The organism is Pseudomonas sp. MWU13-3659, assembly GCF_023757525.1.
Lineage (GTDB): Bacteria > Pseudomonadota > Gammaproteobacteria > Pseudomonadales > Pseudomonadaceae > Aquipseudomonas > Aquipseudomonas entomophila_E.
Window position 1 is genome coordinate 1 of record NZ_JAMSHW010000014.1, and the last position, 115343, is coordinate 115343.

Annotated in this window: 94 protein-coding genes, 1 tRNA gene and 1 pseudogene (1 of these 96 running past the window's edge); 53 read left to right on the forward strand and 43 right to left on the reverse strand. The window is 63.0% G+C overall.

What is annotated here, in order from left to right; translation table 11 throughout:
- The 5 genes from NGM28_RS17585 to NGM28_RS17605 form a co-directional block, all read left to right on the forward strand.
- Positions 1–630, forward strand: a 630-nt coding sequence (locus NGM28_RS17585) for a bacteriophage T4 gp5 trimerization domain-containing protein (RefSeq protein ID WP_502943872.1), incomplete at its 5' end; no start/stop codon positions are given.
- Positions 627–1547, forward strand: a complete 921-nt coding sequence (locus NGM28_RS17590) for a DUF4123 domain-containing protein (RefSeq protein ID WP_502943873.1) — start codon at positions 627–629, stop codon at positions 1545–1547. The genes NGM28_RS17585 and NGM28_RS17590, both read left to right, overlap by 4 nt.
- Positions 1540–4530 (forward strand): T6SS effector BTH_I2691 family protein, encoded by a 2991-nt coding sequence (locus NGM28_RS17595; protein WP_252090937.1) that lies wholly within the window; start codon positions 1540–1542, stop codon positions 4528–4530. Before NGM28_RS17590 ends, NGM28_RS17595 begins: the two co-directional genes overlap by 8 nt.
- Positions 4531–4532: 2 nt before the next feature.
- Entirely contained in the window at positions 4533–5426 is an 894-nt protein-coding gene (locus tag NGM28_RS17600) for a DUF6708 domain-containing protein (RefSeq protein ID WP_252090938.1), read from the forward strand.
- Positions 5423–5680 (forward strand): PAAR domain-containing protein, encoded by a 258-nt coding sequence (locus NGM28_RS17605; RefSeq protein ID WP_252090939.1) that lies wholly within the window; start codon positions 5423–5425, stop codon positions 5678–5680. The genes NGM28_RS17600 and NGM28_RS17605 overlap by 4 nt, the downstream gene beginning before the upstream one ends.
- A 443-nt stretch (positions 5681–6123) precedes the next feature.
- Here the strand turns inward: NGM28_RS17605 and NGM28_RS17615 are convergent.
- The 5 genes from NGM28_RS17615 to NGM28_RS17635 all read right to left on the reverse strand — a co-directional run bounded on the left by NGM28_RS17615 (position 6124) and on the right by NGM28_RS17635 (position 9781).
- Positions 6124–6199, reverse strand: a tRNA-Gly gene (locus NGM28_RS17615).
- Between the two features lie 63 nt (positions 6200–6262).
- On the reverse strand, positions 6263–6823 hold the full coding sequence (gene pgsA / locus NGM28_RS17620) for a CDP-diacylglycerol--glycerol-3-phosphate 3-phosphatidyltransferase (protein WP_011534581.1): 561 nt from the start codon (positions 6821–6823) through the stop codon (positions 6263–6265).
- A gap of 33 nt (positions 6824–6856) precedes the next feature.
- Complete coding sequence (gene uvrC / locus NGM28_RS17625) at positions 6857–8680, reverse strand: excinuclease ABC subunit UvrC (protein WP_252090940.1); 1824 nt, start codon at positions 8678–8680, stop codon at positions 6857–6859.
- Between the two features lie 9 nt (positions 8681–8689).
- Positions 8690–9328 carry a response regulator transcription factor GacA gene (gacA, locus tag NGM28_RS17630; RefSeq protein WP_011534583.1) on the reverse strand — a complete coding sequence of 213 codons (639 nt, stop codon included), beginning with the start codon at positions 9326–9328 and terminating at the stop codon, positions 8690–8692.
- Between the two features lie 63 nt (positions 9329–9391).
- Positions 9392–9781 (reverse strand): helix-turn-helix domain-containing protein, encoded by a 390-nt coding sequence (locus NGM28_RS17635; RefSeq protein ID WP_011534584.1) that lies wholly within the window; start codon positions 9779–9781, stop codon positions 9392–9394.
- Positions 9782–10397: 616 nt separating this feature from the next.
- On the opposite strand from NGM28_RS17635, the gene NGM28_RS17640 reads away from it, so the two are divergent.
- The 11 genes from NGM28_RS17640 (at position 10398) to NGM28_RS17690 (ending at position 24777) form a co-directional block, all read left to right on the forward strand.
- Entirely contained in the window at positions 10398–11705 is a 1308-nt protein-coding gene (locus NGM28_RS17640) for a nucleotide sugar dehydrogenase (RefSeq protein ID WP_252090941.1), read from the forward strand.
- Positions 11706–11734: 29 nt separating this feature from the next.
- Positions 11735–13267: a glycosyltransferase gene (locus tag NGM28_RS17645; protein WP_252090942.1), complete on the forward strand. Its 1533-nt coding sequence runs from the start codon at positions 11735–11737 to the stop codon at positions 13265–13267.
- 16 nt (positions 13268–13283) lie between these two features.
- Entirely contained in the window at positions 13284–14429 is a 1146-nt protein-coding gene (locus NGM28_RS17650; protein ID WP_240066485.1) for a PilZ domain-containing protein, read from the forward strand.
- A 9-nt stretch (positions 14430–14438) separates the two neighbouring features.
- On the forward strand, positions 14439–15887 hold the full coding sequence (locus tag NGM28_RS17655) for a tetratricopeptide repeat protein (RefSeq protein ID WP_252090943.1): 1449 nt from the start codon (positions 14439–14441) through the stop codon (positions 15885–15887).
- On the forward strand, positions 15884–17326 hold the full coding sequence (locus NGM28_RS17660) for an alginate export family protein (protein WP_252090944.1): 1443 nt from the start codon (positions 15884–15886) through the stop codon (positions 17324–17326). The genes NGM28_RS17655 and NGM28_RS17660 overlap by 4 nt, the downstream gene beginning before the upstream one ends.
- A 12-nt stretch (positions 17327–17338) precedes the next feature.
- Complete coding sequence (locus NGM28_RS17665) at positions 17339–18766, forward strand: MBOAT family O-acyltransferase (protein ID WP_240066482.1); 1428 nt, start codon at positions 17339–17341, stop codon at positions 18764–18766.
- Positions 18767–18920: 154 nt separating this feature from the next.
- The gene (locus NGM28_RS17670; RefSeq protein ID WP_252090945.1) at positions 18921–20003 is read left to right on the forward strand and encodes an alginate O-acetyltransferase; all 1083 of its coding nucleotides are present in this window, start codon (positions 18921–18923) and stop codon (positions 20001–20003) included.
- 18 nt (positions 20004–20021) lie between these two features.
- The gene (locus tag NGM28_RS17675; protein WP_252090946.1) at positions 20022–20651 is read left to right on the forward strand and encodes an alginate O-acetyltransferase AlgF; all 630 of its coding nucleotides are present in this window, start codon (positions 20022–20024) and stop codon (positions 20649–20651) included.
- Between the two features lie 30 nt (positions 20652–20681).
- Entirely contained in the window at positions 20682–22067 is a 1386-nt protein-coding gene (locus NGM28_RS17680; protein WP_252090947.1) for an alginate O-acetyltransferase AlgX-related protein, read from the forward strand.
- Positions 22068–22159: 92 nt separating this feature from the next.
- Positions 22160–23269, forward strand: coding sequence for a polysaccharide lyase (locus NGM28_RS17685; protein WP_252090948.1), 1110 nt, complete (start codon positions 22160–22162; stop codon positions 23267–23269).
- A 14-nt stretch (positions 23270–23283) separates the two neighbouring features.
- Complete coding sequence (locus tag NGM28_RS17690) at positions 23284–24777, forward strand: right-handed parallel beta-helix repeat-containing protein (protein ID WP_252090949.1); 1494 nt, start codon at positions 23284–23286, stop codon at positions 24775–24777.
- Between the two features lie 22 nt (positions 24778–24799).
- On the opposite strand, the gene NGM28_RS17695 is transcribed toward NGM28_RS17690, so the two are convergent.
- Positions 24800–25231 (reverse strand): GNAT family N-acetyltransferase, encoded by a 432-nt coding sequence (locus NGM28_RS17695; protein ID WP_252091041.1) that lies wholly within the window; start codon positions 25229–25231, stop codon positions 24800–24802.
- Between the two features lie 15 nt (positions 25232–25246).
- Complete coding sequence (locus tag NGM28_RS17700) at positions 25247–25642, reverse strand: DUF488 domain-containing protein (RefSeq protein WP_240066476.1); 396 nt, start codon at positions 25640–25642, stop codon at positions 25247–25249.
- 128 nt (positions 25643–25770) lie between these two features.
- Between NGM28_RS17700 and NGM28_RS17705 the strand changes: the two genes are divergently transcribed.
- A complete protein-coding gene (locus tag NGM28_RS17705; RefSeq protein ID WP_252090950.1) occupies positions 25771–27387 on the forward strand; it encodes an inorganic phosphate transporter in 1617 nt (538 codons plus the stop codon).
- A gap of 102 nt (positions 27388–27489) precedes the next feature.
- Here NGM28_RS17705 and NGM28_RS17710 read toward each other — a convergent pair whose 3' ends face one another.
- The 6 genes from NGM28_RS17710 to NGM28_RS17735 all read right to left on the reverse strand — a co-directional run bounded on the left by NGM28_RS17710 (position 27490) and on the right by NGM28_RS17735 (position 32876).
- Positions 27490–28185, reverse strand: coding sequence for a glutathione S-transferase N-terminal domain-containing protein (locus NGM28_RS17710; protein ID WP_240066474.1), 696 nt, complete (start codon positions 28183–28185; stop codon positions 27490–27492).
- Complete coding sequence (locus NGM28_RS17715) at positions 28178–28726, reverse strand: GNAT family N-acetyltransferase (RefSeq protein WP_252090951.1); 549 nt, start codon at positions 28724–28726, stop codon at positions 28178–28180. The genes NGM28_RS17710 and NGM28_RS17715 overlap by 8 nt, the downstream gene beginning before the upstream one ends.
- A gap of 104 nt (positions 28727–28830) precedes the next feature.
- A complete protein-coding gene (locus tag NGM28_RS17720; RefSeq protein WP_252090952.1) occupies positions 28831–29604 on the reverse strand; it encodes an OmpA family protein in 774 nt (257 codons plus the stop codon).
- A 10-nt stretch (positions 29605–29614) separates the two neighbouring features.
- On the reverse strand, positions 29615–30010 hold the full coding sequence (locus NGM28_RS17725) for a DUF4398 domain-containing protein (protein ID WP_240066471.1): 396 nt from the start codon (positions 30008–30010) through the stop codon (positions 29615–29617).
- Positions 30011–30522: 512 nt separating this feature from the next.
- Positions 30523–31011 (reverse strand): PaaI family thioesterase, encoded by a 489-nt coding sequence (locus tag NGM28_RS17730; protein ID WP_240066470.1) that lies wholly within the window; start codon positions 31009–31011, stop codon positions 30523–30525.
- A gap of 479 nt (positions 31012–31490) precedes the next feature.
- Positions 31491–32876, reverse strand: coding sequence for an amino acid permease (locus NGM28_RS17735; protein ID WP_252090953.1), 1386 nt, complete (start codon positions 32874–32876; stop codon positions 31491–31493).
- Positions 32877–33129: 253 nt separating this feature from the next.
- Here NGM28_RS17735 and gcvA point away from each other — a divergent pair, with 253 nt between their 5' ends.
- Both gcvA and NGM28_RS17745 read left to right on the forward strand, forming a co-directional pair.
- Positions 33130–34026, forward strand: a complete 897-nt coding sequence (gene gcvA / locus NGM28_RS17740) for a transcriptional regulator GcvA (RefSeq protein WP_252090954.1) — start codon at positions 33130–33132, stop codon at positions 34024–34026.
- A gap of 235 nt (positions 34027–34261) precedes the next feature.
- The gene (locus NGM28_RS17745) at positions 34262–35506 is read left to right on the forward strand and encodes a 2-aminoadipate transaminase (RefSeq protein WP_252090955.1); all 1245 of its coding nucleotides are present in this window, start codon (positions 34262–34264) and stop codon (positions 35504–35506) included.
- A gap of 3 nt (positions 35507–35509) precedes the next feature.
- On the opposite strand, the gene NGM28_RS17750 is transcribed toward NGM28_RS17745, so the two are convergent.
- The gene (locus NGM28_RS17750) at positions 35510–35812 is read right to left on the reverse strand and encodes a hypothetical protein (RefSeq protein ID WP_240066466.1); all 303 of its coding nucleotides are present in this window, start codon (positions 35810–35812) and stop codon (positions 35510–35512) included.
- A gap of 205 nt (positions 35813–36017) precedes the next feature.
- Between NGM28_RS17750 and NGM28_RS17755 the strand changes: the two genes are divergently transcribed.
- Together NGM28_RS17755 and fusA are read left to right on the forward strand one after the other, a co-directional pair.
- The gene (locus NGM28_RS17755; RefSeq protein ID WP_240066465.1) at positions 36018–36446 is read left to right on the forward strand and encodes a hypothetical protein; all 429 of its coding nucleotides are present in this window, start codon (positions 36018–36020) and stop codon (positions 36444–36446) included.
- A 68-nt stretch (positions 36447–36514) separates the two neighbouring features.
- A complete protein-coding gene (gene fusA, locus NGM28_RS17760; RefSeq protein ID WP_252090956.1) occupies positions 36515–38644 on the forward strand; it encodes an elongation factor G in 2130 nt (709 codons plus the stop codon).
- 91 nt (positions 38645–38735) lie between these two features.
- Here the strand turns inward: fusA and NGM28_RS17765 are convergent, their stop codons facing one another.
- Positions 38736–40178, reverse strand: a complete 1443-nt coding sequence (locus NGM28_RS17765) for a SulP family inorganic anion transporter (RefSeq protein ID WP_252090957.1) — start codon at positions 40176–40178, stop codon at positions 38736–38738.
- Positions 40179–40468: 290 nt separating this feature from the next.
- Here NGM28_RS17765 and NGM28_RS17770 point away from each other — a divergent pair, with 290 nt between their 5' ends.
- From NGM28_RS17770 to NGM28_RS17850, 17 genes are all read left to right on the forward strand, one after another.
- A complete protein-coding gene (locus NGM28_RS17770) occupies positions 40469–41233 on the forward strand; it encodes a secretin GspD/PilQ domain-containing protein (protein ID WP_252090958.1) in 765 nt (254 codons plus the stop codon).
- Between the two features lie 496 nt (positions 41234–41729).
- On the forward strand, positions 41730–43055 hold the full coding sequence (aceA, locus tag NGM28_RS17775) for an isocitrate lyase (protein ID WP_240066461.1): 1326 nt from the start codon (positions 41730–41732) through the stop codon (positions 43053–43055).
- Positions 43056–43275: 220 nt separating this feature from the next.
- Entirely contained in the window at positions 43276–43938 is a 663-nt protein-coding gene (locus NGM28_RS17780; protein ID WP_252090959.1) for a lysoplasmalogenase, read from the forward strand.
- A 380-nt stretch (positions 43939–44318) separates the two neighbouring features.
- Positions 44319–44732 (forward strand): NADH-quinone oxidoreductase subunit A, encoded by a 414-nt coding sequence (locus tag NGM28_RS17785; RefSeq protein ID WP_011534614.1) that lies wholly within the window; start codon positions 44319–44321, stop codon positions 44730–44732.
- Positions 44733–44741: 9 nt separating this feature from the next.
- Complete coding sequence (locus NGM28_RS17790; RefSeq protein WP_008096180.1) at positions 44742–45419, forward strand: NuoB/complex I 20 kDa subunit family protein; 678 nt, start codon at positions 44742–44744, stop codon at positions 45417–45419.
- Between the two features lie 79 nt (positions 45420–45498).
- Entirely contained in the window at positions 45499–47280 is a 1782-nt protein-coding gene (nuoC, locus tag NGM28_RS17795) for an NADH-quinone oxidoreductase subunit C/D (RefSeq protein WP_252090960.1), read from the forward strand.
- A 2-nt stretch (positions 47281–47282) separates the two neighbouring features.
- On the forward strand, positions 47283–47780 hold the full coding sequence (nuoE, locus tag NGM28_RS17800) for an NADH-quinone oxidoreductase subunit NuoE (protein WP_011534616.1): 498 nt from the start codon (positions 47283–47285) through the stop codon (positions 47778–47780).
- A complete protein-coding gene (gene nuoF / locus NGM28_RS17805; RefSeq protein WP_011534617.1) occupies positions 47777–49141 on the forward strand; it encodes an NADH-quinone oxidoreductase subunit NuoF in 1365 nt (454 codons plus the stop codon). The genes nuoE and nuoF overlap by 4 nt, the downstream gene beginning before the upstream one ends.
- 133 nt (positions 49142–49274) lie before the next feature.
- Positions 49275–51989 carry an NADH-quinone oxidoreductase subunit NuoG gene (gene nuoG, locus NGM28_RS17810; protein ID WP_252090961.1) on the forward strand — a complete coding sequence of 905 codons (2715 nt, stop codon included), beginning with the start codon at positions 49275–49277 and terminating at the stop codon, positions 51987–51989.
- A complete protein-coding gene (nuoH, locus tag NGM28_RS17815; protein WP_011534619.1) occupies positions 51986–52993 on the forward strand; it encodes an NADH-quinone oxidoreductase subunit NuoH in 1008 nt (335 codons plus the stop codon). The genes nuoG and nuoH overlap by 4 nt, the downstream gene beginning before the upstream one ends.
- Before the next feature lie 11 nt (positions 52994–53004).
- Positions 53005–53553 (forward strand): NADH-quinone oxidoreductase subunit NuoI, encoded by a 549-nt coding sequence (gene nuoI / locus NGM28_RS17820; protein WP_003251442.1) that lies wholly within the window; start codon positions 53005–53007, stop codon positions 53551–53553.
- 10 nt (positions 53554–53563) lie between these two features.
- Complete coding sequence (gene nuoJ, locus NGM28_RS17825; RefSeq protein WP_011534621.1) at positions 53564–54064, forward strand: NADH-quinone oxidoreductase subunit J; 501 nt, start codon at positions 53564–53566, stop codon at positions 54062–54064.
- Positions 54065–54067: 3 nt separating this feature from the next.
- Positions 54068–54376, forward strand: a complete 309-nt coding sequence (gene nuoK, locus NGM28_RS17830) for an NADH-quinone oxidoreductase subunit NuoK (RefSeq protein ID WP_008096201.1) — start codon at positions 54068–54070, stop codon at positions 54374–54376.
- Entirely contained in the window at positions 54373–56226 is a 1854-nt protein-coding gene (gene nuoL, locus NGM28_RS17835) for an NADH-quinone oxidoreductase subunit L (RefSeq protein ID WP_240066456.1), read from the forward strand. The genes nuoK and nuoL overlap by 4 nt, the downstream gene beginning before the upstream one ends.
- 40 nt (positions 56227–56266) lie before the next feature.
- A complete protein-coding gene (gene nuoM, locus NGM28_RS17840; RefSeq protein WP_011534623.1) occupies positions 56267–57799 on the forward strand; it encodes an NADH-quinone oxidoreductase subunit M in 1533 nt (510 codons plus the stop codon).
- Positions 57800–57806: 7 nt separating this feature from the next.
- The gene (nuoN, locus tag NGM28_RS17845) at positions 57807–59276 is read left to right on the forward strand and encodes an NADH-quinone oxidoreductase subunit NuoN (protein ID WP_213657492.1); all 1470 of its coding nucleotides are present in this window, start codon (positions 57807–57809) and stop codon (positions 59274–59276) included.
- Between the two features lie 200 nt (positions 59277–59476).
- The gene (locus NGM28_RS17850) at positions 59477–61528 is read left to right on the forward strand and encodes a TonB-dependent receptor family protein (RefSeq protein WP_252090962.1); all 2052 of its coding nucleotides are present in this window, start codon (positions 59477–59479) and stop codon (positions 61526–61528) included.
- 151 nt (positions 61529–61679) lie between these two features.
- On the opposite strand, the pseudogene NGM28_RS17855 reads toward NGM28_RS17850, so the two are convergent.
- Positions 61680–62414, reverse strand: a pseudogene (locus NGM28_RS17855) (AI-2E family transporter); the annotation flags it as partial.
- Between the two features lie 683 nt (positions 62415–63097).
- Here NGM28_RS17855 and NGM28_RS17860 point away from each other — a divergent pair.
- Positions 63098–64300: a hypothetical protein gene (locus NGM28_RS17860; RefSeq protein ID WP_252090963.1), complete on the forward strand. Its 1203-nt coding sequence runs from the start codon at positions 63098–63100 to the stop codon at positions 64298–64300.
- 105 nt (positions 64301–64405) lie between these two features.
- Here the strand turns inward: NGM28_RS17860 and NGM28_RS17865 are convergent, their stop codons facing one another.
- Entirely contained in the window at positions 64406–65470 is a 1065-nt protein-coding gene (locus NGM28_RS17865; protein WP_252090964.1) for an AI-2E family transporter, read from the reverse strand.
- Positions 65471–65682: 212 nt separating this feature from the next.
- Here NGM28_RS17865 and NGM28_RS17870 point away from each other — a divergent pair, with 212 nt between their 5' ends.
- The 3 genes from NGM28_RS17870 (at position 65683) to trhP (ending at position 70050) form a co-directional block, all read left to right on the forward strand.
- Positions 65683–66585 carry a DUF4344 domain-containing metallopeptidase gene (locus NGM28_RS17870; protein ID WP_252090965.1) on the forward strand — a complete coding sequence of 301 codons (903 nt, stop codon included), beginning with the start codon at positions 65683–65685 and terminating at the stop codon, positions 66583–66585.
- A gap of 216 nt (positions 66586–66801) precedes the next feature.
- The gene (locus NGM28_RS17875) at positions 66802–68526 is read left to right on the forward strand and encodes a hypothetical protein (protein ID WP_252090966.1); all 1725 of its coding nucleotides are present in this window, start codon (positions 66802–66804) and stop codon (positions 68524–68526) included.
- A gap of 204 nt (positions 68527–68730) precedes the next feature.
- Positions 68731–70050, forward strand: coding sequence for a prephenate-dependent tRNA uridine(34) hydroxylase TrhP (gene trhP / locus NGM28_RS17880; protein ID WP_252090967.1), 1320 nt, complete (start codon positions 68731–68733; stop codon positions 70048–70050).
- 205 nt (positions 70051–70255) lie between these two features.
- Here the strand turns inward: trhP and NGM28_RS17885 are convergent, their stop codons facing one another.
- From NGM28_RS17885 to NGM28_RS17900, 4 genes are all read right to left on the reverse strand, one after another.
- The gene (locus NGM28_RS17885) at positions 70256–70603 is read right to left on the reverse strand and encodes a type III secretion system chaperone family protein (RefSeq protein WP_252090968.1); all 348 of its coding nucleotides are present in this window, start codon (positions 70601–70603) and stop codon (positions 70256–70258) included.
- 12 nt (positions 70604–70615) lie between these two features.
- The gene (locus tag NGM28_RS17890) at positions 70616–72256 is read right to left on the reverse strand and encodes an inositol phosphate phosphatase SopB (protein ID WP_252091042.1); all 1641 of its coding nucleotides are present in this window, start codon (positions 72254–72256) and stop codon (positions 70616–70618) included.
- A 284-nt stretch (positions 72257–72540) separates the two neighbouring features.
- Positions 72541–72732, reverse strand: a complete 192-nt coding sequence (locus tag NGM28_RS17895; protein ID WP_252090969.1) for a DUF4223 family protein — start codon at positions 72730–72732, stop codon at positions 72541–72543.
- 113 nt (positions 72733–72845) lie between these two features.
- Complete coding sequence (locus NGM28_RS17900; protein ID WP_252090970.1) at positions 72846–73037, reverse strand: DUF4223 family protein; 192 nt, start codon at positions 73035–73037, stop codon at positions 72846–72848.
- A 230-nt stretch (positions 73038–73267) separates the two neighbouring features.
- On the opposite strand from NGM28_RS17900, the gene NGM28_RS17905 reads away from it, so the two are divergent.
- The 4 genes from NGM28_RS17905 (at position 73268) to NGM28_RS17920 (ending at position 76847) form a co-directional block, all read left to right on the forward strand.
- Positions 73268–74971, forward strand: coding sequence for a copper resistance system multicopper oxidase (locus NGM28_RS17905; RefSeq protein WP_252090971.1), 1704 nt, complete (start codon positions 73268–73270; stop codon positions 74969–74971).
- Entirely contained in the window at positions 74964–75833 is an 870-nt protein-coding gene (locus tag NGM28_RS17910; RefSeq protein ID WP_252090972.1) for a copper resistance protein B, read from the forward strand. The genes NGM28_RS17905 and NGM28_RS17910 overlap by 8 nt, the downstream gene beginning before the upstream one ends.
- A 148-nt stretch (positions 75834–75981) precedes the next feature.
- On the forward strand, positions 75982–76410 hold the full coding sequence (locus tag NGM28_RS17915) for a DUF411 domain-containing protein (RefSeq protein WP_252090973.1): 429 nt from the start codon (positions 75982–75984) through the stop codon (positions 76408–76410).
- A complete protein-coding gene (locus tag NGM28_RS17920; RefSeq protein ID WP_252090974.1) occupies positions 76410–76847 on the forward strand; it encodes a YqaA family protein in 438 nt (145 codons plus the stop codon). Before NGM28_RS17915 ends, NGM28_RS17920 begins: the two co-directional genes overlap by 1 nt.
- Positions 76848–77171: 324 nt before the next feature.
- On the opposite strand, the gene NGM28_RS17930 is transcribed toward NGM28_RS17920, so the two are convergent.
- The 3 genes from NGM28_RS17930 to NGM28_RS17940 form a co-directional block, all read right to left on the reverse strand.
- Positions 77172–78515, reverse strand: coding sequence for a hypothetical protein (locus tag NGM28_RS17930; RefSeq protein ID WP_252090975.1), 1344 nt, complete (start codon positions 78513–78515; stop codon positions 77172–77174).
- A 56-nt stretch (positions 78516–78571) separates the two neighbouring features.
- A complete protein-coding gene (locus NGM28_RS17935; RefSeq protein WP_252090976.1) occupies positions 78572–79549 on the reverse strand; it encodes a hypothetical protein in 978 nt (325 codons plus the stop codon).
- A gap of 276 nt (positions 79550–79825) precedes the next feature.
- A complete protein-coding gene (locus tag NGM28_RS17940; protein ID WP_252090977.1) occupies positions 79826–80329 on the reverse strand; it encodes a hypothetical protein in 504 nt (167 codons plus the stop codon).
- Positions 80330–80909: 580 nt separating this feature from the next.
- Between NGM28_RS17940 and NGM28_RS17945 the strand changes: the two genes are divergently transcribed.
- Positions 80910–81824, forward strand: coding sequence for a LysR family transcriptional regulator (locus tag NGM28_RS17945; protein WP_252090978.1), 915 nt, complete (start codon positions 80910–80912; stop codon positions 81822–81824).
- Positions 81825–81869: 45 nt separating this feature from the next.
- On the opposite strand, the gene NGM28_RS17950 is transcribed toward NGM28_RS17945, so the two are convergent.
- The 19 genes from NGM28_RS17950 to sctW form a co-directional block, all read right to left on the reverse strand.
- Positions 81870–89441: a TcdA/TcdB pore-forming domain-containing protein gene (locus NGM28_RS17950; RefSeq protein WP_252090979.1), complete on the reverse strand. Its 7572-nt coding sequence runs from the start codon at positions 89439–89441 to the stop codon at positions 81870–81872.
- Positions 89434–91653 (reverse strand): type I secretion system permease/ATPase, encoded by a 2220-nt coding sequence (locus tag NGM28_RS17955; RefSeq protein ID WP_252090980.1) that lies wholly within the window; start codon positions 91651–91653, stop codon positions 89434–89436. The genes NGM28_RS17950 and NGM28_RS17955 overlap by 8 nt, the downstream gene beginning before the upstream one ends.
- Positions 91650–93038 carry an HlyD family type I secretion periplasmic adaptor subunit gene (locus tag NGM28_RS17960; RefSeq protein WP_252090981.1) on the reverse strand — a complete coding sequence of 463 codons (1389 nt, stop codon included), beginning with the start codon at positions 93036–93038 and terminating at the stop codon, positions 91650–91652. Before NGM28_RS17960 ends, NGM28_RS17955 begins: the two co-directional genes overlap by 4 nt.
- Positions 93035–95152, reverse strand: coding sequence for a peptidase domain-containing ABC transporter (locus NGM28_RS17965; protein WP_252090982.1), 2118 nt, complete (start codon positions 95150–95152; stop codon positions 93035–93037). The genes NGM28_RS17960 and NGM28_RS17965 overlap by 4 nt, the downstream gene beginning before the upstream one ends.
- 224 nt (positions 95153–95376) lie before the next feature.
- Complete coding sequence (locus NGM28_RS17970; RefSeq protein ID WP_252090983.1) at positions 95377–98535, reverse strand: hypothetical protein; 3159 nt, start codon at positions 98533–98535, stop codon at positions 95377–95379.
- Positions 98536–98725: 190 nt separating this feature from the next.
- Positions 98726–99346: a hypothetical protein gene (locus NGM28_RS17975; RefSeq protein WP_252090984.1), complete on the reverse strand. Its 621-nt coding sequence runs from the start codon at positions 99344–99346 to the stop codon at positions 98726–98728.
- A 259-nt stretch (positions 99347–99605) separates the two neighbouring features.
- Positions 99606–100898: a protein-tyrosine phosphatase family protein gene (locus tag NGM28_RS17980; protein WP_252090985.1), complete on the reverse strand. Its 1293-nt coding sequence runs from the start codon at positions 100896–100898 to the stop codon at positions 99606–99608.
- A 103-nt stretch (positions 100899–101001) separates the two neighbouring features.
- A complete protein-coding gene (locus NGM28_RS17985) occupies positions 101002–101427 on the reverse strand; it encodes a YscW family type III secretion system pilotin (RefSeq protein ID WP_252090986.1) in 426 nt (141 codons plus the stop codon).
- A 70-nt stretch (positions 101428–101497) separates the two neighbouring features.
- Positions 101498–102457 (reverse strand): type III secretion system translocon subunit SctB, encoded by a 960-nt coding sequence (gene sctB, locus NGM28_RS17990; protein ID WP_252090987.1) that lies wholly within the window; start codon positions 102455–102457, stop codon positions 101498–101500.
- Between the two features lie 9 nt (positions 102458–102466).
- Positions 102467–103516, reverse strand: a complete 1050-nt coding sequence (sctE, locus tag NGM28_RS17995) for a type III secretion system translocon subunit SseC family protein (protein WP_252090988.1) — start codon at positions 103514–103516, stop codon at positions 102467–102469.
- A gap of 3 nt (positions 103517–103519) precedes the next feature.
- Entirely contained in the window at positions 103520–104011 is a 492-nt protein-coding gene (locus NGM28_RS18000) for a SycD/LcrH family type III secretion system chaperone (protein ID WP_252090989.1), read from the reverse strand.
- Positions 104012–104023: 12 nt separating this feature from the next.
- Entirely contained in the window at positions 104024–105289 is a 1266-nt protein-coding gene (locus NGM28_RS18005; RefSeq protein ID WP_252090990.1) for a virulence-associated V antigen, read from the reverse strand.
- Positions 105290–105352: 63 nt separating this feature from the next.
- Complete coding sequence (locus NGM28_RS18010; RefSeq protein WP_252090991.1) at positions 105353–105805, reverse strand: LcrR family type III secretion system chaperone; 453 nt, start codon at positions 105803–105805, stop codon at positions 105353–105355.
- A gap of 71 nt (positions 105806–105876) precedes the next feature.
- On the reverse strand, positions 105877–107970 hold the full coding sequence (gene sctV / locus NGM28_RS18015; RefSeq protein ID WP_252090992.1) for a type III secretion system export apparatus subunit SctV: 2094 nt from the start codon (positions 107968–107970) through the stop codon (positions 105877–105879).
- A complete protein-coding gene (gene sctY, locus NGM28_RS18020; RefSeq protein WP_252090993.1) occupies positions 107967–108296 on the reverse strand; it encodes a type III secretion apparatus assembly chaperone SctY in 330 nt (109 codons plus the stop codon). Before sctY ends, sctV begins: the two co-directional genes overlap by 4 nt.
- A gap of 5 nt (positions 108297–108301) precedes the next feature.
- Positions 108302–108670, reverse strand: coding sequence for a type III secretion apparatus assembly protein SctX (sctX, locus tag NGM28_RS18025; protein ID WP_252090994.1), 369 nt, complete (start codon positions 108668–108670; stop codon positions 108302–108304).
- Positions 108667–109038 (reverse strand): type III secretion system chaperone family protein, encoded by a 372-nt coding sequence (locus NGM28_RS18030; RefSeq protein ID WP_252090995.1) that lies wholly within the window; start codon positions 109036–109038, stop codon positions 108667–108669. Before NGM28_RS18030 ends, sctX begins: the two co-directional genes overlap by 4 nt.
- A complete protein-coding gene (locus NGM28_RS18035) occupies positions 109025–109324 on the reverse strand; it encodes a TyeA family type III secretion system gatekeeper subunit (RefSeq protein WP_252090996.1) in 300 nt (99 codons plus the stop codon). The genes NGM28_RS18030 and NGM28_RS18035 overlap by 14 nt, the downstream gene beginning before the upstream one ends.
- Positions 109305–110264: a type III secretion system gatekeeper subunit SctW gene (sctW, locus tag NGM28_RS18040; RefSeq protein WP_252090997.1), complete on the reverse strand. Its 960-nt coding sequence runs from the start codon at positions 110262–110264 to the stop codon at positions 109305–109307. Before sctW ends, NGM28_RS18035 begins: the two co-directional genes overlap by 20 nt.
- 204 nt (positions 110265–110468) lie before the next feature.
- On the opposite strand from sctW, the gene sctN reads away from it, so the two are divergent.
- The 6 genes in view from sctN to sctS are tightly spaced (at most 5 nt apart) and all read left to right on the forward strand, a layout consistent with a single transcriptional unit that may run on beyond the window.
- Positions 110469–111806, forward strand: a complete 1338-nt coding sequence (sctN, locus tag NGM28_RS18045) for a type III secretion system ATPase SctN (protein WP_252090998.1) — start codon at positions 110469–110471, stop codon at positions 111804–111806.
- Positions 111797–112267, forward strand: coding sequence for a type III secretion protein (locus tag NGM28_RS18050; protein ID WP_252090999.1), 471 nt, complete (start codon positions 111797–111799; stop codon positions 112265–112267). The genes sctN and NGM28_RS18050 overlap by 10 nt, the downstream gene beginning before the upstream one ends.
- Positions 112264–113586: a type III secretion system needle length determinant gene (locus NGM28_RS18055; RefSeq protein ID WP_252091000.1), complete on the forward strand. Its 1323-nt coding sequence runs from the start codon at positions 112264–112266 to the stop codon at positions 113584–113586. The genes NGM28_RS18050 and NGM28_RS18055 overlap by 4 nt, the downstream gene beginning before the upstream one ends.
- Positions 113587–113591: 5 nt before the next feature.
- Complete coding sequence (sctQ, locus tag NGM28_RS18060) at positions 113592–114533, forward strand: type III secretion system cytoplasmic ring protein SctQ (RefSeq protein ID WP_252091001.1); 942 nt, start codon at positions 113592–113594, stop codon at positions 114531–114533.
- A complete protein-coding gene (gene sctR, locus NGM28_RS18065) occupies positions 114530–115183 on the forward strand; it encodes a type III secretion system export apparatus subunit SctR (RefSeq protein ID WP_252091002.1) in 654 nt (217 codons plus the stop codon). Before sctQ ends, sctR begins: the two co-directional genes overlap by 4 nt.
- A 1-nt stretch (position 115184) precedes the next feature.
- A protein-coding gene (gene sctS, locus NGM28_RS18070; RefSeq protein ID WP_252091003.1) for a type III secretion system export apparatus subunit SctS crosses the window boundary here: on the forward strand, positions 115185–115343 show its 5' portion. The gene runs 108 nt beyond the window's last position; only the first 159 of its 267 coding nucleotides appear in the window; its start codon is at positions 115185–115187; its stop codon lies off the right edge, out of view.

Consider the following 115343-nt stretch of genomic DNA (forward strand, 5'->3'; position numbering starts at 1 on the left):
GGTCGGCAGGAGGTATTTATCCATGCGCAGAAGGACCAGAACAATGTCGTCAAACACAACGAAACCACTTTCGTCGGCAATGACCGCAGTGAACAGGTCGATCATGACGAGACGCTCAGTATCGGGCATGACCGCAGCCAAACGGTGGGCAATGATGAGCGGGTCCGGATTGGCCAGGATACGTTTGTCGACATAGGCCGAAATCAGAAAATAAACATCGCCAAAGACCGCATAGAGGCCGTCGGCAATCATCGCCACGACCAGATCACAGCCAATCACCACATCAGCGTCGGCGGCAATCTTGAGCAGCAGGTCGAGGGCCATGCAGAGCTGGAGGCGGGACTGGAAATCCGCAGGCGCACTCGACGCTACGACCTTCGAACAGCGGAAGCTGTGATCATCCAAGGGCCAGGAGGCTCCATCCGGATTGATGACACGGGCATCACCCTGGACAGCCCAAACCTACACATCAACGGCGTCCTGCTCCAATCTCCAAGCGGTAGCACCAACCCCTTTTCCATCAGCAGCGCACCCATCACTGGCAAACCTCTGGACCGCCTATGCGGGCGGCGCCCCGATGGTACCTGCCCGTTGCCCGACTGCCGCTGTATCAAAGGGCCAGTCCAATGAATACAACACCCTCGCATCTGTCCGGCGAACCTCTCGGATATCCCTATCGTTTTTTGCTGCTCATGACCCGCGAGCTCGAGTACTGGGCCTACCGGCCCATACCGCAAGAAGGCGAATTGGTGCCGGCCTATGCCCCATCAGTACTCGACCTCATCAATAACGTCAGCCGAAATACTCAACATGCATGGCTATGGAAGCGCAGCGCGCTGGACGACCGCCACGAATTTGGCCCTTTGCTGGTCGATGTTTCAGAAGCGCCCGAACTGCTTGCCCATGCAATCACCACCTGGATGCCCGTTGGAGGGGCCATAGTACTGGATAGCGAAGCTTGCCTCGCCGTGCTAGCGGACCATTTCACCAGCCTTACTCAGGTCACGCTCCCGGATCAGGGAGCAGCCAATTTTTACTTCAAGCCGGATCATCTTGCAGCCTGGCTCGATGCATTGGACGGCGATCATCGCGCCACCTGGCTTGGGCCTGTGTCGTCACTGGCCTGGCGAGTCAACTGGGGGCCGGCCCATGAATGGAAAACACACGAACGCACCCCGACTACTGCCCGCCTGATATCGCAAGCACCGCTGCGCCTTCGCGTACATGAACTGGACCGGCTGCACGCAGGTATACGCGAGCACTTCATCCTCACGCTGGCGCACGAAGTCTTGGCCATGCCACCCCATGCCGCCCAAACGTTAGCCGCCATTAGGAAATGGATTGAAGCCCTGTTGCCGCAGCTGAAGTCACTCAACTTTCGCGACGAGGAAACCGCAGGTCAGTTCATTCGGCTGATGGCCGGGCACATGTGGCTGATGAGCAGTGACCAGGCTACGAAGATCTACACCAACCTCAACGAGTCGCCCCAGGCCCGTCTTCGCGAGCTGCACGCACTGGTCCAAATCAAGGAATCCACCCATGACTAGCCCCGCCGTCGGCAGCGCCACCTCCGGCCCCGCCTGCAGCCCACGCGTGCCCATCCTGCCGGTGCGCTATGCCATCGTGCCGCGTACGGGCGATGCCCCGGCCTGTCGCTACGCAGGCGCAGGCTTCAACCTGGAACAAGGCTTCGCCCCGCTGCAGCACTCGTCCTACACCCTGCGCGCGCTACGCCCAGGCTACATCTATGTGTTCATGAAAGGCCCCCAGGGCGAAAAACTGGTCATTCATGAGTACGACGGCGAAGGACGCTACCGGGAGCTGCGCTACCAGGGCCTGGAAGACTACCACCTGCGCGAACACTACCTGTCCAGCCAGAGCATGGGCTGGGTATGGGCCGACACCCGCCCGGACACCGCCAAGGAAGTGTGGATCGGCTACAGCCCGCACCTGTGGACCAACGCCACGACTGCCCGCATCACCGCTTCAGCAGCCCTGCGCAAACGGCATATGCGCCAGCTGGACATGGCCGAGCTGATTGCCGGCAACCCGGCCCCCTCCACCCAGCCCCATGTGCTGCCGCTCAGTGCGCTGCAAAACTGGGTCGAAGACTACAAACCGGCAAGCCGGCGTATGTCCCTGACCTGGAGCAGCCACGCGTCCACAACCACCTTGTCCGTCGGCAGGCTCAACGCCATTGCCCGGGACTATCCCAGCACCCAGCCGAAAATACCGGTGGTGGTGGCGCTGGCTGATGCTGAAGGCGTGGCCCTGGACCTGAGCCTGTCGGTCTCGGCCTACCAGCACCAACTGCATGACCTGATGCCCGCCGAGCAGCAAGAACACACCAAGCCCGCGCAAGGCTCCGAGCAGGCAGACGTACCGGCGTGCTACCAGCTGGATGCCGAACGGCTCAGTCAGCAGAGCCGTGATTTTCACCATCGCAACCTGGTCGCCCTGCTGCTGAACAAAACACTGGAGACGATGTACCCGGCGGATATGCCCGCTACCGAAGTGGTCGAGATAAGGCTGCAGTCCACCCGCACAGGACGCCCTCTCCCCCCGGCCGAGGCACGTTATCGGGCCCTCACTCACGAGGACTATTCCCCGAACGGTGCGCGTTTGGCGCTGCGCATCGATACCGACAAATACCTGCAGTTCCTCGCCGAACGCGATGAGCTGGAGCAGCGCATTGCAGGCCTGCGCAACCTTGCCCTGCAAGCCAGTCATGATCACGACGCGTGGCTGGCCACGGCCGAAGCTGCGCATATCGATGACCCCTACAGCCTGGCCGCCGCACTGGCGTGCTATGACCGCAACGAACGCATCTCGGCCCGTGGCCTGGAAATCGCCCTGGCCCTGCTGATCTACCCGATGGGCCAGCCGACACCCGGTACCGAAGACCAAGATCGGCGCTTCAAACGCCTGGAACAGTGGCTGGACCAGCACGACAGCCCGCTCTACACCGCCCTGGCGCCGTTCAATCCCTTCAAGGACAAAGCCGATGCGGCCGGCGGTGTGCTGGGCGGCGGCGACAATGTCATCGAAGGGCTGGCCGGGCGTTTCCCGGCCATTGCCGACATCACCGATCTCACGGCCCAGTCCGTCAACGCCGTGGTGCTCAAACGCCTGCGTGGTCACACCCGCTGGGATGCCAGCCACACCCTGCGTCAGCAAGTACTGCTGGCGGCGCGTGAGGCCAATGCCGAGAAAGCGCTGGGGCTGTTGGCGGCGCGTTACCAGATCACCGACCAGGCCATCCGGGAAAACCCGTTCAGCCAGGAGGTGGAGCGGTATTTGAAGAGCGGCATGGCGCAGGTTGAGGAAATGAAGCAGCTGCGTATTTCGGGCAATCGGACGGTGGCGGTTGAGCTGACCACCACTGCGCGGGTTAAACCCAACTTGCTCGGGTTGCTTACGTCGGGCGGAGGCGGTGGTCTGAACGCCGGAATGCTGTGGTTCAACGTGATCTCGCTGAAGACGGCTTACAACAGCCTGCAGAAAAGCAATGCGCCGGAATACACCTTGGGGTTTGCAGCGTCGATTTTCGGGGTGATCGGTGCGGCTGCGGCGACATTGGTTAGCGTACGCGCAACGCAGAAAGCCGTGATGCTGAGATTGAGTTCGACGGCGCCGGGGATGGCGTTTGGTAACGGCGTAATCAAGTTCTTGAGCAGTAATCTGTTTGCGCGTTTAGCGGGATACCCTGCGATAGCCTCTGGTTTCTTCTCTGATGCATTCAAGGTACACCGCCAATTCGATAACGGTGATTTTATCGCAGCAGGATATACGCTAGCCGGTGGATTAAGTACGGCTATTGGCTCTGTCGTCGTCCTTGAGGCCGGGCTTGCAATAGCAGGGCCCACGGTGTTTGTACCCTTCGCGGGATGGGCCGCAGCGGCGTTGGTGCTCGCGGGAGCAACGATCATTGCTGGGGGTCTGTATCTTCACGCCAAAGCACATGAACGCGTTCACAGTCCGATTGAGCTTTGGGCAGCACGCAGCATCTTTGGCAATCGCATCAATGATGGAGAGATCCGCTCTGACATTATCCTGGACCATGACAAGAAACTTCCTCCACTCCCCTCCTTGCACGCAGAAATCAAAGCCTGGCATAACGAGCACTATGGGCCAAAACTATTATCAGCCAAGCAAGCGCAATCACTTGGCGTAACCAATGTCGATACTCAATGGCACCAGAACACTCACTGGGCACAGCCAAACTGGTCAGCTATAAAATTTAAATATGCGGCCACATCTGGAGCAACGGCTGAGTTCACAATTCTGCTACCGGGCTTCGCAATAGGCGCCAGCCACTGGTCAGGAAGTTCGAGCAGCCTTCGTGACGATGGAGGAATGGACATATTACCAATCAATCCCGTCGCCTACGTTGTAGGCGCCGGCTTGATTCTTCATTTCAAGCTCACGCTGACCCACCAAAACCACGTCTCACTGCATCTCGCCTACAGCACTAATCAAGGGCTGGACGAAGCCATTGAGATTCATTCCAACTTCCGTCTCGAGCGCTGATTATGAGAACCATATGGTTATTTAACTCAACCTCATACTCAGGGTATAAACCCGCCATTGGTGGACAGCTATTAAGTGTATCCAGAAACACTCTGTGTCTACGCAACCCTTGGGTATCAGACTCTATTTTTATGGGTAAGCTGTACTGTGCAATGACTATTGCATCAGTATGCATATTTTACTTTATTTTACTATCCAGTGGCAACTGGAATGATTATATGCGCGCACCCACCCTAATGATCGGAATGGCTTTATCGCCCTTCATATTTCTTCCGTTTCTTTTTTATCGAATTTGGCTCATCAAAGGGTTATCAAGTGTTTGCTTCAACCGTTCAACAAAGAAAATTTACTACCAACGTTTTAGGAGGGTATTCGTCTTTGAGTGGCACAATACTGGAGGTGGTCTTTTCAGGCGCACAGAGTTTGGTGGCTCATCTTTCACCACCTCCTATGCACTCGCATTCGCACCCCGTCGAAAAGACGGAAGTCTCCATCAAAAAGATTGCCTCTGGACCGACAGCAACGAACCCACCGAACCCGGCATCAAGCACGTCGCCGAAGTCTGGGAATACCTTCGCCACTTCATGAACCACGGCCCGGCCAAACTCCCTCCTCCCGGCGAACCCAACTGGTGGTACCGGCCGCTTCATGCCATCTGCCTGACTCCGGCAGAAGCCTGGCGCCACTACGCCCCCTGGCGAACCGGCGAGCCCGGAGAAATGCAGGGCAAGAAAAACTGGCAACTGCCGTTCTGGGCCGTGTTGTTCCCCTACAACCTCGGCCTCGCCCTCTGCTGGTATGGCGTGTGTCGCCTCTTCAATGTCCGGGCAGCACCGCCTCCGCCAGAGGCCTTCGACGAAGCCCCTGTTCAACTAAAAAAAGGAAAGCGCAAATGAAACCTATCGTACTCGTAGGCCATCGTCATAGTTGCCCCATCCATGGCGAAGGCACCGTGGAAACAGGCGCAAGCGCTGCATTCGTGAATGGCAGGGCAATAGCATGCGTCGGCGACCGAATCAGTTGTGGCGCTGTCATCGAAACCGGTGCTAGCAGCACGATCATCGAGGGCCAACCGGCGGCAAGGGAGGGAGACACCACCAGCCATGGCGGAACCTTGGTCGAGGGTGATCCGGGTTGGCTGATTGAATGACAGCAAAACCGGCATAGGTGTTCTGCTCTGCAAGGTTATGGGTGCGGCGCTGATGCCGGCGATGCGTGCAAGGGTTGGGGCCTTGGGCGATCAGCCGCCGCGCTTGATCGCGCAGTGAGCGCGCCTGACACCGCCCGACTTAGGGATAGGTGCCAAGGCATACGATTTTGCTTGCTGGCCCATAAGTAACGGAAATGCCGCGATTTTCCGCCAGCCCCGCTCACGCCGAGTGACAGGCCGTCGCTATCGCCGAGGGTGTAGTCCTTGCCGGTGGCCTTGGCCTGGCGAACGGTTGCATTTTAAAGTGCCATCTACGGGCTCCCGAACACGAAAAAGTCCGGATGCCCATGGATCGAAGTGGCTTTGAGCGGAACGAAAAAAGACGCCGAAGCGTCTATTTTCAATGATCTAAAGACTTCCATGGAACTCTGTAGATCGATATTTGGAGCGGGAAACGAGACTCGAACTCGCGACCCCGACCTTGGCAAGGTCGTGCTCTACCAACTGAGCTATTCCCGCGTCGTGATGGGCGCCATTCTATCGAATTACAGAACGGCGTCAACCCCTTGATTCAAAAAACTTTTATTTTTGCTCCGAGCCTTCGCGCAGGTGCGGCCAGGCGGCCAGCAGGTAGTGCACCATCGACACCAGGGTCAGGCCGGCGGCCACCAGCAGCAAACCATAGCCCAGCACCACCCAGAAGGTCAGCACCGGTGGGTTGGCCAGCAGGATCACCAGCGCCAGCATCTGCGCGGCGGTCTTCCACTTGCCCAGGTTCGACACCGCCACGTGCGCCCTCGCCCCAAGCTCAGCCATCCACTCGCGCAGTGCCGAGACCACGATCTCGCGGCCGATGATCACCGCCGCTGGCAGCGTGAGCCAGAAGTTGGCGTGCACCTGCACCAGCAGCACCAGGGCCACGGCCACCATCAGCTTGTCGGCCACCGGGTCGAGGAAGGCGCCGAATGGCGTGCTCTGCTGCAACCGACGGGCCAGGTAGCCGTCGAGCCAGTCGGTGGCGGCGGCGATGGCGAACACCGTGCTGGCGGCCATGTAGCTCCAGTGATAGGGCACATAGAACAGCAGGATGAAGATCGGGATGAGCAGGACGCGTAGAACGGTGAGCAGGTTTGGAATATTCATCGGTACGACTGGCTGCGAGTTGAGCCCGGCATTCTACTCGCTATGCAGGCTGGCATAAATCAACTCGGCAAGCTTTTTACTGATGCCCGGGGCCTTGGCGATCTCATCGATACTGGCGCGGTTGAGCTCCTGCAGGCCGCCGAAATGTTTCAGCAGGTCGCGTCGGCGCTTCGGCCCGACCCCGGCCACATCTTCCAGGCTCGAGGTACGACGGGCCTTGCCGCGGCGGGCGCGGTGGCCGGTGATGGCGAACCGGTGGGCTTCGTCGCGGATTTGCTGGATCAGGTGCAGGGCTGGTGAATCGCCCTTGAGGGTGAACTCGTGGGCCACGTCGTTGAGGTACAGGGTCTCGAAACCGGCCTTGCGGGTCACGCCCTTGGCCACCCCCAGCAGTGTCAGGTCACCGAAGCCCAGCGCCTGCATCACGTCGCGGGCCATGTTCAGCTGGCCCTTGCCGCCGTCCACCAACAGCACGTCGGGCAGCTTGCCCTCGCCGTCCTTGATCCGCCCATAGCGGCGCTGCAAGGCCTGGTGCATGGCTGCGTAGTCGTCGCCAGCGGTGACGCCTTCGATGTTGAAGCGGCGGTAGTCGGACTTGAGCGGGCCTTCGGGGCCGAACACCACGCAGCTGGCCACGGTGGCCTCGCCACTGGAGTGGCTGATGTCGTAGCACTCCAGGCGCTGCGGCACTTCGTCCAGGTCGAGCACTTGGGCCAGCGCCTCGAAACGCGCAGCCATGTGCTGGCGGTTGGCCAGGCGAGCGTTGAGGGCCTGTTCGGCGTTGGTCACCGCCAGTTGCTGCCAACGAGCCCGGGTGCCGCGCACCCGGTGGCTGATGCTGAGCTCGCGGCCGCGCAGCGTCTGCACGGCCTCGGTGATGGCGTCGAAGTCCTCGTGCACCACGTTGACGATCAGCTCGCCCGGCAGTTCGCGCTCGGCGTTGCCCAGGTAGTACTGGGAGAGGAACGCGGCCATGACTTCGGCTACCTCCTCTTCGATACCCACCTGCGGGAAGTAGTTCTTGCTGCCCAGCACCCGGCCGCCACGCACGCTGATCAGGTGCACGCAGGCACCGCCCGGGTTGACGAAGGCTGCCACCACGTCGACATCGCCCGAGCCACCTTCCATGTACTGCTGGTCCTGCACCCGGCGCAGCAAGGCGATCTGGTCGCGCAGCTCGGCGGCCTTCTCGAAGTTCAGGGCCATCGCGGCCTTTTCCATCTCGGCGTTGAGCTCGTTGCCCAGTTGCTGGCTGCGGCCTTCAAGGAACATCACCGAATGGCGCACGTCCTCGGTGTACTCCTCGGGCGTCACCAAGCCCACGCACGGGCCCTTGCAGCGCTTGATCTGGTACTGCAGGCACGGGCGGGTGCGGTTGGCGTAGTAGCTGTCCTCGCACTGGCGCACCGAGAATGCCTTCTGCAACAGGCTCAGGCTTTCGCGGATGGCGCCGGCGCTGGGGTACGGGCCGAAATAGCGGCCCTTGGCCTTCTTCGCGCCACGGTGGATACCCAGGCGCGGGAATTCACCGTCGGACAGGAACACGTACGGGTAGGACTTATCGTCGCGCAGCAGGATGTTGTAGGGCGGCCGCCATTCCTTGATCAGCGTCTGCTCGAGCAGCAGCGCTTCGGTCTCGTTGGCGGTGATGGTGGTTTCGACCTGGGCGATGCGCCCCACCAGGGCAGCCGTCTTCGGCGCCAGGCCGGTCTTGCGGAAATAGCTGGCCAGGCGCTTCTTGAGGTTCTTGGCCTTGCCCACATACAGCAGCCGGGCTTCGCCGTCGAACATCCGGTACACGCCCGGGCGACCGCTGCAGGTCGCCAGGAACGCGCTTGCGTCAAAAGGTTGAGACATGAGGTGTGCTTAAAGACTTGCGTCGACCATACCGTGGCGGACGGCCAGCAAGGTCAATTCGACATCACTGGTGACCGAGAGTTTTTCGAAGATTCGATAACGGTAAGTATTGACGGTCTTGGGGGACAGACACAACTTGTCGGAGATGATCTGCACTTTCTGGCAGCCGACGATCATCAGGGCGATCTGGATCTCCCGCTCCGACAGGGCGTCGAACGGCGAGCCCTGGGGCTGGAACGACTTCAACGCCAGTTGCTGGGCGATCTGCGGGCAGATGTAGCGCTGACCGGCGAAGGCCAGGCGAATCGCCTGGACCATCTCGTCGAGCCCGGCCCCCTTGGTGAGGTAGCCGGCGGCCCCCGCCTGCAGCAAGCGGGTGGGGAACGGGTCTTCCTCGCACACGGTCACCGCGACCACTTTCGTGTCCGGATGGCTGCGCAGCAGCTTGCGCGTTGCCTCCAGGCCGCCGATCCCTGGCATCTTCACGTCCATCAGGACCACGTCGGGCTTGAGCTCACGGGCGAGTTTGAGGGCGGACTCGCCGGAGTCCGCCTCCCCCACCACTTGCAGGCCGTCGATGTCGGCCAGCATGCGCGTGATGCCGGTACGCACCAGATCGTGATCGTCGACCACCAGGACCCTAATCAAGCAGACACCTCGTTAGTGGGGCGATTGGATCCCGCCACCTTAACAAAAAATTTCACGGCGAACCTAGCGCAAAGCGTCATGGAAGTACGCCTGCCGGTCGAGGCGCCGTACCCGCGGTGCATCCGGCCCGTCCATTTCACCTGCCAGGCGGTTGAGCAGGTGCCATACCGCAGCCTGGTCGGCCGATGGCAAACGCCGAAAGGCGCCGAGCAGACGGTCTTCGTCGGCGGTCAGGCTGTCCAGCGGTGCGGGGGTGCAGACCCCGCTCAACACGTAAAGCGCATCGACGCCCTTGGCCGCCACGGCGGCGAGGTAGTCCATGCGGGGGGTGCGTTCGCCACTCTCGTATTTGCCCTGGGCGTTGGGCTCTACCCCCCCGATATCACCGAATACGCGCTGGGTCAGGCCCAGGCGTTCGCGCTCTTCTCGTAGGCGGGGACCAAATCCGTTCATCTGCTTGCCTCCTTTGCATGGATGGTAGACGGGCGCATCCAGCACCCGAGTGAATGCGTCTACATTCGCTCGGCACTATGCCAATTGGATCCAATCCTTGCAAGCCATCATTGCGCCACGTCATTGCCCCGCCCCTGAAAGCCGGGGCAATGGGCGGACGCATCGGGTTGAGTTGCCTGGCAACGGCCTTGCCGGTGTTCGCCGGCAAGCCGGCTCCTACAGGGGCGCGTTACCAAAATGAATCCAACAACAAAAAACGAGGACTGCAAGACATGAAAGACCACGTTGAGCGACCTGAAGCAGGGGTGAGATTGACGCCATTTTATCGTCAATCATGAGTCAAACATTTTTTTGACGCCTAACTTTCATAAACTTTAACCGCCTGTTTTTAATAGATTTTTCTTAAAACGACAGAAACTTTTAAAAAACTTCAAACTTGCAGAATGCCAGCACTTGCCTAACTAAGAAAAACCTCCTTAGGATGTAAAAAGACAACCAGGAACAGCCTGCACCGCCTTATTCAAGCGCGGCTTGATCGTGCACGTCTGCCACGTCGACAACTTCAACGAATGGACTATCTCGGCCGGTTTGTGCCGCGCCCGAGGGAGAGGGATCTATGAACATCAGCATCTTCGGACTGGGCTATGTGGGGGCGGTGTGCGCCGGGTGCCTGTCGGCCCGCGGCCACCAGGTACTGGGGGTGGATGTCGCCCAGGACAAGATCGACCTGATCAACCAGGGCCGCTCGCCGATCGTCGAGCCGGGCCTCGAGCAATTGCTGCTCGATGGCGTGCGCCAGGGCCGCCTGCGCGGCACCACCGATGTGCAGGCGGCGATCCTGGCCACCGACCTGTCGCTGCTGTGCGTGGGCACCCCCAGCAAGAAAAACGGCGACCTCGACCTGGTGTACATGGAGGCGGTGTGCCGGGAGATCGGCGCGGCACTGCGCGACAAGGCCAGCCGCCACACCGTGGTGGTGCGTAGCACGGTGCTGCCGGGCACGGTGAAGAACGTGGTCATCCCCCTGCTGGAACAGGCCTCGGGCAAACGCGCCGGCGTCGACTTCGGCGTGGCGGTCAACCCGGAGTTCCTGCGCGAAAGCACGGCGATCCAGGACTACGACTTCCCGGCCATGACCGTGATCGGCGAGCTCGACACGCAATCCGGCGACCTGCTCGCCTCGCTATACCAAAGCCTCGACGCCCCGGTGATCCGTAAGTCGGTCGAAGTCGCCGAGCTGATCAAATACACCTGCAACGTGTGGCACGCCACCAAAGTGAGCTTCGCCAACGAGATCGGCAACATCGCCAAGGCCTCGGGCGTGGATGGCCGCGAAGTGATGGACGTGGTCTGCCAGGACTTCAAGCTCAACCTGTCGCGCTACTACCTGCGCCCCGGCTTCGCCTTCGGCGGCTCGTGCCTGCCCAAGGACGTGCGCGCCCTCACCTACCGCGCCGGCCAGCTGGACGTCGAGCATCCGCTGCTGGCCGCGATCATGGCCAGCAACCGCCACCAGGTGCAGCACGCCTTCGACCTGGTGACGCAATACGGCAAACGCAAGATCGCCCTGCTCGGCTTGGCGTTCAAGGCCGGCAGCGACGACCTGCGCGAAAGCCCGCTGCTGACCCTGGCCGAACAACTGATCGGCACCGGCCACGACCTGCGCATCTTCGACGCCAACGTCGAGCACGCCCGCCGCGTCGGTGCCAACCGCCAGTACATCGAGGAACAGATCCCCCATGTCAGTGCCCTGCTGCGCAGCGACCTGGCGCAGGTGATCGACGAGGCCGAGGTGATCGTGCTGGGCAACAACGACGAACGCTTCGCCCAGGCGCTCGCGGCCGAGCGCGGCAAGCAGGTGATCGACCTGGTCGGTTTCATGACCGGGCCGAGCAACGCCCGACACCAGGGCATCTGCTGGTAAACCCCGCCGCACTCAGGAGCGACAAGCACATGGATCGACAGCATCAGCGGCCCGCCGAGGCCCCGGGGTACCTGCGCGCGGCCGCCCGCTTCTGCGCCTGGTCGTTGCTCGCCGGGCTGATCGCGCTGGCCGCGCAGATGGTCGCGCCGCAGTACCTGGCCCCCAGCCACCACCTGTTCATCTTCATCATCGGCACCCTGGGCATGTGGCGCTATGGCAATGCCATCGTCCACTACCTGCGCGGCATGTACTTCCTGCACTGGCGCTTTCCGCGCCTGCGCCGCCAGGTCGAACGCCTGGGCGACGCGGCCTTGCCGTCGCACCTGTTCATGGTGGTGACCAGCTTTCGCATCCCTACCCACACCACCTTCAAGGTGTACCAGTCGGTATTCCAGGAAGTGCAGCGGTTGAACGTACCGTGCACGGTGATTGCCTCGATCGTCGAAAAGGGCGACGAGCAGTTCATCAAGGACATCCTGCGCAGTGAAGTGCAGGGCCGCGACGACCTCAACCTGGTGATCGTGCGTGCCCGCGGCACCGGCAAGCGTGACGGCCTGGCCCATGCCTTCCGTGCCCTGTCGCGGCAGATGCCGCTGGAGGATGCGGTGGTGGGCGTGGTCGACGGCGACACGATGATGCTGCCGGGTTGCGTCGAACGGGCGGTGAAGCTGTTCGCCCTGCTGCCCGACGTGGGTGGCCTGACCACCAACGAGTTCTGCGAGGTCGAGGGCAGCCGCTGGATGCGCCAGTGGCATTCGATGCGCTTCGTCCAGCGGCATATCAACATGTGCTCGATGGCCTTGTCACACCGGGTGCTGACCCTCACCGGACGGCTGTCGTTCTTTCGCGCCAGCGTGATGACCGAGCCTGCGTTCATCCGCGACGTGGAAGCCGACTTCCTCGAACACTGGCGCCTGGGCCGCTTCCAGTTCCTCACCGGCGACGACAAGTCGAGCTGGCTGAGCCTGATGCGCGCCGGCTGGGACACCTTCTACGTGCCCGACAGCCACACCCTCACCGTCGAGCACCCGCCCAGCGACAGCTTCTGGGTCGCCACCCGCCAATTGATGTTCCGCTGGTACGGCAACTCGCTGCGGCAGAACTTCCGCGCCACCGCCCTGCTCGGCCGCGCGCGCCTGGGGTTGTTCACGCTCTATGTGCTGCTTGACCAACGCGTGTCGATGTGGACCTGCCTGATGGGCCTGACCGCCTCGCTGGTGGCGGGCCTGGTGTTCGGCATCCAGTACCTGCTGGTGTACCTGTTCTGGGTGCTGGTCTCGCGCAGCCTGGTGACAGTGCTGTTCGTGTTCGCCGGGCACCCGGTCAGCCCGATGTACCCGTTCGTTCTCTATTACAACCAGATCGTCGGTTCGCTGATGAAGGTCTACGCGATGTTCCACATGGACCAGCAACGCTGGACGCGGCAGAAGACCACCCTGGCCACCGGCAGCGTCGACTTCGACGCCGGCCTCAACCGCTGGTCCTCGAAGGCGATGCTGTGCGCGTCTATCGCCCTGTTCTTCGGGGTCATCACTGTTCTCCTGGAACTCTCGCACCGTTAAGGAAAGGCGCCTGCACATGAGTACTTCGAATACCCCAACGGCCACTATCGTCCATGAGGCCATCGACGAGCGACAGTACGTGCGCACCCGGATGAACGCCCGCGTGCGCCTGTCCGCCAAGGGCCGCGAGCCCTTCGAGGCGGGCCTGCAGGATATCTCCCTCGGCGGTATCGGCCTGTTGCACGAGGCGCCGCTTACGGTGGGCGCGCTATACGATGCGTCGATCCAACTACGTCTGAACCAGGTCGACCTGTCCATCGACGCCAAGATACGCATCGTCTCCCAGCGCGGCCAGGAGGTCGGCGCCCAGTTCGTCGACCTTGACGCGCAGAAGCGCGACATCCTGCGCTACCTGATCAGCGCCTACCTGTCCGGCGAAGTCGCCGACATCAATGGCCTGTTCAACGTGATGCAGCGCGAGAACTACATCAAGGCGCGCAAGCACCAGCAGGCCAGCGCGCGCACCCCGGGCGAGCGCCTGAAGGCCATTGCCGGTACCGCGCTGTACACCGCCGCGGGGCTGGCGGCGCTGGGTTTCGTCGCCTACAAGGGCTACCTGCTGTTCTTCCGTATCCCGGCAGTGCAGGCCACGGTGGCGGCCAACGCCCAGGTGATCAGCATGCCGGACAACGGCTACGTGAAGTACCTGCTGCCGGCCGGCGCCACCGAAGTGCAGGCCGGCCAGCCGCTGGCGAACATCTCGACCCAATTGGCCACGAGCTTCACCAGCCCGGCGGACATGAAGGCCCTGGCCGACCTCGCACCCGGCGACCTGCAGGTGCTTCTGGGGCGCGCCAGTGTCGAGACGGTGATCAACAGCCCGTGCGACTGCCAGGTCTGGTACCCGTCGCAACCGCTCGATGGCTTCGGCTACAAGGCCGCGCCGATGCTGCACCTGCTGCCGAAGCACGAGGGCCTGTTCGTGCGCGCCAACGTGCCGTTCGACAAGCTCGCCGATGTGAGCCGCGTGCGTTCGGTGGACATGCAGGTGTTCGGCCTCGACCAGCACTTCAGCGGCACGGTGGTGGATGCCCGCTCCGACGAGGTGAACCGCAACCTGGCCCTGACCATCCAGCCGGACAGCCCGCTGCCGGCGGCGGCCTACCAGAAGGCGGTGGCGGTCGACCTGTACCTGGGCCTGCCGTCCGGCAGCGGCAACTGAGGGCCAGCCATGAATGCCAAGAACAGCCGGCGCCTGTTGCTGGCCGGCCTGGGCCTGGTCTGGGCCGGCAGCGCCTGTGCCGGGCAAAGCCTGGAGCAGATCCGCTACGCGCTGTACAAGGACCCGGGGGCTGATGTCGTGGCCGACCTGCGCCAGCTCGCCGACCGTGGCGACCTGGCCTCCAAGCAGTTGCTCGGCGATGTGCTGGCCAACAGCGACGGCGCCAGCCGCCAGGAAATCGTGCGCCTGTACCAGGACGCCTTCGCCGACGGCCATGGCCAGATCCCGGCGCTCGCCTCGCTGGCGCGCTTGCTCGACCGAACCCCGCGCCTGCAACGCAGCCATCAGGCGTGGGTACGCCAGGCCCTGACCCGCTACCCCAACGATCTCGACCCGCGCAGCACAAGTACCAGCCTGGAGGTGTTCCTGGTCTACCCGCAGCTGTTCCCCGGCGAACGCGCCGCCGAACTGCTGGCGCTGTACGAGCAGAGCTGCCTGCTCAATTGCCGGCCTGAGCTGTACCGCGCCGTGGTCGCCGAGCGCCAGGGCAAGCGCGCCGAGGCCGAACGCTGGTACCGCAAGGCCGCGCGCATCGACCCACGCGGCGTCGACCGCTACTACCGCTTCCTGGGTGAGCGCCAGGACACCGCCTTTCTAGTCTTCGCCCGCAATCTGGAGCCCGAAATGGCCGGTTTGCCGGTGGAGGTCGTGCACCGTATCGGCGCGCTACTGGACAACATCCACGGCGTGTTCCGTGGCGAACTGGACGCCGAGCGCGAACAACGCCAGGGCAGCGCCATGGGCCCCCAGGTCGACCCAACGCCTGAGCAACTGGCCCGCGACAAGGCCAACGAACAGCTGCGCGCCGACGGCATCGCCGAAGCCCAGCGCTGGCTGGATCACGCGGTCACCCGTGGCTACCTGCCGGCGCTGGTGTCCAAGGCCAACTTCATGATCTCCAACCCCACCGAGCACAACGCCGAGGAAACCCAGGCGCTGATCGCCCAGGTGCGGGCCAAGGCGCCGACCCGGGCCAAGGCACTCGAGGCGGCGTTCTACATGGTCAACAACTGGCTGACCCTCGCCCCGGAAAAAGCCCAGGTGCTGATCGACGAACTGATCGCCGCCCGCTACCCCGACGCCCAACTATTGCTTGGCGACCTGTACAGCAAGGGCGGCCTCGACCAGCCCGACCAGGAACGCGCTATCGCCATCTGGCAGGCCCAGGCCGAGCAAGGCTCCACCGCCGCCTGGTACCGCATGGCCACCGTGTACCTGCGCGGTCGTGCGATCTGCCACGACCCGGTCAAGGCCTACACCTACGCACGCATTGCCCTGGACCTGGGCGAGACCCGCGCCCGCGGCCTGCTCAAACGGCTGGACAAGACCCTGCCCAAGGATGACATCGCGCGCGCCCTGGCCGCGCGCAACGCTCTGTTGAAGGAAGCCACTCTGTGAAAGCGCACCTCTCCCTGCTCGGCGCCCTGCTCGCCCTGGCACCGTTGCCAGCGGCCCAGGCACTCGAGGAAGTCACCGGCCCCGAAGCCGACAGCAGCGCCCCCGTGCGCGTGGCCAGCGCCGATGAGCCGGTGATCACTTCGGAAGTCTTCAACAAGCTCACCGTGCAGACCGGCTACGGCCCGCAGGACTCGCAAGTCGGGCGTGATCGCGAGACCTTCTACAGCCTGCGCTACGAGCCGTCGTTCGCCTGGTACTCGCCGGAAAAACGTTGGGCCAGGTGGATGGTCTACGGGCGCCTGTGGCTGAACTACGACTCCAGCCAGTCGAGCAACCTGGCCAACGAATCGACCAACAACAACGAGCGCGAACAACCCGAGGGCTGGTACGCCGAGCTGCGCGAGCTGTACGTAAAGCGCAACCTGATTGGCGACGACCCGCGCTTCTCGCTGTCGCTCGGCCGCCAGCGCTTCTCCGACGACTACGGCATCTGGTGGGACGACAGCCTGGAGTCGCTACGCTTCAACTACCAGGACACCTTCTCCGACGCCTTCGTCGCGGTCGGGCAGAAATTTCGCAACTACAACACCGACGTCAACTCGCTGGCCGCCAGTGAGGAACGCACGCTGTACCTCATGGGCCAGTACGCCTATCGCTGGAGCCCGAACAACCAGGCCGGCCTGCGCCTGATGCAGGAAAACGACCGCAGCAGCCACGACATCGACGACCGCTACGACTTCAAGGGCTGGCGCTACGGGCTGTTCTTCAAGGGCGACCACCTGCCGCTGGCCAGCGACTACCTCCTGGAGCTGGCGGCGCTGGACGGCAAGATGGACAACACCGCCGGCAACGGTATCACCACCACGGGGCACAGCAGCCGCGGCTGGGCGGCGCTGGGTGAAGTCGGCAAACGCTTCGACACCCTGCCCTGGACCCCACGTGTGGCCCTGCGCGGCGGCCTGACCGACAAGCCGGACGATGACAACGATGGCTTCCGCCTCAACCCGATCCAGTCCGACCGCATCACCCGCCAGGGCTCCTACAGCACGCGCCTGACCAGCGCGTTCGTCGCCCTCGACCTGCGCAACCTGAGCTACTACGGCATCGCCCTGGAAACCCGCCCCACCCCGCGCAGCGCCCTGGACCTGCGGGTCACCCAGCTCAACCTGCGCGACCCGGGCGGCGCCCTGCCGATCCGCCTGGCCGCCGATGCCCGCGCCCGACGCCAGGGCGAACTCAACGCCGGCTTGCACGGCAAGGGTGACAACGTCGGGCAGATGATCGACCTCAACTACTACTGGAAAATGTTCCCGGTTGCCCTCGACGGCAAGCACCTGGATATCAACACCCTGGTCAGCGCCAGCTACCTCAACGCAGGCAGCGCGCTGGACACTGGCGACGACTACCAGCTGAGCGTCGGCTTAGTGATCAGCTACTGAGGACGGGCCGCCATGATCTTCGCTTCCAACGTGTTCCTGTTCCTCTACCTGCCCCTGTTCCTGGCCATCTACTACCTGGCCCGGCCGCGGTGGCGCTCGCTGGTGATCGTGGCCGCCAGCTACATTTTCTACGCCTGGTGGCGCCCGGACTTCCTGCTGCTGTTCGTCGCCATCACCGCCTGGAACTACGGCTTCGGCCTGGGCATCAAGGCGCGCCTGGACAGCGCTGACAAACGCGGGGCCTTGCGCCTGCTGTGGCTTGGCGTGGCCGGCAACCTGGCCACGCTCGGCTACTTCAAGTACGCCAATTTCGGCGCTGAGGTGCTGGCCCTGCTGCTGGCACCGCTGGGCATCAATACCTGGACCCTGGAAAACATCTTCCTGCCGCTGGGCATCTCGTTCTATGTGTTCCATGCCCTGAGCTACATCGTCGACATCTACCGCAAGGACGCCACGCCGACCCGCAGCTTCATCGACTTCGCCGCCTTCGTCGCGCTGTTCCCGCACCTGGTGGCGGGGCCCATCCTGCGTTACAGCCAACTGGCGCCACAGCTGCGCCAGCGCAGTCACTCCATGGAGCTGTTTTCCCTGGGCGTGTGCCGCTTCATGCTCGGTTTCATCATGAAGGTGCTGATCGCCGACCGCCTGGCGCCGATCAACGCGCTGTTCATCGGTGAAGGCACGTTGCAGTTCAGCGATGCCTGGTTCGGCCTGGTGGTGTCGACGCTGCAGCTGTACTTCGACTTCGCCGGTTACAGCCACATGGCCTTGGGCCTGGCCTTGATGATGGGGTTTCGCTTCCCGGAAAACTTCAATCAACCCTACGTGTCGCAGAGCATCACCGAGTTCTGGTCGCGCTGGCACATGACCCTGGCGCACTTCCTGCGCGACTACGTGTACCTGCCGCTGGTGCGCAAGCGCGTGGCCGGTGCCCTGCCGGCGCTGGTCTGGACCATGTTGCTGTCCGGGCTGTGGCACGGCGCGAGCTTCGCCTTCATCTGCTGGGGGCTGTTCTTCGGGGTGGGGATGGTGCTGGAGCGCAAGTTCGGCCTGGCCACCAAGCTCAACACGCCCTACCGCCTGGGGCGCAACCTGCGCACGGCGCTGTTGATCACCTTGAGCATGCCGCTGTTCTTCACCATGGACCTGCGCCACAGCCTCGCCATCTACCAGGCGTTGCTGGGCTTCAACGGCTTCGGTTCGCTGGAACTCTACGTGCTGGGGGCCTCGAAGATGGCCATGAGCTTCGCCCTGGTGGCGCTGGCCTGGCTGGTGCTGGCGGGGATCACCAACGTGCGCTTCTACGCCGGCAACCAGGACGGCTACTTCATGCGCCATGTGGGTGTGCTGCACAGCCTGTTGCTATGGGGCGGCTTCCTGCTGGCGCTGAGCAGCCTGGCGGCCAGTTCGTTCTCGCCGTTCCTGTATTTCCAGTTCTAGGCGATCCCTGTAGGAGCGGGCTTGCCCCGCGAACACCGGCGAAGCCGGTGCCATGCACCGCATTGCCTGGTTCGCGAGGCAAGCCCGCTCCTACAAGGGGTGCGTCGATCAACGAGTCAACTTTCTGTTCCGTGGGAATGCCATGTATCCAGTGATGAAATCGGCCAGCAAGGCCAACGGTGTACTCTTCGCCCTGGTGCTGGCGGCGATGTTCGTCTATTCGCTGCCGCCCGTAGCGAACTTCGCCCGCAACCAGACCGACGCCTGGAACCTGTTCGTCGACGGCAAGCTGTTGCGCACGTTCGAACAGGCCTACGACAAGCGCTTCTTCCTGCGCGATCCGTCAATCCAGCTGTGGGCAGACGCCCAGTTCCAGCTGTTCGGCGAGGGTTCCAGCGGCGTGGTACTGGGCAAGCACGGCTGGCTCTACACCCGCCAGGAATACCGCGTGCCCAACGACCTGGACGCCAACCTGGCCAGCCAACTGCAACAGATCACCCAGGTCGCCGAGCGCTTGGCCAGCCATGGCAAGCACCTGGTGCTGCTGCCACTGCCGATGAAACTGGACATCTACGCCCAGCACGCCCAGCGCGCCTTCGACCCACGGGTATCCAGCCTCTACGCCCGCTTCGTCAGCGACCTGCAAGCCCGGCAGCTGGACGTGGTGGCGCTGCGCGAGGCCTACCTGCGCAACCTGTCCGGGCCAGCGCTGTTCCTCAAGTCCGACACCCACTGGAGCCCGGACGGCGCGCGCCTGTCGGCCTACGAACTGGCCCGCCAGCGCCCGCAATTGCTGGGTGACCAGGTGTACGTGTCACACAGGACCGGCGAGAAACAGGTCAAGGGCGACCTGATGAACTACCTGCAGTTCGACCATGCGCGCCTGGCGCCGCAGTTCGGCCCCAGCCCGATCGAGCTGTACGAAACCCTCAAGGCCGAACAAGACAGTGATGAACTGTTCACCGAGCAGACCCAGAGCCTGCTGCTGGTGGGCACCAGCTACAGCAAGATCGACGACTGGAACTTCGTCGGTTTCCTCAAGGAAGCCCTCAACCGCGACCTGCTGTCCGTCGCCGTGGAGGCCCGCGGGCCGTTCGAGGCGATGAACCAGTTCCTGGCCAGCGACCAGTTGCAAGACCCACGGATCGACACGGTGGTCTGGGAGTTCCCCCTGCGCACCCTGCTCGCGCAGCGCCCCGACACAGCCCGTCACACCGCCCAACCCGGGCATTTCTGACGTTCAAAGGAGCACCTGATGAAGCCTTCAACCCTGTTCACCGCCATCGCCCTGATTGCTGCCAGCCACACCACCCTGGCCGCCGAAGGCAACGCCGATCTGTATGACGCCGTGGCACCGGCCGACTCGGCGTTCGTGCGCGTGCTCAACCTGTCCGACGCCAACATCGAGGTGACCCTCAGTGGCAAGGTCAACCCACAGAAGGTCGCCCCAGGGCAGCTCGGCGGCTACCGCTTCGTGCCGGCTGGCGCGCACAAGATCGGCATCGGCGCCAAGGTGATCGAACCGACCCTGGCGGCCAACGCCGCCAGCACCGTGGTGTACGACGGCAAGCAGTTGAACCTGATCGCCGACCAGTACGTCAACGAACCGAAAAAGGCGCAGGTGGCCTTCTACAACCTGACCCCGGCCCAGGCCACGCTGCGCACCGCCGATGGCAAGCATGAGGTGGTCAAGGCCCTGGCCAACGGCCAGACCGGCGCGCGCATGGTCAACGAAATAAAGATCGACTTCGCCGCCTATGTGAATGACCAGGAAGTGGCCAGTTTCGACGAGCTGTTCCTGAAGAAAGGCCGCTCTTACAGCTATGTGCTGCTGCCAGGCAACCGCAGCTTGAGCCTGGCCAACAGCATCGACCCGACCGAGTGACGCAACGCCGAACGCAAGGATGACTGGCTTATGAACACCCTCCTCCCCCTCGGCCTGGCGGCTACCCTCATGCTCCTCAGCCTGCCGGGCCAGGCGGCCGAGCCTGGCTGTGAGAACCTGCAGTGCATGGTCTGCCCGGCCCTGGCCGAACCGCAGCACTATGCCGAAGGGCGCATGAAGCTGATGCGCCAGATCGTCCCCGGCAAGGAGCGCTGGCTGTTCCGCTCGATGGTCGACCTGACCAACGACTTCGGCATCCCCGCGCCCATGCGCCCGGAGTTCGCCCGGTTGATGGACACGTTTCACCGCCAGGGCATCCAGGTGGCCATGGCGATCCAGCCGACCCGTGGCCTGATGCACCGCGACAAGCTCCAAACCGATCATCTGCTGGGTTTCGACCATGACCGCGCCAGCCGCAACCTTGACACCTATCTTGGGCAACTGCGCCAGGGTGGAGCGGTGGTGGCACCGATGATGCAGTTGGTACGCCAGCCGCCCAAGGGTGAGTACTTCTTCCGCCGCGACCACCACTGGACCCCGGCCGGCGCCGAAGCCACGGCCATGCTGATGGCCGAGGAGATACGTCGCCAACCGTTCTACGCTGGCCTGACGAAAAAACAGTACCGCACCGAGCCCGGGGTGATGGTGCCCAAGGATGGCACCCTGAACCTGGCCCTGAGCTACATCTGCGGCAATAACTACGGTTTCCAGTACGTGCGCGGCTACCAGACCGTACCGGTGGCCAACGACAGCGACGCCCTGTTCGACGACGCCCCCGACCCCGAGGTGATCCTGGTCGGCGACAGCAACGCCGCAGCCCGTGAGGACGAGAGCAAGCAGTTCAACTTCGACGGCTACCTGAAGCAGTACCTGGAGGTGGATATCCTCAACTACGCCCTGCCCGGCGTGGGCGAGGACGGCTCGCTGCTGGAGTACCTGCTGTCCGCCGACTACAAGCCTGCGGCGCCGCCCAAGCTGATCGTCTGGGAGTTGCCAGCCAACTACCGGCTGGACTCACCCTTGATGTACCGCCAGCTGGTGCCGGCGATACAAGGGGGCTGCAAAGCGTCGCAAGCTGTGTTGGCCACCAAGCTGCAACGCCCGGCGCTTAAAGTCGGCGAACGTATCGAGCTATTGAGCAATGCTGGCAGTGCACGCCAGGCCCTGTCCAACGGCTTCCTCGATATCCGCCTGAGCGACAGGAACGTCAAGGACTTCTACCTCATCGTCTATTACGACAACGGCGCCCGCGACAAGGTGTGGTTCCGCCGCGAGGCGGCGGTGAGCGGTGGGCAGTATTACCTGGAGCTGAGCAAGGCGCCCGAGTTCGCCGGCGCCAACCTGCTCTCGGTGTTCCTCGAGCCGACCAAGGCCGGCACCGCCGCTACCGAAGTGGAGACACGGTTATGTCTGTGATCGGCAGGGTTGGGGCTGCTTTGCAGCCCATCGCCGGCAAGCCGGCTCCTACCTCCGGAGGGCGATCTTCTGTAGGAGCCGGCTTGCCGGCGATGGGCCGCAAAGCGGCCCCCGGTATTTCAAGCCTGCTCGTCCTGGTCCTGTTGCTCCCACAGGCCCATGCCACCCAATCGATCTGGCCGCCACGTGCCACCACGCAATCGGCCATGATCACCGACTACCGCACCCTGCCCTGCCCGAAAGAACCGCCACCGCCCTACACCGGCAGCCTGCATCTGCAAAGCAAGTACGACCCGCGCGACGCCAGCAAATCCACCCTGCGCGCCAGCCCCGACACCGACAGCGAACGCATCGCCGGGCAGATCAAGCCGTTCATCGCCGGCCTGATCCAGGCCGGCAAACGTTTCCAGCAGGCCAAAAAGCCCAAGCAAGCCAACCTCGCCCTGGCCTGCCAGGACCAGTGGCTGGAGCATTGGGCCAAGGCCGGCGCCCTGCTTGCCCCGGACGCCAGCAACACCGGCATGGCCGCGCGCAAGTGGGCATTGGCCGCCATGGCCGGCAGCGTGTTGCTCACCCAGGCCGCCGCCGATGGCAAGGTGCGGCTGAGCACCACGCAGCAGCACTGGTTCACCCAGCTCGGCGAGCAAGTGATTCGTGAATACGATCCACGACGCACCTCCACCACCGTGTATTTCAACAACCACGACTACTGGGCTGCCTGGGCCGTAGCCGCCACCGGCATGCTGGTGGGCCGCGACGATTTCATCCGCTGGGCCAACGGCAACCTGCGCCGGGGCCTGGCCCAGGCCGTGCGCCGTGACGACTACGCCTACCTGCCGCTTGAAGTGGCGCGCAGCAAGCTGGCCGCCACCTACAGCCAATACGCCCTGGTGCCCTTGGTGCTGCTCAGCGAGTCGGCCCGCGCCAACGGTCTGGCCTGGAGCGACGACGACCAGCAGACCCTTGACCGCCTGGCCCGTTTCGCCGCCCGCAGCGTGCTCGAACCAGGCACCCTGCCCGAACTCAAGGGCAAGCACCAAGCCGAAGTCGCCCCCTACAAGCTGGCCTGGCTGATTCCCTTCCTCGCCCGAGCGCCCGGCCATCGCCTGGCCCGCCAGCTGTACGACGAAGAGGATGGCGAGGTGGACAACTACAGCCAGATAGGCGGCCCGCTGAAGCCGGCCTATTCCAACCTGCCTTGAACAAGGACGATCCCATGGCCTCCCTTACCCGCCTTTACTGCCTGGCCGCCCTGCTGCTGGCAAGTACCGCCCAAGCCTCACCCATCATCGAAACCCTGCCCCCGGAGCAACACCAACGACAACTGGCCGAACTGCGTCAGCAAGCGCACCAGGCGGTGGCCTTCGAACAGGCTACCCGCCCACAACCGTCAGGCCGTGCCAGCGTCACCCTGCAACCGATGTTCTCGTCCCAGGCCGGCAGTTGGCCGTTCGAGCCCTTCGTCAACAACGGCCTGTTCCGCGCCATCGCCGGCTACCAGGCGCACCATCCGCAGGCCGTGATCCTGCGAGGGGGCAGCATCACCCTGGCGCAACTGCATGACACGCTGAACGATGCACGCATCCTCAAACGCTACAAAGAGGGCTACCTGCTGAGTTATCCGCTGATGATCGGGCCGGATGCCGGTCTGGTGCTGGAAGACACTCACCTCTACCTCTACACCTTCTCCGGCACCGCCCTGATCAACCAGGGCTGGCTGGGGCTGAACCGCTCGACACTGGAAAGCTTTGCTGGCGACAAACCGGGCAACACCGACCGCGCCTGGCGGCCGTTCGTGATGGCCTGGGCCGGCAGCCACACCCAAGTGATCGGCTCGACGCTCAAGCGCCTGGGCTACAACGCCAACCTGTCCCGCGGTTTCAGTACTGCGCTCAGTGCCCAGCAACCGACCGGCTCCCGCCCGGCCACGGTGTTGATCGAAAACAGCCAATTCAGCGAGCTGTCCAGTGCCGTGGAGCTGCAGCACAGCCAGGCGACCCTCACAGGCAGCCAGTTCGAGCACTCGCAGCAGTACGCCATCGACGTCCGTGACAGCCAACTGAACCTGAGTGGCAACCAGTTGCGCGGCATCGACAACAACAGCGGCGTGCGCCTGCGCGGGCAAACCCGGGCACGAGTGCAGGACAACCTGATCCTCGGCGCCACCAAGGCGGCCATCGAGATCAGCGAGCAGCGCGGCGCCGTGCTGGTGGCCGGCAACCGCATCGGTGACAGCCGTGGCAATGGCATCCAGTTGCGCAACCTTGCGCCTACCCCGTCAGCCCCCTTGCTGATCGACGACAACCTGCTGGCCAGCAGCCAGGGTAGCGCGGTGGACGCCAGTGAAGTTGCGGCGTTCGCGCTGGTAGGCAACCGCATCGGCAATACCCCGGAGTACGCCTTCAGCCTGCGCAATGCCGCGCCGTTGCCCGGGCCGCTGCTGATCAGTGGTAATCACCTCGGCCAGGTGGGCAAGGCGGTGATGCGGGTCGAGGGAGTTCGGGAGGTCGAGTTGGGGCGTAACACTTTCGATGGCAAGGCATTGCTGCAGAACCTGCTGATTGGCGACCTGCTGCCGTTGCAGGGGCAGGTGCTGGAGGCGACGGTGGCTCGCGGCCAGATTGTGCGAGTGTGTCACTGTAGGAGCGGCTTCAGCCGCGATGCAGGCAACGCGGTGCTTGGCACCCGCCCCGTGGGTGATCGCGGCTGAAGCCGCTCCTACAAGGATCGTGTCAGGCCACCGGGCGCTGCATCCGCACGAAGCATTCGTCCATGCCCACCTCGACGAAACCCCGGCGCTGGTACAGGCCCCGCGCCGGGTTACTGCTGAACACCGTCAAGCGCAGCAACGGCAATCGCCGCTGCACCGTCCAGCCGGCCAGTTGCTCCAGCACCCAGCCACCGACACCCCGGCCACGATGTTCAGGCAGCAGGTGCAACTCGCGGATGTACAACGCCTGGCGGTCCTGGCTCAGGCTGCAGAAGCCCAGCACCTGGTCGTCCTCGACCACCAGCCATTGCTCGCGCCAACCCCAGGCCTCGTCGAAGGCTTCCTCGATCCACAGCAGGTCGAATTCACGGTAGTACGCCAGCATGGCGCGGCGGGTCAGGTCACGGGCGAAGGTGCGGTGACTGTCGGTGGCGGGGATCAGTTGAAGGGGCATCATCGAACACACGTATCAAGGGGTTTCGGGGGCATAGCAGACCGGCGAACTGCCCGGGCCGCGCCGCTCCAGTTCGTCTTCCAGCCAACGGGCCAGTACCTGGGCATTATTGTGCTCGGTGTCCTTGCCGGCATACAGCAAGGTCAGGACGCCCTTGTCGGCCACGTCCAGCAAGGGATACCAATGCTCGGGATGGGCAGCCAGTTCCTGCTGGTAGCACCGGGTGAAACCGGCAAAATCCAGTGCTCCGGCATGGAACGCCTTACGCAGTTCGTCGGATGGCGCCACCTCACGCAGCCACTGGCCCTGCAGCTCATCCTTGCGCGTGTTGCGCGGCCACAGGCGATCGACCAGCACACGCTGGCCATCGCTCGGCAATGCCGCTTCGTAGACACGCTTGCATCGAATCATCAGCCACCTGCGCGACATCTCACCTCAGCAAGCCTAAGGCGTTCATTGACCGAGGTCACGCACAAGTAACGATTTGTTTCTATGCTGAAAGCCTTCGGCACCCTTGCCCGACGCCAACCGGAGCCCCCATGGCAACCCCGTCACTGGCCAGCCAGCCGCAACTGACCCACCGCGATTCACGCCCCCAGCTTGCTCACACACCCAGCCGCGCCACCCTCGTCCTGTTCATCGGCCTGCTCCTGGCCGGCCTGGCCTACACCTTCTGGAGCCTCAAGCAGGACGTCAGCGCCAGCGGCACCGTGGTCACCACCGTCACGCCGTTCCTGCTGTTGGGCCTGGCGCTGCTGATCGCCCTGGGCTTCGAGTTCGTCAATGGTTTCCACGACACCGCCAATGCCGTGGCCACGGTGATCTACACCCACTCGCTGCCGGCACCGGTGGCGGTGGTGTGGTCGGGGCTGTGCAATTTTCTCGGTGTATTGCTTTCCAGCGGCGCGGTGGCGTTCGGCATCATCGCCCTGCTGCCGGTCGAACTGATCCTGCAGGTGGGCTCCAGCACCGGTTTCGCCATGGTCTTCGCCCTGCTGCTGGCAGCGATCATCTGGAACCTGGGCACCTGGTGGCTGGGCCTGCCGGCCTCCTCCTCGCACACGTTGATCGGCTCGATCATCGGCGTGGGCGTGGCCAACGCCCTGATGCACGGGCGCGACGGCACCAGCGGGGTGGACTGGGCCCAGGCCAGCAAGGTCGGCTACGCCCTGTTGTTCTCGCCGTTGATCGGTTTCGCCTGCGCCGCCCTGCTACTGCTGGCCTTGCGCGCGCTGGTCAAGCGCCAGGAGCTGTACCAGGCGCCGGAAAGCCAGACCCCGCCGCCCTGGTGGATCCGTGGCGTGCTGATCCTGACCTGCACCGGCGTGTCGTTCGCCCATGGCTCGAACGACGGGCAGAAAGGCATGGGCCTGATCATGCTCATTCTGGTCGGCACGCTACCCATGGCCTACGCCCTGAACAAGACCATGCCCAACGAGCAGGCCCTGCAGTTCTCGGCAGTAGCCGAGGTGACCCGCCAGGCCCTGGTGCGCAGTGCGCCGCTGCCGCCCCCGGCAGATCCACGCCAGGTGCTGACCGCGTTCATCGGCACGCCCAAGGCCAGCACCGACCTGGTGCCCGCCCTCGCCGCGCTGACCGGCATGATCGGCGAGGAAGTCAAAGGCTACGGCTCGCTCAAGCGCGTGCCCGCCGAGGCCATGGCCAACGTGCGCAACGACATGTACCTGACCAGCGAGGCGATCCGCCTGCTCGACAAGCACCAGCTGGCCCGTTTCGACGCCGACACCACTCGCCATGTGCAACTGTTCAAGCGCCAGCTGGACGATGCCACCCGCTATATCCCGCTGTGGGTCAAGGTGGCGGTGGCGATCGCCCTCGGCCTGGGCACCATGGTCGGCTGGCGGCGCATCGTGGTCACGGTGGGCGAGAAGATCGGCAAGACCCATTTGAGCTATGCCCAGGGCGCCTCGGCCGAGGTGGTGGCGATGTGCACCATCGGTGCGGCGGACATGTTCGGGCTGCCGGTGTCGACCACCCACGTGCTCAGCTCTGGCGTGGCCGGGAGCATGGTGGCCAATGGTTCGGGGATCCAGAAGCGCACCCTGGTCAACCTGCTGATGGCCTGGGTGCTGACCTTGCCGGCGGCGATGCTGCTGGCCGGGAGCCTGTACTGGCTGCTCAACCAGCTCTTCTGACCCTTGTAGGAGCGGCTTCAGCCGCGATCACCCGCAAGCGGGTGCCAGGCACCGCGTTGCCTGCATCGCGGCTGAAGCCGCTCCTACAGAGGTGAGGCGCGATCAACCGGGTATCTTCAGGCCACGCTGCACCGCCGGGCGTTCGAGGAAGTTGGCCAGCACCCGCTGCACCTCCCTGAACGCATCGAACCCCACCAAGTCCCGCGCGTTGTAGCGCTCCACCAGGTTGCGCACCCACGGGAAGATGGCGATATCGGCGATGCTGTACGCGTCCACCATCCATTCACGCCCCTTCAAGTGCCGGTCCAGCACACCCAGCAAGCGCTTCGATTCGTTGACGTAACGATCCCGCGGCCGCTTGTCCTCGTAGTCCTTGCCTGCGAAAAAGTGGAAGAACCCCACCTGGCCGAACATCGGCCCGATGCCGCCCATCTGGAACATCAGCCACTGCAGCGTCTGGTAGCGCTGGGCCGGGTCGAGGCTCAGCAGCTGGCCGCTCTTCTCGGCCAGGTACTGCAGGATCGCCCCCGACTCGAACAGCGGCAGCGGTTGGCCACCGGGGCCTTCCGGGTCAAGGATCGCCGGGATCTTGTTGTTGACGCTCAACGAAATGAACTCGGGGCTCATCTGGTCATCGGTTTCGAAGCTGACCTTGTGCACTTCATAGGGCAGGCCGATCTCCTCGAGCATGATCGAGACCTTTACACCATTGGGCGTGGCCAGTGAATACAGCTGCAGCCGCTCGGGGTGCCGGGCCGGCCACTTGCGGGTAATGGGGAACGCGGACAGATCAGTCATGTTCAGGCCTTGGTTGTATAAGGTGGGTGGACAACGCGGCATCCCTGACCATCACCCAGTCACGATGGCGCTCCTCGCCACACGGGAAGACCGCCTCCCCCACCTTGCGAAAGCCATTGCGCTGGTAGAAGCGGATGGCCCGCGCGTTGAGTTCGTTGACGGTGAGGCGCACCGCTCCATGGATATGCGCCAGGGTTGCCTCCAGCAGCAGCTGCCCCGCCCCGCTGCCATGGACGACAGGCAACAGGTAGAAGCGGGAAATTTCCACCAAGTGGTCGGCTGCGCCGATACCCAGATTGTCGGGCGCCAGGTCGAGCATGCTGTAACCCACCACCTGCCCCACCTGCTCGACCACCAGCAGGCGCTTGTGAGGGTGCTGCAGGTGCATCAGGAAATGCTCAGGCTGAAGGTTGTGGGCGATATAGTGCTGCAGCGCGGCAGGGGCGCTGTCGGGTGGGCTGGCCAGGGCGAAGGTGGCCTGGCCGACATGGCTCAGGGCGCTGCTGTCAGCGTCGCGGGCCGGGCGGATCTGGTAGGGCATGGCAACATCCTGTCGGGCGTCCGGATCGCCTCCGACAATGCCAGCCCCGCCGGAGCGGTGCAAATGAAAAGGCGACCCGGCTTGCACCGGATCGCCTTCAAGCCTCAGTAACGCGTCCTTACTGGCTCCGCGTCACGAGAGACGATCACCTCCACCCGGCGATTAAGCTGACGCGAATGCGCATCGGCGTTGCTCGCCACAGGGGACGCCTTGCCGTAACCGGCGCTGACGATGCGCGCCGGGTCCACACCCTGGCGACGCAGCGCGTGGGCCACGGCCGCCGCACGGTTCTCCGACAATCGCAGGTTCAAGGCGTCGCCACCGGTGGAGTCGGTGAAGCCCTCGACCCGCACCTTGCGCTCTGGGTTGTCCCGCAGGAACTGCGCCAGGCGCTGGATATCGTCAAGGCTTTCGTTACGTAAAGTGGCCTTGCCAGTCGCGAACAACACATCACCGAACGACACTACCGTGCCACGCTCGGTCTCCTTACCGTTGAGCGCCTTCAACGCATTGAGCTGGGCGGTGCGTACTTCCAGGCGAGCCTCGGCACGGCGGGCGTCGATGCCGCGCATGCCGGCCTCGGCCTGGCGCAGGCGGATGGTTTCCTCGGCCGTCTCGATCTTTCGATTGGCCAGGTAGGCCAGTTGCTCGACCTCGGGCGACTTGCGGCTGGCCAGCGAAGCTTCTTCGGCCTTGCCCAGCGCGGCTTGCGCCTGCTGGGTTTCCAAGGCGGCAATACGATGAGACTCCGGCTTGGCCTGCAGGGTCGAAAAAGCCTCACGGGCCTCCACCAGGCGCGGATTTTCCGGAGTCGCGGCGCAGCCGGCGATCACCAGGGCGAGCACGGACATGGCCGGCAGCAGATAACGTTTCGACATGTTCGGCTCCTTACTGGCCAGACTTGGTTGGGACGGCACCCGGTTCGGTGAGCATTTCATGCTTGAGCACGTCGATGCCTTTCTCTGCGGTTTTCAGTTGTTCTTCGGTGCGCTGCGCCCGCGCCTTGGTTTCGGCCAGGCGAGCATCGGCCTCGGCCTGCTGGGCCAGGGTGCGAACCTGCTCATAACGCTTCTCGCCGAAGGCGCGGTCCATGGCGCCGAGCTTGTCCTGGGCGGCGCGCATCTCCACCGGTGCATACTGGGTGGCATCGGCGGCGACCGCACGGTTGACGGCGCTGCGGGTGAGTTCGATCTGCTCGGTTGGGACCGTGACACTGGCACACCCACCCATGATCATGAGCAGGCCAGCCAACGGCAGCGTCTTGCGATTGAAAGGGACACGCATGGAAAAGCTCCTGTGCTGCGTACGCGAACCGGCGATCAGCGAGCCATCACCGGAATTGGACTGAAGACGTGGGAAATGTCCGGTTTGCTCATCGTAAAACCGGCTACACAGCCGGGTCGGAGTCCTTTCCGACATGATGAATATGAGAGCGCCCAAGACAGACTGTTGCGAAAACGGCATCAGACTATTCCCAGCGAACAAGCGACCGAATAGGACTTTTCGCAACTGAGCTGTAAGGAAGTTCGACAGGCGCTTTACCTTTCCCCTCCCGGCCCGGCCAGTGCCTTGCTGGTATCGAGCGGGGTTGGGCTCTTTTCCGTCTAGCAGGGTATTTCCGTTGGGCATGATGCCGCCTCCAGTCCGAGCAGTTTTCACGTCGAAACGACGCTTGCTGACGTTAGGATTGCGGCATGGTTGGCGTCTACTGACAGAAATATCAGGTGGGGGGCCGTGCTGTGGGCCGACCGCAACAGGTACGGTCAGCCCACACGGACAAAGCAGGTGGCCAAGGCCTAACCCTGCTGGTGGGCCTTGAGCTTGAGTTGTTCGGTATCGACCCGCACGAACACCGAGTCAGCGAGCACCGTCAGCACATCACCCGCCCAAACCTCGCAGATCACCCGGCTCTTGCGCCCGACCTCGCCTTCGACCCGCGCCTTGAGCAGCAGCTCGACACCCATCGGCGTCGGTTTGAGGTACGTCAGCCCGAGCTGGCCGGTGACACAGTCGATCCGTGGCAGGCCGCCGGCCTCGCGGCCTTCGGCGCGGTAGTGATAGGCCATCGCGGTCCAGTTGGAGTGGCAGTCCACCAGCATCGCCAGCAAGCCGCCATAGACCAAGCCCGGCCAGCCGGTGAAGGTTTCGTCGGGGGTGTGGCGGCATAGCAGGTGAATGCCATCGGTGTCCCAGTGGCTCTGCACATGCAGGCCGCTGGGGTGAGCGCAACCGCAGCCGTAGCAGATACCTTCGGGGGCGGCGAGGCGTTGCAGGGAATCGGTCATGGGCGTCCTTTGCTTGTTGGAGTTGGGCAGGCAGCACTGGCCGATGGTAGCGCCGCGCCCCGCGCCTGCGTCAATACCGTTTCCAGGTAGGCGCCAGCCTTGCTGGCGAACCAGGCAACGCGGAGGCTGGCACCGGCTGTGCCGGTGTTCGCCGGCAAGGCCGGCTCCTACAGAGTTGGGCAGGCAGCAATGGCCGATGGTAGCGCCGCGCCCCGCGCCTGCGTCAATACCGTTTCCAGGTAGGCGCCAGCCTTGCTGGCGAACCAGGCAACGCGGAGGCTGGCACCGGCTGCGCCGGTGTTCGCCGACAAGGCCGGCTCCTACAGAGTTGGGCAGGCAGCACTGGCCGATGGTAGCGCCGCGCCCCGCGCCTGCGTCAATACCGTTTCCAGGTAGGAGCCAGCCTTGCTGGCGAACCAGGCAACGCGGAGGCTGGCACCGGCTGCGCCGGTGGTCGCCGGCAAGGACCGCATCGGCTGTCAGGTGTTGAACAACGCCAGGCCCCGGTTGCGCCGCTGGGTCAGCGACACCAGCAGGATGAACAGCGTCACCCCGGCGGTCATCAGCGTTTCGTAGCGGTAGGCGTCACTGAACAGCATGTAGCCCAGCACCATGACGATGGTGCCGATCACCAGCCAGGTCAGCCAGGGGAACAACCACATTTTCAGTTCCAGTGGCCGACCTTCCCGCTCGGCGCGCGCCCGCATGCGCAGTTGCGACACGGCGATCACCAGGTACACCAGCAGGGCGATGGCCCCCGTGGTGGACAACAGGAAGCCGAACACCTTGCCGGGGAATACATAGTTGACCAGGCAACCGGCAAAGCCCGCCAACGTCGAAAGCACGACCGCCACCGTCGGCACACCGGCACCGGAAATACGCTTGGTCATGCCCAGCGCCTGGCCACGGGCCCCCAGCGAATAGAGCATGCGCGAGGCGGTGTACAAACCAGAGTTCATGCAACTGGTCACCGCCACCAGTACCACCAGGTCGACCAGCAGCTTGGCACCTGGCACGTTCAGCACCTCCAGCACCCGCTGGAACGAACCGACCGCCTTGAGCCCCGGGTCGTTCCACGCCACCAACGACACCACCAGGAAGATCGACGCCAGGTAGAAGATGGCGATGCGGTACACCACCAGGTTGGTGGCGCGGCGGATCTTGTCTTTCGGGTTGGCGGTCTCGTCGGCGGCGATGGTGACGATCTCGGCACCGAAGAACGAGAAGATGGTGATCAGCACGCCACCCAGCACAGTGCCAAAACCGTTGGGCATGAAGCCGCCGGTGTCCCACAGCCGGCTGACACCGGAGACGTCGGCCAACGGCCAGAAACCGAACACCGCCAGGCTGCAGACCATGATGAAGGCAATGATGGCGAGCACCTTCACCAAGGCGAACCAATACTCGAACGCACCGAAATTCTTCACGCTGACCAGGTTGCTGCCCGACAGCACGATCATGATCAGGAAGGCGAACAGCCAGGACGGCACACCCGGGAAGTACGCATGCAGGATATCCGCGCCGGCGATGGCCTCGACCGGAATGATCAGCACCCAGAACCACCAGTACAACCAACCGATGGTGAAGCCCGCCCACGGCCCGATGGCCTCGCTGGCGTAGGTGGAGAACGAACCGCTGTTGGGATTGGCGATGGCCATCTCGCCAAGCATGCGCATCACCAGCAGCACCAGCAGGCCGGTCATGGCGTAGGAAATGAGGATGGCCGGGCCAGCGGTGGCGATGGCGTTGGAGGAACCGATGAACAATCCGGCGCCAATGATGCCGGCGATGGAGATCATGGACACCTGACGCGACGTCAGGCCATGTTGCAGGGAGCGCTGTTTATTGTTGTCTGGCGATGCCATGGGAAACCCTCGAATGGGTCGGCCGCCACAAGGACGACTGAAAGTTGGAGCAGAATTCTGTAAGTCGGAGTTGCTCGTTCTTGTTGTTGTGAAACGCCGGTCGCTAACTTTCCCTCCTCTAAGAACAATGGGTTGTCATTGTTGATCCAGGTCAGTATTAATCTATGACGCCGACTCAACAAACGACCTTTTCGAAACACATCATTCCTTCATGGATTGAACTCCTTCCATTTTCGCTGGGTAACACCTCGCCATGTCCAGACGCCTGATGCCCTCCACCACCGCCCTGCAGTGCTTCGAGGCGGCGGCCCGCCACCTGAGCTTCACCCGTGCCGCACAGGAGCTGCACCTGACCCAGAGCGCGGTCAGCAAGCAGGTGGCGCAGCTCGAGGAGATGCTGGCCCACCCACTGTTCCAGCGCATCCGCAGGCGCCTGCACCTGACCCCGGCAGGTGCGTTGTACCTGGCCGAAGTGAACAAGATCCTCACCCAGATCGACATCTCCAGCCGCTACATCCTCAGCTACGGTGACGAAACCGAAGTGCTGCGCATCGCCACCCAGCCCACCTTCGGCGCACGCTGGCTGGTGCCCAGGCTCAAGGGCTTCGGCGATCGCCACCCGCGCATCCACCTGGATATTCGCAACGAACTCGAGCCCTTCGACCTGGTACAGGCCAAGGCCGACATCGCTTTCTTTTTCGGCCAGGGCACCTGGCCGGGGGCAACCTGCATCGAGCTGTTCAGTGAAGAGGTGGTGCCGGTGTGCGCGCCAAGCTTGCTGGCGCAGCGTCGCTTCGCCAGCGCCGAAGCCTTGACCGAGCACCGCCTGCTGCAATGCGCCTCGCGCCCGGAAGCCTGGCACGAGTGGTTCCTCGGCCTGGGCCTGCACAGCCAGAACAGTTACCACGGGCCGCGCTTCGACACCTTCTACCTGTGCATCCGCGCCGCCATCGCCGGTTGCGGCATCGCCCTGATCCCACGCTACCTCGTGGCCGAAGAGCTGGCCGAGGGCAAGCTGGTGGTGGCCTGGGACCATCCGCTGGCAAGCAACGGCCGGCATTTCATGGCCCATGCCGAGCATGCGGCCGAGGTGCCCAAGGTGCGGGCGTTCGTGCAGTGGATTCGCGAGCGGGTGGCCGAGGGCAATTGATGTCGCCTGTTACGGCTTCTTCGCGGGTAAACCCGCTCCTACAGGGGCATCACTGAGTTCGAAGACTGTGGGCGACCTGTAGGAGCGGGTTTACCCGCGAAGAGGCCAGCAACAGCAACACGAATTCCAGCCTTGGTCACGAATTAAAGGAATGACTGCAATCGATTAATTCGTTTGCGAATATAGACCCGGCACGTTTCGATAATGACTAATTCGAACAACAGGCCGCGCGCACATGTATCAGGAAAGTATCAGCCACTCCATCGCCATCGTTCACCCGATCACACTTTCCCATGGCCGCAACGCTGAAGTCTGGGACACCGAAGGCAAGCGCTACATCGACTTCGTCGGCGGCATCGGCGTGCTCAACCTGGGCCATTGCAACCCAGCCGTGGTCGAGGCGATCCAGCAGCAGGCCACGCGCCTGACCCACTACGCCTTCAACGCCGCCCCCCATGGCCCCTACCTCGAACTGATGGCGCGCCTGCAGCAGTTCGTCCCGGTCAGCTATCCCGTGGCGGGCATGCTCACCAACAGCGGTGCGGAAGCGGCGGAAAACGCCCTGAAGATGGCCCGCGCGGCCACTGGAAAACGCGCCATCATCGCCTTCGACGGCGGCTTCCACGGCCGTACCCTGGCCACCCTCAACCTCAACGGCAAGGTCGCGCCCTACAAGCAACGGGTCGGCGAACTGCCCGGCCCGGTCTACCACCTGCCCTACCCCAGCCCTGACACCGGGGTCACCTGCGAACAGGCGTTACAGGCCATGGACCGGCTGTTCAGCGTCGAGTTGGCGGTGGAGGACGTGGCGGCATTCATCTTTGAGCCGGTGCAAGGCGAAGGCGGCTTTCTCGCTCTGGACCCGACGTTTGCCCAGGCTTTGCGGCGCTTCTGCGACGAGCACGGGATCCTGGTCATCATCGATGAGATCCAGTCCGGTTTCGGGCGTACCGGGCAGCGCTTCGCATTCTCGCGGTTGGGAATAGAGCCGGACCTGTTGTTGCTCGCCAAGAGCATTGCCGGGGGTATGCCCCTGGGTGCGGTGGTTGGCCGTCGGGCAATCGTGGATGCGCTGCCCAAGGGCGGCTTGGGCGGCACCTATTCCGGCAACCCGATCGCCTGTGCGGCGGCCCTGGCCAGCCTGGCGCAGATGACGGATGAGCACATCGCCACCTGGGGCGAGCGCCAGGAGCAGGCCATCGTCCGCCGCGCGGAGCGCTGGAAGACGGCCTATCCGTTTATCGGCCGCGTGACAGGCGTGGGCGCCATGCGCGGCATCGAGTTCGTCAACGCCGACGGCAGCCCGGCGCCAGCGCTGCTGGCCAAGGTGTTGGAGGCCGCGCGGGACAAAGGCCTGCTGCTGATGCCCAGTGGCAAGGCACGGCACATCATCCGCCTGCTGGCCCCGCTGACCATCGAGCCTGAGGTACTCGAGGAAGGGCTGGATATCCTCGAGCAGTGCCTGGCCGAGCTGAAGTAAGGCCTACAGGCCCAGCTCTTCGGGGGTGGGCATGTCGCACTCGAAGGCAATCCAACCGCCTTCGAGTTCGGCGTGGCCGTTGACGATCAAACCATAGTAGGTCAGGCCGTTCTCCAGCGTGACGCAGATGTGCGTGGCGCCTTTTTCCGGTGCCGCGAGCGTACCGACGAAATGCACCTTTTTCAGGACTTCGGTCACCGCCTCGAGGCCGACACGCATGTCGGTGTTTTCCGAAGCCTCGGTATCGCCCCCACGGTCTTCGGCGCTGACGGTCACGGTGGCGATGTACGGGTACTTGGTGCTCAAGCGGGTTACCTCGGGTGGAGTGGATGGTAGAACGGCGCCTAGGGTACGGCAGCCACACCGCGTTGTCTGCACCGACCTGTTCGCCGGCAAGCCGGCTCCTACGGGTTGGCGCATTGGCCGTAGGTACCATCGATGCACATGGCCTCCCCCGCCCCGATCTGTTAGGGTGCCCGCCGATGCACGCCACACCACGCGAGGATACCGAGTGAGCGCCGAACAACCCCTGATCGCCGACCTGTTCGAGGTCGACAAACGCCTGACCCTCAAGCCCGTCGTGGACTTCAACAGCTACCTGCGCAATGCCTTTGGCGACGGCCCCTGCCGCTGCCATCGCTGTATCGAGGGTGGCGGCGATGAAAGCACCTACACGCACCGCCACACCTTCGAGCTGGAAGGCCGCACCCTGCACCGCCGCTTCGCCAGCACCGCGGGCAGCGACGTGCTGATGGCCCTGAAGAAGGCCTGGCTGTCCTACACCAAGGCCGAGCTGATCACCGTCGGCGCGCTGGACATGACCACCCTGAAGGCCTTCACCGAAGCAGCCCTGCATGAACGCCTGCTCGCCCTGCTGCCGGCCAGCGGCCTGGCGCGCGAAGTCGACGGCCAGTGGCAGTTGCAGGTGCTCGCCGACTGACGGTCGCCCCGGCAGGATTCTCCCGCTCTGCTACCTTGGGAGAACCCTCACCCACAGGTGACCCGACCATGGCCCGCACGACCCCCATCGAGCTGTACCGCAACATCGGTATCGTTGCCCACGTGGATGCCGGCAAGACCACCACCACCGAGCGGATCCTGTTCTACACCGGGGTCAACCACAAGATGGGCGAGGTGCACGATGGTGCCGCGACCATGGACTGGATGGCCCAGGAGCAGGAACGCGGCATCACCATCACCTCGGCGGCCACCACCGCGTTCTGGCAGGGCTCAACCAAGCAGTTCGCCGACAAGTACCGCTTCAACATCATCGACACCCCCGGCCACGTCGACTTCACCATCGAGGTGGAGCGCTCGCTGCGTGTGCTCGATGGCGCGGTGGTGGTGTTCAGCGGCGCCGACGGCGTCGAGCCGCAATCCGAGACCGTGTGGCGCCAGGCCAACAAGTACCATGTGCCGCGCCTGGCCTACATCAACAAGATGGACCGCCAGGGGGCCGACTTCCTGCGTGTCGTGGATCAGATCGATAAACGCCTGGGCCACAACCCTATACCCATCCAGTTGGCCATTGGCAGCGAGGAAAACTTCATCGGCCAGATCGACCTGGTGAAGATGAAAGCCATCTACTGGAATGAAACCGACCAGGGCACCAGCTACCGAGAAGAAGAGATCCCTACGGAGCTGAAAGCGCTTGCCGACAAATGGCGCGAGAAGTTGGTTGAAGCGGCTGCTGAAGCCAATGAAGAATTGCTGAACAAATTTCCTGATCTCAGCATCGACGAAATCAAGGCCGGCCTCCGACAACGTACGCTGGCCAATGAGATCGTGCCGACCATCCTCGGTTCGTCGTTCAAGAACAAAGGCGTTCCACTGATGCTCGACGCTGTGATCGACTATCTGCCAGCACCTAGCCAAATACCGGCGATCAAGGGCATACACCCTGACCTTGCGGAAATTCCGAAGGACCAGATCAAACCTGACCAGCTAATCGAGCGCCATGCAGACGACAAGGATCCCTTCTCGGCCCTTGCCTTCAAGATCGCCACCGACCCATTCGTCGGCACACTGACCTTTGCCCGCGTGTATTCCGGCGTGCTCAGCTCCGGCAACGCCGTGCTCAATTCAGTCAAGGGCAAGAAGGAGCGCATCGGCCGCATGGTGCAGATGCACGCCAACCAGCGCGCCGAAATCAAGGACGTGTGCGCCGGCGATATCGCCGCGCTGATCGGCATGAAGGACGTGACCACCGGCGACACCCTGTGCGACATCGACAAGCCGATCATCCTCGAACGCATGGACTTCCCCGACCCAGTGATCTCGGTGGCCGTGGAGCCCAAGACCAAGGGCGACCAGGAGAAGATGGGCATCGCCTTGAGCAAGCTGGCCCAGGAAGACCCGTCGTTCCGGGTCAAGACCGACGAAGAAACCGGCCAGACCATCATTTCCGGCATGGGCGAGCTGCACCTGGACATCATCGTCGACCGCATGCGCCGCGAGTTCAACGTCGAGGCCAACATCGGCAAGCCGCAAGTGGCCTACCGCGAGAAAATCCGCAACACCTGCGAGATCGAGGGGCGCTTCGTTCGCCAGTCGGGCGGTCGTGGCCAGTACGGCCATTGCTGGATCCGTTTCGCCCCGGGCGACGAAGGCAAGGAGGGGCTGGAGTTCATCAACGAGATCGTCGGTGGCGTGGTCCCGCGCGAATACATCCCGGCAATCCAGAAAGGTATCGAGGAGCAGATGAAGAACGGCGTGCTCGCCGGTTATCCGCTGATCAACCTCAAGGCGGCCGTGTACGACGGCTCGTACCACGACGTCGACTCCAACGAGATGGCCTACAAGATCGCCGCCTCGATGGCCACCAAGCAGCTGTCGCAAAAAGGCGGCGCGGTGCTGCTTGAACCGGTGATGAAAGTCGAGGTGGTGACGCCCGAGGAGTACCAGGGCGACATCATGGGCGACCTGAGCCGGCGCCGGGGGATGATCCAGGATGGCGACGAGACGCCGGCCGGCAAGGTGATCCGCGCCGAGGTGCCGTTGGGCGAGATGTTCGGCTACGCCACCTCGATGCGCTCGATGACCCAGGGGCGGGCCAGCTACACGATGGAGTTCACCCGCTATGCCGAGGCACCGGCGAGCATTGCCGACGCCATCGTCAAGAAGAACCGCGGGGAATGATGATGCGGTTCGCCGGCAAGCCGGCTCCTACAACGCGATCCAGTAGGAGCCGGCTTGCCGGCGAACCCGCCAGCTCAGGCACCACGCGCTCTCAATGCTGCTCCCCCGCCCGCTTGAGCAGTTTCTTGCACCGCTCCGACAAGTGCACCACCCGCAGCTGCTTGCCCGCCTTGGCGTAACGCTCACGCAAGGTCTGCAACGCCGCGATCGCCGAATAATCGACAAAGCTCAGGTGCTGGCAATCCAGGGTGACCTTGGCCGGATCGTTGGCCGGGTCGAACTGGTTCAGAAACGGCGTGGTCGAGGCAAAGAACAACGTGCCATGCACCTGATAGCGCTTGCCCCCCTCGCCATCGTCATGGCTGTCGGCATACAGCTCCCGCGCATGCTGCCAGGCGAAATTGATCGCGGCGATGACGATACCGAACATGACTGCCATGGCCAGGTCGGTGAGCACCGTGACCACGGTCACCGCGATGATCGCCAGCACATCGCTCACCGGCACCTTGTTCAGCACCCGCAAGGAGGCCCAGGCGAACGTCTGCTGGGCCACCACGAACATCACCCCCACCAGCGCCGCCAGCGGGATACGCTCGATCAGCGGCGACAGGAACAGCACGAACAACAGGATCATCACCCCGGCGACCACGCCAGAAAGCCGCCCACGCCCATTGGAGCTGAGGTTGATCACGGTCTGGCCGATCATCGCGCAGCCGCCCATGCCACCGCACAGGCCCGAGACCATGTTGGCCGCGCCCAGCGCGACGCATTCGCGGTCCGGGTAGCCGCGGCTCTCGGTGATTTCGTCGGTGAGGTTGAGGGTCAGCAGGGTTTCCAGCAGACCGACCATGGCCATCAGGAATGCATAGGGCGCGATGATCTTCAGCGTCTCGAGGTTCCAGGGCACCTCCGGCAGGGCCAGTTGCGGCAGCCCCCCGGCGATATGCGCCATGTCACCCAGGGTGCGGGTCGGCAGGCCGAGCAGGTAGACCAGCAGGCCGACACCGAGGATCGCCACCAGCGCGGGCGGCACGGCGCGGGTCAGCTTCGGCAGCACGTAGACCACCAGCATGGTCAGCGCTACCAGGCCAATCATCAGGTACAGCGGCGTGCCGCTGAGCCAGTGTTCGCCTTCCTTGAAGTGCTCCAGCTGGGCCAGGGCGATGACGATGGCCAGGCCGTTGACGAAGCCGAGCATCACCGGGTACGGCACCAGCCGCACCAGTTTGCCCAGGCGCAGCACGCCGAACAGGATCATCACCACCCCGCCGAGCAGCACCGTGGCCAGCAGGTACTGGGCACCGTGCTGCACTACCAGGGCGACGATGACCACGGCCATGGAGCCGGCGGCGCCGGAGATCATGCCCGGGCGGCCGCCGAACAGCGCGGTCAGGGTACAGATGATGAAAGCCCCGTACAGGCCCATCAGCGGGTTGAGGTGGGCCACCAGGGCGAAGGCGATGCACTCGGGCACCAGGGCGAAGGAGGTGGTGAGGCCGGCGAGCAGGTCGGCGCGTAGACGAGCAGGTTTCATGGTGATCCTGAGCAGGAAGCGAAGGCAAAACACGTTCTTGGTGGGAGATTGCCCGCCGCAGGAGCCTTCTGTAGGAGCGGCTTTAGCCGCGATGCAGGCAACGCGGTGCCCGCTTCACGGGTGATCGCGGCTAAAGCCGCTCCTACAGGGGTCGTGCCAAATCAATGGGCGGGCGAGGCTGAAATTCGAGGGCCGATGTTACGGAATTTGCCTCGCGGCAGCCAGCAACCCCTCCACCCGTTCATGTGCCTGTGATCCAGGCCCGGCAAGAAGCCGACAAATTTGCCATCATGTTCATTCCACCCGCGGAGATCATGGACATGCCGCTACGCCCCCTCATCGCCTCCCTGCTGCTGGCCGCCAGCCTCACCGCCCAGGCCGCCACCGAGGTCATCCCCCTTCAACACCGCGGCAGCGCCGAACTGCTGCCCGCTGCCCAGTCCTTCCTGGGCAAGGACGGCACCGTCAGCACCTTCGAGGACAAGCTGATCGTCAACGCCTCCCCCGAGCGCATCGACGACCTGCGCAGCCTGCTGCAGCAGCTCGACACCGCGCCCAAGCGCCTGCTGATCAGCGTCGACAACAACGACAGCAACTTCCAGGACAACCACGGCAACGCACGGGTCATCCAGTACGGCACCGCCAACCGCGAAGGCGGCCTGCAACAGGTACAGGCCAGCGAGGGGCAACCGGCGCTGATCCAGGTCGGGCAGAGCGTCCCGATCACCAGCACCGCCACCGACGGCTACGGGCGCCTGCAGAGCAACACCGAATACCGCAACGTCACCCAGGGTTTCTATGTCACACCGCGCCTGAGCGGCGACACCGTGCGCCTGCAGATCAGCACCAACAACGACCGCATGAGCCAGGAGCGCCCCGATGTAGTGAAGGTGCAAAGCACCGACACGACCGTCACCGGCAAGCTCGGCGAGTGGATCACCCTGGCTGGATACAATCAGCAGAGCCAAGCCGATATCAGTGCGTCAAGCCGTACCTACAGCACCCAGCGCGGTGAAAACATGACTTTGCGTGTCAAAGTCGACCTTCTCGACTGAATCCAGGCAATTCAAGGCCTCGACCAAAGGCCTTGAAACTGACCGCAGAGTCGCATTAGACCAAAGATGTAGTAAGCAGAAAAAAGCACTACAAAACATTTGACAGGCTCTTTTTGGCAAAGGCATGATGGCCTCGCTCCCGCTAATCAGAGGCCCTGGCAAGGGTCTTCGGAGCGCCCTCCCCACCACCCGCGGAGGCGCTTCGTGTCCATACGGCCCATAAGGCGGTTCGACGGGATTGCGACTGCAACGAAGAAGTTGTCCCGAGGGACGGAAGCGCATCACCGCAGTTCTGGCAATCGCGTCGCACCGCAGCAAGGCAACCACGAGCCGACCTGCAGGGCACACCTTCGCCTGGCCTGCACACCCTTCCCCTTCGCACCTCCTCCGTTCGCCGCCGCACTCCCCCGGACAGGACAGCCGCCAGGCCCTCTGACCCGCGTATCCGAGCATCAGCACAATTACACTCAAGATCGATGCGACGAGGTTTATTTCCATGGCACTGACACGCGAACAGCAAATTGCAGCCCTCGAGAAAGACTGGGCCGAAAACCCGCGCTGGAAAGGCGTGACCCGTACCTACACCGCCGCTGATGTCGTTCGCCTGCGTGGCTCGCTGCAGCCAGAGCACACCTTTGCTCGCCAAGGCGCAGAAAAACTGTGGAAGCTGGTCACCGAAGGTGCCCACCCGTCCTTCCGCCCAGAAAAAGATTTCGTCAACTGCATGGGCGCCCTGACCGGCGGCCAGGCAGTGCAGCAGGTAAAAGCCGGCATCCAGGCCATCTACCTGTCCGGCTGGCAGGTTGCCGCCGACAACAACTCGGCCGAGTCGATGTACCCCGACCAGTCGCTGTACCCGGTCGACTCGGTACCGACCGTGGTCAAGCGCATCAACAACGCCTTCCGCCGCGCCGACCAGATCCAGTGGAAAGCCGGCAAGAACCCAGGCGACGAAGGCTACATCGACTACTTCGCCCCGATCGTGGCTGACGCCGAAGCCGGTTTCGGCGGCGTGCTGAACGCCTACGAGCTGATGAAGAACATGATCGAAGCGGGCGCCGCCGGCGTGCACTTCGAAGACCAGCTGGCCTCGGTGAAGAAATGCGGCCACATGGGCGGCAAGGTACTGGTCCCGACGCAAGAAGCCGTACAGAAGCTGGTAGCCGCGCGCCTGGCAGCTGACGTTTCGGGCGTACCGACCATCATCCTGGCCCGTACCGACGCCAACGCCGCCGACCTGCTGACCAGCGACTGCGACCCGTACGACCAGCCGTTCGTGATCGGCGAGCGTACCCGTGAAGGCTTCTACAAGGTGCGTGCCGGCCTCGACCAGGCCATCGCCCGCGGCCTGGCCTATGCCCCGTACGCCGACCTGATCTGGTGCGAAACCGCCAAGCCGGACCTGGACGAAGCCCGTCGCTTCGCCGAAGCGATCAAGAAGGAATACCCGGACCAGATCCTGTCGTACAACTGCTCGCCATCGTTCAACTGGAAGAAGAACCTGGACGACGCCACCATCGCCAAGTTCCAGCGCGAACTGTCGGCCATGGGCTACAAGCACCAGTTCATCACCCTGGCCGGCATCCACAACATGTGGCACGGCATGTTCAACCTGGCGCACGACTACGCCCGCAACGACATGACCGCCTACGTGAAGCTGCAGGAGCAGGAATTCGCCGACGCGAGCAAAGGCTACACCTTCGTGGCGCACCAGCAGGAAGTGGGCACCGGCTACTTCGACGACATGACCACCGTGATCCAGGGTGGCGCATCGTCGGTGACCGCCCTGACCGGTTCGACCGAGGAAGAGCAGTTCCACTGAGTGTGGTGAGCTGAACAGGAAGCCCAGGGTCCGCGAGGAGCCTGGGCTTTTTTCTGCCACACACTGTAGGAGCGGCTTCAGCCGCGATGCAGGCAACGCGGTGTCCGGCACCCGCTTTGCGGGTGATCGCGGCTGAAGCCGCTCCTACAAGCACCGCGTCGCACCTGCAAAGTTGCGGATCAGGTCTAAGCTTGTGGCTACCCCATAGCAAGGACTGCCCATGCCCCGCCCTGGCCATCTGCTCCTCATCGCCGTCGCAGCCGCCGCCTGCTATCTATATGCACTGGCGAGCGACAACGCCCTGCTTGGCCTGCTGGTCAAACCCATTCCCGTGCTGGCCCTGATTGCCTGGTTGAGCACCACACCCGCCACGCCCTACCGCCGCTGGATCATGCTCGGCCTGGCCTTCTCGGTGCTCGGCGACATCTTGCTGGCCATCCCGCGTGACCTGTTCGTGTTCGGCCTGGCCGCGTTCCTCTGTGCGCACCTGGCCTACTTGCGCGCCTACTGCACCCTCACGCTGCGTCCAAACTACCCGGCCCTGGCCTTCGCCCTGATAGTCGGCGGCTCGCTGTTCAGCCTGCTCGCCAGCCACGGCCTCGGCCCACTGCTCATACCGGTGGCATTCTACGCCCTGGCCATCGGCGCCATGCTCTGGCGCGCGCTCGCCTGCGGCGGCCTGGCCGCGCTGGGTGCCTGCGCCTTCGTGTTCTCCGACAGCCTGATCGGCATCGACCGCTTCGTCAGCCCGTTCGCCGCCGCCGAATACCTGATCATCCTCTGCTACTGGCTCGGCCAGTGGCTGATCGCAGCCTCGGTTATTCGCCATTCAACTGCACAAGTATTGATTCAGAGCGGTGCGAGCCGCCTCGGAAGCTGCTAGAACGAGAGTTTTTCGCATTTGCAAGTGGGCAGATTGCCCAAGGAACTTTACAAGGCACAGAAACGCTAAAACATTACAGCTCAAGCCAAATGATATTAATTATCATTACACAACTAGACGGTCGTTACGCGAAGCAAGAAACATAATTAACAAAACCGCGCGCAATGCCCGAAAATCAAGGGTTTCAACCAGTTACGAACGGTTTTTGTTCTTAAACCTACGAATAAATTTGCAACGGAAATTTTACTTGCTCTGGGTTTACCCATAAAATCAGCGCGATTGATTCAGCTGCGACATTTGGTCACTGCGTCTGCGACACCACGTCGCCGCTCTACTTATTTCAGACTGCAGAGCTGGGTCTCTGTATAAGGATTTCAAGCATGTCCGATTCGGCAGGACTCATCGCCCACAACTGGGGCTTTGCCATCTTCCTCCTGGGTGTCGTCGGCCTGTGTGCCTTCATGCTCGGCCTGTCCAGCCTGCTCGGTAGCAAGGCCTGGGGCCGCGCCAAGAACGAACCCTTCGAATCCGGCATGCTGCCCGTCGGCAGCGCCCGCCTGCGCCTGTCCGCCAAATTCTATCTGGTCGCGATGCTGTTCGTGATCTTCGATATCGAAGCCCTCTTCCTGTATGCATGGTCTGTGTCCGTCCGCGAAAGCGGCTGGACCGGATTCGTCGAAGCACTCGTTTTCATAGCAATTCTGTTGGCTGGTCTTGTCTACCTATGGCGCGTCGGGGCGCTCGATTGGGCTCCCGAAGGTCGCCGCAAGCGGCAAGCGAAGCTGAAACAATGAGGCTTTGGCATGCAATACAATCTCACCAGAATCGATCCGGACGCACCCAATGAGCAGTATCCGGTCGGTGAGCGGGAAACCGTCACCGATCAACTGCTAGAGGACCAGGTCCACAAGAACATCTACATGGGGAAACTCGAAGATGTCCTGCGTGGCGCGGTCAACTGGGGTCGCAAGAACTCCCTCTGGCCGTACAACTTCGGCCTGTCCTGCTGCTACGTGGAAATGACCACGGCCTTCACGGCGCCCCACGACATCGCCCGCTTCGGCGCCGAAGTCATCCGGGCCTCGCCGCGCCAGGCCGACTTCATGGTCATCGCCGGTACCTGCTTCGTCAAAATGGCGCCGATCATCCAGCGCCTGTACGAGCAGATGCTCGAGCCGAAGTGGGTCATCTCCATGGGTTCGTGCGCCAACTCCGGCGGCATGTACGACATCTACTCGGTCGTTCAGGGGGTCGACAAGTTCCTCCCCGTGGACGTGTACGTGCCTGGCTGCCCGCCGCGCCCAGAAGCCTTCCTGCAAGGCCTGATGCTGCTGCAGGAATCGATCGGCCAGGAGCGACGCCCGCTTTCCTGGGTCGTTGGTGATCAAGGCATCTACCGTGCCGAGATGCCCGCCCAGAAAGACCTGCGTCGCGAACAGCGTATCGCGGTAACCAACCTGCGCAGCCCCGACGAAGTCTGATCCAGCGACCTGCCGCCCGCTCCCGAAGGAGCCGGCGGCCTGGCTTCATTCTTAACGCTGACCCAAAGCGACCGAGACCATGACAGCGGACAACGCTATTTATATTCCGCCCTACAAGGCTGACGACCAGGATGTGGTCGTCGAACTGCACAACCGTTTTGGCGCCGACGCATTCGTCGCCCAGGAAACCCGCACCGGCATGCCGGTACTGTGGGTAAAACGTGCCCAACTCAAGGAAGTGCTGAGCTTCCTGCGCGGCGTCGCCAAGCCGTACAGCATGCTGTACGACCTGCACGGCGTCGACGAGCGCCTGCGCACCCAGCGCCGTGGCCTGCCCGCCGCCGATTTCAGCGTGTTCTACCACCTGCTGTCGGTGGAACGTAACAGCGACGTGATGATCAAGGTGTCGCTGAGCGAAGGCGACCTCAACCTGCCGACCGTGACCGGCATCTGGCCAAACGCCAACTGGTACGAGCGCGAAGTCTGGGACATGTTCGGCATCGACTTTGCCGGCCACCCGCACCTCAGCCGCATCATGATGCCCCCCACCTGGGAAGGTCACCCGCTGCGCAAGGACTATCCGGCCCGCGCCACCGAGTTCGACCCCTACAGCCTGACGTTGGCCAAGCAACAGCTTGAAGAAGAGTCGGCGCGTTTCAACCCTGAAGCCTGGGGCATGAAGCGTCAGGGCGCCAACGAGGACTACATGTTCCTCAACCTCGGCCCCAACCACCCTTCGGCCCACGGTGCCTTCCGTATCGTCCTGCAACTGGACGGTGAAGAGATCGTCGACTGCGTCCCGGACATCGGCTACCACCACCGTGGCGCCGAGAAGATGGCCGAGCGTCAATCGTGGCACAGCTTCATCCCCTACACCGACCGTATCGACTACCTCGGCGGGGTGATGAATAACCTGCCTTACGTGCTCGCGGTCGAGAAGCTGGCCGGCATCCAGGTGCCGCAGAAGGTCGACGTGATTCGTATCATGCTCGCCGAGTTCTTCCGCATCACCAGCCACCTGCTGTTCCTGGGCACCTACATCCAGGACGTCGGCGCCATGACCCCGGTGTTCTTCACCTTCACCGACCGCCAGCGCGCCTACACCGTGATCGAAGCGATCACCGGTTTCCGCCTGCACCCGGCCTGGTACCGCATCGGTGGCGTCGCCCACGACCTGCCGCGCGGCTGGGACAAGCTGGTCAAGGACTTCGTCGAATGGCTGCCCAAGCGCCTCGACGAATACACCAAGGCCGCCCTGCAGAACAGCATCCTCAAGGGCCGTACCATCGGCGTCGCGGCGTACAACACCAAGGAAGCCCTGGAATGGGGTACCACCGGTGCCGGCCTGCGTGCCACCGGCTGCAACTTCGACCTGCGTAAAGCCCGCCCCTACTCCGGCTACGAGAACTTCGAGTTCGAAGTGCCGCTGGCCCACAACGGCGATGCCTACGATCGCTGCATGGTCCGCGTCGAGGAGATGCGCCAGAGTATCCGCATCATCGACCAGTGCCTGCGCAACATGCCGGAAGGTCCGTACAAGGCGGATCACCCGCTGACCACGCCGCCACCGAAAGAGCGCACCCTGCAGCACATCGAAACCTTGATCACCCACTTCCTGCAAGTCTCGTGGGGCCCGGTCATGCCGGCCAACGAGTCGTTCCAGATGATCGAGGCGACCAAGGGCATCAACAGTTACTACCTGACGAGCGACGGCGGCACCATGAGCTACCGCACCCGGATCCGTACCCCGAGCTACCCGCACCTGCAGCAGATCCCTTCGGTGATCAAAGGCAGCATGGTCGCGGACCTCATCGCGTACCTGGGCAGTATCGACTTCGTTATGGCTGACGTGGACCGCTAAGCATGAACAGCACGCTTATCCAAACCGACCGTTTCGCCCTGAGCGAAACCGAGCGCTCGGCCATCGAGCACGAGATGCACCACTACGAGGACCCGCGCGCGGCGTCCATCGAAGCCCTGAAGATCGTCCAAAAGGAACGCGGCTGGGTGCCGGACGGCGCCATCTACGCCATCGGCGAAGTGCTGGGCATCCCCGCCAGCGACGTCGAGGGCGTGGCCACCTTCTACAGCCAGATCTTCCGCCAGCCGGTCGGCCGCCACATCATCCGCGTGTGCGACAGCATGGTCTGCTACATCGGCGGCCATGAGTCAGTGGTCAGCCAGATCCAGAGCGAACTGGGCATCGGCCTCGGCCAGACCACCGCCGACGGGCGCTTCACCCTGCTGCCGGTGTGCTGCCTGGGCAACTGCGACAAGGCCCCGGCGCTGATGATCGACGACGACACCTTTGGCGACGTACAGCCGGCTGGCGTTACCAAACTGCTGGAGGGTTACGTATGACCATCACTTCCTTCGGCCCGGCCAACCGCATCGCGCGTTCGGCCGAAACCCACCCGCTGACCTGGCGCCTGCGCGACGACGGCGAGCCAGTATGGCTGGCCGAGTACGAATCGAAGAATGGCTACGCCGCTGCCCGCAAGGCACTGGCCGAGATGTCCGCCGATGATATCGTGCAGAGCGTCAAGGACTCCGGCCTCAAGGGCCGCGGTGGCGCAGGCTTCCCCACGGGTGTGAAGTGGGGCCTGATGCCCAAAGACGAATCCATGAACATCCGCTACCTGCTGTGCAACGCGGACGAAATGGAACCCAACACCTGGAAAGACCGCATGCTGATGGAGCAACAGCCCCATCTGCTGGTCGAGGGCATGCTGATCAGTGCCCGTGCGCTGAAAGCCTACCGTGGCTACATCTTCCTGCGTGGCGAATACACCACCGCGGCGAAGAACCTCAACCGCGCCATCGACGAAGCCAAGGCTGCCGGCCTGCTGGGCAAGAACATCCTCGGTTCCGGTTTCGATTTCGAACTGTTCGTGCACACCGGTGCCGGCCGCTATATCTGCGGTGAAGAAACCGCGCTGATCAACTCGCTGGAAGGCCGCCGCGCCAACCCGCGCTCCAAGCCGCCCTTCCCTGCCGCCGTCGGCGTATGGGGCAAGCCGACTTGCGTGAACAACGTCGAGACCCTGTGCAACGTGCCGGCCATCGTCGCCAACGGCAACGACTGGTACAAGTCGCTGGCCCGTGAGGGCAGCGAAGACCATGGCACCAAGCTGATGGGCTTCTCCGGCAAGGTGAAGAACCCCGGCCTGTGGGAACTGCCGTTCGGCGTCACCGCCCGCGAGCTGTTCGAAGACTACGCCGGTGGCATGCGCGACGGCTTCAAGCTCAAGTGCTGGCAGCCAGGCGGCGCCGGTACCGGCTTCCTGCTGCCCGAGCACCTCGACGCACAGATGTACGCCGGCGGCATCGCCAAGGTCGGCACCCGGATGGGTACCGGCCTTGCCATGGCGGTCGACGACAGCGTCAACATGGTTTCGCTGCTGCGCAACATGGAAGAGTTCTTCGCCCGCGAATCGTGCGGCTGGTGCACCCCATGCCGTGACGGCCTGCCGTGGAGCGTGAAGATGCTGCGCGCACTGGAGAAAGGCCAGGGCCGCGCCGAAGACATCGAGACGCTGCTGGGGCTGGTCAACTTCCTCGGCCCAGGCCGTACCTTCTGTGCTCACGCACCGGGTGCCGTCGAGCCATTGGGCAGTGCCATCAAATACTTCCGGTCCGAGTTCGAGGCCGGTGTCGCTCCCGCTAGCGCGGCCGACACCCTGCGCCCGAACCTGGCCAAGCCGATCGTGGTCGGCGCATAACAAGATGAAGCAGCGGATGGTCCGTGCCATCCGCCAGCCTGCCGGCCGGCCCGAACGATTCGAGGCCGGCCGCAGGCTCACCGATTTCCATTAGCCACGCCCGCCCACGCGGGCCAACGAAGAACTTTGAACAATGGCCACTATCCACGTAGACGGCAAAGCGCTCGAAGTCAACGGTGCGGACAACCTGTTACAGGCGTGTCTGTCGCTCGGCCTCGACATCCCCTATTTCTGCTGGCACCCGGCGCTCGGTAGCGTCGGCGCCTGCCGGCAGTGCGCGGTCAAGCAGTACACCGACGAGAACGACACCCGTGGTCGTATCGTCATGTCCTGCATGACCCCTGCCTCCGACGGCACCTGGATCTCCATCGACGATGACGAATCGAAGGCGTTCCGCGCCAGCGTCGTCGAATGGCTGATGACCAACCACCCGCACGACTGCCCGGTGTGCGAGGAAGGCGGTCACTGCCACCTGCAGGACATGACGGTAATGACCGGCCACAACGAGCGCCGCTACCGTTTCACCAAGCGTACCCACCAGAACCAGGACCTCGGCCCGTTCATCGCCCACGAGATGAACCGCTGCATCGCCTGCTACCGCTGCGTGCGCTACTACAAGGACTACGCCGGCGGCACCGACCTGGGTGTCTACGGCGCCCACGACAACGTGTACTTCGGTCGCGTTGAAGACGGCGTGCTGGAAAGCGAGTTCTCCGGCAACCTCACCGAGGTCTGCCCGACCGGTGTGTTCACCGACAAGACCCACTCCGAGCGCTACAACCGCAAGTGGGACATGCAGTTCGCCCCGAGCATCTGCCATGGCTGCTCCAGCGGCTGCAACATCAGCCCCGGCGAGCGCTACGGCGAACTGCGCCGCATCGAGAACCGCTTCAACGGCTCGGTGAACCAGTACTTCCTGTGCGACCGCGGCCGTTTCGGCTATGGCTACGTCAACCGCAAGGACCGTCCACGCCAGCCGCTGCTGGCCGATGGCACCAAGCTGTCGCTGGATGCCGCCCTGGACAAGGCCGCCGACCTGCTGCGCGGCCGCACCATCGTCGGTATCGGCTCGCCACGCGCCAGCCTCGAGAGCAACTACGGCCTGCGTGAGCTGGTCGGCGCCGAGTACTTCTACTCCGGCATGGAAGCTGGCGAACTGGCCCGCGTGCGCCTGGCGCTGAACGTGCTGAACAACAGCCCGCTGCCAGTCCCCACCCTGCGCGACATCGAAGACCACGACGCCGTGTTCGTGCTCGGTGAAGACCTCACGCAAACCGCCGCCCGCGTTGCCCTGGCCGTGCGCCAGGCCACCAAGGGCAAGGCCGAGGCCATGGCCGACGCCATGCGTGTACAGCCGTGGCTCGACGCCGCGGTGAAGAACATCGGCCAGCACGCGCTGTACCCGCTGTTCATCGCTGCGCTGGCTGAAACCAAGCTGGACGACGTCGCCGAAGAGTGCGTGCACGCCGCCCCCGCCGACCTGGCCCGCATCGGTTTCGCCGTGGCCCACGCCATCGACCCGAGCGCACCTGCCGTCGAAGGTCTGGATCAGGAAGCGCAAGCCCTGGCCAAGCGCATCGCCGACGCCCTGGTCGCCGCCCAGCGTCCGCTGGTGGTTGCCGGTACTTCCCTGGCCGACCCGGCGCTGATCGAAGCCGCCGCCAACATCGCCAAGGCCCTCAAGCTGCGCGAGAAGAACGGTTCGCTGAGCCTGGTCGTCCCTGAGGCCAACAGCCTCGGCATGGCGATGCTGGGCGGTGAGTCCGTCGATGCCGCGCTGGACGCCGTCATCAGCGGCAAGGCCGACGCCATCGTGGTACTGGAAAACGACCTGTACGCCCGCGTATCGGCACAAAAGGTCGACGCTGCCCTGGCCGCCGCCAAGGTGATCATCGTCGCCGACCACTCCAAGACCGCCACCAGCGACCGCGCCCACCTGGTGCTGCCAGCCGCCTCGTTCGCCGAAGGCGACGGCACCCTGGTCAGCCAGGAAGGCCGTGCCCAGCGCTTCTTCCAGGTGTTCGACCCGCAGTACCTGGACAGCAGCATCCAGATCCACGAAGGCTGGCGCTGGATGCACGCCCTGCGTGCCACCCTGCTCAACAAGCCGGTGGACTGGACCCAGCTGGACCACGTCACCAGCGCCTGCGCCGAAGCCGCCCCGCAACTGGCCGGCATCGTCAACGCAGCGCCAAGCGCCGCGTTCCGCATCAAGGGCATGAAGCTGGCCCGCGAGCCGCTGCGCTACTCCGGCCGTACCGCCATGCGCGCCAACATCAGCGTGCACGAGCCGCGCACGCCGCAGGACAAGGACACCGCGTTCGCCTTCTCGATGGAAGGTTACTCGGGCTCCGCCGAGCCGCGCCAGCAAGTGCCGTTCGCCTGGTCGCCAGGCTGGAACTCGCCGCAAGCCTGGAACAAGTTCCAGGACGAAGTCGGCGGCCACCTGCGTGCCGGTGACCCGGGTGTGCGCCTGATCGAGTCGCAAGGCGACAAGCTCAACTGGTTCACCGCCATCCCGGGCGCGTTCAACCCGGCCCGTGGCACCTGGACCGCGGTACCGTTCTTCCACCTGTTCGGCAGCGAAGAGAGCTCCTCGCGCGCCGCCCCGGTACAAGAACGCATCCCAGCCGCCTACGTCGGCCTGGCCAAGTCCGAAGCCGACCGCCTGGGCGTCAATGAAGGCGCGCTGCTGAGCCTGACCGTCGCCGGCGTTTCGCTGCGCCTGCCGCTGCGTATCAATGAAGAACTGGGCGCTGGCCTGGTTGCGCTGCCCAAAGGCCTGGCCGGCATTCCGCCCGCCATCTTCGGTGCATCCGTCGAAGGTCTGCAGGAGGCAGCACAATGAGCTGGTTCACCCCCGAAGTGATCGATGTGATCCTCACCGTCGTGCGGGCCATCGTGGTCCTGCTGGCCGTGGTGGTCTGCGGCGCGCTGCTCAGCTTCGTCGAACGTCGCCTGCTGGGCTGGTGGCAGGACCGCTACGGTCCGAACCGTGTCGGCCCGTTCGGCATGTTCCAGATCGCCGCCGACATGCTGAAGATGTTCTTCAAGGAAGACTGGAACCCGCCCTTCGTCGATCGCATGATCTTCACCCTGGCGCCGGTCGTGGCCATGAGTGCCCTGCTGATCGCCTTCGTGGTCATCCCGATCACCCCGCTGTGGGGCGTCGCCGACCTGAACATCGGCCTGCTGTTCTTCTTCGCCATGGCCGGCCTGTCGGTCTACGCCGTGCTGTTCGCCGGCTGGTCGTCGAACAACAAGTACGCCCTGCTGGGCAGCCTGCGGGCTTCGGCACAGACCGTGTCGTACGAGGTGTTCCTCGGCCTGGCGCTGATGGGCGTGGTGGTGCAGGTGGGTTCGTTCAACATGCGCGACATCGTTGAATACCAGGCCAACAACCTGTGGTTCATCATTCCGCAGTTCTTCGGTTTCTGCACCTTCTTCATCGCTGGCGTCGCCGTGACCCACCGTCACCCGTTCGACCAGCCGGAAGCGGAACAGGAACTGGCCGACGGCTACCACATCGAATACGCCGGCATGAAATGGGGCATGTTCTTTGTCGGTGAGTACATCGGCATCATCCTGATCTCGGCGCTGCTGGTAACCCTGTTCTTCGGTGGCTGGCACGGCCCGTTCGGCATCCTGCCGCAAGTGCCGTTCCTGTGGTTCGCCCTGAAGACCGCGTTCTTCATCATGCTGTTCATCCTGCTGCGCGCCTCGATCCCGCGCCCGCGCTATGACCAGGTGATGGACTTCAGCTGGAAGTTCTGCCTGCCGCTGACCCTGATCAATTTGCTGGTGACCGCTGCGGTTGTGCTCTACAACACGCCAGCCGTCGCGGCCCAGTGAGGATTTGACCCATGTTCAAGTATATCGGCGACATCGTTAAGGGCACCGGCACCCAGCTGCGCAGCCTGGCCATGGTGTTCTCCCACGGGTTCCGCAAGCGCGACACCCTGCAGTACCCCGAAGAACCCGTGTACCTGCCGCCGCGCTACCGCGGCCGCATCGTCCTCACCCGCGACCCCGACGGCGAGGAGCGCTGCGTGGCGTGCAACCTCTGCGCGGTGGCCTGCCCGGTCGGCTGCATCTCGCTGCAGAAGGCCGAGACAGAAGACGGCCGTTGGTACCCCGAGTTCTTCCGCATCAACTTCTCGCGCTGCATCTTCTGCGGCCTGTGCGAAGAGGCCTGCCCGACCACCGCGATCCAGCTCACTCCGGATTTCGAAATGGCCGAGTTCAAGCGTCAGGACCTGGTGTACGAGAAAGAAGATCTGCTGATCTCCGGCCCCGGCAAGAACCCTGACTACAACTTCTACCGTGTTGCGGGTATGGCGATCGCTGGCAAGCCGAAGGGCTCTGCGCAGAACGAAGCCGAGCCGATCAACGTGAAGAGCTTGCTCCCATAAGGACAGAAAGATGGAATTCGCTTTCTACTTCGCATCCGGCGTCGCCGTTGTCTCCACGCTACGCGTGGTGACCGGCACCAACCCCGTGCACGCCCTGCTCTACCTGATCATTTCGCTGATCTCCGTGGCGATGATCTTCTTCTCCCTCGGTGCGCCATTCGCCGGCGCCCTGGAAGTGATCGCCTACGCCGGCGCCATCATGGTGCTGTTCGTCTTCGTGGTGATGATGCTCAACCTCGGGCCGGCCTCGGTCGCCCAGGAGCGTGGCTGGCTGAAGCCGGGCATCTGGGCGGGGCCGGTGATTCTCGCCGCCCTGCTGCTGCTGGAGCTGCTGTACGTGCTGTTCGTCACCCCGAGTGGCGCGGCCATCAGCGGTACCACCGTGGACGCCAAGGCCGTGGGCATCAGCCTGTTCGGCCCGTACCTGCTGGTGGTCGAACTGGCGTCGATGCTGCTGCTCGCCGCAGCCGTCACCGCCTTCCACCTGGGCCGCAACGAGGCGAAGGAGTAAATCATGGGTGCTATCCCTCTCGAGCATGGTCTGGCGGTCGCCGGCATCCTGTTCTGCTTAGGTCTGGTCGGGCTGATGGTCCGCCGCAACATCCTCTTCGTGCTCATGAGCCTGGAAGTCATGATGAACGCCTCCGCCCTGGCGTTCATCGTCGCCGGCGCCCGTTGGGTCCAGCCCGACGGCCAGGTGATGTTCATTCTGGTGATCAGCCTGGCAGCCGCCGAGGCCAGCATTGGCCTGGCGATCCTGCTGCAGCTGTATCGCCGCTTCCACACTCTCGACATCGATGCTGCCAGTGAGATGCGCGGATGAACCTTATCTTCCTGACGTTCGTATTCCCCCTGATCGGCTTCCTGCTGCTGTCGTTCTCGCGCGGCCGCTGGTCCGAGAACCTGTCGGCGCTGGTCGGCGTCGGCTCGGTCGGTCTGTCGGCGGCCACCGCCGCCTACGTGATCTGGCAGTTCAACGTCGCCCCGCCTGAAGGCGGCGCGTACAGCCAGCTGCTGTGGCAGTGGATGTCGGTGGACGGCTTCGCGCCGAACTTCACCCTGTACGTGGACGGCCTGTCGGTCACCATGCTGGGCGTGGTCACCGGCGTCGGCTTCCTGATCCACCTGTTCGCCTCCTGGTACATGCGTGGCGAAGCCGGCTACTCGCGCTTCTTCTCGTACACCAACCTGTTCATCGCCAGCATGCTGTTCCTGGTGCTGGGCGACAACCTGCTGTTCATCTACTTCGGCTGGGAAGGCGTGGGCCTGTGCTCGTACCTGTTGATCGGTTTCTACTACAGCAACCGCAACAACGGTAACGCGGCACTCAAGGCGTTCATCGTCACCCGTATCGGCGACGTGTTCATGGCCATCGGCCTGTTCATCCTGTTCGCCCAGCTGGGTACCCTGAACGTGCAGGAGCTGCTGGTGCTGGCACCGCAGAAGTTCCAGGCCGGTGACACCTGGATGGTCCTGGCGACCCTGATGCTGCTGGGTGGCGCGGTCGGCAAATCGGCCCAGCTGCCGCTGCAGACCTGGCTGGCCGACGCGATGGCGGGCCCGACCCCGGTTTCGGCACTGATCCACGCGGCTACCATGGTAACCGCGGGCGTGTACCTGATCGCCCGTACCAATGGCCTGTTCCTGCTGGCGCCGGACATCCTGCACCTGGTCGGCGTCGTGGGTGGCGTCACGCTGGTCCTGGCCGGCTTCGCCGCGCTGGTACAGACCGACATCAAGCGTATCCTCGCTTACTCGACCATGAGCCAGATCGGCTACATGTTCCTCGCGCTGGGTGTTGGCGCCTGGGACGCGGCGATCTTCCACCTGATGACCCACGCCTTCTTCAAGGCCCTGCTGTTCCTTGCCTCCGGTGCGGTGATCGTTGCCTGCCACCACGAGCAGAACATCTTCAAGATGGGCGGCCTGTGGAAGAAGCTGCCGCTGGCCTACGCCAGCTTCGTGGTCGGTGGCGCCGCCCTGGCCGCCCTGCCGATCCTGACCGTGGGCTTCTACTCCAAGGACGAAATTCTTTGGGAAGCCTTCGCCAGCGGCAACAGCGGCCTGCTGTACGCCGGCCTGGTCGGCGCGTTCATGACCTCGCTGTACACCTTCCGCCTGATCTTCATCGCCTTCCACGGTGAAGCCAAGACCGAAGCCCACGCTGGCCACGGCATCAGCCACTGGCTGCCGCTGGGCGTGCTGATCGTGCTGTCGACCTTCGTCGGTGCCTGGATCCATCCGCCGCTGGCAGGCGTGCTGCCTGAAAGCGCCGGCCACGCTGGTGGCGAAGCCAAGCACTCGCTGGAGATCGCCTCGGGCGCCATCGCCATCGCCGGTATCCTGCTGTCGGCCCTGCTGTTCCTGGGCAAGCGCCGCTTCGTCACCGCGGTCGCCAACAGCGGTATCGGTCGCGTCCTGTCGGCCTGGTGGTTCGCCGCCTGGGGCTTCGACTGGATCTACGACAAGCTCTTCGTCAAACCATACCTGCTGATCAGCCACCTCCTGCGCAAGGACCCGGTTGACCGCAGCATCGGCCTCATCCCTCGGATGGCCCGTGGCGGCCATGTCGCCATGAGCAAGACCGAGACCGGCCAGCTGCGCTGGTACACCGCCTCGATCGCCGTGGGCGCCGTGCTGGTGCTCGGTGCCGTGGTAGTGGCCGCGGTATGACTATGAATCTTGCGACTTTGCCAAAGGAAACCAACCCGTCATGATTTTGCCTTGGCTGATCCTGATCCCCTTCATCGGCGGCTTCCTGTGCTGGCTGGGTGAGCGCTTCGGCTCTACCCTGCCGCGCTGGATCGCGCTGCTGACCATGTCCCTGCTGCTAGGCATCGGCCTGTGGCTGTGGGCGAACGGCAACTACACCCTGGCGCCCGCCCCTGGCGCGGAGCCCGCCTGGGCCCTCGAGTACAAAGTCGAGTGGATCAAGCGCTTCGGCATCAGCATCCACCTGGCCCTCGACGGCCTGTCGCTGCTGATGATCCTGCTCACCGGCCTGCTCGGTGTGCTGTCGGTGCTGTGCTCGTGGAAAGAGATCCAGCGCCACGTCGGCTTCTTCCACCTCAACCTGATGTGGATCCTCGGCGGCGTGGTCGGTGTGTTCCTGGCGCTCGACCTGTTCCTGTTCTTCTTCTTCTGGGAAATGATGCTGGTGCCGATGTACTTCCTCATCGCGCTCTGGGGTCACAGCTCGACCGACGGCAAGAAGACCCGGATCTACGCGGCGACCAAGTTCTTCATCTTCACCCAGGCCAGCGGCCTGATCATGTTGGTGGCGATCCTCGGCCTGGTGCTGGTCAACTACAACACCACCGGCGTGCTCACCTTCAACTACAGCGACCTGCTCAAGGCCGAACTGCCGGCCGGCGTCGAGTACGTGCTGATGCTGGGCTTCTTCATCGCCTTCGCGGTGAAGCTGCCGGTGGTGCCGTTCCACTCCTGGCTGCCTGACGCCCACGCCCAGGCACCCACCGCCGGTTCCGTGGACCTGGCGGGCATCCTGCTGAAGACCGCGGCCTACGGCCTGCTGCGCTTCGCCCTGCCGCTGTTCCCGAACGCCTCGGCCGAGTTCGCGCCGATCGCCATGACCCTGGGCCTGATCGGTATCTTCTACGGTGCCTTCCTGGCCTTCGCGCAAACCGACATCAAGCGCCTGGTGGCGTTCTCCAGCGTCTCGCACATGGGCTTCGTGCTGATCGGTATCTACTCCGGCAGCCAGCAGGCCCTGCAGGGCGCGGTGATCCAGATGCTGGCCCACGGCCTGTCGGCCGCCGCGCTGTTCATCCTGGCCGGCCAGCTGTACGAGCGCCTGCACACCCGTGACATGCGCGAAATGGGTGGCCTGTGGCACCGCATCGCCTACCTGCCCGCCATCAGCCTGTTCTTCGCCGCCGCGTCGCTCGGTTTGCCGGGCACCGGCAACTTCGTCGGCGAGTTCCTGATCCTGATCGGCAGCTTCGCCCACGTACCGTGGATCACCGTGATCGCCACCACGGGCCTTGTGTTCGGTTCGGTCTATTCGCTGATCATGATCCACCGCGCCTACTTCGGCCCGGCCAAGGCCGACACCGTGCTGGCCGGCATGGACGGTCGCGAGCTGATCATGGTGCTGGGCCTGGCGGGCCTGCTGATCCTGCTGGGCGTGTATCCGCAGCCGTTCCTGGACACCTCTGCCGCCACCATGAGCGGTGTGCAGCAGTGGCTCGGTTCCGCTTTCACTCAACTCGCTTCGGCCCGGTAAGAGCGCTATGGAATTCACCACTCAACACTTCATCGCATTGGCGCCGATGCTGATCACCACCATCACCACGGTGGTGGTGATGCTGGCGATCGCCTGGAAGCGCAACCACTCGCAGACCTTCCTGCTGTCCACCGTGGGCCTGAACCTGGCCCTGCTGTCGATCCTGCCGGCGCTCAAGGTCGCGCCGCTGGCGGTCACGTCGCTGGTGACCATCGACAAGTTCGCCTGCCTGTACATGGCGATCATCCTGGTGGCGACACTGGCCTGCGTTACCCTCGCCCACGCGTATCTCGGCGAAGGTTCCAAGGGTTTCCCGGGCAACCGTGAAGAGCTGTACCTGCTGCTGCTGATGTCGGCACTGGGTGGCCTGGTGCTGGTCAGCGCCAACCACCTGGCCGGCCTGTTCATCGGCCTGGAGCTGCTGTCGGTGCCGGTCTACGGCCTGGTGGCGTATGCCTTCTTCAACAAGCGCTCGCTGGAAGCCGGCATCAAGTACATGGTGCTGTCGGCCGCCGGCTCCGCCTTCCTGCTGTTTGGCATGGCGCTGCTGTACGCCGATGCCGGCAGCCTGACCTTCGACCAGCTGGGCAAGGCCCTGGCCGCCACCAGCATGCCGAGCCTGCTGGCGCAGCTGGGCCTGGGCATGATGCTGGTGGGCCTGGCGTTCAAGCTGTCGCTGGTGCCGTTCCACCTGTGGACCCCGGACGTGTACGAAGGCGCCCCGGCGCCGGTCGCCGCGTTCCTGGCCACCGCCAGCAAGGTCGCGGTGTTCGCCGTGGTCGTGCGCCTGTTCATGCTCTCCCCTGCCGCCAGCAGTGGCGTGCTGAGCACCGTGCTGGCGGTGATCGCGGTCGCCTCGATCCTGATCGGTAACCTGCTGGCGCTGACCCAGAGCAACCTCAAGCGTCTGCTGGGTTACTCGTCCATCGCCCACTTCGGCTACCTGGTCATCGCCCTGGTCGCCAGCAAGGGCCTGGCCATGGAAGCCATGGGCGTGTACCTGGTCACCTACGTGATCACCAGCCTCGGCGCGTTCGGTGTGATCACCCTGATGTCCTCGCCGTACGCCGGCCGTGACGCCGACGCCCTGTACGAGTACCGCGGCCTGTTCTGGCGCCGTCCGTACCTGACCGCGGTGCTGACCGTGATGATGCTGTCGCTGGCCGGTATCCCGCTGACCGCAGGCTTCATCGGCAAGTTCTACATCATCGCCACCGGCGTCGAGTCGCAGCTGTGGTGGCTGGTCGGCGCCCTGGTGCTGGGTAGCGCCATTGGCGTGTACTACTACCTGCGCGTCATGGTCACCCTGTACCTGGTCGAACCAAACCTGCGTCGCCATGACGCCCCGCTGAAATGGGAACAGCGCACCGGTGGCGTGATGCTGCTGGCGATCGCGATTCTCGCCTTCGTGCTGGGCGTGTACCCGCAGCCGCTGCTGGAGATGGTGCAGCAGGCAGGCCTGCAACTGATCGGCTGATCGGTTCCTTGATGTGCAAGACACCCCGCCTCGGCGGGGTGTTTTTTTGCGTGCGGTTCGCCGGCAAGCCGGCTCCTACGGTGGTGCGTCTGCCCCTCGTAGGAGCCGGCTTGCCGGCGAACCGATTACAGATCGACCACTGTGCTTCGTCTGCCCTTTGCAGCGTCAGACTCCCGCACTCGATCTGGAACCCCGTCCCCATGCGCCCCACCCTCCCCTACTCCCTGCTGGCCCTGTTCGTCGCCGGCACAACCCAGGCCGCCAACCGCGTCGAACTCGACCAGGTGCTGATCCAGGACCAACAGCAAACCGAACTGGAAGCCGCTGCCGACCACCTGCGTGAAATCCCCGGTGCCAGCAACCTGGTGGACATGGGCAAGGTGGGCCAGGGCCGAGTAGCGAGCAACCAGGATGTGCTGGCCTATCAGCCGGGGGTGTTCGCCCAGTCGGCGGGCAACGACGGCATCAAGTTGTCGATCCGTGGCTCGGGCATCAACCGCGCACCGGGCGCCCACGGCTCCGGGGTGTACACGATGTTCGATGGCCTGCCGCTGACCGGCCCGGGCGGTACCCCCTACGAACTGTTCGAGCCGCTTTGGCTGAGCCGCGCAGAAGTGCTGCGCGGCGCCAACGGTTTCGACCAAGGCTCGCTGGCCTTGGGCGGCGCGATCAACTATGTGACCCACACCGGCTACGATGCCGCGCCCTTGCAGGTGCGTTACGAAGTAGGCAGCCGCGGCTATCAGCGCCGGCACATCAGCTCCGGCCAGGTACTGGGCAACCTCGACTACTACGTCGCCCTGACCGATGCCGAGTACGACGGCTACCAGCACCACAGCAGCGGCAGCGCCAAGGGCATCGCCGCCAACGTCGGCTACCGCTTCAACCCGAACCTGGAGACGCGCTTCTACCTGCGTTACCGGGAAACCGAGAACAACCTGGCCGGGCGCCTGACCAAGGATCAGATCAAGCATCATCCCCGCGCGGCCAACCCGGCCTACCTGATCCGCGACGATAGCCGCCCGCAACCGGGCAGTACCTGGGTGGGCAACAAGACTACCTTCTTCCTGGATGATGATTCGCGCCTCGAGGCGGGGCTGGTCTATCACGACTACCCGATGGACCTGCGCGAGGGGCCGATGCGCCTGAAGGTCGCCTACAGCGACGTCAGCGGTACACTGAACTACTTCCGTCGCGACACTGTGTTCGGTCATGAGAGCAAGACCACCGTTGGCTGGCGCACCACCAAGCACCTGCCCAACAGCGGCGCCTCGCAGTTCGCCCGCACCAGCGGTGACAATTTCGGCGCCCGCACCCGCGACTTCAGCTACCAGGGCTCGGACACCGTGCTGCATGCGGGCAACGACCTGGAGCTGATCCCCGATCTGTGGCTGACCACCGGCCTGGCAATGATCTACACCCGCCGCGAGAGCGACGTCACCTACCCAACCACAGGTGGCAAGGTCAGCCAGCATGACTGGGACTATGCGCCACGGCTGGGCCTGCGCTACGACATCCGCCCGGACCTGCAGGTCTACGGCAACCTCAGTCGCTCGGTGGAGCCGCCGCACCCGTGGTCGCTGGTCTGGAGTGCGCCGGTCGCCAACCAGCCCATGAAGATGCAGAACCAGACCGCTACCACCCTGGAGCTCGGTGCCCGTGGCGATTCGATACTGGGGCATTGGGACCTGGCCTGGTACTACGCCCAGGTACGCCACGAACTGCTGAACGTGGAAGTCGTGCAAGGTTTGCCGTTCAAGGAGTTCAATGCCAGCCCCACCGTGCACCAAGGCATCGAAGCCGGCCTGGACAGCCTCCTCTGGGAGCAACCCGGCACCGGTAAGCTGAGCCTGCGCCAGGCCTACACCTTTAGCGACTTCCACTACCGCGACGACGACAAGTTCGGCGACAACCGCTTGCCCGGCATCCCCATGCATTACTACCAGGCCGAACTGCGCTACGACTGGCCGAGCGGTTTCTACGCCGGGGTGAACACGCAGATGGCCTCCAAGGTGCAGGTGGACTATGCCAACGGCTACCACGCCGACGCCTATGCCCTGCTCGGCGCACGCCTGGGTTGGGACTCGCCGAAGCAGGACTGGCAAACCTGGCTGGACCTGCGCAACTTGACCAACAAGCGTTATGCGGCGACGGTGACGCCGGGGTACAACGACGCCGGGCAGGACATTGCCCGCTCGACGCCGGGGGAAGGGTTCGGGGTGTATGCGGGGGTTTCCTACAGCTTGCGCTGATCATTGGCCCTGTTCGCCGGCAAGCCGGCTCTCATGGAACAAAACATAACCCATTGTTTTGCCAAGACCGCTGTAGGAGCGGCTTTAGCCGCGATCACCCGCGAAGCGGGTACCAGGCACCGCGTTGCCTGCATCGCGGCTAAAGCCGCTCCTACAGAGGCAACTGCACCTGCGGCTTGGTCGACACGAAGATCGCCCAACTCGACGCGAACAATGCCGCGATCAACGGCCCGAACACTACCAACCTACCCAATGTCGACACCAGCACCAAGTAATCCGGCATCCGCGTATCCTTGCCCACCAGGATCGGCCGCAACAGGCTGTCCACCAACCCGATCACCAGAACCCGAAAGCGATCAACACGATCCCCTGCCACGTTGCTCCGGTCAGCAGGAAGTACACCGCCACCGGCCCCCAGACCAGCGCGCTGGGGATATCCAGCACCAAATGCCCCCTGGGTGATCGCCACCAGCAAGTTGCCCTTGACGGTGGCGCGTACGACACGCTTGAACTTCAGTTGCAGGCGACGTTTCTGCTTCTCGGTCAATAGCACCGCCTGACGTACCTAGCGCGCCACCTCAGCGCCCTCACGTAGAAAGAAGAACAGCAGGTAGAGCATGATGCCGAAGCTCACCAGGAGCTCGAACGCGCCCTGGCCGAAACTGTACGCCAGGGCAGCCAGGAACCGGCTGCCCTGGGTGGCCCAGCGGGTGATCTTGTCGCGCAGGCCGTCGAGGTTGCCCATTCCCATGCGGTCGAGAAAATGCTGGGCATAGGCCGGCAGCATGTCCTGGCCGCGCTCGAGGTAGCCGGCGATGTCCAGCTGGCCGCTCTCGATGCGCTGGTACAACGCGGCGCCTTCCTGCACCAGCAAGACGTTAAGGATGCACCATGACTCTCTGGGACTGAACACCTAAGACGCAGGCGGCACTTAAAAGCTGTTCATGCAAACCCTAAAAAAAACGGGCCGCCAGTGACAATGTCCAATGTGGTTGTGCGCTCTAATCAATGGGCAACATTCGACATTGACCACAACTTTCTTTATCTGAATACAAGGTGGATGCCAATGCCATTGGCACCCAAGTGAAAACTCGTTCCTCCTGTCGTGGCCAGTCCCTCGGCAACCTGCAATAAGCGGGGGATTCGACTCACGAACAACGCTACCCGTCCGCTTCACGGCAGGATCTGTTCCATCCTGGCCAGCAAACGCTCACGGCGGAGTCGCTCGCGTTTACCGGTATATTCGAAATCGGAGAAACCCATCTGGTTTATGGGCAAGGCTTGGTGGGTTGGAAGCGCGCGGGGTTATTTCAGCACACGCCAGGCAACCTGTGCTGGGTTGATTGCGGAATTTCCAGGTACTGACACAACGGGCTGCCTTTCGTGCAGTGGTTTTTCAACTGATGCCAATGTGCAAAAGCAAACACCCTTGCACCGAAAACAACTTAAAACACCCCATACCACCCAACACGAAACCATATAAAACAGCCTCCGCTCGCACACGCCGCACGATAAGAATCCCAGTCTCTCCCCACCAACCACCACGATTAAAAAAGGAGCATACCATCCATGAAAGTCAGTACAGCCACATTGAATAAACAGGGTACTCAAACACAAGCACCAGAGCAGTCACAGGCCGTGCCTTTAGACTCCACTTGCGGCGCGTTGGCCCCGTCCCCGTGCATGCCGCATCGAGATCTGAATTACACTCAAATGCTGGATGCTGCCAACAAAAAGCCAATGCACTTACTGGCTCAAGAGCAGGCTGCCGCCGAGCAGCTTATTGCCGCGCTAAACAATAACACTGGCGTGAGCAACCGACTATCAAAACTCTCAAATGAACAGATCAGGGTTTTTTTCCCCTGTGTCTATGTTGAAGCAAAGCACAGATTAAATCCCATCGTAGCTTACAACACCAAGGACACTGGGTGCGGGGACATAGAACATGATGACAACGTTGCCATGCTGCAAGGATATGGAGATTTCTTGACAGCCGTCCAAGAAGCGGCAGAGGGGAAAGCAGAGGGCCGGTCTTCAGCGGCTCGCACCGAGCGACTACTTGACAGGTACCTTCATCTCGCAGGCACATTGACGAACATGAATCCCGGCGACGTCTTCAAGGGTGCCGGCGCCAATTACTCTGTACCTGCAACGACAGTATTCAAACATGAGGACATATATAAACACCTTAATGGAAATCCATTCCTTAATCAAATAAAGACCCTTTCCTGCGGCCATCGACTCGGCATTGTACCAATAGACGAGAACATCATGTACTGCGTCACCATCTCCGACCCCGAAAAAAAAGAAGCGATCATACGCGAGGTTTTAACCAACTACATTTCCGCCATTGACACCCGTAACATTGACAGCCTGCTTCAAGTCACATCAGATTATCAATTTCTCCATTTTTTACCGAATGCGAATGGACGTTCCAGTCAAATCATGAGGGATTGTGCTTTAATGCACCTTGGGCATTTTCCACTCTCCTCCCTGACCACGAACTCTCACTACCTTTCTCCGCAGCAGCCTGTTGAGCATGAGCACTTTTTATTCATGCAGAAAAACACCGAAGAAATTCTGTCCGCTATCGAGCAACAAAATTTGACATTAAGCTTGTGTAAAAAAAACACACCCCACTTAGCTGCTCGTTTAATCGCCGACGCAAGAACAGACGCGATCAAATTTGATGTCGGACAGTTCCTTGGGGAGGATGCAGCAAAGTATTTCGCACCCTCCTTGCTTCAAGGTTGTCCTCACTCAGTTGTTTAGGGGGTCTCCGATCAAGTCAGCACAGGTCGCCGGACCTGTGCTGGGGGCTGGCGCCTGTACTGTTCTGCGGCCGTCCAATCATCGATAACAAGGGCCACAGGCCTGCTACGACGGCAACTGCACCTGTGGCTTGGTCGAGGCGAAGATTGCCCAGCTGGAAATGAACAACGCCGCAATCAATGGCCCGATCACGAACCCGTTGAGCCCGAACACCGCCAACCCGCCCAGGGTCGACATCAACACCAGGTAATCCGGCATCCGCGTATCCTTGCCCACCAGGATCGGCCGCAGCAGGTTGTCCACCAGCCCGATCACCAGCACACCGAAGGCGATCAGCACGACGCCCTGCCAGATCGCCCCCGTCAGCAGGAAGTACAGCGCCACCGGCCCCCAGACGATCCCCGCCCCCACCGCCGGCAGCAGCGACAGGAACGCCATCAGCACCGCCCACACGAGCACGCTGGGGATGCCCAGCACCCAGAAGATCAGCCCGCCCAGCGCCCCCTGGGTGATCGCCACCAACAGGTTGCCCTTGACCGTGGCGCGTACCACACGCTTGAACTTGAGCTGCAAGCGGCGCTTCTGCTGTTCGGGCAATGGCACCGCCTGGCGCACCTTGCGCGCCACCTCAGCGCCCTCGCGCAGGAAGAAATACAGCAGGTAGAGCATGATGCCGAAGCTCACCAGGAACTCGAACGTGCCCTGACCGAAACTGAACGCCTGGCCGGCCAGGAACTGGCTGCCCTGGGTGGCCCAGCGGGTGATCTTGTCGCGCAGGCCGTCGAGGTTGCCCATGCCCATGCGGTCCAGGCCATGCTGGGCATAGGCCGGCAGCATGTCCTTGCCGCGCTCGAGGTAGCCGGCGATGTCCAGCTGGCCGCTCTCGATGCGCTGGTACAGCGCGGCGCCTTCCTGCACCAGCAAGGCGCTGATGATGATCACCGGCAGCACGGCGACCAGCAGGCAGGTGGCCAGCGCCGTCGCCGTCGCCAGGTTGCGCCGCCCGCCGAAACGCAATAGCAGGTGACGCTGCAGGGGCGAGAAGAGAATGCCGAGGATCACCGCCCAGAAGATCGCGCCGGCGTAGGGCAGCAGTATCCACAGGAAGGCGATGCTCACCACTGCCAGCAAGATGAGCAACGCCTTGTTCTGCAATAGGGTCTCGTTCATGGGCATTCCTTGAGGGCCTACTCCTTTAGTGCATGGCGCCCGGTAAAAGTGCCTTGGCCTGCCACCCGGCGCGCACGCGAATACTTCAAACATCACGCCTTCCAGCAACAGACCCGTTCCGCGCCTTGACGCAGACTTGGGCGCAGGTGGCGATAACGCGGAGCATTCAGCTCCACGCGCCCAAGCCCTCGACCCCCGAATGAGCCCCTCCCATGCACAAAAGCCGCACCCAGCAGCGCCGAGGTTGCCATACCCTAGCCCTGATAGGCGCCCTGCTGCTTCACGGATGCACGTTCAACCTGAACCTGAATCGCCCTGCCAGCGACAGCACCCCCGTAGTGCGGGAAGACCACAGCCGCAACGACGGGGTCGCCGGCACATCGACGGCGGTACCGTCATCCCCCCAGGCATCGGGTCGCGTGACCGTTCGCTATCAGCCGGGAAAGACCGCCGACACACGGCGGGAAGAACAGCTCATGAAGCAGGACCGGCTGCTGGAAGACTTCGCCGAGGTGATAAACGAGACCTTCGCCCTGCCGCAGGACCTGACGGTCCTCGGTACCGATTGCGACGAATCCAATGCGTTCTACGATTCGTCGAACAGGACGATCACGGTCTGCTACGAGCTGGCGACCACGGAACGCGCGCTGCTTGTCGAGGCCGGCTACGAGGACGACGACGAAATCGCCACCCTGCTCAACCAGAGTACGGTCGGCACCTTGTATCACGAACTGGGGCATGCCTTGATCGATGTGCTGGCGCTGCCGTTCACCGGCCGGGAAGAAGATGTGGCCGATCAACTGTCCGCGTATGTCCTGACCCAGGATCAAGCGACCAGCCACTACCTGCTCACCATCGCGAACCTGTATGAACAGTTGGCGGTACAAGTTACCGAGGTGGAGGAACTCACGTTTGCCGATACCCATTCGCTGGATGCCCAGCGCGCCGTGAACTTCCACTGCTACGCCTACGGATCCGACCCTCGCGCCTACGCCTACCTGGTCAGCGAACAGAGGCTCGATCAATCACGCGCCGAAGGCTGCGAAGCAGAGTTCGAGCAGATGAGGGGCGGTTGGGACGCGCTGCTGGCACCGCACTTCAAGGAGGCGAGTTGAGCAGGCTTACGTCGTTCGAAATCAATAGGAATGAGCCCCTCGTTCGACCAGTCCCTCAATTGAGGGCTCCAACGGTTTGGGCAAAGTGCAAACCCAGCTCCCTCCGAACGGGCGGATGCGAGGCCAACTGAACACCCTGAAATGTGCGACCGCTCGATAAATTAGCATAAGCGCTCGTAAATCAAACTAAATAATCTCTACCCCCTGAGCCAAGCCATGACACAAATAAACGCCCTTTTGACACTCACTGACTATACACCACGCCAAACACACAAGCTCCACAGCGTGGAAAGTGTAATTAATCACTTAAAAGAAGACCGACACCTAACACTCCGAAAAATCGAAGACTCCGCCGCAAAAATCGCCAATGAAAACCTCCTGGACAAGTTCATCCAGTGTATTCAGGGCGCCGAAAGCAAGCAAAAACTAAGCACTCACATTGCTGCTACCCGCCTTCTGTCAGAGCTCAAGCACAAATTACCTCAGCATGAGCTAGACAGCGCCAATTCTACGCTGGCCATACATACCGCCGAGCTCATCCTGAGTGTCACACCCACTACAATTGACGACTTACAGTTTGATCGCAAAAACAATATGCTGGTCCACACCACTCCCGACAAGCAAGAAATACACTTTAACGCGAACGCTATCCTGGAAACCAATGCACACACACAAAATTTATCTCCGCAGCACCTAGACCTCCTTCGGCAACGACTCAACATCTTGATAAAAAAAATCCACCCTGAAAATAATCACACTGAAATCGAATCTCTGGGCGAAACACCTCTACCTGCCTCTACGACTGGATCTTCAGAGGGGAGATTGCCCCTTGCGTATGGCATAAAAAACGAAGTGACCACACTTAGCGAGGAGACGTTCAAGCCCGTACTATCTCAATGTTCGGCACATACACTAACCTCTATCACTGACGCCCTGACTTTTGCCTTCCTAAACAACGAAGCGGCGCCCACTATAATTTATATCGATGATGCAATTTTTGAAATCCCTCACGCTCTGCTCACCCCCATAATGAATTACATCATCTGTCTACCGGTTGCCGAGGTCGACATAGGCGAACTCCGACAAGCCCTATCCACGTGGCTGCTCGCCATTACACACGAGGCCGATCAAAACTCTAACCCCCACTCAACAAACGTTCTTTCAGGACACGAGCGTTCAGTCACGGCAATGCCGCCAACAGAAGCGCTTACGCACGCTCAAAACCGCGATGGACGAACTGAATCGCAAACGGTACCCTCCCCCCACTCTGACCCCCTTGCGGGAGTATCTTCAATCAGGCCCTCCGAACCTACTCAATCTCTTGACATCGAAACGTATGCCGCAGTTCTAGACAGCTGCACAGCGAATACGCTCGCCCAAATCACCACGACGTTAACCCAGTCAGCCTCCACGAACGGCGCGACGCCCATCAAGATCAACATTCATGACGTCGAGGTTATTTTCCCACACGGATTGGTTGAGTCGGTCATGGCTCACATCGAACTTTTGTATGGCAATCTTGATAGCCCCGAACTCACGAGCGCCATGAACCAATGGTTCAATATGGTTGCAACAAGACCATTCCCTTCTCACGCGGCCCCGCAGCAGAGCCCCCCGCAAACGCACATTGCTCTTGACGCCACTCCCCCCCTTGGCCCGCAAGCATTTTTCAATGCGCAAGACTGGGAAGACTATCTGCTTCCCATGAGCTCCAGAGAACTTGAAACATTCATAATCGCACTGACCAATCAACTAATAAACGACCCAAAAAGCAACACATTTACAATCCCTCACGCGCCCTTGATGCAGCGCAGTTGCCTCAGCGTATTAGTGAACAGCATCAGCGGCAGCGGCATGTATGCCTCCACTCTAAATGACCTTGGCCGGCATCCGCACTTTGAAGAAAACTTCCAAAAGCTTTATAACTTCGTCACTCAATAATCATATATTCAATCTCTTTCAAAGCCAGGACATCAGCAGGTGTCCTGGGCTGCTGACCATGCAGTTACAGCCTGTCGGACGACATTCGAACACGACGAGAGCCCTATTCACCCTCGTATACGCCTGATTATATTGACATCCATCAATGCTTCCCGCCGCCCGGATTGTTACGCTTCCACCCTTTTCCTTGCGCACCTAAGCACTATGCCTCTCCCCGCCCCAGAACTCCTCGCCCCCGCCGGCACCCTGAAAACCATGCACTACGCCTTCGCCTACGGCGCCGATGCGGTCTACGCCGGCCAGCCGCGCTACAGCCTGCGGGTGCGCAACAACGAATTCGACCACGCCAACCTGGCCCTCGGCATCCAGCAGGCCCATGCCCTGGGCAAGCGGTTCTATGTGGTGGTCAACATCGCCCCGCACAACGCCAAGCTCAAGACCTTCCTCACGGACCTGGCGCCGGTGATCGAGATGGGCCCGGACGCGCTGATCATGTCCGACCCCGGGTTGATCATGCTGGTGCGCCAGCACTTCCCGCAGATGCCCATCCACCTCTCGGTGCAGGCCAACACGGTGAACTGGGCCAGCGTGAAGTTCTGGCGGGGCCTGGGCCTGACCCGGGTGATCCTGTCGCGGGAGCTGTCGCTGGAGGAAATCGAGGAGATCCGCCAGCAGGTGCCGGACATGGAGCTGGAAATCTTCGTCCACGGCGCGCTGTGCATGGCCTACTCCGGGCGCTGCCTGCTGTCGGGCTACCTGAACCGGCGCGACGCCAACCAGGGCACTTGCACCAACGCCTGCCGCTGGAAGTACGAGGCGACCCCGGCCACCGAGAACGCCGCCGGCGACATCGTCCGCCACTGTGAACCGACGCTGGGCCTCGGTGCGCCCACCGACCAGGTGTTCCTGCTGCAGGAGTCCAACCGCCTGGGCGAAGAAATGCCGGCGTTCGAGGACGAGCACGGCACCTACATCATGAACGCCAAGGACCTGCGCGCGGTCCAGCACGTCGAGCGCCTGGCCGGCATGGGCGTGCACTCGCTGAAGATCGAGGGCCGCACCAAGTCGCACTTCTACTGCGCCCGCGCCGTGCAGGCGTACCGCCAGGCCATCGACGACGCGGTGGCCGGGCGGCCGTTCGATCGCGGGCTGATGGACAACCTCGAGTCCCTCGCCCAGCGCGGCTACACCGAAGGCTTCCTGCGCCGCCACGTGCACGACGAGTACCAGAACTACCAGCGCGGCAATTCGGTGTCCGAGCGCCAGCAGTTCGTTGGCGAACTGACCGGGGTACGGGTGGACGGCCTGGCCGAGGTCAAGGTGAAGAACCGCTTCGCCGTGGGCGATCACCTGGAGCTGATGACCCCGCGCGGCAACTACCACTTCGACCTGCACCGCCTTTGCGACCGCCAGCAGCAGCTGATCGAGGTGGCGCCGGGGGATGGCCATGTGGTGTACCTGCCGATCCCCGAGCAGGTCGGGCTGGAGTATGGATTGCTGATGCGCAGCCTGGAGGCCGTCTAGACACCGTACGAATAGGCTGGAGTGGCTTTCACCTCGCCCAACAGAGCGCTGGACAAGGTGGAGGTTACTGGCTTTTCCGCCAGCAGGAAGGAAAGGCAACGACACGCCGTTGCCGTCGCGGGACATGTGAATCTTGGTAGTCAGGCCGCCGGGCTGCGGCCTGTGGCGTGATCGAAAGGTGCGTCAGGCCCCTTTCATGCAGGGGCTAGGCGAAGCCAAGCTCCCTCTTGATGTCCAGCGCAGCCTGGAGCAACCCCCCCAGCGCGGCCACAAGCTCCTCCCCGGAGCTATCTTCTGGCATGACAACCAGCGCAAGGAGTGCCGCGCCGTCCGCATCAGCCGCCAACACCACCGGCCCGCCGTAGTTCATTTTCAGAGCTCGCTGCAAAAGGTCCGTATCGGCGGGCAACGCGCCCAAGGGGCAAATCATCTCCAGCGTCTGGGCTGTTTCGTCGAAGTGCACCATCAGTTCGTCGTCAAAGAACAATGCCGGGTCATCGGTGGCCTGCTCCAACCCCAGCGAGTCGTACAAGCTGTGTAATAGGTATCCCATCGCTCCCCCTCCCTAAGCCTTGACCCAGGGAGACAAACCCTGAGTCTCCTTCCAGACCTCCCGATCCCCTACGCGCTGATCGAACGTCAGATTGAAGCCTGGAGGCAGATCTTTCATAACCTTGTTGCCCGGTGCTCCAGTATTGGACTCCTGTATCTGCCAATGGCCGCCGTTAAGCAGCGCTTGTTGATACAGTTGCTGCGATTCTTTGTCTAGTGGACCGTAGGGGGGTACCGGTTTACCTTCACAGTACAGAGCCCAGAGCATGGCAATCTCGGCACCCTGAATGCCGGTGCGGTCCTTGCCACTCTTACAGTTCCAGCACGGTGTCGCGCCAATCAGCTCGCCCAGAACCGCCAAGCGCGTTGAAAGTTTGTACGGATCTCCTCCGTCCTGGTGATGCGCTTTGTTGGCCCAGATTTCCTTCACCTGGCGGCTCAGCTCCCGCACCCAGCCAGCATTTTTTGCCTCCGGGTTCTGAGCCAGATGTTCTCCAACCCAACCTCCAAGCGCTCCGTTGGCCGTCAGATCGTCCCCCAGTAACTGCCCCAACGCTTTAGCGTTGTAAACATCTGCTTGGCTTTGCCCCATTTTGAACTTCAGCGCGAGCTCATTGACGCCAACGTTTAATGCCGCGACCTCCAGGTTGATATTGACATCATATTTCTCGCCATCCTTCCCGACCAGGGACAAAACCAGGGGTCGCGTATCAGAAAGCTCCTGCCAAGCATTCATCTGATCTTCCAACATGCCCTGTTCCTGCCAAATCCCCCCCGTCACCAGCGATGTGGACAGTAATCTCAGCGTCACTGCTTCCCCTTTCTGTGCTTTAGCGAGCAGCTCAGGTTGTGCATACAGCGCTGCGGCAACCACCTCTTTCGCCCGATTCTGCGCACCTTGTTTCCGCTCTTCAGACCCCTTTTTCAGCCCGTAGGGAGAGTTGATACCGTGGCGGATACCCCGGAAGACCGCTCTTCCATCCGTGCCCTGGAGCTCTGTCATCCACAAATTGGTCGCGTGCTCCGTCTCACGATCGCACGAACAACAAACGCCCTTGCCATTGTAGGACTTCGGAAAAATATCCTGGCCATTGTTGGTCGCCGGTGGATTATTCTTGGCGCGCAGCTCTGCTTTCATTTCCGCCGCGGGTACCTGCCTGGAGATATAATCTTTACCTTTGAAAGTGAATTGGGTTTCCACCGTCTTCCAGTCTTTGCTATTAAGCACATCAGCGCAGGCGAATTCAAACAGTTTTTTCACCTGTTTCATCGAGAGTCTTGGAAGCGTCTCCGACTGCCGAAAATTGTTGAAGATCATTTCATGCAGTTTCGATTCCAGTGCCGCGACCGACTTCCGCTCAGCCTTGGTCGCATTGCGGTCTTGTGCTGCCCCCTGCCCTTCCAGCTCTTTCAAAAGGTTATTTAGCCTTTCATCATATTTGCCAGAATAATCATCGAGCAACTTTAGCGCCGCCTCAACATAAAGCTGTTTAAATTTAGACACTGCGTGAAGGGATCGCGTTGGCATAGGTGTGCTTTTGTCTTTTTCTAACAGCGCGCTTGAGTCACCCGTACTGGCAAATGTATATTTGGCCGGTGGCGTGGCGGAGCCAGAACGGATACGCCCGAGCAAATTGTGAACCATTTGTTTCACAGACAAATAACATTCTTTAAAAAGCAGTGACGGCCGCGACGGCCCTACCGGATATACCATAACCTTACTCCAAAAATATATGAGCATATCGAGACATGCTTGATTGGCACGGACAATCGCAGCCCAACCCTCATCATGCACCGATCAAATAGAACCTCGACGCATGCGCTATGACGACCTATGCAATCCCATGCAAGCCTATGACCAACGCTGGCCGCCATCCAACTATCAAAGGGTACTTACCTATCCAGCCAACGCTGGATATCGCACCTCACCCAGGCGACTTACTGATGCGAAGACAAGTCAGCAACCGGACCACAACCGCCAACAACGCGAGAGACGGAAACTGCTGGATGCAGCAAGTATTCATAGGAGCAGTTCTTGGCTTGGTTGTAGACCTTGCCCGCACAGCCGCACAACAGGGCAACACCCGCAATGGCAACACCTGCGGCACTCATTTTGATAAACCGTTTCATAAAACACACTTTCCTTAATACGCCGAGGGCACATCACGCGATGTGATCGTATGGTTACGACGCAGCGCGAGCGATGAATCTCGCCGGCGCCCACCCTCGGTAGTCAACGGGGATTATTGCTGGCGGCTCAGATCGCCCACCGGGCCACAACCGCCAACAACGCGAGAGACGGAAATCGCTGGGTGCAACAGGTAGTTGTACGAACAGTTCTCGGACTTGTTGTACACCTGGCCCGCGCAACCGGACAAAAACGCAACACCCGACACGAGGGCAACAGTGACGGCAGCCTTTACAAATTTTTTCATTGAATAACTTTCCTGATAATTAGAGCAGCATCTGTAGTCTGCACTTACCCCCCACCCACAGCGATCAGCCCTGTTCATATTTTTTTAGTTTTCAACACCAAAGCGACACCACGCCAGCGCCCCGCCAGTTCGAACGAAACGCCCAACCTGACAAATCCGTCACCCACGCCTCAGGCAACTGACAGCCGCGGGCGGCAAGGATCGTGGCATGTTCATCGCGAGTACCCGCCATGCCACCGACACCAACCCGTCGCACCTTCGTCAAGGGCCTGGGCGCGGCCACCGCCCTGGCCGGCCTTGGCCTGTGGCGCCCGCTGGCCCAGGCCGCCGAAGGCCGGCGCCCCCTGCATGAGCTGGATGGCCAGCAGTTCGAACTGTTCATCGGCCAGACCCCGGTCAACATCACCGGCCGCCCGCGCACCGCGCTGACCGTCAACGGCAGCCTGCCCGGCCCGTCATTGCGCTGGCGCGAGGGCGACAGCGTGACCTTGCGCGTGCGCAACTACCTGGCCCAGCCCACGTCGATCCACTGGCACGGCATCATCCTGCCGGCCAACATGGATGGCGTGCCAGGGCTGAGCTTCGCCGGCATCGAGCCGGGCGGCGACTACCTGTACCAGTTCACCCTGCGCCAGAGCGGCACCTATTGGTACCACAGCCACTCCGGGCTGCAGGAGCAGGCCGGCGTATACGGCGCCATCGTCATCGAGCCGCGCGAGCCCGAACACCATCGCTACCAGCGCGACCATGTGCTGCTGTTCAGCGACTGGTCGGACCAGGCGCCCGAAGCCCTGATGGCCACGCTGAAGAAGCAGTCAGACGCATTCAACTACCACAAGCGCACCCTCGGCGACTTTGTCGACGATGTCGCCAAGCATGGCTGGGGCAAGGCCATCGACGAGCGCTGGGCCTGGGCGAAGATGCGCATGAGCCCCACCGACCTCGCCGACATCAGCGCCGCCGCCTACACCTACCTGCTCAACGGCCAGCCCCCGGAGGGCAACTTCACCTGCCTGTTCCAGCCCGGCGAGACCGTGCGCCTGCGCCTGATCAACGCCTCGGCGATGACCTACTTCGACTTTCGCATACCGGGCCTGAAGCTCACGGTGATCGCCGCCGACGGCCTGCCGGTGACGCCGGTGGCCGTGGACGAACTGCGCATCGCCGTGGCCGAGACCTATGACGTGCTGGTGACCGTGGGTGACTTGCCTGCCTACACCCTGTACGCCCAAAGCATGGACCGCACCGGCTTTGCCCGCGGCACCCTGGCACGCGCAGCCGGCCTGCAGGCCCCCGTGCCCGAGCCGGACCCGCGCCCGGTGCTGAGCATGGATGACATGGGGCATGGCGGCATGGGCCAGATGGACCACGGCAACATGGCGGGCATGGACCACTCGGCCATGGCCATGATGCAAAGCCACCCCGCCAGCGAAGCCGCCAACCCGCGGGTGGACATGCAGAGCATGGCCCCCCGCGCCAACCTGGCCGCCCCTGGCATCGGCCTGCGCGGCAATGGCCGCCGGGTGCTGACCTATGCCGACCTGCGCAGCCCCTACCCCGACCCGGACGGCCGCGAACCGTCGCGGGACATCGAGCTGCACCTGACCGGGCACATGGAGCGCTTCGCCTGGTCGTTCGACGGCATCACCTTCAGCGACGCCGAGCCCTTGCGCCTGAAGTACGGCGAACGGGTGCGCATCACCCTGGTCAACGACACCATGATGGCCCACCCCATCCACCTGCATGGCATGTGGAGCGACCTGGAGGATGAACAGGGGCGCTTCCTGGTGCGCAAGCACACCCTCGACATGCCGCCCGGGAGCCGGCGCAGCTATCGCGTGACCGCCGACGCCCTGGGCCGCTGGGCCTTCCACTGCCACCTGCTTTACCACATGGAGACCGGCATGTTCCGCGAGGTACGGGTCGATGAATGAGATCTACAACCGCCGCATCGTCACCGGTGTCGCGCTGCTCGCCCTGCTGACCAGCGAACGGGCCCTGGCCTCTGGCATGGCGCCCATGAATCATGGCGCCATGCCAATGAACCACAGCCAGATGAACCACACAGTGGCGCCCCCCAGACAACCGCGCCCCCCGCTGCCAGCGATCACCGATGCCGACCGCCGCGCCGCATTCCCACCCCTGCCAGGGCATCAGGTGCATGATCGGGCAACCTACTGGGCGGTGATCGTCGACCAGCTGGAATACCAGAACTTTGAAAACAGGAGCGCCCTGAATTGGAACGCCACCGCCTGGGTGGGGGGTGATATCGACCGCCTGTGGCTGCGCAGTGAAGGCGAGCGTGAGCAAGGCAAGACCCACAGGGCCGAACTGCAGGCGCTCTGGGGCCATGCCATCAGCCCCTGGTGGGAGCTGGTCGGTGGCCTGCGCCGGGACTTCAAGCCCGCCAACGGCCAGAGCTGGGCCGCCTTCGGTATCCAGGGCGCGCCGCTCTATGGCCTGGAGCTGGAGGCCACCGCCTATGCCGGCGAGCGACAGCAGACCGCGCTGCGCCTGGAGGCCGGTTACGCTATGCTGCTGACCAACCGCTGGATCCTCGAGCCCACTGTCGAAGCCAACTTCTTCGGGCGCGACGATGCGGGCCGCGAACAAGGTTCAGGCCTGGCCGAAAGCGAAGTGGGCCTGCGCCTGCGCTACGAGATCAGCCGCGCATTCGCGCCCTACGTCGGCGTCAGTTTCAACCGCCTGCACGGCAACCGCGCCGACCAGGCCCGGGAGGACGGCGAGGACATCGGCCAGACCCGCTTGGTAGCTGGGGTTCGCTTGCGCTTCTAGGCCTTGCCCACGGCCTTGTAGGAGCGGCTTCAGCCGCGATGCAGACACCGCGGTGCATGGCCCCCGCGTTGCGGGTGATCGCGGCTGAAGCCGCTCCTACAATGGCCATCCCGCATCAACATGTCTTCCGTCTCACAGGAGCTCCACCATGCTGCGCAACCCCCTGCTCACCCTCGGCCTGCTGGCCATCACCGGCCTGGCCCAGGCCGCCGAGACCATCGACGTCTACCGCGACCCCAACTGCGGTTGCTGCAAGGAATGGATCAAGCACCTGGGCGACCACGGCTTCACCGTCAACGACCACGTCGAGCCGAACATGAGCGCGCTCAAACAACACCTTGGGGTCGCGCCGCGCCTGGCCTCCTGCCACACCGGGGTGATCAACGGCAAATTCGTCGAGGGCCATGTGCCCGCTGAACAAGTACGCCTGCTGGCCAAGCGCAATGATCTCAAGGGTATCGCTGTGCCGGGCATGCCCATGGGCTCGCCAGGCATGGAGATGGGTGATCACAAAGATGCCTACCAGGTCATCGGCGTGACCCATGACGACCAGGACACCGTGGTCGCCAATTACTGATGCTCAGTCTCTGGGCGCTGTTCCTCAGCGCCTTCGGCGCCGCCACCCTGCTGCCGCTGCAATCCGAGGCCGTGCTGGTCGGGCTGCTGATCCGCGAGCCCCATGCCTGGGCGACCTTGCTGCTGGTCGCCACCCTGGGCAACGTGCTGGGGTCCATCGTCAACTGGGTGCTGGGCCGGGCTATCGAGCACCTGCGCGACAAGCGCTGGTTCCCGTTCAGCGCCAGCCAGCTGCAACGCGCCCAGCAGCGCTACCAGCGTTGGGGGCAGTGGTCTTTATTGTTGAGCTGGATGCCGGTGATCGGCGACCCGCTGACGCTGATCGCCGGGATCATGCGCGAACCGTTCTGGCGCTTCGTGCTCCTGGTCAGCCTGGCCAAGGCGGGACGCTATGCCGTGGTCGCGGCCGTTACGTTGGGTTGGTTGCATGCCGGCTGAAGAGGTGGGGTTTCAGCGCCTTGACCCCTTCCAGGCAGTGATGCGCCAGGCGGGGATCAAGGTGTCTATTCAATATGGGTTCGTGAGGCGCTCAGCGCCCATCCTAGCGTGGTGTTTCGCACGTGTTCGATCAGCACGGCCAACCCGCCACGGCACGACCTGCTTCAGTTCGCCCAGGAAACGCTCACGACGGGTTGGCTTGCGCTCACCGGCGTAGTCGAAATCGGAGAAACGCATCTGAATCATGGGCAAGGCTTGCTGGGGGCGAACGGAAGGCTATGTCAGCACAGGTCAAACGACCTGTGCTGACATCCATAGCGATGGTTACTTGCGCGGGTTGGTGCCAGAGTTAGCGGCTTCAAGTGACACGACCGCTTCCCAGCATCTTTTTCCCAAATTAATAAACATCGCGAGTGCTGGTGCCCCCCGAAGAATCATAGGCTCCGATTTTTCTTTACCGAAGATTTTAGCCATGGATATTCCATGCTGCTTTGGCGCGCAATAATTCAGTGCGATATCAGCAGCCGCCCTTTGTGGGCCGTTACCGCTTTCACTCGTCGCTTCAAGAAAAGAAAAGAATTTTTGAAACGCACTACCTTCCTGCTGAAGCTCTTTAACTTTTTTTTCGAATTCGGATATCGTTGGGCTATCACTGCCAACCCGAAAATCCACCAATTCCAACAGTTTTCTAGGGCTCAGCGGTGCCTCCACATGTTCCTTTGCACCCACCTCCTCCGTTACGCAGCCCTTTAGAGTATTGCCTGAAGGTTTTTGAGCAATTTCAGGAAAATCCGGCAGCGTCCGGGTATCTGGCAGTAAATCATCCTGATTGGATCCTTCAGGCACCACTGTAGGCGGGGTTTCCCCATTAACTACTTCTTCTTGTTGCTCTGATCCTGCAACGGCAGCAGGCTGGCTTGTAGGATCAAGAGCGCTGAGGACTTTCACAAGCCTTTTACAAAACTCACGTGTAGGTTTCCCGGCTCCGTAATCTTTGCCAGTAAGAAAATCCTGAGCCTCTTCAGCCAGCACGGCCGATGCCTCGATAACACGTTTCGCCATCTCATATTTGTCCGTCCCTGCATATTCCTCACCCAGCGGCTCCACCCCCTCTACTTTCCCTACAAACCCTTTACTTCCACCAAATGTAAAACCATACCCAATATTCGCCCCATTCAACTCAGCTAGCACCTCTTCATACAGCGAAGTTTGACGCTGACCGGCGTCCAGCATGATCGGATCAGAAAGCTTAGCAAGACTAGTAATAACCAGCCCCGCCTTGCGAAAAGCACTATCAATTTCCACCTGAGTTCTAAACTCTGCGGCAAAGTCTTCAGGCTTCACATTTTTAAAATACGCGGTGATAAAAGCGGTATTTTTAAGAGCAACCTCTACAATCATCTCTTCTGCAATCTTACGCTTTTGCAAATCATCAGCTGACGACTTTGAAATAGGTTCAGAGGCCGTCCCAGCATCTTTATGCCCCCCTTGAAACACACTAATGAGCCGGACGAACAGACGCGATAACAGACCGGTTTTCACGGTTTCCTGACGATGCGACACCCGCTCATTTTCCTTGCTGGTTGTCTGCGTCGAGATAGCCGGCTCGGTATCAGGACGAACACAGCAGGTGAATAATTTTCTAAACTCAGTAAAAATACCACTCATACAACACCTCACACTGAAAAATAGACACTTGAAAATCATCAATAAACGGCGAAGTACTACCCTTGATGGCTGTCTTCTGTTTTACCCAGCGCGTCCAACGCCTTGGCCGTTTCCCTGCAGTACATCTCCACGCTACGCAGGGTTTCATTTGTCACGAACGGTGACTTCGCTTTTTGATGCCCAAACAATTCACCCAAGGACAACTGTTGCCCAAGGGGTAGGGTGTCGAGAAGTCGCTGGGCAATTTCGCTTTGCTCACCACGCCCAAAGGAAAGTGTTTCAATCTGGCTAAAGAAAACACTAAAATCGCCGTACTCACTTTGCAACTCCGCCATACGCACTCGAATGTCCGCATTGAGCGGGGCGGGAGTTTTAACCTCAATGTCGACCTTGCTCAGCAACGTGCCAACTCCAGGCTTATCCCGTAGCAGCTTTGCTTTCAGGTCATCGAAAAAGCCATCATCGAATACAACTTCTGCTTTGAGCGCCCCGGCAAAGGTATGCAATGCACCCAAGAGGCCCTCCGCTGCCCCCTGGTTCTTTCGTATCAGCGCGGTTTGACCAGACGCTCTCAAACAAAACGCAGGAAACAGTTCCAGGTTCTCTAACTCCCTCACTTGTTCCTTTTTCCCTAGCACATCGAGAGCCGAAAGCACATCAAAGACTTTGCGGATAGCACCACTTCTCAAGTGCTCATCATAATTCTTCATCAGCCCCTCGACAGTGAGGCTCTCCAACTGAGACGACAATTGATTTACGGCAGCACGCATTTCATTCAGATAACGTTCCTGTTGTAATTGGCTAAACAACTTGATCGTCTTGGATTTGTTCTGTACCGTTTGCAACGGCACGTTGGGCTCACTATCAACAGCCCGCCTAACGAAGAGCTTTCTCAATATGCCTAACTTCACCTTCCGAAACGGTTTCGCTTGGCATTTGGCCCGAGAGGTAGAGCCACTCAACGTCTTTTCCTTCTCGGCGTCAACGCCATAGCAACTCGCCAGAAATTTACCTGCAACTTTCAACGCTTCCATCATCTAGACACCTCACTTAATTACTTGACAACCAACAGAACGCCAACATCGCCCTCTGCCCAAGGGGTGTGCGGGGTATATCGCAACTGCCTGTTACCCCACAGATGCTGTTTGCTCCAGCAGGGACAACCTACTTTTAATAACTTCGCTACATGGGGAACGTTTGCGCTACAACATGGCTCCACACACTGGCCATCGGTAAACTCGAGACCTTACTGAATATCTCCCACAGCCTATGACAACTGGCCGCCGCTGCATGCATGCAAAATCGACTGTTCAGGTTCGCAACGCCGGCTCGGCAAACCGCGCTGCAAAGCGTTCGGCAAGGCACGCCATGAAGGTTCGAGGTTCAAATTGCCCACGCTTGCCGGGGCAACAGGCCTCGATCACTTCGCCCACCACAAAGCACGCGGCGTCATGCAGTTTTTCTGCTGCCTCACGCTCGGCCAACACCAGGTTCATGGCCGCCTCGGTACTGCTGTTGGCCAACGTCAGGCCTTTATGGAGGCTGTGCGCTTGAATCGCCGTGAAGGCTTCCCGCCCCTGCACGTCCGCCAGCCTGGACAACAAACGGCCCACCTCGGGCAGGCAACCGTGCCCCAACAACTGGATCACATAGCTGCGGCGCAGGCCGCTGGCTTTCAACTGCGCGAGGTCTGCGCGCAGCACGAGCGCCTGCTGGTAAGCCTGGGCCGCCATGCCTTGCGTATTCGCTTGCTGCGGCTCTGCCGGCCCGGCCGCCGCCAGGGCGCGCGACGCTGGCCTCAGCCGCGTCAGCAACCGGGCAGTCCACCTGCGCAGAAGGCCATGCCTGGGCCTGGGCCCGCCAACGGAACTTGGACGCTCAGCCATACAACTCCTTACTCATGATGAAATCGGGACACCGTCGAAGATGCCTGGCGCGGCAAGCTGCGACTATCAGCCTCCATCGCATTTTTTTACTCAAGCCACCCATGGGCCGATGGCTGGGCGCGAACGGACCGATGACATCGCCGTTCGAGTGCCTGGTCGCCATGATCACCACCGCCAAGTTGGATCCAAACGGACCGATAACTATAAAAATGCGACCGTCAACGACAGCGCCCCGCCAGGCACGGCAGGACAATCCCAGCCCGCTGAATCGTAAAAGTACAGCTCCCAAAGGCGCAGACGGTATGGAAACCTCTGGACTCCAGGATTCCCCCCATCACTCACCCAGCGCGACGCCCTCGGCCACTCGGCCGCCCCAGGGCTCGCCGTCATGCCATGCATCCTCCCGGCAGTGACCTGCCAGCTTTCGGTTTTCCATGCCGCCCCGCTCACCACGGCCCTGCCAACGCAGGGCCGGACACAACCAACAATAAGATGGAGACGCAACACGATGGCCAACATCGGAGACTTGAAACTGTTCGTGCGCATTGCCGAACTGCAGGGGCTGTCTTCCGCGGCCCGGGCGCTGTCGATCAGCCCCGCCGCCGCCAGCCAGGCGCTCAAGCGTCTGGAAAACCATCTGGGGGTGCGCCTGTTCACGCGCTCCACCCGCGCTCTGAAGCTGACCCCCGAGGGCCTTCGCTACCTGGAGAACACCGAACTGGCATTGCGCATCCTGGAGAACAGCGAACGCTCGCTGACCCATGAGGGGGGCATCCTGGAACTGACCGTGTCTTCTGACCTTGGGCGCAACCTGTTGCTCGACCTGTTCGCCCAGCTCAAGCACAACCAGCCCACCCTGTGCATCCGCATGGCCTTGAGCGACAAGCGCGAAGACCTGCTCCGGGGCCGCTTCGACGCCGCCCTGCGCTACGGCCAGAGCTACGCCCTGGACCTGGTCGAACTGCCGGTGCTGAAACAGCACCACTTCATCGCCTGCGCCTCGCCCACCTACCTGCAGACCCACGAAACGCCCGACAACCCGCGGCAGCTGATGGAGCACGAGTGCATCATCAGCACCCTCGACCAACCCGACAACTACTGGCGCTTCCACCAGGGCGAGGCCATCGAGGAGGTGCGGGTGAAGGGGCACTTCCAGTGCGACGACACCGATGTCATGCGCCGTTGGGGGCTGGCAGGCTACGGAGTGATCTACCTGCCGCTGCTCAATGCCGCCGAGGACCTGCTGGCCGGGCGGCTCGCGCCGGTGCTGCCGGGCTGGCAGGGCAAGCCCGCGCCCCTGCAGCTGGTGCTGTCGCATCGCACACGCATCACCACCTCGATGCGGCTGTTGCACAACAGCCTGATCGAACACTGCAGCGCCCGCATGCGCCAGCTCAAGGAGCACCTGCAACTCCCGGGGTGAATCGGCAATGCGCCGGCGTGGCGGCCCACCACGCCGGCACGCCCCTCAACGGCCGGGGTTGACCAGCAGCCCATCCTTGAGCGGCGGCGCCTGCGGGCCCGTCACCACCACCCCGTCAGGGTCGTCCAGCATGGCCATGGCCGCCGTGAGCAAGCCGTGCCGGGTCTGGTCCGACGGTGCCGGCGCCTGCGCAAGCACGTGTTCCAGGCGCTCGACCTGCGCGCTGACGCCCGCCAAGCGTTCGACATCGATCGCCGCCCCCTGGGCGAACTCGACACGCAGGTGCCTGTAGGCGTGGGCCTGGTCACCGTGGATACCGCGCAGCACCACGGCCTTGCTTCTGTCGGCCAGCCCCAGCCACAGGTCGCTGCCGACCCGCCAGGCAGCGACATCCGCGACCCGCAGGCCCGGCAACTGCAGGCGGTCGACGGCCGCGGCCTTGTCGTAGTTGTCGATGATGACCAGGTTGTACTGGCCCCAGGCCTCGCCGTCGACGCGGTAGGTATCGCTACCGCTGCCACCGTGCAGCACCACATTGGCGACGTTGGCCAGGGTGGGGGCCGCGAGCACCTCGTTCTGCACGCCGCGGTCGTCACCCTGGACCAGCAACAGCCGCCCCACGCGCCTGACATCCCCCAGCGAGGCAGCGACGGTACAGCGCTCGCCCTGGAGCTTGAGCAACTGTCGGGCCTGCCGGTCGAAGACGAACGCCGTTGAAGACTGCGGCGCATTGCCGACGAAGCGCAGGCCACTGGACGGCCCCCGCCCCTGGACCCGGTACAGCTGGCTGCCGCGCGTGTCGAACCAGCCGGGCGCGGCGCCTTCCAGGGCCATCACCTCCGACGTCGGGTGCTTCGCGGCCAGCACGGTGAGCGCGGGCAACAGCGCCCCGGCATGGGCGCGCTGCCAGGCCTCGTCCACCCCGACCAGGCGAAAGTTTCCGTCCGAGCGCAGGTAGATTTCCCCTTGCACCGTGGTCAGCTGCAAGTAGCCGCCGTCCAGGTCCGCCGACTTGAAGCGCCAGCCCGGTAGCAGCTCGCGCCCCCCCGGCAGCAGGCCCGGCGCCTTCAGGGTCCGGCTGGCACCGAATGCCTGGGCCAGGGCGGCCTCGGGTAGCAGGGGCTGCACGTAGACCTTGCCCCGGTCAGGTTCGAACAACAGGCCCTCGCCTCCCGTCGTCACCCCGAGGAACTGCAACGAGCCTGTCGCCAGCGTCGGCGAAACGACGATCAGGCGCTGCTGGTGGTACCAGGTCGGCAGCAACCGCTTGCCATCACCCGCCATGACGCCGTACACCGCGATGGGGTCGCCGCCGCGGTTGGGCACGCTGTCCAGGCTCTTCCACCACAGCGCCTTGCCTTCCAGCCAGCGTTCGGTCACCGCCACCGTGAAGAAGTGGCCTGCGTGGTCGACCCAGGACATCAGCCCCTCCTCACTGATCGCATACAGCTTGCCCTGCATGTTCAGGATGCTCGCCAACGGCGGGCTGGCCAGGCGCATCGCCGTAGGTTGGGCGTTGCCTTGCCCGCTCCAGCCATTGCCCACCTGACGGAACAGGGTTTTCTCCTTGGCGCTGAAGAACAAGTACACCGGCAAACCATCCGACATCACCATCCTGGCCGACAGCAGCAGGTCGCTGGGCACTGGCCACGGGGTTGCCGGCGCCGTGGCTTTCCTGGTGCTGGGGGGTTCGAGCAGCGGCCGGACCACCGCGCCATCGTGGGTATGCACCCACGCCCGGAACACCTCCTTGTTGCCCTTGACGCCATAGGCCACCAGCACCGGCGCCAGCCGCGTGACGATCTCCCGCCGGTCGCCGCCGCCGGTGAACCTGTCGAGCCCGCCATAGGAGCCGAACAACGCGGCCAGGCCAGTGCTCGCCGCGGCATTGAGGCGCGCCTGCATCCGTGCATGGTCGCCGATCACGGCGACCAGCTCGATCCGATCACCCTGCGCGCGATAGACCAGTTGCCCCTGCCCCTGCTCGCCGGCGTCCACCTGTTCGACGAACAGCGCCGTGTCGTGCTCCATGCCGACCCACTTGATCGCGCCGCGCCGCTGCCACATCCAGCGGGCGTAATGCGGGTCATGCTTGCCGCTGGCCAGGGAGGTGCGCCACGCCAGCCCCAGGCCTGCGTCATGGAAGTAGGCGGAGTTGCCGGCCACCCCCACCAGGCGCACATCGCTGTTGGGGCGCTCGGCGAAATCGGGCAGGATCATGCGTTTGTTGGCCACGTCATAGAAGGCCCGCTGCTTCGCGCCACCGCCATCGGGGTAGTGCTCGACCATCACGTAGGAACCCGTCCGCTGCTTGTGCGTCATCGCCTCGAGGGTGTGCTCCAGGCCATGAAGCGGCGCCATCTGGCTGGCATCGACGCTGCGCAGCGAAGTGCGCTGGCGGGCGAAGTCGACTTCGCGCACCACGCGCTGGCGGTCGATCGTCATGACGGGCCCTGACGAGCCCGGCGCGACATCCACCTTCACCCCGTCGATGACCAGGCCGTCCTGGGCCACGCTGATCTTGCCGGCATCCAACTCGCTGATATCGAGCACCCAGGTCGACCGGTGCGTGCCACCTTCCTCCAGGCGCAGGCTCACGCCTCGGTTGAGGCTGACCTGGTATCGGCCACCGGCGCCCTTGATGGCGTAATGCAGGTAGCCCTGCAACTGCGCGTTCAACCTGGGCACCACCAGGTGGTGGCGCTTGTCGTCGAGCAGCACCTCGACGGTGGTCGCCACGTACTCCTGGTCGATGCGGTCGATGACCCGCTCGGAGGGGAAGATGTAGAAATCGTAGTCGAAGCGCTTGTCCCGTTCGAGGCGGCGGATCACGTCGAAGCCCTTGGCGTGACGCATGGTCGCGAACGGCAGCACGCCGAACCCGTAGTCCAGGTACGCCCGGGGTGTCGCCGGCAGCACGATGAGCCGCGCATCGCCCGCAGGCAAGGGTGCCTGGCTCGGGTAGCCCAGGCCTTCACGAATATCGATGGCCTGCTGGCGGTCCCTCAGCCGGTGCGGCATGTGCCCGGCCCAGAAGAAGTAGTTCGCCGCGCCAGACCCCGACGCGCCGTCTCGTGCCGAGTTGCTGCGGTAGATGTGCTGGCTGTCGAACTGCAGCATGCCGATGCGCAGGTCGAGGTGGGTGATCACGGCCCCGGCCTGGGCGATCAGCGCCTTGTGCTGCGGGTTGTAGTGGTAGCCCCCTTGGCGGTAGGCGCGGTCGATCATGTCGAAGTAGCGCCCCACCGCCTGGGCATCGTCGTAGACCTTGCCGAACACCTCAGCCAGGCCGCCAAACCCCACGGCCAGGCCGCTCAGCAGCACGCTGCCGGCGCCAAGCACCGCGCCGGCCATGGAGGCGCTGAGCATTTCGGCGCCGATACCCGCCACGCTGGTGATCATGCTGGCCGAATCGAACGCCAGGCGCGTGGCGAACAGCGCCCGCTGCCGCTCGTTGCTGGCATGGATCAGTTCATAGCCGTCCAGGCCGACCATCAGCCCGCCCAGCAACAGGCCCACGCCATCGCTGGTGGCCCGCGCCAGGCGGGCGACATACTCGGTGAGCGACCCGCCCGCGCCGATCAGGTCCCCGTTCCTGACCTGGCGCACCAGGTCGCTGATGTAGGAGGCGTCCTGCGCCGTGTTGTTGACCACCTGCATCAAACCAAGATAGCCCTGGATGCTCAGCGCGACCGACAGCTGCGCGCCCGCCCCTTGGGTCTTGGCGTAGTCGTTGCCCAGGCCCTGCAACAGGGTCTGCAGGGCATAGACCGCATTCAGGCCCACCATGCTGGCGTGGAAACCCGGGGTGCGCGCCTTGTCCAGCACCCGCTGGTACAGGGCTTGGGTCTGCTTGTTGACGAAGCGGCGGAACTCGATGAACGTCGGGTCGCGGGTAACGACCTGGCGCAGGTCGTTGAGCTGTTCACGGTTGACGTAGGTAATGGCGAACACCCCGGGGCGCTCTTCCTTGACCGTCGGCATCGCCGGGACGAAGCGGTTGTCGAGGCCGCTGCGCTGGGCGAGGTCGCCCGCGGCCTGGCGGAACCGTGTCGCCCAGTTGCGCGCCTCGATGATCTCCAGGGCAATGCCGACTTCCGAGATCTGTCGGCGCTTTTCCCGCACCTGGTACAGGTCAAAGGGGGCGACCAGGTCGCCGACCTGCAGCTCGTTGCCCAACAACACCGTGGCCATCCGCCCGGTGTCCAGCTTCACCAGGTCGAAACCTGGGTCGCCCGGGCTGCCCAGCGCCTGGTAGAACAGCGCCATCTGGCGCTGGACCAGGTGCTGCTTCATGGCCTTGGCCAGCGTCGCGGCATCCTTGAACGCGAACAGGGCGAAGTTCGGGTCGTAGAAGTAATAGTGGCGGCCCTGCGGGCCCTGGGTCATGCCCACCAGCATCGCGTGCACCGGCGTATTGAGCGCGAACATGCCAGGCTCGTTCAATTGCCCGAGGCGCGCGGCGACCTCGCTGAGCTTCAGCTGGCCCTGGGACGCCGAGGCGGATGACGCGTCGACGCTGGTATGCAGCACGCGCAAGCCTTCCCTGAGCAGGCGCGTGTCTTCACCGAGGGGGCTGGCCGACGCCGTGAACAATCGGTCGACCAGCCGGTTGCCGCCCTCGATCTGGCGCATCTGCAAGGCCACCGCCATGGCCCTGACCAGCGGGTAGCAGCGTCCGCCGGAGGCGTCGCCGACCAGGGTCAGGTAGAAGTCCTGGGGCGCCAGGCGGTCGAAGACACTCCCCAACTGGCGAATCGTCTCGGCCATTTTCGCCGACTGCGCCAAGGCCTTGGTGATCAGCTCGTGCTGGCTCTGCTCGCCGATACGCTGGGCCAGCGCGCCTTGCTGCTCCCGGCTCAGACGGCCCTCCAGCTCGCCGGGCGGTGGCTCCAGGCCATGCAGGAACAAGCGCTTCATGTCCAGGGTGGTCATGCCCTCGTACCAGCCCGGGATGGCGATGTCGCCACTGCCGCGCTTGCCGGCCAGGAACCGCGGGTCCTGCTGGGACACGAACAGTTTCTCGCTCAACTGGTAGCGCCGGCTGACCTCCTCGCCCAGGGCGTCGGTGGCGCCGCCGAGCTGCGCCGGGGCGACGGCCTTGGCCGGTTGCGATGCGCCCCGCGGGGCGGGCAGTGCCGCCAGCTCCAGCCGCACCACCGGCGCCACGCCCTGGTTGACGATCGGCAACACCAGCGCCAGGGCCTGGGTATACAGCGTGGCCAGCCGTGCGTCACGCGCCTTGACCCCGTGCTGCCGGTCCAGCAGCGCCAGCAGGCGCTTGCCGATGCCCTGGGCAATGTGGGGCTCATGCCGTGCCGCCACATACAGCACCTCGAACAACGCGTGCTCGCCACGCAGCAGGTTGAAGGCCGCCTGGTTCAACTGGAACAGCCAGTACTCCTGCAGCGTGAGCGGCCGTTGCAACAACCCGCTCAGCTGTTGGGTGACCTGCGCGGCCAGCCCGGACACCCCGCCGACCTGGGGCAGGCCCAGGGTGCGCATGTAGCGCGTGGCGGGGGCGTCCGGCACCGCGACCCGATACGTGCCCTGCCGGTCGAGCGCCCACGCCCCGGGGTTGAAGGCCAGGTAAGGGTCCTGCAGCAACAGGACATTGTCACGGCTCATCTTCAGCTGGTCATGGCCTTCCAGCAGCGGATGCGGGTGGCTCGGGGGGGCTGCCGAGGTGCCGTCCCTGGCCAGCAGGGCGAGTGCCTGGAACAGCAACTGCTTGCGCAACGCCCTGCCGCTGGCGGTGGCGAGGATGCCGTCGACGAAGGCCTTGTAGGGCGCATCGGCGGCGCTGGCCGCCACCCCGCCCCTGGCCAGCAACTGCAGCAGCTTGTGGTCGGCGCTCGACGGCGTCGCCGCCTCCACGTCTCGCTGCTGGCCCTGGCTGCGGCGCACGGTCGCGCCTTGCCGGTTGGCCTCCCAGTCCGCCTGCACCAGCCAATGACCATACAGCGGCGCCAGCAACCGCCTGGCCGACGCCAGCAACGGCCCCGACGTCTCGTTGCCCGCCAGCATGTCGATGATGTACGCCGGCAGCTTTTCGGCCAGCGCGCGCACCAGGCGATCTGCCTCCGGGTGCCGCCAGATGGCCTGCCCCGCGCTGCGCTCCCAGGCCACCCACGCCGCGCTGTTACCGTGGATGTCGCGGCCATCGGGGCTGCCCGCGCCCTCGTGCAGCAACGCCGCCGGCGCCAGGTGGTTGAGCGCCAGCAATTCGCCCAGGTGCGTCTCGAACGCCTTGCGCCGGGCGGGGTCGGCCAGCCACGCAGGGGCCTGGCCGTCGCCCTTGAACCCTTGCGCCAGCTGGACGAAGAAGGTCATGTGCTGTTCGTACAGCTGCTTCAACTGCCCGTCGGACAAGGCCGTGCGCAAGCGCGAGGACACCCCCGCCGCCAGCACGTCGAAGGGCGAGACGGGCTGGCTGGCGTCAGCGCCCTTGAGCGGCAGCAGGTACAGGGGGTTGGCAGGCCCCTGGCCCGCCACCCAGCTGGCCGGATCGAAATGCTTGCCCCCACGCCCCTGGCCGCCATCGCCGGCCGACGCCACGGTCTCCAGCGAGCCGGGCAGGTAAAAGCGGCCAAGCAGCTTGCCCAGCGCGCCGGAGACGGTCAGCTGCAGCAGGCCGCCACTGCCCGACGCGTGCACCGCCTCCACGCGGGGCTTGCCGCGCCCTTCGCGCAGCTTCAGTTCCAGGCCGTTGGCCAGCACCGTGGCCGAGCCCGGCAACGCCCCCAGGGCAAGGCCGAGGATATCGCTGCCCAGCAACAATGAGCGCAGCGGTGTGAACAGCGGCAACGCATAGCCCGGTTGCCTATAGCGCAGCTGCAACTGCTGCCGCATCACGGCCTCGCCGCTGTCGCCGAACGCCAGGTAGAAACGCCCCGAGCCGGCGACGACAAGCTGCTCGGCGCGCTGGTGCAGCTCCAGGCGATGGGCGCTGCCGGCACTGGCGGGGGTGAGCGTCACCCGCACGTGGCCAGGGCGCTCCTCCAGCGCCAGCAGCGCCAGGGCCAGCGGCAGCTGGGTGAAATTGCCCGGCGCCGCGCGCAGCTCGGCGCTGGCCGACGGCGCGAACAACACGTCGAACCGCTTCAGCACCTCGCCAATGGCTGCGTGCCGGGTGAACGCCTCCAGGTAATCCGCGTCGACATGCGCCCGCGCCCGGCCGGCCTTGACCTGGCGTTCCAGCACAACGCGCTGCGCCTCCAGGCGCTGGCGTGCAGTGCCCGGCGTACCGCCGCCCGGTGCCTCCAGCGCCTGGCGCCAGGCTTGCTGGTAATGGGTGAGGATGCGCAGCTGCCGTTCGTAGCGCCTGCCCTGGCCGCCGAGCAGGTCATCGCCCAGGCGCGCCTGGCGCAGCTCGGCCAGCCAACTCAGGTGCCGGCTCAGCGCCGGCACCGTCGCCTGCCGCTCCAGGTAGCGCTGCGCCAACAGTTGCAGGGTGCCCTGCTCGATCGCCAGCAGGTGCGCCTGCAGCGCCCCGGCGTAGCGCGCCAGCGACTTCGGTTCGAGCGTAGCCCAGTGCTGGGGCAGCTTCCCCTGGCCGGCAAGGCGCTCGACCACGTCGGCGAGCAGTTGGGTGAATGCCTTGGATGTTTCAGCCATTGCGGTCTTCCTCAAAGGGTGTGATGGCTGGTTTGCCTGGCACGACGCAAGCGCCCGAATGAACGGACGGCCCCGCCTGCAAGGCCCATTGGCGCGCGTAGAAACCACCGCGGGCCAGAAGTTGCGCGTGGGTGCCCTGCTCGGTGAGCTGGCCGTGCTCGATCACCAGCACCCGCTGCGCATGGCGCAGGGTCTTCAGCCGATGGGCGACACTGATCACCGTGCGTCCCCGGGCGATCTCCCCGAGCTGGGCGATCAACGCGGCCTCCGACACGGCGTCCAACGCGCTGGTCGCCTCGTCAAGGATCAGGATCCGCGGGTCGGTGAGCAGCGCCCGGGCCAGGGCGATGCGCTGGCGTTGCCCGCCGGACAACAGCCCGCCACGCTCGCCGACCTCGGTGTCATAGCCCTGCTCCAGGGCCTCGATAAAGGACGCGGCGCCGGCCAGGCGCGCCGCCTCGCGAACCTCCCGGTCACAGGCCTGGGGCCTGCGCAAGCGGATGTTGTCGGCGATGCTGCCGGTGAACAGCACGCAGTCCTGGGGCACCACCGCCATCGTGCGCCGCAACGCCACAGGGTCGGCCACGGCCAGGTCGACGCCGTCGACCAGCACGCGCCCGCGCTGAGGCACGTCCAGGCGCAGCAGCAGGCGGGCAAGGGTCGACTTGCCTGACCCGGAGGGCCCGGTCACGCCGATGAAACTGCCGGCCTCGATCTCCACGCTCAGGTCGCGCAGCGCCTCGCGCCCCTCGTGCGTGTAGCGAAAGCCCACCCCCTGCAGGCTGATCCGGCCACGGGTCATGGGCATCGAGGCCAGCCCGCCCTGGCCCTGCTCGCCCGGCCGGCCGAGGATGTCGCCCATCCGTTCCAGGGCCACACGGGTGTGCTGGAAGTCCTGCCAGATCTGCGCAAGCCGCAGCACCGGCTCGGTCACCCGCGCCGCCAGCATGTTGAACGCCACCAGCGCCCCTGGGCTGAGCTCGCCGTCCATCACCTGCCGCACGCCGAACCACAGCAGCAACACCATCGACAGCTTGTGGATCAAGGCGACCCCCTGGCCGGCCCAGATACCCACGCAGCGCGCGGCGAACGCCGCCTTCACCTGGACGGCCAGCTGCCGTTGCCAGCGCTGTTCGAAAACCTGCTCATGGGCGCCGGCCTTCACCGTCTCGATGCCGGCCACCACCTCGGTGAGGTAGCCGGTGTTGCTCGCATCCACCTCGAACTCGCGCAGCACCCGCCGGCGCAGCAACGGCCCGACCGCCCACCAGTACGCCAGGTACAGCAGCAGCGACAGCGCCATCACGGCGCAGAGTTGCGGCGAATAGGCGAACATCAGCGCCAGGAACAGGCCGCAGAACACCAGGTCCAGCAGCAGCGTCAAGGCAGAGCCGGTGAGAAACTGGCGCACCGGCTGCAACTGGGCGACACGCGCGACGATCTCGCCGCTGGCGCGCTGGCGAAAATAGTCCATCGGCAATTGCAGCAAGTGCCGGTACAGCCGCGCCGTCAGTTCGGTGTTGACCTTGCCCGCCAGGTTGCTGAACAGCCCGCCGCGCAACAGCCCGTACAACGGCTCGAACAACGCCAGCGCCGCCAGGGCGATGCCGAGCACCTGCAGGCTCGACGCCCCGCGGGCTACCAGCACCCGGTCGATGATGTGCTCGAACAGCAGCGGCGTGACCAGCGCGATCAACTGCAACACCAACGACAGCAGCAACACCGCGCGGATCTGCGCGACATGCTTGACGATCGACGGCAGGAACCAGCGCACGCCGTAACCCGGCGCGGGCCCCGCCGCCCGGTCATCGGCCAGCAACAGCGCCCGGCCGGCCCAGGCCGCCTCGAGCTGCGCCAGGCCCATGGTGCGCTGCCGGCCATGCTCCGGGCAGTACAGAGTCACCGTTTGCCCGGCCACGGCCACCAGCACCTGCCAGCCGTGGCGGGTGTCCAGCAGCGCCGGCAGCGGCAACAGCGGCAGGCGCTCCCGGTTGCTGCGCACGGCCCGCGCCCGCAACCCGCTCCAGCGGGCGCAACGGCACAGCTCGACCCAGCCCAGCGGCTGTTCGGCCCAGCCGGCCTGGTGGCGCAACTGCCCCAGCTCCAGCCGCCGCCCCAGCCGCGCGGCGGCCCAGACCAGCGCCAGCAGCCCGCTGTCGCCCCCCCCGGGCGACGGACGTGCCCGGCTTGTCATGTTGTCGTCTGCACTCATCGCTCGCCCAGGGCCTCCGACTGGTACTGCTGTATCGGCGCCAGCAAATAGTCGATGACCCGCCGCGACCCGGTGCGGATCTGCGTGGTCACGCTCATCCCCGCCTGCAGCGGCATCGGCTTGCCCGCCACCTCCAGGGCCGAGCCGTCGAGCTGGATACGGGCCGGGAACACCAGGCCCAGCCGCTCGTCCTTGACCGCGTCGGCCGACACATGGGCGAAGGTGCCCTGCACGGTGCCGAAGCGCGTGTAGGGGTAGGCGTCGACCTTGACCTGCACCTGCTGGCCTGCCTTTACAAAACCGACATCCTTGTTCAGCACCAGCACTTCCGCCTCCAGCTCCGCGCCCTCGGGCACGATCACCATCAACGGCTGGGCGGGCTGCACGACGCCACCCACGGTGTGCACGGCCAGCTGCTGCACCACGCCGTCCACCGGCGCCCGCAACACTTGCTGGCGCTGGCGCAAGCCCAGGCGAATGCGTTGCTGCTCGAGCACGGCGATGTCCTGGCGGGCGGCGATGAGCGCGTCCTGCTGCTCGCGGGCCACCCGGGCGAGCAGGCTTTCCAGTTGCTCCTGCTGCTGCCCGGCCTGGGCCTTGAGCACCACCAGCTCGGCGTGCTGGGCGGCCAAGGCGCGTTGTACCTCGATCCACTCCTTCTCATGCTCGAGCAGCTCGACCCGCGGCAGCAGGTGCCGGTCCGCCAGGGCCCGGCGCGCCTCCAGGCGCCGGCCGATGTTGTCCGCCAGCTTTTCCAGGGCGGCCAGCTCGCCGGCGCGCATCCGCTGGTGGGCGTGGTTGACCGCCAACCCCGCGCGCAGCCCGGCCTGGTTGGCGCGAATTTCCGCCCAGGCGCTGCGCAGCTGCTCGCGGGCCGCGCGCAACTGGTGCGCGTCGACGTCCGCTGGCGGCTGATAGCCACTGAGCGGGTCGGGTTCGAGCAACGCCTGGGCCTGGGCCAGTTGCAGGCGCTTGACCGTCAGTTGCGCCTGCAACGCCTGCAACTCGGCGTCGACACCCAGCGGGTTGAGCTCCAGCAGCGGCTCCGCGGTCACCACACGCTGGCCGTCACGCACGTGGATCGCCTTGATCTCGCCCGCCTCATGGGCCTGGACCACCTTGGAACGCCCCGGCACACGCAGGTGGCCCTCGGCGGACGCGTGGATATCGAGCCGGCCGAACACCGACCAGCCCAGCACAAGCACCACGGTCACCGACAACAGCAGCGCGACCACCCGGGCCAGCGGCGCGGGCGGGCGCTCGGCGATTTCCAGGTGGCCGGGCTGGAACTCGTACTCGTCCCGGCCATGGCGGCCCAACCCGAGCCAGTGCCGGGCACGCTCCAGCGCGGCGCGCCACAGGGTCTGCACTACCATCGGCCTCATGCCAGCCCCTCCCCGCCTGCCTGCTGCGCGTGCCACAACCGCGCGTAGGTGCCGCCCCGCGCCAGCAGCGCCGGGTGGTCGCCGCACTCGCTGACACAGCCGTGCTCCATCACCGCGATCCGCTGGCAATCGCGCACCGCCGACAGCCGGTGGGCGATCACGATCACTGTGCGGCCCTCGGCGATCCGGGCCATGCTGGCCCGCACTTGCGCCTGCGACTCATCGTCCAGGGCGCTGGTGGCCTCGTCGAAGATGATGATGCGCGGGTCGCCCAGCAACGCCCGCGCGATGGCGATGCGCTGGCGCTGCCCCCCCGACAGCGAGCGCCCGCCCTCGGCCACCGGCGTGTCGTAGCCCTGCGGCAGTTGCAGGATGAAGTCGTGGGCCCCCGCCAGGCGCGCCACCTCGATCACCCGTTCGAGCGCCACTGCGGGGTGGTGCAAGGCGATGTTCTGGCGGATGGTCAGGTTGAACAGGTGACTCTCCTGCTGCACCACCCCGACACGCCGGCGCAGCCAGTGGCTGTCCAGGGTCTCCAGGGGCTGGCCATCGAGCAGGATGCGCCCGCCCTCGGGCACGTAGAGTTTCTGCAGCAGCCGCGCCAAGGTGCTCTTGCCCGAGCCCGAAGGCCCGACGATGCCCAGGGCCTGCCCGGGCTCGATGCGCAGCTCCAGCCCCCGCAGGACCAGGGGCAGGTCCGGCCGGTAGCGAAAGCGCAGCTGCTCGATGCGGACCTCGCCGCGCAGCCGCCGCAGCGTCCGTCCCGGCGGCCCGTCGTGTTCGGTCGGCAGGTTGAGCACCTCGCCCAGCCTGTGCAGCGCCACCCGCGCCTGGACGAACTGCTGCCAGACCTCGATCAGCTTGGCCAGCGGCTGGCTGACATGGGTCAGCAGCATGGAGAAGGCGATCAACTGGCCGAGGGTCATCTGCAAGCCGATCACCTGGTGGGCACCCCAGCACAGCACCAGCACCGTGGTGCTGCGTTGCAGCAGCACCAGGCCCTGGTTGATGGCGTTGCTCATGCGCTGGCTGGCCTGCCCGGCCTCGGCCATGCACTGGGCCTGCGCCTCCCAGCGGCGTTGCAGCATCGGCTCCACGGCCATGCCCTTGACCGTTTCGCCCGCGCTGACAGTTTCATTGAGGAAGGCCGTGTTGCGCGCCGCACTGTGGAACTGGCGCTCGATGCAGCGCTGCAGCGGCCCGGTGCCGGCCCAGGCCAGCAGGCCATAGAGCGGCAGGGTGCAAACCACCAGCAGGGCCAGTGTCGGCGACAGCCAGGCCATCACCAGCAGGAACACCAGGGTGAACAGCACATCCACCGCCAGGGCCGGCAGCGAGCCGGTGAGGAACTCGCGAACGATGCCCAGCGCCTGCAGCCGGGCGACCACCGCCCCCACCTGACGCTGGCGGAAGTAGCCCAGCGGCAGGCCCATGAGGTGGCGGAACAAGGCCAGCCCCAGGCCAATGTCGACGCGGCTGGCGGTATGCGCCGCCAGGTACTCGCGCGCGCCCTTGAGCAGCACCTCGAACACCGCGACCGCCACCAGGGCCACGGCCAGCACATCGAGGGTGGCCAGCGCGCGGTGCGGCAGGACCTTGTCCATCACGGCCTGGAAGCACAACGGCGCCGCCAGTGCCAACACCTGCACCAGCAGCGACAGCGCCAGCACCTCGGCCCACAGCCGCCGGTGCTGGCACAGCATCGGCAGGAACCACGACAAATCGAAGCGCAGCCGCGCCTGGCGCAGGCGGATCACCTCGCCCGTCCATTCCTCGGCCAGGCGTTCGCGGCTGATCACCTGCGGCGTGAGGGCCGTGGGTGACTGCAGCAGGGCCTGGCGGTCGTTGAGCCGGGCCAGCACCACGAAGTCCCCGGCGCGGCGGCGCATCGCCAGCGGCAGCTGGCCGGCCGACAGCGACGCCAGCGCCAGGCGCTCGACCCGCAGCTTCACCCCGCAACGGCGGGCGTAGCTGCCCACGGCCCGGCGCAGGTCGTGGCCCGCCTCGGCTGGCGGGGCTGCCACCTGCTGGCGCGCCTGCATGCGCACCAGCAGGTGGCAACAGGCCAGCGCGGTTTCGACTGAAGCCCCGTGGCGCGCGGAGGATGCCCCCATGCGGCCGCTCATGGGCACACCGCCCGGCGAGGTTGGTGGAGGTGACGTGACATCTGTTTCCCCTTGTCATGACCATTGCACAAAGGGCAAGCATGCCGGAGCCACCTGCTAATGATAATTATTGGATATGTTAATTATCTTTTTTATAACCAAAAAAAGGCACCTCACCCTGTCGAGGGAGGTGCCGCACGATACCGCCTGGAGTTGTGGCTGCCCCGGCCTGGTCAGTTAGCCGGTTCCTCCATATTGCCGAGGATCAGGCTGCAGTCGTTGATCTTGAGGAGGTCGGCCTCTGCTGCTTGACGCTTGCTCCAGCCCTGCGCTGCCCCCCAGCCCAGCCAGGCAAGCCCGGCGATGGGCAGGACTGCGACGCCCACGCCTATGCTGAAGGTCCCGACCAGTGCGGCAACCCCGCCAGCGGTGAGAGCAGCCCCTACCGATGCGACAATGCCTTTTGGGGTCTTGAGCATACTCTGGATACCGCTGAAGGTCGTTTCGAACATCCCTGGCTTCTTCAGCGTCTTTACAACGCTTTCCAGACGGCCAGTTAAAGATGACAAATGAGTCAGTTGTGCTTCAGTGAGTTTGCCTGATTTTTTCAAGTCCTCGACATTCCTGGTAAGCCCGGGAGCCAGCTTGGCCAGTTTATGGATTCGGTCAGTCATGAGTTCGGCATTAGCTGCCTTGTCTATCTTCTTGAGCCAGTGGTCAACGGCAGTCTGGTAGGCCATGTCGAGTTGTTGGTCGATCTGCCCGCGTATTGTATCCTTCAATTTATCGAGGCGTGCTGCAATGACCGTGGAGTCCACCTGTTTTTCAGTATCCAGCGCCTCGAATTTCTTACCCAGTTCGTCGAATACCTTGTTCATAACCGCATGAAACTTACCAATATGCGGTAGAAGTTCCTCCGGTTGCGCATTGGGAGCGATCTGATCGATGGTTAGACCCTGAACCCCTTTATCCAACGCCACTTCAAAGGCGCCGAAATACTTATTCACCAATTCCTCGGCTGCGGCAGCATGATTATCGACAGCAACTGCACGCACGACGTTCCTATTTTCATCCGACAACTTCTGATCAAAGCCGCGGTCATGATCACGTTGTTTTTTTGACTCCCGCTTATACAGCTCACCCAAAAACCCATCAACGACCGATATAACGCGCTCGCCCGTCTTTTCGGCAGAGTGATCGCCACCAAGCTTTTTCAGAATCTCCATTATTTTTTCGCGAACACCATCCTCCAGAACCCCCACGTCGCTTTCAAAATGCTCAAGCGCCCCCTGGACTTGTTCAGGAGTTCTCCTTACGCCCACGAAATTCAGAATTTTTTGGAAAGCTGAATTAAACCCTAGCTGCGGCACCAGATCGTTGGTGATCTCATTTAGATCCTTCCGCACGGAGCCGTCGAGCTTTTCCAGATGCTGGTAATGGTCGATCAAACGACCAAAGTATTCTTTATTGAGCGTAGGTTGCTTACCATACTCATCTTTCTTTAGCCCATCGAGAATCGCGTAGAATTCATCATTTTTTTCCTGGACGACCTCTCGCCCCTGCGTGAACCTCTGCATAAAACCATATCTACCATCAACCGCTTTACGGACGGCTTTCTCACTACCACCATAAACATCAAGCCCTAACATCCGAAACGGAATACTTGCGTTAGCGAAAGCCCTTACATAACCACCCTTCGAATCATGACCTTGATACAGACAATCTAGCGCCTTCTGCACAGCCTCGTGGGAAAGCGTTGCATTCTCCTTCAAAACCACTTTGTATTCATTTGAACCCTTTATAGCAACCCACTCGAAAACGTCACGTATTTCAGAGTACTTATCAAATGCCGCCTTGATTTTTCCTTCCCTGTTTTTATCATACCGTCCTGACGCCCCATCTTTTTGCTTCGCATTGAGATAGTAATCATTCAAAACAGAAACAAACTTATGCAGACTTTCAACAGAAACAATCACACCAGCCGATTTGACAAGGGGATTGGTCGACGTGACTTCAGCGCTGGGATCACTGGGCGCTTCGACGTCCAACCATTCTTCGAAGGGGTTGGTTGAGCCCTCTGCGTTTGTGATTACACTTTGATTCTGCTGTGTTGGCACGACACGATCTTCAACCGCACCGAGGGTGCCCTTACCATCACCACCATCTACATTAACCTCTAATCCCAAAAACGGGACGTTTGCTTTATTGAAGGCACCTTCATAACCACCTCCATTTTCATGACCTTTATGCAGACACTGTAGCGCCTTCTGCACAGCTTCTAGGGTGAGCACGGCATCACCCTTCAACTCCACCTTGTACTTGCCTGCGCCATCCATATCAACCAACTTAAAGACTTCACTCACCTCAGGGTGTTTGTCAAATGACTTCTTGATCTTGGCAGCTCTGTGATTACTGTACTTCCCCGGCACCCCATTTTTTTGCGCCGAATTGATATAGTAATCATTCAAAGCAGACACAAACTTATCCAGGCTCTCGACAGAGACAGTCACCCCCGTCGATTCAGGCTGTAGAGTATTCAACGTAAGCGCCACCACGCCTGCTTGATCAGCAGAACCGGTATTCAATGATGACATGGATGCATAAGTGGAACTGTCGGTTTCTTCAACGTCCCCTTCAAAGGGATTTAAAGGCGAGCCTCCAGCATGAAAGTGACTGGATGCTTTGTTTTCATCCCTTTGGGCTGCGGATTGAATGTCCTGTTCAAAGGGGTTGGTTCCGCCCTCTTTGTTTACAACTTCATTTTCATCCCGTTGAGTTAACGGGGTATTCGAAGCGTTTCCAGAATTGGAACCATTGACTACTTCACCTTTGCCAGAGCTTTCTTCACAGAGGTTGGCTCCGCCCTCCGGTGCTGAAACACTATCGTTAGGTTTATCGAACCGCGTTAAATCGTTCTCTTGTTGCTTGACTAACGTTCCATCAGGAAGCCGTGGGTATTTATTCCACGCCACGGTCAGAATCTTGTGCAAACCACTTCTTTCGTCATATTTAGCGGCACTGACCGCCTTCATTAATTCTTCGTAAACCCCCTCCCCCCCCATATCCACGACCAACTCAACTTTATCCGAGTCCTGCGCAAACCTGAGGTACTCCCCTAGAGGTTTCGAATCCTCTTTCCTGTATTTTTTATGCTTAGCATAAAATTGCGTCAACAACTCATTAAGCTGATCTTGCCAGGCAGACATCGACGAACCGAATTTCACGAATTTTGTATCGAATTTTTCGGCAATCTTCTGCTTATGAAAAACTTCATGCCGACCCGCCAAATTACCGGCTTTGCCACTGGCTTTAGCAACCGCATCGGTGTTTTTTTCATTTTTCACATTTGATGCATGGCGGAATGGAGCTAAAACTTTCGATAGTCCAGGCATAAGGGGCACTCCTGTGGATAAGAGCCCCCAGCCTATTTTACGCAGTGGCTCACCGCCTACCACTCGTCGTCGTTAAACTTTAGGCTCAGCATGCAAGTTTTGATACTCGGTGATGTTGCGTTAAATACCTCGACATGCTCACTTACAACTTACACCCCGCTTCCTCGGCTGTTTTCGCCTTGCCTCCTCTCTACTTCAGAAGCGGAAGACAGCACTTGTCGGCACCGATGACACTCTCGTCCGCCTTAATCAACATGTAGATATCGTTGGCGGCATCAACGATCCGGTCACTCAGTTCACTCAGTTGTTTGGAGCTTAGCGCTGCTAGCGCTTCCTCCATGGCTGACTCGGGTAAAAACAAGCCTCCAAAGGTAATAGGGGAAATGTCTGGCGAAAGCGCAGAAGAAAACAAATCTTGAATTTTCTCGGAGCACGTGCCGGTCACCTCGACCCCCTGCAACACGTTTAGGAAATTTGTCAGGGACCCTTTCGCGCTGACAGCCTCGGCCATCGCCTCAATGGGATGTTTGCCATCCGACTCCAGGTCAATAGCCATGAATGCCTTCAACACGGTTTTGCTGGCACTGGCGGACGGCGAAACTGGCGTATTGACGACACTATTCAGCGTGGAAGGCTTCGGCTTTACAAACAACGCCTTGAGTGAGCGCAGGATGCCACTGATAAAGTCGACGAATCGCTGCGCCAGGTTGCCGGCAGTGCGCGGTACCGGTACAAAATTCACTTTCGATTTTTCAACATCAATAGGCAAATGCCCGATGGTTTGGGAGGAAACAGTTTGAATGGAAGGCATGTGTACTCCTGCATAACAATGTTTTGCCCATTACGGGGAGTAATGGGGCGGCGATACCGCGCAAAACGAGCGCGCGCCGGCGCACACGCCCTCGGGCATCGGGCTTTGTAGGAGCGGCTTCAGCCGCGATCACCCGCAACGCGGGTGCCACGCACCGTGGTGTCGGCATCGCGGCTGAAGCCGCTCCTACAGAGCGTGCGGCCGAAAGCCTTTCATTGCGACCCTTGGCGGGCTGTCGCCTCGAAGGCCCTGGCTTGCGTCATGCCGGCACGGCAGCCAGGTCAGGTTTATTGCTCAATACTGGGAAATTTTTCGCCAGCGCGTAATCAACGAGCGACTCCACCTGCGCATCGGTCTGAACCATTTGCCCGCCGCGCTGCTTGCGCATCGCCACGATAGTATCTTGCAAGCTCAGCCCCTCTTCGAGCGCCATGGCCCGCGCAGCGAGCACACAACCGGTACGCCCTACACCGGCTCGGCAATGGACCACGATGTCGCTCCCCGCAGCGACGACCTCTTTCGACTCGACCAGTTGCTTGAGCAAGCCGGGGTCGAGCGCAGAACGGTCCGGCCAATTCTCAACATGCATCACGGTCACGGCGTGGGTCTTGCCCTCCCGACTCAAGGTGAGCATGTACTTCTGCACATTCAGGGATTGGTTACCACTTTTAAACTCCAAGGGCGCTCCCTGGGGCTCGGATTTTACGCTGACACTGCCGAACTGACCGTCTTTCCGAAAATAATCAGGCATATTAGACCCACGGGTGATTTCTTCGCCTGAAACCAATGGCATTAATACCTGAATGCCTTTATCCATCATCATCTCCAAATGATTCCTGACCTTCCCAGGCAACGGGTATTGGGCAGCGATACCAACAGACGCGCCGCTGGGCGTCTTGATATAGTTGGCATGGAGATCCTTTTTTTCCACCACGCGCGTGGCGGGGTTGAAAGGGATATCGTTGAATCGCAACGTGACTCGGCTAGGCGTAAATGGCTTCAGGCGTGCCTTGGCGAGCTTTAGTTCTGGCAATAGAGCCTTTAAAAGCTCATCACTCTTTTTCTCGGGAGCCGGGCTTAAACCTTTACACTTTTCCTGCCAGAGCGCTTGACAATCGTCGTCGTTCTGCTCGATATACTTTTCCAGTAATTTTACCAGTGCTTTCTTGGCGTCAGTACTTCCAGCGCCGTCACCATTCTTCTCCAGCTGACGAATTCCCGCTTCCTTTGCGGCAACGTTATCCTTTCGCATCCCTGCCCTCACAAAACGCGGAACACTCTCCAATGCCTCCGTCAATCTTTTAAGTACTGCATTTTTATTATCTGTTCGAGAGCCCAAGTCAGCCTCTAATTCTTCCTTTGCAGCCGTCATACGAACCATAATATCATCTGGCAGCCTCTGCCGTTCGAACTGCCCTACATCCTGACGGCGATTCGCGATTTTAACGTTGTCGGCAGATGTGCTCACAAAACTCGCATTATTCGACCTTGCTTCATTTGAAGCATAAGAATTAGTAATTTTAGAAGTATAGTTCTTTAGCGGATTTAGCATTGCACCCGTTCCCATTGAATTGTATTTGAGCAGCGCCTACCGCTCGCTGCCCCACCGCCCGCAACTGTGCGAATCGGCCAACCCATAATGGGAACAAGTCTGCTTATCTTCTGTCAGTGCTGGCCGGATCTTTGTGACTGCCAACCGCACACCGCGGAAAACACGAACGCGCCTGCAACACCAGGCGGGTCGGTGCACCCGGCACCACCACCGCCCGCGCGGCGGCCTGGTCGGCGCCCTCGGCCTGCCAGGCCAGGCGCGCGCGCAATACCAGGCCGTCGACGTCCTGGGTCGGCGGCAGGGTGAAGCTATAGGCCAGCGGCAACAGGCTCACCCGGTAGCTTTGCTGGGCCAACGAAACGCTCTGCCCCGCCTGCTGCCCGAACAGCTCGACCGTGACCACGGCAGGGCGGGGCAGCGGCTGGGCGAAGCGCACATCGCCACTGACTTCCAGCCCCGGCTTGGGCACCTGCACGCACCCTGTCATTGCGGCGCACAGCAGGGCCAGGCATGGAAAACGCTTGATCATTACAACCTCCAGAACGAGAAGAGCCGCAAAGGCAAGCATGCCCTTGCGGCTCGCGCAAACACCACCGGGCTCAGACGTTGGCGGCGGCCTTGAAGCCTTGGGTCGAGGACTGCAGGTTCTCCGCGATCGTCCGTAGCAGTTGCTGGATCATCTGGTCCAACTGATCGACGGTCAACTGGGTCATATCCTTCTGGTTCCTGGCCAACAGCGCCATGAGCTCCTCTTGTTTCACCGAGATATCGACCTGCGCCTTGCCAGCGGTGGTAATGGCATTACCCGTGGCACCCACGGTCTGGGTGATACCATTCAGGGTTTGCAAGAACGCAATGCGTGACTGAATATCCGCTTTCAGCTGATCAATTTTAACCTTGTTGGCTTCAATCAACGTCTTGGCACCGGGCGCCCTGACCATCTCAAGCGTTTCCTTGCCATTCGCATCCCTGCTGAAATGCGCTTCAGGGGTGTTAATCCGGTTGCTATCGAGCTGCAGCCTGCTGATTTCCCGGCTGGCCTGAATATTCTTGAACAGGCCCCTGGCACCGGCAGCGACCGACACCACGCCGACAATACCGGTGAGGACGGCGGAAGCGATCATCCAGCCCATCCCCTTTTCCATCTCGTTGATTTGGTTCCTTTGGTTTTCGACGCTCAGCTCCTGCTCCATCCGGCGCATGCTCAACTTCGCATCACGCGCCAACATCAGCCCCTTGAGAATCAACAAGAGTACTTGCAGGTTTTGGCTGCGCTCAGATTCGTCCATAGCGCCCGGCAGGGGGATCTCAACCCTGTCATTGGCTTCGGGCTGGCCCTTTGGTGATGACGACGAAGACAGGGCATCGTTTTTCTTGATTTTGTCTAGCAATGTTTCCTTTTCATTCTCGAGCTTGATAGCGCGCTGTTTCAGGCTCATATTTTTCCGTTCTGCACAGATCTCTTGCATAATGGGGTGCTTTATATCTTCAGGCTGAAGAAAATCCCCTGGGCGGCCGAGCGCCAGCAGATTGGTCGAGCGTTCATTTATAGTAGACATACTTTACCCTCACATTGATACGGCGCTTCGTTGGGAAGCATCCTGACAGGCTTTGTTGTTGGCACTCAGCATCTCCAACACCTTGTTCAACAGCTCTGAGTTCTGCTCCATCATTTCCTGCAGACGCTTCGTCAACTGTTCCAGAATCTTCTGCCCCTGTTCCGTCGTCAGTTTCATTTCGGCCATCGCCGTTTCACTTTTGAGCAACTGGATATTGCAAATGGTGGAGGCCAGCGAGCTGGCGCTGCTAAAGGCGCTCGAAGTCACCATGATCGCTTGCACGACCGTCTGCATGACCGTGGACATGCTCGCAGCCAGCGACGGCACGAATGCAATGCCGGCACTGGCAACGCCGACCAGAAGCGTGATCCCCGTCAGGGTCGGTCCGAGCCATTTCATCGTTTCCTTGGAAATACGCCCATCTTCGGCGGCCTGCTGCAACGCCATGTTGGCAATCCCCAGGGCACCGCCCACCATCATCGCGGCCCCCATCGCGGCCCCGACCCCGGTGCACACGAGTACCAGGCCGACCACCACCGAGACGATCGACGCTACCCAACCGAAGATCTTGGCAAACAGACCGGCCTTCTTGGCCGAACCCGCATTCGTATTCACCTCGTTGATCTTCTTGAGGTTTTCATCCATCTGCAGCTTGTTCTCATTCATCTGCCGCAGGATTTGCTCAAGGGAGAGCCGCGTCTGGTTTTTCTTGTAAGCGCCAATCAACTGCGCGAGTTCAATCTCGAAACCTTCACCCGACAGGGTCCCCTCGGCCGCTCGCTTGAAGGCATCCAACAAGAAGAGCTGCTCAGCCTTGATCGACGTGTGCGCGTTGCGGATTTCCTTGAGCTTCGAAACCATCTCACGAGTAAGCGGTGTATCCGCACCTGCGACTGGCAGATCGAGCTCCACATTGGGGGCGGGCACCACCTTGTCGGAGGAGGTGAGTGCGGGGCCGAACTGCGGCAAGGTGACCCTTTCGTCGTTGACGCTGTACTTCACCGTCAAGTCGAAACCCTGCGCACGATTATTCAAGAATTGAACGAAAGTTGCCGTCATGACTCAGCCCTCCTGCGCTGCGAGCGCTTCGATCCAGCCGCCGGCCCGCTTGGCCAGATCAGCATGAGCATCGCTCGCGCCAGCAAGCTCGATGGCCATCTGGTAGGCATCGCGGGCAGTGGCGCGGTCCCCGAGGCGGTGGTGACATTCAGCGGCGTGGAAAGGAAAGCGCGGGTCGTCCATCGCCATCAGCGCGCCAAAGCTGTAGCTGTGCAGCGCACCCTGGTAGTCACCCTGCGCCTGCTGTGCCCCGCCCATCCCCAGGTAGGCGCGGGCATCGAAGTGATCGAGCAGCGCCACGCCCTTGAACAGGTTCAGCGCCTCCTTGAACCGCCCCGATTGGTAGTGGGTGTACCCCAGGGCATACAGCGCCTCGAGTTGCGGTTTTTCGACACCGTGAAGCATGCCAATGGTGCCGCCCTGGTTGAAGAAGTCTTCCACCGCCTGGTCGACAACACTTTGTGCTTGCGCCGAATCTTGTAGAGACTGTGTCATCGTCATATCACCTCAACTCAAAATCTTGGAAAGTGTCGAGAACCATTTATCGATGAACTTCATCATGATCTCGATGGTTGTGTTGTATTGATTGCCCTTGTCATTGAGGATGGTCGTCAACTCGTTGATCTTGTCGCTAACCACTTTCGAGCGATCGCTCAGGGCTTGTGAAAAGTTGCCAAGGGGGTTGTTGTCTTTCGCCCAGGCGTACTCGCTTTTCAGGTCGGCGCTTTTCATCGGGCCGCTGATCTTGGTGACCACTTCCTTGCCACCGCTGTTGACCGTAGCGCCTTCAAGGAAATCACGGACGCTCATGAACCCTTTGCCGTTTTTCTCGAAAGTATCCAGCCCCATCAACAAACGTCGCTCACCACTCTTCTGCCACTTCTCCTCGGTGAAACCATAGCTGGCCGCCGAAAACAGATTGAAATCCCTGTCCTCGATATTGACCTTGCGTTTATTCTCGTCCGAGTCCCCCATCCGCAAGTTGATCTTTGCCTGGATTACGCTGTAGATGTTCATCTCGCCCGTCTGCCCCAAGAGCTCATCACGCATCTTGCCGCGGTCTTTGTCCTGCCCGCCAAGGCGCACTTTCAAGGCCATGAACACCATGCTGTCCGTCCGCAACTGCGCCGGCAGGCGCTCCAGCAGCACCGGAACGCCTGGCAGCAGGCTGCTCCACGCATCGAGCATTTGCTGGTAGGCCTGCAGCGGCTTGTCGGAAAGCCGGGCAGGCAATAGCCCGTCGAAGTCTTTCCTGGCCTGCGCCAGCGCCGCCAACCCCACGTCGCTGAACATTTGCTCCATCACCCGGCGCTGCCCAGCCTCATCCAGGGGCCTGGACTGCGCGTCCAGAATTGTCAGTTTGTTCGCCTGGATGTATTTTATTAGCGCGTCGATATCCCTTGAATCGGCCGTGATCCTGGCCATCAGTTGCTTCAAATTGACAGGCGCACCCGGCAGCCAACTCGCGCGCGCATCCAACAATTGCTTTATCGCCACCACTGGCTGACTGGAAAGTTGTTCCGGTAGCAGCGCATTGAAGGCACTCCGATTCTTTTCCAACTCGGCCTGCCCTGCGGCGCCTAGCAAATACGCCAAGGCGCTGCGACGTTGAGTGTCCTCCAGTGGCTGCCCCTGGTCGTCGACAACGAGCCATTTCTGCTCATCTATATATTTCACCAGCGCATCGATATCGCCCTGCTTGTTCATGACCCCCATCGAGTCACGCACGTCAGAAAGCATCGGCTGCCGGGATACGATATGCGTAACGGACATGTCCAGCCTCTCTAATAAATACGGTCTTTCAACAAAGGGATTGCGTGATAACCACTCTACTGACTATCGATTACCCCGCCTGTCGTTGATGGTCGTTAATTTGTCACTGCGCACGCTGCGCATCGGCCGTACCGCCGCCGCCGGTATCTCGAACCACCCCGGCTGCGGTTCGCGCGCCTCGCCCCAGCGCAGGTAGAACAGTTTCAGGCGCTCGGCCTGCAAGGGGCTGTCGGCCAGGGTCTGCACATTGCCGTACAGGCAATGGCGCGGGCCCAGTGCCTGGCTCACCGCCTCGGCCAACAGGTACAGGGCGGCGAAGGCGTTGCCCAGGCCCCGGCGCGCCTGCGCGCGGCGGAACATCACGATCCACACCCGCTCGCCTTCACAGCGCCAGGTCAACTCGCAAGCCTGGCAGCTGAACTGCCAGCCGGTGCGTATGCGGGTGTTGCGCCAGTATTGCGGGCGCAGCCGGTAACCTTGCGCCTGGAACCAGGCGCACAGACGTTCATCACTCATCGAAAGCAAGCTCCACCCCGGACGGGGTCATGGAAAACGCGCCCCGGGCGGGGCACGTCACGGCAGGCGGGTCAGCTGACCCGCCCCAGTGGCTGGATGTTGATCTGCGGGGTGAGCTCCTGGTACGAGAGCACCGGCAGGTCGCTGTAGATGCCCTCGATCAGCTTGCGCACATAGCGGCGGATGTCCATCGACACCACCAGCACCGGCTTGGCGTGGGCATCGCGCAGTTCGCCCACCACATCCTTGACCTTGTTCAGGAACTCGTCGCTCTGCGCCGGGTCCAGGGCCAGGTAGCTGCCCGCGCTGGTCTGGCGGATGCCGTTGCGGATCAGCTCCTCCACTTCCTGGTCGAGCAGGTAGGCGGGCAGGAAGTTGTTGCCGCTGGCGTACTTGTAGCAGATGTAGCGCTTGAGGCTGCTGCGGATGTACTCGGCCAGCTGCACCACGTCCTTTTCCTTCTGCCCCCATTCGACCATGGCCTCGAGGATGGCGCGCATGTTGCGGATCGAGATCCCTTCGCTCACCAGGCGCTGGAAGATCTCGGTGATGCGCTGCAACGGCAGGATGCGCTGCACCTCCTTGACCAGCTCCGAGTAACCCTGCTCCATCTGTTCGAGCAGGTAGCGGGTTTCCTGGATGCCGATGAAGTCGCCGGCGTACTCGCACAGCACGTGGGACAGGTGCCAGGTGAGCACCTGGTCGATGCTCAGGAACGCGCAGCCGGAACGCTCCAGGCGCCCGCGCTGGTCCTGGTCGACCCACAGTGCCGAGCGCCCCGGCAGCAGCGCCTCGCCCTCGGTGAAGGGCACGCCGATCAGTTCCAGCTGGCTGACCTTCTCCTGCACCAGCAGGCGCTCGGGCATCAGCTTGCCGCGGGCCACCGGCACCTCCTGCAGCAGGATGCGGTACTCGCCCTTTTCCAGCACCGAGCTGAAGCGCAGGTGGATGCCAGGGAACGGCACGCCGTAGTCCAGGTACAGGGCCTGCTTGACGCGCTCCAGTTCCTCGTTCAGCGAGGCGGCTTCCAGTGCGCCCTGCAACCCGGCATCCACGTCGATCAGCAAGGGCACGGTCAGGGCGAAGCCCTGCTTGTCCGACGCCTGCCAGCCCTTGGACTTGACCGTCGGCGCGCCACCGCCATTGGCCACCAGCGCCGGCAGGCCGCCGGCGCTGCGGTGCTCGGCCTCTTCCAGGCGGCGCTGGCGGATCGCCCACCAGCCGCCGCCGCCGACCACCGCCGCCAGCACGAAGAAGGTGATCATCGGGAAGCCCGGGATGATGCCGAACAGCACCAGCAGCGCACCGCCGATCAACAGCGCCTTGGGTTGGGCCATGACCTGGCCGCCGATGTTGGCGCCCAGGTCCTTGGCGCCCTCGGAGTCCCGGGTGACGATGATGCCTGCGGTGATGGCGATCAGCAGCGCCGGCACCTGGCTGACCATGCCGTCGCCCACGGTGAGCACCGAGTACAGTTGCAAGGCGTCGCCTGCGGTCATGCCCTTTTGCATCACGCCGATGGCCAGGCCTGCCAGGATGTTGACGATGATGATCACCAGGCCGGCGATGGCATCGCCCTTGACGAACTTCATCGCACCGTCCATGGCGCCGAACATCTGGCTGGCCTTCTCGACCTCGCCGCGGCGTTCGCGCGCCTCGTTCATGTCGATGGTGCCGGCGCGCAGGTCGCCGTCGATGCTCATCTGCTTGCCGGGCATGGCGTCGAGGGAGAACCGCGCGCTGACCTCGGCCACCCGCTCGGCGCCCTTGGTGATGACCAGGAACTGCACGATGGTGATGATCAGGAACAGGATGCAGCCAACCACCAGGTTGCCGCCCACCACGAAGTGGCCGAAGGTCTGCACGATCTGGCCGGCATCGGCCTCGAGCAGGATCATCCGCGTGGTGCTGATCGACAACGCCAGGCGGAACAGCGTGGTCACCAGCAGCACCGACGGGAACACCGAGAAGTGCAGCGGCGAGTTGATGTACACCGACATCATCAGCAGGACCACCGAGATGGTCATGTTCAGGGCGATCAGGATGTCCAGCAGCAAGGGCGGCAGCGGCAGGATCATCATGAACACCACCGCCAGCAGCATCACCGCCAGCATCAGGTCCTTGCGCGCGCCGATACGGGCGAGCACCTGGGTCAAGCCGTTCATGGCGCACCCCGCCGTTGCAGGTAGCTGCGGTAGGTGGCCCGCGCCTCTTCCAGGCGCCCGCCCATCTGCTGCGCATGGCTCAGGCACAGCCACAGGCCGGCACGCTGTTCACCGGCGGCCTGCATGGCCAGGCACAGCTGTTCGGCCAGTTGCCAGTCACCCTGCTCCAGCGCGGCCACCACCATGGCCCGGCGCGCGCCTGGATGCTTGGGGGCGACCTGCAGCAATGCACCCAGCAACACCTGGGCGCGATCAGGCCAGCCGCATTGCAGATGCACCCAGGCCAGCAGCAGCAGGACGTCCCGCTGCCTGTTGTTCAATTCCATGGTTTCTATGCCTTGATCAGAAGTTTGACTGTTTCGTTCAACATGCGCCTGTCTACATTCAGTGCATGGAGCAGTGAGCGGAACTCACGATTTTCGGGGGCCGAGCAGTCCCTGCACTGGCGCAGGATCTCATCGAGCCCCAGGTCGAAGTCCGCCGGGTTCGAGAGGGCGCTCAGGCAGTCGCTGGGGTCGCCGAAAGCGAACCTTTGCCTCTCGGTGCAGTGCTGTGGGTAGAGGCCAGGCAAGTGCTTCTCGACAGGCGCCCCCCAAATGCCTGGCGCCGGATCGCGCCCCGGCAGCGGCAGGCGCTCGCCTTCGGTGGCGGGCAACTGCCACAGATCGTGCAGCTGCCCGCCCCGCTCGATCCTGCTCATGCGTCCAGCACCTCGGCACGCACCGCGTTCAGCAGCCGGTAGGTTTCGTGCAGTTGTTGCGCACTCACGCGGTCCTCGTCGAGGCTGACCATCAGCACCAGGTCACCGTTGGCGAGCATGCCGCAGCGCAGCGGTTGCAAGGGCGCGCGGGCGCTGTACACGCGGGTCAAGGTGCCGAGCATGGCGCGGTCACGCTGGGACTCGACCACGGCGAACGCCAGCCAGAACGTCAGCTGCCCGGCATGGCGCTCGAACTGCACGGTGCCGATATCCCGCAGGGCCAGGCGCACCAACGGCCCCGCGTCGGGCGCAAGCACCACGCCCTGGTCGCGACAGAACAAGGCGATCGCCTCTTCACACAGATCCATTTCTCTCCTCCGCGACGTCGCGCAGCGACGTCTCCTCGTCATCGACCGCTTGGTCCATCGCCATCTGGCAGACCGACACCAGGTTGTCGCGCTGCTCTTCGTCACTGAATACCTGCAAGGGCAACAGCCGGATGATGCGCTTGAGCTCCCGCAGGCAGTAGATGCTCAGCACCGGGTCGGTGATTTCCATCGCCACCAGCAACTGCTGGATGTCGTGGACACTGACCCAACGTTTGTCGATCAGCGTCAGCAAATCGCCGATCAAATCAGAAGATTCGTACGCCACTGCCGCCCTCCCCGTCTTCATCGTTGTCATCCTCGCGCGCCTGCTCATCGTGCTCATCACGACTGTGGCGCTTGTGCTTGTTTCGTTTGCGCTTGCGGTTCAGCACCCGCTCAAAGAACTGCTCGACGTCTTCCTCCAGTTTCTTGAGGATCTGCACCAGCTTCATGTCACCGATGACCAGCTGCAGCTTGTCGTTGTCACGCCCCCCTTGCAGGCCCATCAGGTGGGCCGCCAGGCCCTTGACCAGGAATTTCGACACCTCGTCGACCCTGGCGTCGCCGAACCGGCCGCGCAGTTCGCCCCAGGCATGGGCCAGGCCGCGGTAGCCGGTCACGAAGTCGCGATAGACATTGCGCAACTCGCCCACCTCGCCCGCGCCCTGCTCGGCGGCCTGGGCGGCGAGCGGGCCGATCTCGAGGCCCAGCGCGATGGCCCGTCCGTGTTTCTGCTCCATCTGCGCCAGGGCGTTGTCAAGCAGCTTGAGCAACGCCTCGCTGCCGGGGCCCTTGGCCAGTTCGGCCCGGGCATGGGCCAGGGCCAGGTACTGGTGGCAGACCTCTGAGGACAGCCCTTTCAGGTGCGCGGCCAACTCACGCGCCGTGAGGGTGGGGTGCTGGCGCAACTGCGCCACCAGCGCGTCGAGGGCGCGACGCTGAATGTCCGGCACCTGCTTGAGCATGCCGGGCGATTCGCTGCCGGCACGCGCGCCATGGCGACGCGTATCGGTGATCCGGTTGCGGGCGTTCAATCGCGCATTGACCAATGACGAGAACATCATGGTCAGTTCTTCCGACACACTGGCTTCCTGCCCCATGGGGACAGGCCGCGCGACCTGGGCGACGAGCTGGCGCAGCTGGCTGGTGCTGGTGCTGCTCCCTTCGTCCCAGTCGAGGGCTTCCGGCTCTTTCAACGAACCGATGTAGTTGATGGGGGTGGCCACGCCTACCTCACAGGAATCACGGAATGACGGCCATCTTAGAAAAGCCTTCCTGTTCACGCTGACAGCATCGGTCGCTTCTTTTTAGCCTGGCGCACGCGCCGCGCGCCCACGCCCGAAAAACTAAAAACATGCGACCCAGGGTGAAATCCCCGGGGCGGCCGCCTCCCTAGAATGGCGCCCCATATCCATCACCACAGCCTGCCCATGCATCCTTCCCTGCGCCAGATCCCCCAGAACCTGCTCGACACCGTCAACCAGGCCCGCCTGATCCAGATCCGTGGCCGCGTGACCCAGGTCACTGGCACGCTGATCCGCGCGGTGGTGCCGGGCGTCCAGGTCGGCGAGCTGTGCCAGCTGCGCGCGCCGGACAACAGCCTGTCGCTGCTGGCCGAGGTGATCGGCTTCCAGCAGCACCAGGCGTTGCTGACCCCGCTGGGGGACATGTATGGCCTGTCGTCCAACACCGAGGTGAGCCCCACCGGCGGCATGCACCAGGTGGGCGTGGGCGATCACCTGCTGGGCAAGGTCCTCGACGGCCTGGGCAACCCGCTCGATGGCAGCGCCGCCGGGGTGCCGGCCGCCTGGTACCCGGTGTACCGCGACGCCCCCGACCCGATGAGCCGCAAGCTCATCGAGCAACCCATGAGCCTGGGCATCCGCTGCATCGACGGCCTGCTGACCTGCGGCGAGGGCCAGCGCATGGGGATCTTCGCCGCCGCTGGCGGCGGCAAGAGCACCCTGCTGGCCTCGCTGATGCGCAACGCCCAGGCCGACGTCATCGTGCTGGCCCTGGTGGGCGAGCGCGGCCGGGAAGTGCGCGAGTTCATCCACTCGGACCTGGGCGAAGAAGGCTTGCGCCGCGCGGTGCTGGTGGTGGCGACGTCCGACCGGCCGGCCATGGAGCGCGCCAAGGCAGGCTTCGTCGCCACCACCATCGCCGAATACTTTCGCGACCAGGGCAAGCGCGTGCTGCTGCTGATGGACTCGGTGACCCGCTTTGCCCGGGCGCAACGGGAAATCGGCCTGGCCGCGGGCGAACCACCGACCCGGCGCGGCTTCCCGCCCTCGGTGTTCGCCCAGCTGCCACGTTTGATGGAGCGCGCCGGGCAGTCCGACAAAGGCTCGATCACCGCGCTCTACACCGTGCTGGTGGAAGGCGACGACATGAGCGAGCCGATCGCCGAGGAAACCCGCTCGATCCTCGACGGCCACATCGTGCTGTCGCGGGAGCTGGGCGCCGCCAACCACTACCCGGCGATCGACGTGTTGCGCTCGGTCAGCCGGATCATGAACCAGATCGTCACCCCCGAGCACCGCAAGGCGGCCGGGCAACTGCGCGAATGGATGGCCAAGTACGAGGAAGTCGAGCTGCTGCTGAAGATCGGCGAGTACGAACAGGGCCAGGACGACGTGGCCGATACCGCCATCGCCAAGCGCGAGGATATCCGCACCTGGCTGCGCCAGGGCACCCACGAACACAGCCCCATGCCGCACAGCCTCGAACAGCTCGGCGACATCACGCAGGTCGACCTATGCCCCTGAGCACACTGGTCCGCATCAAGCGCCTGAGGTTGCAGCAGGCCGAACGCGAGACGCTGCGCCAGCAGGCACGCCTGCAGGCCGCGCAAACCGCCAAGGACCAGGCGATCACCGCGCACCACGACTACCACGCCTGGCGCCTGGACGAAGAGCGACGCCTGTTCGACGAGCATCAGGGGCAAATGACCCAGCGCCGGGTACTGGAGCGCTGGCGGCATGAAGTCAGCCTGCTGCGCGAGCGCGAGGCGCAGCTGCAAGAGCAGGTCGTGGAGAAGGAACAGGCGCTGCGGCGTCAACGCGAAGCGCTGGAGACGGCCAGGAAGGCCTTCGCCAAGGCCCAGCAGCAGTTGGACAAGTTCCTCCAGCTGCAGGTCCGCGCCCTGAAGGAAGCGAACCAGCTGCAGGAACTCAAGGAAGAACTGGAAATGGACGAACACCACCGACGAGATGCCGAAACCGCATGAAGACCCCACCGTTGCACCCAACGCCAGACATGCCGGCGCCGATCACCCGGCGCACGCCCACGGGCACGCAGCAGTCGCACTTCGAGCGCCTGCTCGACCGCGCGCCCCACGACGGCCGCGCCGCGCCCGAGCGTCAGGGCCACCTGCCAACGGGCAAGGCGAACACGCGGCGGGATGGCGCGCGCGCCGAATCGAGCCATGACGCTCGCCAGCCGCAGCCCATGCGCGAGCCTCCCGTCAGCCCGCGCAAGGCCACTGACCAGCCGGACACGCGCCCCCTCGGCGATGAGAAAAAGGCACAGGACGAACCGCGCCAGCCCATGCCCGAGCTTCCCGCCAACTCCCGCAAGGCCGATGGCAAGCCAGGCACGCGGGCCGGCGACGATGACAAAAAGGCACAGGACGAGGCGAGCCAACCACTGCGTCAGCCGCTCGTGACCGAGCAGCCGCAGGCGGGCACGCCGCCCTTGGCGCCGACCGATGTCGTCCAGCCGACTGTGGGGCAAGGCCCGGCCACGCCCCACTCGCCCCGCGACCAGGTCAATGCCCGACCGCGCCAGGCACCCAGCGGCCGCACCAACGAAACCACCGTCAAGACTGAACGGCCCGTGGCGCTGGAGCCTGCGCACGAACACGGCGAAGCGATGGCCAAGGTTATCGCCTCGGTATCCCCCGAGCACAAGCCCCAGGCCGAGCCCTCCCCGCTCCGCCACGCGCCCCGTTTACCGCCGCTGCGCCGGGAATCGCGCCAGGTCACAGTGGCCCCCGAGGGCCCCGCGCCAACCGGCGAAAAGCGCCCGCCAGCCAACACCGCACCAGCGCCTCGCGACATGGACCACGGCGCGGCCTCCGACAAGGCCCCTGCGCGCCGCCACGATCAGGAGCAACCGCTCACCTCGCCCACCCCGATTCAGCCATGGCCCGCGCCACCCGGTGACCGGGTGCTGCACAGCATGGCGGCGCAGTCCACCAGCCCTGCGCTGGCCCAGGACCTCCAGGCCCTGGTGGAGCGCCTGCAGTTGCAACTGCAGACCGGCAAGACCCATACCGGCGACACCGCCCTGCTGCGCGCGCAGCTGCCGCACCTGGGCACCGTGGAAGTGCGCCTGACCCACGCCGGCCACACCCTGCAAGTCGAGATCCATGCCTCGCCCGGCAGCCTGCAGCAACTGCAGACGGCCCGCGGCGAGCTGCTCGAGCGCTTGCAGCGGCTCGACCCGAGCCAACCCTTGAGCCTTTCGTTCGCCAACGACAGCGGCGGCGACCAGCGCTCGCGCAACCAGCGCCATGTACACGATGAGTGGCAGCCCGAACAGTGAACCCCATGAATACACCTGATTTCCCCAAGGCCTTCCGGCTGGAAATGGCCCTGCAGCGCCTGCTCGGCCAACGCCAACGCCACTACCGCAGTGACGAGGGCCAGCTGTCCCTGGCTGTATCCCAGGCCCCCGACGACCTGGACCTGGCGCTGCTGGTCGACTGGCACGGCATTCCCGCCCGCCTGCTGTGCCGCCGCCAGCGCCTGGCGCAGTGGCTGTCCCCGCAACTGCAGGAGGCCGACCTGGCCAGCCTGCCGGCGACCTTGCAGCTGTCGCTGGTGCAACGCGAGGCGAAGAAAGTCCCCGGGCTGCTGTGCAAGGGCATCGCGCCCCTCGACGAGCCGGCGCCGGCGCCCTACCTGCAACTGACCCTGCACAGCGCCGGCGAGCAATTGCCCTGCTGGGTCGATGGCGACACCCAGCGCCTGCTCGAGCACCTGCCCGCCCGGCCGCTGCACGAGCGCCTGAAGCTCCCGCTGCAACTTTCGCTGCAGTGGCGCCCGCTGCAACTGGACCTGGCCACGCTGCGCACGCTGGTCGCCGGCGACGTGCTGTTGCTGGCGCCCGGCGCGACCGGCGCGCCACACCTGCAAGGCATGCTCGCCGGCCGCCCCTGGGCCGACCTGCTGCTCGACGACAACCAACTGGAAATCACCCACATGCACGACACCACCTACGAACACACCGACGACGCCAACGACGACGCCGAGCTGGGCAGCCTGGAACAACTGCCCGTGCAGATCTGCTTCGAAGTCGGCCGGCAGACACTCGACCTGCACACCCTGTCGACCCTGCAACCGGGTTCGCTGATCGACCTGGACAGCCCGCTCGACGCCCAGGTGCGCATCCTCGCCAACCAGCGCCAGATCGGCAGCGGCCTGCTGGTGCAGATCGAAGACCGCCTGGGTGTGCGCGTGACCCGCCTGCTGCAGGATGGCCCGGCATGATCAAGCTGCCTGACGAACTCGACCTGATCGTCTGCCTGGCGCTGCTCGCGCTGGTGCCGTTCATCGCGGTCATGACCACCTCGTTCCTGAAGATGACCGTGGTCTTCTCGCTGCTGCGCAACGCCCTCGGCGTCCAGCAGATTCCGCCCAACATGGCCATGTACGGCCTGGCGATCATCCTCAGCATCTATGTCATGGCGCCCACCGGCATGGCCACTTACGAGTACCTGCAGCAGCACCAGCCGACCCTCAGCGACAGCCAGTCGGTGGCGCAGTTCCTCGACCAGGGCCTGCAACCGTTTCGCGACTTCCTCAAGTCGCAGGTCGACGACCGCGAACGCGCTTTCTTCCTCGACAGCACGCGTCAGCTCTGGCCCAAGCGCTATGCCGACCAGGTCGACGCCGACAGCCTGCTGATCCTGCTGCCGGCGTTCACCGTCAGCGAGCTGACCCGCGCCTTCGAGATCGGCTTCCTGATCTACCTGCCCTTCATCGCCATCGACCTGATCATTTCCAACATCCTGCTGGCCATGGGCATGATGATGGTGTCGCCGGTGACCATCTCGCTGCCGTTCAAGCTGCTGCTGTTCGTGTTGCTCGATGGCTGGGGCCGCCTCACCCATGGCCTGGTGCTGAGCTACGGAGGCTGAGATGAACAACGCCGACGTGCTGCATTTCGCCTCCCAGTCGCTGTGGCTGGTGCTGATCCTGTCGATGCCCACGGTGCTCATGGCCGCGGCGGTGGGCACCCTGGTGTCGCTGGTCCAGGCATTGACGCAGATCCAGGAGCAGACCCTGGGCTTCGTCGCC

Excerpts from the sequence above, each read along its gene's own strand:
- sctR (WP_252091002.1), top strand. The coding sequence starts at position 114,530 with ATGATCAAGCTGCCTGACGAACTCGACCTGATCGTCTGCCTGGCGCTG.
- gcvA (WP_252090954.1), top strand. The coding sequence starts at position 33,130 with ATGTCCAGACGCCTGATGCCCTCCACCACCGCCCTGCAGTGCTTCGAG.
- NGM28_RS17745 (WP_252090955.1), top strand. The coding sequence starts at position 34,262 with ATGTATCAGGAAAGTATCAGCCACTCCATCGCCATCGTTCACCCGATC.
- NGM28_RS17895 (WP_252090969.1), bottom strand. The coding sequence starts at position 72,732 with ATGAAACGGTTTATCAAAATGAGTGCCGCAGGTGTTGCCATTGCGGGT.
- NGM28_RS17590 (WP_502943873.1), top strand. The coding sequence starts at position 627 with ATGAATACAACACCCTCGCATCTGTCCGGCGAACCTCTCGGATATCCC.
- NGM28_RS17870 (WP_252090965.1), top strand. The coding sequence starts at position 65,683 with ATGCACAAAAGCCGCACCCAGCAGCGCCGAGGTTGCCATACCCTAGCC.
- NGM28_RS17675 (WP_252090946.1), top strand. The coding sequence starts at position 20,022 with ATGAAGCCTTCAACCCTGTTCACCGCCATCGCCCTGATTGCTGCCAGC.
- NGM28_RS17910 (WP_252090972.1), top strand. The coding sequence starts at position 74,964 with ATGAATGAGATCTACAACCGCCGCATCGTCACCGGTGTCGCGCTGCTC.
- nuoK (WP_008096201.1), top strand. The coding sequence starts at position 54,068 with ATGGGTGCTATCCCTCTCGAGCATGGTCTGGCGGTCGCCGGCATCCTG.
- NGM28_RS18010 (WP_252090991.1), bottom strand. The coding sequence starts at position 105,805 with ATGAGTGATGAACGTCTGTGCGCCTGGTTCCAGGCGCAAGGTTACCGG.
- nuoC (WP_252090960.1), top strand. The coding sequence starts at position 45,499 with ATGACAGCGGACAACGCTATTTATATTCCGCCCTACAAGGCTGACGAC.
- NGM28_RS18055 (WP_252091000.1), top strand. The coding sequence starts at position 112,264 with ATGAAGACCCCACCGTTGCACCCAACGCCAGACATGCCGGCGCCGATC.
- NGM28_RS17685 (WP_252090948.1), top strand. The coding sequence starts at position 22,160 with ATGGGCCGCAAAGCGGCCCCCGGTATTTCAAGCCTGCTCGTCCTGGTC.
- nuoG (WP_252090961.1), top strand. The coding sequence starts at position 49,275 with ATGGCCACTATCCACGTAGACGGCAAAGCGCTCGAAGTCAACGGTGCG.
- NGM28_RS18000 (WP_252090989.1), bottom strand. The coding sequence starts at position 104,011 with ATGACACAGTCTCTACAAGATTCGGCGCAAGCACAAAGTGTTGTCGAC.
- NGM28_RS17945 (WP_252090978.1), top strand. The coding sequence starts at position 80,910 with ATGGCCAACATCGGAGACTTGAAACTGTTCGTGCGCATTGCCGAACTG.
- nuoI (WP_003251442.1), top strand. The coding sequence starts at position 53,005 with ATGTTCAAGTATATCGGCGACATCGTTAAGGGCACCGGCACCCAGCTG.
- nuoF (WP_011534617.1), top strand. The coding sequence starts at position 47,777 with ATGACCATCACTTCCTTCGGCCCGGCCAACCGCATCGCGCGTTCGGCC.
- sctN (WP_252090998.1), top strand. The coding sequence starts at position 110,469 with ATGCATCCTTCCCTGCGCCAGATCCCCCAGAACCTGCTCGACACCGTC.
- NGM28_RS17605 (WP_252090939.1), top strand. The coding sequence starts at position 5,423 with ATGAAACCTATCGTACTCGTAGGCCATCGTCATAGTTGCCCCATCCAT.
- sctQ (WP_252091001.1), top strand. The coding sequence starts at position 113,592 with ATGAATACACCTGATTTCCCCAAGGCCTTCCGGCTGGAAATGGCCCTG.
- nuoH (WP_011534619.1), top strand. The coding sequence starts at position 51,986 with ATGAGCTGGTTCACCCCCGAAGTGATCGATGTGATCCTCACCGTCGTG.
- uvrC (WP_252090940.1), bottom strand. The coding sequence starts at position 8,680 with ATGTCTCAACCTTTTGACGCAAGCGCGTTCCTGGCGACCTGCAGCGGT.
- pgsA (WP_011534581.1), bottom strand. The coding sequence starts at position 6,823 with ATGAATATTCCAAACCTGCTCACCGTTCTACGCGTCCTGCTCATCCCG.
- NGM28_RS17655 (WP_252090943.1), top strand. The coding sequence starts at position 14,439 with ATGAATGCCAAGAACAGCCGGCGCCTGTTGCTGGCCGGCCTGGGCCTG.
- NGM28_RS17650 (WP_240066485.1), top strand. The coding sequence starts at position 13,284 with ATGAGTACTTCGAATACCCCAACGGCCACTATCGTCCATGAGGCCATC.
- sctY (WP_252090993.1), bottom strand. The coding sequence starts at position 108,296 with ATGGAATTGAACAACAGGCAGCGGGACGTCCTGCTGCTGCTGGCCTGG.
- NGM28_RS17970 (WP_252090983.1), bottom strand. The coding sequence starts at position 98,535 with ATGCCTGGACTATCGAAAGTTTTAGCTCCATTCCGCCATGCATCAAAT.
- NGM28_RS17595 (WP_252090937.1), top strand. The coding sequence starts at position 1,540 with ATGACTAGCCCCGCCGTCGGCAGCGCCACCTCCGGCCCCGCCTGCAGC.
- NGM28_RS17975 (WP_252090984.1), bottom strand. The coding sequence starts at position 99,346 with ATGCCTTCCATTCAAACTGTTTCCTCCCAAACCATCGGGCATTTGCCT.
- NGM28_RS17885 (WP_252090968.1), bottom strand. The coding sequence starts at position 70,603 with ATGGGATACCTATTACACAGCTTGTACGACTCGCTGGGGTTGGAGCAG.
- NGM28_RS17900 (WP_252090970.1), bottom strand. The coding sequence starts at position 73,037 with ATGAAAAAATTTGTAAAGGCTGCCGTCACTGTTGCCCTCGTGTCGGGT.
- NGM28_RS17860 (WP_252090963.1), top strand. The coding sequence starts at position 63,098 with ATGAAAGTCAGTACAGCCACATTGAATAAACAGGGTACTCAAACACAA.
- NGM28_RS17700 (WP_240066476.1), bottom strand. The coding sequence starts at position 25,642 with ATGATTCGATGCAAGCGTGTCTACGAAGCGGCATTGCCGAGCGATGGC.
- NGM28_RS17710 (WP_240066474.1), bottom strand. The coding sequence starts at position 28,185 with ATGACTGATCTGTCCGCGTTCCCCATTACCCGCAAGTGGCCGGCCCGG.
- NGM28_RS17985 (WP_252090986.1), bottom strand. The coding sequence starts at position 101,427 with ATGATCAAGCGTTTTCCATGCCTGGCCCTGCTGTGCGCCGCAATGACA.
- NGM28_RS17930 (WP_252090975.1), bottom strand. The coding sequence starts at position 78,515 with ATGAGTGGTATTTTTACTGAGTTTAGAAAATTATTCACCTGCTGTGTT.
- sctB (WP_252090987.1), bottom strand. The coding sequence starts at position 102,457 with ATGTCTACTATAAATGAACGCTCGACCAATCTGCTGGCGCTCGGCCGC.
- NGM28_RS18050 (WP_252090999.1), top strand. The coding sequence starts at position 111,797 with ATGCCCCTGAGCACACTGGTCCGCATCAAGCGCCTGAGGTTGCAGCAG.
- nuoM (WP_011534623.1), top strand. The coding sequence starts at position 56,267 with ATGATTTTGCCTTGGCTGATCCTGATCCCCTTCATCGGCGGCTTCCTG.
- NGM28_RS17695 (WP_252091041.1), bottom strand. The coding sequence starts at position 25,231 with ATGCCCCTTCAACTGATCCCCGCCACCGACAGTCACCGCACCTTCGCC.
- sctE (WP_252090988.1), bottom strand. The coding sequence starts at position 103,516 with ATGACGGCAACTTTCGTTCAATTCTTGAATAATCGTGCGCAGGGTTTC.
- NGM28_RS17920 (WP_252090974.1), top strand. The coding sequence starts at position 76,410 with ATGCTCAGTCTCTGGGCGCTGTTCCTCAGCGCCTTCGGCGCCGCCACC.
- nuoN (WP_213657492.1), top strand. The coding sequence starts at position 57,807 with ATGGAATTCACCACTCAACACTTCATCGCATTGGCGCCGATGCTGATC.
- NGM28_RS17600 (WP_252090938.1), top strand. The coding sequence starts at position 4,533 with ATGAGAACCATATGGTTATTTAACTCAACCTCATACTCAGGGTATAAA.
- NGM28_RS17780 (WP_252090959.1), top strand. The coding sequence starts at position 43,276 with ATGCCCCGCCCTGGCCATCTGCTCCTCATCGCCGTCGCAGCCGCCGCC.
- NGM28_RS17865 (WP_252090964.1), bottom strand. The coding sequence starts at position 65,470 with ATGAACGAGACCCTATTGCAGAACAAGGCGTTGCTCATCTTGCTGGCA.
- NGM28_RS17665 (WP_240066482.1), top strand. The coding sequence starts at position 17,339 with ATGATCTTCGCTTCCAACGTGTTCCTGTTCCTCTACCTGCCCCTGTTC.
- NGM28_RS17715 (WP_252090951.1), bottom strand. The coding sequence starts at position 28,726 with ATGCCCTACCAGATCCGCCCGGCCCGCGACGCTGACAGCAGCGCCCTG.
- NGM28_RS17915 (WP_252090973.1), top strand. The coding sequence starts at position 75,982 with ATGCTGCGCAACCCCCTGCTCACCCTCGGCCTGCTGGCCATCACCGGC.
- NGM28_RS18030 (WP_252090995.1), bottom strand. The coding sequence starts at position 109,038 with ATGGATCTGTGTGAAGAGGCGATCGCCTTGTTCTGTCGCGACCAGGGC.
- fusA (WP_252090956.1), top strand. The coding sequence starts at position 36,515 with ATGGCCCGCACGACCCCCATCGAGCTGTACCGCAACATCGGTATCGTT.
- NGM28_RS17850 (WP_252090962.1), top strand. The coding sequence starts at position 59,477 with ATGCGCCCCACCCTCCCCTACTCCCTGCTGGCCCTGTTCGTCGCCGGC.
- NGM28_RS17765 (WP_252090957.1), bottom strand. The coding sequence starts at position 40,178 with ATGAAACCTGCTCGTCTACGCGCCGACCTGCTCGCCGGCCTCACCACC.
- NGM28_RS17965 (WP_252090982.1), bottom strand. The coding sequence starts at position 95,152 with ATGGGGGCATCCTCCGCGCGCCACGGGGCTTCAGTCGAAACCGCGCTG.
- sctV (WP_252090992.1), bottom strand. The coding sequence starts at position 107,970 with ATGAACGGCTTGACCCAGGTGCTCGCCCGTATCGGCGCGCGCAAGGAC.
- NGM28_RS17635 (WP_011534584.1), bottom strand. The coding sequence starts at position 9,781 with ATGAACGGATTTGGTCCCCGCCTACGAGAAGAGCGCGAACGCCTGGGC.
- NGM28_RS17690 (WP_252090949.1), top strand. The coding sequence starts at position 23,284 with ATGGCCTCCCTTACCCGCCTTTACTGCCTGGCCGCCCTGCTGCTGGCA.
- aceA (WP_240066461.1), top strand. The coding sequence starts at position 41,730 with ATGGCACTGACACGCGAACAGCAAATTGCAGCCCTCGAGAAAGACTGG.
- NGM28_RS17790 (WP_008096180.1), top strand. The coding sequence starts at position 44,742 with ATGCAATACAATCTCACCAGAATCGATCCGGACGCACCCAATGAGCAG.
- NGM28_RS17950 (WP_252090979.1), bottom strand. The coding sequence starts at position 89,441 with ATGGCTGAAACATCCAAGGCATTCACCCAACTGCTCGCCGACGTGGTC.
- NGM28_RS17875 (WP_252090966.1), top strand. The coding sequence starts at position 66,802 with ATGACACAAATAAACGCCCTTTTGACACTCACTGACTATACACCACGC.
- nuoL (WP_240066456.1), top strand. The coding sequence starts at position 54,373 with ATGAACCTTATCTTCCTGACGTTCGTATTCCCCCTGATCGGCTTCCTG.
- NGM28_RS17735 (WP_252090953.1), bottom strand. The coding sequence starts at position 32,876 with ATGGCATCGCCAGACAACAATAAACAGCGCTCCCTGCAACATGGCCTG.
- NGM28_RS17670 (WP_252090945.1), top strand. The coding sequence starts at position 18,921 with ATGAAATCGGCCAGCAAGGCCAACGGTGTACTCTTCGCCCTGGTGCTG.
- NGM28_RS17725 (WP_240066471.1), bottom strand. The coding sequence starts at position 30,010 with ATGCGTGTCCCTTTCAATCGCAAGACGCTGCCGTTGGCTGGCCTGCTC.
- NGM28_RS18005 (WP_252090990.1), bottom strand. The coding sequence starts at position 105,289 with ATGTCCGTTACGCATATCGTATCCCGGCAGCCGATGCTTTCTGACGTG.
- NGM28_RS17770 (WP_252090958.1), top strand. The coding sequence starts at position 40,469 with ATGTTCATTCCACCCGCGGAGATCATGGACATGCCGCTACGCCCCCTC.
- NGM28_RS17905 (WP_252090971.1), top strand. The coding sequence starts at position 73,268 with ATGCCACCGACACCAACCCGTCGCACCTTCGTCAAGGGCCTGGGCGCG.
- NGM28_RS17785 (WP_011534614.1), top strand. The coding sequence starts at position 44,319 with ATGTCCGATTCGGCAGGACTCATCGCCCACAACTGGGGCTTTGCCATC.
- NGM28_RS17960 (WP_252090981.1), bottom strand. The coding sequence starts at position 93,038 with ATGAGGCCGATGGTAGTGCAGACCCTGTGGCGCGCCGCGCTGGAGCGT.
- nuoJ (WP_011534621.1), top strand. The coding sequence starts at position 53,564 with ATGGAATTCGCTTTCTACTTCGCATCCGGCGTCGCCGTTGTCTCCACG.
- NGM28_RS17680 (WP_252090947.1), top strand. The coding sequence starts at position 20,682 with ATGAACACCCTCCTCCCCCTCGGCCTGGCGGCTACCCTCATGCTCCTC.
- trhP (WP_252090967.1), top strand. The coding sequence starts at position 68,731 with ATGCCTCTCCCCGCCCCAGAACTCCTCGCCCCCGCCGGCACCCTGAAA.
- NGM28_RS17955 (WP_252090980.1), bottom strand. The coding sequence starts at position 91,653 with ATGAGTGCAGACGACAACATGACAAGCCGGGCACGTCCGTCGCCCGGG.
- NGM28_RS17935 (WP_252090976.1), bottom strand. The coding sequence starts at position 79,549 with ATGGAAGCGTTGAAAGTTGCAGGTAAATTTCTGGCGAGTTGCTATGGC.
- NGM28_RS17705 (WP_252090950.1), top strand. The coding sequence starts at position 25,771 with ATGGCAACCCCGTCACTGGCCAGCCAGCCGCAACTGACCCACCGCGAT.
- nuoE (WP_011534616.1), top strand. The coding sequence starts at position 47,283 with ATGAACAGCACGCTTATCCAAACCGACCGTTTCGCCCTGAGCGAAACC.
- NGM28_RS17720 (WP_252090952.1), bottom strand. The coding sequence starts at position 29,604 with ATGTCGAAACGTTATCTGCTGCCGGCCATGTCCGTGCTCGCCCTGGTG.
- NGM28_RS17640 (WP_252090941.1), top strand. The coding sequence starts at position 10,398 with ATGAACATCAGCATCTTCGGACTGGGCTATGTGGGGGCGGTGTGCGCC.
- NGM28_RS17730 (WP_240066470.1), bottom strand. The coding sequence starts at position 31,011 with ATGACCGATTCCCTGCAACGCCTCGCCGCCCCCGAAGGTATCTGCTAC.
- NGM28_RS17645 (WP_252090942.1), top strand. The coding sequence starts at position 11,735 with ATGGATCGACAGCATCAGCGGCCCGCCGAGGCCCCGGGGTACCTGCGC.
- NGM28_RS17980 (WP_252090985.1), bottom strand. The coding sequence starts at position 100,898 with ATGCTAAATCCGCTAAAGAACTATACTTCTAAAATTACTAATTCTTAT.
- sctX (WP_252090994.1), bottom strand. The coding sequence starts at position 108,670 with ATGAGCAGGATCGAGCGGGGCGGGCAGCTGCACGATCTGTGGCAGTTG.